Consider the following 115,343-nt stretch of genomic DNA (forward strand, 5'->3'; position numbering starts at 1 on the left):
ATATCAATGATTTTAGCACCTCGATCTTCATTCAGCTTGGCGGCTTCTGCCATTACATCTGGTTCACATCCAGCCAACTGAACAGAAGTAACCGTAGAGCCAGTACTTTCAGCTTTTAGCAAGGATTGGCGCGTTTGCAGGATCATGGCTCTGCTAGCAATCATTTCAGATACCAACATACCTACACCGAATTGTTCAACGACCCGACGAAAGGGGACATCGGTAACACCAGACATCGGCGCCAAGAATACAGGATTTTCAATGCTAACCGAACCAATATGAATAGGCGAAAGAGACATAAACCATCAACTCCGATTAATCTTCATTGTCCCAGCGTTGTGAGTTTTTGGCTTTATTATATTCAATCTCAGAGAAAGGATCATAAACCATCGGTGTAGTCGGTAAATTTTCTTTTTCCCTAAACAACACAATATGGCGATAAAGCTCACGCAGAACCTCTTCCAAACCAGTGCCAGTTGCGGTTGAACCGATAAAGACCTTAGCACCAGAGATCGTTTCAAGAGCTGCTTTTTTAGATGCAATCTCTTCGTCACTCAGCAAATCGCATTTATTTAAAACGACCACCTCAACTTTTCCCTCCAGCAATTCACTGTAAGATAAAAGTTCATGGCGCACTGTTTCATAACTATGGACCACATCTTCGGCAAAACCATCCACCAAATGGATAATAACACCGCAGCGTTCTATATGTTTCAAAAAGCGGATACCAAGCCCTACCCCTTCATGAGCCCCCTCAATGAGTCCTGGGATATCGGCAATCACAAATTCGTGGTCATCAATATAGGCAACACCTAATTGCGGCTTTAAGGTTGTAAATGGATAATTGGCGATTTTTGGTTTGGCACGGGTCACGCGGCTTAAGAAGGTGGATTTACCTGCATTCGGTAACCCAACCAACCCGGCATCGGATAATAATTTTAAACGCATCCATACCCAACATTCATCGCCCGCTTCACCCGTTGTCGCTTTGCGGGGCGCACGGTTAATAGAACTTTTAAAGTGAATATTACCCAAACCGCCCTTACCACCTCTGGCAATAATGATTTCCTGGCCAACTTCCATCATATCCGCAACCAGGGTTTCGCCATCCTCGGCAAAAATCTGGGTACCAACAGGAACCTGGAGAACCATATCATCGGAAGAAACACCGTAACGGTCCTTACCCTTCCCATGCTCACCGGTTTGTGCTTTAAAATGCTGCTTGTAACGGTAATCAATAAGGGTATTTAAACCCGGGATAGCCCGTATAATTACGTTGCCTCCCCGACCACCATCACCCCCATTAGGGCCACCGAATGGAACATTGGCCTCACGGCGAAAGCTTACGCAGCCATTTCCACCGTCACCACCTTTAGCGTAAATTTTAACTTCATCAATAAAATGCATAGGGGCGGCATTATCCTCTAAATTTTACTAATTTTCAATCATTTAAACCTATAATAGTGAGAAATAGGGATAGGATTAAAGAGGAAAATTTATGGAAATGCTCAATCCGTATGCCGATATCATCAATTCAGCATGGTATGTATGGCCCATTCTATGCATGATTGTTGGGTTTTTCTACCGTAACCCCCGCTATGGTATGTATGCTTCCCTTGTGATGATCGCCATGATGACGTTTACCGTCATTTTGAAATTCAGCGGCGATGTCCATCTGCACTGGGTGCCTATTGTATTAGGGCCTTTCTACGCGCTTATTCTCTATCCGTTCCTCTCCATCTGGCATTTGATGATGGCAAGAATTAAGACTAAAAAGCGCCGGTAATCTCAGTTAAGCAGAGCCTTTTATCAAAAAAGCATGATATCACCATAACAAATACGTCATATTTACATCGTTCGGTTATCACCCCATTGGACACCCGTGTTTTGCGAATGCGGCCTGCTTTTTAGCACATTCCTCTTTAAGAGCCTCTACTTGTTCATAATCATGACATGTTCCCACCATGAGGGACGCTGCATATTCTGATTGCCTCCCTTTGAGAAACACCAGAATTTTCGTTATTACCGCTGTCTTTAGAGATTATTTATTATCAAGTATAACTAATGAACGACTCTAATCCGTATACAATAATGAATTATTAATTGATAATCATCTAAAAATGATATTTTTATAACATTTCTAATAAAATATCACAAATCCCAATTAAAAATTAATATTTTTTTAAATATCAACACTTAAATTATACATATAATCACAATAAGTTAATAATTTTAATGTATACTGTATTATAGTATCGAGCGAGCCCTGATGAAGAGACAATAAGAGGGAGCTCCCCGAAACAAGGATAAGCGTATGCCTGGCGATGCAATTTTATTTGAAGATACAAAAAGCGGTAGACCTATAACCCTTTCCGATTTCATTAGAAATGCGGTACAGGAAAAAATTAACGAGGAGCGACTTACTCACAAAATTGATTCTAGCGATGAAAAGCGGATGGTTTATAAATCACCTTCTGGTAATCCTCTGGATTCGTGGAATGAATTTGTTAATATTATTGAGACATACATTGTTGATTCTAAAGATCAAGTTATTGACTATCAACTACTTAAAGTAGCCATCAAGAAACATACTAACGTATCGTTCGAGAGTTCATCTAAAACACAACTTGGCCACTATAACTTAACTCAAGAGGGTCTGAAAGAAGATCTTGACCACTTAATGAATTACAGTGACAAGGTTAATCTTGAAAGTGAACCAAAAATTTCTGAGATGTTTAAGCATAGTTTTTTAAGAAAAACATCGACTAAGATAGCTTTAGAATCGATTAAAGAGAATACGAAGAAACTCATAAGCGAGCGTAAGTCTCAAGCAAATGTCATGGAAAATTATGATCAGAAAATTTTAGCTGTATCTAAAATGAAAGATAATTTATTTGACGTAAAAAAAGATAAATTTTCTTTTAAAGATCTTAATAAACCTTTATCCGCTGTCTCTCTGGATGGAGGTCATCAAACTAAGAAAAAAGCCATTAATGACGCTGATCGTTATATAAAATTGATTCAAGATAGCAAACTTTTGGTCAATAAAAATCCCCTCTCTGAAAGTGGAATTAACACAAAAGAATCAAATGCCTATTCCAACTTGGCTCTTTTAGCAGGAAGTGGCCAATTATCTTCAAAACAGAAAAAGGCTATTCTAGACCACGTCATATGGACTGTCGATAGGTATTTTGACAAAAATGAGCTGCTTACAACCGACCAATTGCAGGAAATGCTCTTTAAAGAAGCACTCCTTAACAATCCCGACAATCTGAAAGCACGGATAAATCTCGGTATCCTATATCACAAATCTAAAGATCCTCAAGTTAGAGGAAGAGGTTATGAGAAGAGTGAAACTGACCAATTTATAAAATTGATTGCCCGTCAACAGAATGATGGACAGCCTTCTAAATCGCGCTCGAGTGAAATCTCAAAAGCCTACTTTGACCTGTCAATTTTAGCAGGAAACAATCAATTAACTTCAAAACAAAAAAAGGCGATCTTTACTAACTACTTATGGTTAAATAATGATGAGTTAATTGATAAGAATCAACAACGCCAACTCAATAAAGAATGGGTTAAATTTACACCAGATCAATTGAAAGAAAAACTCCTGGACAAAGCCCTTATTCATAATCCTGATAGCAAGAAAGCTCAATTTGAACTTGACATCCTTCATTACGCATCTAAAGACTCAAAGGTTAAAGACCGTAGCGCTGCTAAAAAATTACTAGAACCCTTTGCTCATCTTGACTCTCGGAATGATGACAAGACATACAATAGACCTTATGCAGAACAATTTAATAAGCATTCATCCTTTATCGTTCAGGATAGATATCAAGGAAAAGGGAAAAATAAAATTGTAAATCAATATGATAAAATCAATACCATTCAATCCGTGATAACCGAGGATGCTAAAGAAATTATCCGGACAGAACATAAGAAATTACAAGATGAAGAGCAAAAGGGAATACCTAGTAATCAATTCATCAGTCAACAAATAAAAACAATCACTGAACTACATGATTCGCTTAAACAATCGGGAACCACATTTTATAGGGAAATGGCTGAAAGCCAATTCTACCTCGGGTATTTAGAACATTCACGCGGTAACTACTCACAAGCACTGACCCATTATCAAAAAGCTGATAACCATTTGCTCGGTAGCCATTTTCGTGCAAAACATAACATGGCGCATATTTATGACCAGCAAGGTAAACACCATAAAGCTGCTGATAAATTTATTGAATTGATTCAAATGAATGAATCGTATGGTGTCAATGTTTTGAAAAAAGGTGATCAATCCTTCCATTTTCACGAACATGCGGGAATTGATGCCTCTATTACCAGAGAGCAAGAATTAACTGTCAATACAAGTAAGTCAAATGCTTATTTAAACCTGGCTGTCATAGCTGGAAATGGCCAATTATCTTCAAAACAAAAAAAGACTATTTTTGATAACTATATATCGAATAATAAGAATGATATTAGTCAAGATGAAAAACCTAAACTCTATAAAGAATGGGTTAAATCTACGCCGGATCAATTGAAACAAAAACTCCTGGAACAAGCTCTTGTTTGTAATTCGGATAATATGAAAGCTCAATTTAATCTTGGTGCCCTTTATTACGGTTCTAAAGATCGAAAGGTTAAGAACCTAGACAAGGCTAAAGAATTACTAGCACCTTTTGCTAATCCAGAACACAAAGAGGGCTTCGACATTCAAGCCAATCCTCACTTTCATGGTAGCAAAATGAAGGCCTCCGAATATTCTTATGCCAATAGTATTTTAGCAAGTATGGCTAACGAAAAGGGTGATCATCAAAAATTTCAAGAACATGCCCTCAACGCCATTAACAGCAAACATGGAGCCCCCCGAGGAAAATTTACCAAATTTCTTAATACTCAGGTAAACAAAGCCAAAGACGGCCATAGTATATAATATAACAAGCCAGCTTCTTCTCAATACTATTCATTCTGTATTTAACGAATATTGATATAAAGTTATTAAGAAGTGGACTGGGGATGACGGGGCTTGTGGAGACGGGCTGAAGTTTAATACCGATGATATCATCAACTGTTCACTTCCATCTCCCCTTGACCAACCCCACCATTTTCTATAAGTTTACCTCCATGAGCCACCCTGAATTTACCTTCACCGATAAAGTAGTCCTCATCACCGGTGGTAGCCGCGGGATTGGGCGGGCTACGGCTGAGTTATTTGCTGCGCGTGGAGCTAAGGTGGTCACCACTAGCAGCCATTCCGTTCCCCTTTCCTTTTCCGATGAATATGCAACACGCATCCGCCATCTTCATGCCGATGTTAGCGATGAAGAGGCTGCAAGAACTGTTTTTAAATCCTGTGAAGAAATATTTGGCCCTGTATCGATCTTAGTCAATAACGCTGCTATTATCAGCAATACCTCCTTTAAAGACATGGCCATGCAGGATTGGGACGATGTGATAAAAACCAATATCCGCGGCGCTGTTATTTATTCTAAACTGGCGTTTGATCAAATGATCCGCCATAAACAAGGTGGGTCTATTATCAATATCAGCTCGCTTGCCGGCATTCCCAATATTCAAAAATTTCCAGGGTTTTCTCCTTATACCGTCAGTAAATTTGCCATATGCGGATTAACCGAATCCCTCGCGGTGGAAGGGATAGAACATGGCATCCGCGTCAATGCTATTGCTCCAGGTGCGGTGGATACTGAGATGCTCCAAAAAGCAGCAGCCGGCCTAAAAACCTCGACAACCCCACTCGACATCGCTAAAATCATTTTATTCCTGGCTGATGAAAACCAGTCGCGGATTATCAATGGCAGCATTATCCCGGTTTTTTGCAATGGCGACTAATAACTCTTCTCCACCTTCGGTTTATATTTCGCGCCGTGCAACCTTTTGTGCATCGCACCGCTTGCATAACGCGCTTTTATCACAGGAAGAAAACCTTGCTATCTTTGGTAAATGCAATAACCCAAACGGTCACGGGCATAACTATGTGCTGGAAGTCACCCTCTACGGGCCGGTCAATCCAGACACCGGATTTGTGATGAATGTCAAAGACTTAGAACAGATTATTGAAGAAACGGTTTTATCAAAACTCGACCATAAACACCTAAACCTGGATGTCAATGCCTTTAAGGATTTAAACCCCACGAGTGAAAATATTGCCATTATCATCTGGAATTGGATTGCACAGCGCATTCCTTTTGAGCTACTATATGAAGTGAAGCTTCATGAAACCGAAAATAATATGGTAATCTACCGTGGCAATCATTCACGATAATCCTTTGGATACTTTTCAAGACTGGTACGCTCAAGCCCTTAAGCTTGATCGCAAAGATAATAATGCTGTTACACTGGCAACCGCCAATAAGGAAGGAAGGCCTTCAGCGCGGATCGTCCTCCTAAAACACGCCGATGAAAACGGCTATTGTTTCTTCACTAACTTTACCAGCCGCAAGGGGCATGAACTTATCGAAAACCCTTACGCAGCTTTGTGTTTTTACTGGGAAGAACTGGGGAAACAAATCCGCATTGAAGGGCATATTGAAGCGGCATCAGACAAAGAATCCGATGATTATTTTTCAAGCCGCCCGCGCGGGAGCCAATTAGGTGCCTGGGCATCTCATCAATCAGCGCCACTAGGTACACCGGATGATTTGGTAAAACGCCTGGAAATATTTAAAACCCAGTTTGGCGAAGGTCCAATCCCTCGCCCACCATTTTGGGGCGGGTTTCGGTTAATTCCTAATCATATTGAATTTTGGAAAGAGGGCGAATTTCGCTTACATACACGAATCCTTTATCAGCTTCGCGAAGGAAACTGGTCCGTAAGCCGCCTTTATCCTTAATACACATTTTTTCGTTATAACATGAATGGGGGGAAATATTCATGGGGATTCGATCATACACCTGGCTTTTGCTGTCGCTTAGCGCCTTATCGCTAGTCTCACTTACATCCTGCAAAGAAGAATTAAAAAAGGAAATCGCCACGCCCCATCATTGGTATGATTCCATCCATAGTTTTTCAATTGCCCTGCAAAACCAACATTACGAGCAGATCAATGACGTAAGCAGCGATTTAATCATTATCGATGCCGATGACTCCAACCTCACCCACGAACAAATTCAGCGTATCAAAGGCAGCGGCAAAAAAATCTACAGCTATTTAAGTATCGGCGAAGCAGAGAATTACCGCAGCTACTGGAAAAAATCGTGGAAACGTAAACATCCTCCTTTCCTGGATAAAGAAAACCCCGAATGGAAAGGTAATTTCAAAGTACGCTACTGGGATAAAGAGTGGCAGGATATTATCTTTAAACGGCTGCAGGAACTGGTTGATCTTGGCTATGATGGTGTCTATTTAGATATTATCGACGCCTTTGAATATTACGAACAAAAAGGCCGCAAAGAAGCTGCGCAGGAAATGGTTGATTTTGTTTCCCTAATCTCTAAGCACGCCAAACAAGCCAACCCGGATTTCAAAATCATTCCTCAAAACGGCCTAGGCTTACTGGATAACCCGAAATACCTTAGCCATATAGACGGCGTAGGCAAAGAAGAAACCTGGTACAGCTTTGATAACCGCCCCGTCCCAAACGACACCAACGCCTGGGATGTTGGTTTATTAAATAAAGCCTATGCAGCAGGAAAAATGGTCCTACTGATCGATTATCCCACAGACCATCAAAAACAATGCGAGTTTATTGCTAAAGCGAAAGAAAAAGGATTTATTCCGTATGTGGGCAATCGAAGTTTAAATAAGTTTATTGATGTGAAGTGTAAGTAGGATGGTTTCGTACCCTCCAAGGAGTAAGCAACCATCCTCGAAGCCCCATTCAGCTTCCGGGCTCAATAACACCTAGCCGCCAATCCCACTTGACTACACAGTCATTGACTCTCGCTGGTTGTATGTGTATACGAGAAATGGGTTATCCTCCATAAATGCTTGCACAACAAGGATAACCCATGGGTCAGAAGTTTCTCTTTTTTATGATGCAATTTTGGAGTGGCACGGTATCTTATTTTGCGAGAGACCATCTATTGTCTTGAGATACTCTTGGCCAAATCCAATCTGATCAAATGCAGAACGAATTTCGTTAATCGTTTTTTTACCAAATGTAGTTTTACCACCATGAGGTCTAAATGGCCAGCCTACTGCTTCCCCAGATTTATTGAGAAATACTAAATGTGATGTTCCATCCTGTATAACAGAATTTTTTCCATTAAGGAACTTCCATAATTCCACAATTTCCTTGTACTTTACAGTATGGAACCGATCGTTAGAAAATATATCTCTAATAGTTTGTATTCTTCGCTCCTTTAATACTCTTTCTGTAAACGATTCCTCTGTTATTAAGTTAGATTGCAACAACGTTCGGGAGGGGGGTTGCTTGACTTTTGCTACATGAGACGAGTATTTCTCAGTTTTTCCTTGCGGGGTAACTATTCTAAGCACGGACGCATTTTTTTGTTTAGCATTCGTTTTTTTGAGATTTCTCTGCTGGCTTGTTTTCGTTTCTGAAGCAATGCGATTGGGCAAAGAAGTAGGCACTTGGGAGTCAAAATTGCTAGTTATAGATATCGCCGATGCATTCGAAGGAATATCCTGCTGTTTCGAATTTCGCTGTTGTTCAAGATCAGGTAGGTCTTTTTCTTGCGATGTGTTTAGGATTACTAACGGTTGAGATGCAAGCTGAACTTTCCTTTTTGCCTCACGTTTTGCTAACTGCTTAGAATTAAATATTCTTTTTAAATCATAGCTAGCTTGCCCTGCATCTGCAACCGTGCAATATTGAATCGCTCCTGAATTTGAAACAATAAGCTGTTTTAACAAATAAGTATTATAAAATTTTATATCATCTGAATAGTGCTTATTTCCATATGTTCGCCTATTATTCCTAAAGCTCTCATGGAGTGACCATGACATTTGAAATAATTTTTCAATTTCGTTTTTCTCTTCATTGACTGAAACATCATTGTTTATATGATATTGATATGCTTCAATTAATAAATCATCACATAAACCAATCGAATCCCTAGCACATAAATATATGCTTTCCTCAATTTTTATAAGTCGGTCTGTACGTTGCTCACCTGCCACTCGTACATCAAAACATGTTGAAAACATAGCCATTTGACGCCTGGCCTCTGTAAGAGAGCGAATTAACTCTTTGAAAGTAATGATGTTTTTCTCAAATTGGCTCAATTTATTAGCCATGTATTTGCAAAAGACTAATCTATTGAGAAGTAAGAATTGTACCATATTGCTTACAGTAATGGATCGGTCGAAGCTATGTAGTTTTGATATATGGCTATTACAGTTTGAGCTACTTTTGTACACATCCTTTAGTATTTCCAATGTGTTTTCAAAATTATTGTTTATAATATTTAATTGTCTGGAGGATATGTTTGTGGAATCGATTTTTTTTATTTGAGATTTATCTAGTTCGCACTCAATACGCAATTTCGCTTTGCTATCACCGTCATTGCTTGGTATGATTGGATCCAAAAAGGTTATACTTAACCCTTTCCTTTCTAAGGATTTGCTTATTTCTTTCAAACTTTCTTCCAGGCTTGAATCTGGGCTAATAGAAAAGGGCTGGATATCAAAATCATTATAAAATCTACTAAACGAAGAAGATTGGGCTTGATGACTCAATAAATTAGCAAGAGAATTATTTTCATTTTTTTCTGAACCGGTACTTCTTTCAAGAAAATCCAGTTGGTTGCTGATTTTTTCTTTAAAATCGGGCATGGAGTTATGCAAATCAGGTGCCAGCTGATCTAATGAAGTCTTTATTAAGTGTGCAATTATCAGCTCCTTCTTGCTTCTTGGTAAATTTGGTACGCTTGGAAACACCATATTAAGATACTGCTCATGTTCAGCAGTATTATAAAGATTATGAACTAAATTATTAATATATTTCTCTTCTTTTATCGAATTCATTAATGAATTAAGGTGAAAATCGATATCATTATTATCGCTCTTATCGTTTCTTACTAGCTCTATTGTATTTTTAATAATTTCTTGCTCTAAAAAAGGTTTTAACCATTCTGATTGTCTTTTGAGGTAATCTTCTTCTGAGAACCCATTGATTTCTCTTTCAAAATATTCTTCTATATCAGAATAGAAATTATTCTTTAAATAATCTTTAAACTGCTTTTTCTTAGCGACCTGTTCTGCAGTAAGCTCTATATAGCCAAATTGATTATTATATTCTGTGTCAATTGACTCTATCAAGAAACCATAATGAACGTCTAGAAAATATTTTAATTTAAAAATCCCGCTTTCTTTCATAAAAAAATCCTAATAATGAATACTTATAAAGTATAGCATATGCATCATTATGCTAAAATTAAGTTTGAAGTGCAAACTTCTAACATTTATTATGAATGCCTCCCTTAGAGTAATCCAATTGAGTTTTTTAGGTGGTGTTGGGTTATAGTTATCAATAGTTTTATAGAAATCCTCCTTGCTGTATGTGCAGATCAAAAAAGTTGATTGATCGCTAATGTCTCGTTTCTGGTGTCCCATTGACAAAGGCAGGAGATCTCCAGAAACAGCGTGATTTTATTTCCCAAGCCTCTCAGAGAGGGTTTATTCCCTATGTTGGCAATCGGAGTTTTTGTGCGTCCTTCTCGATTTTTAGATGAGTGGTCAGCCGTAGGCGAGCGCTCATCTAAAAATCGTGGATTTGGTCCTACATCACTTAAAAAACATACTCTACACCAATGCAAACAGCAGGAGCATGGCGCTTATGTAGGATAATTCTTAATTACATACGCGCGGCAGAAGTCCTTCGAGTTACTTCGTTTACAAGCCTTTTGGTAAATTCGCCAAATGTCGTTGATGGAGAACGTTGCTTAGATTCTTTCTGAGAAGACGCGTCAGCAGCTCGTTTCACTGGTGCGGTATTATCCGCCTTTGGCTGTCCCGTAATCTTGATCAAACCTCCCAGCAGTGATTTTTGGTCTAATTCATAAGAGACACTCTTACCATCGCTGCTTTCTGTCATTTTGAAAGAAGATTTTAGCAATTCAATATATTGATCACCAGAAATAATCCCATTCGCGATAAGGGGCCTTAAGGTCTTACTGATATCCATATACTGATTCAACACACCGTTAGCAGGTACAATTGCGTCTACTTTACCTTTATATCTCGCAGAGGCATGTTGTATAGACAAATAAAGACCTAATGTCATTACACGATCAACCAAATTATCTATCCCGTTTACATACTCCCTACGCTCTGGTGTAATCTTCAGCTCAGCAGATCTGCTAAATATTGCACTTGAAAATTCGCGCTCTCCACGTGTTATAGCATCTTTCCTATCTAAACTACGTAACGTTGAACCGCTACCTTTCAATCGTGATTGTTTCTCTTTTATTTTTGTAGGCGTATCAAAAACTGGAACAATTTTAGCTTTTTTTCTTCGAGCCACCTCTGTATCGCCGCTCTTTATATTTTGCTTCAAATCACTCAACTCAGTTTTAGTCAAACGAGCTCCCAAATGATAGAGTTTTTCGACAATTTCTTTGTTCTGAGTTTTGGTTGCATAATATAGAGCACTGTGTCCCGTTTTATCCAAAACATTAACATCCGGCCAATATTGAAGAAGCAGAGTTACGAGTTGAATATCACCTTTTTGACATGCGTAGCTGAGTAACGATTCCCCTGTTATCGGGAGAACTTTATTTACATTGTATCCTTTATCAAGCAATTCTTTAATCGTCTGTAATTGTAAATCCTTATTGACAAACGCATTGAAAGCATTCCATTCACGTTCATGCTCTATATTATGTTGACTGTTAATCTTCGTCTTGTCTGATGACAAGAACTCATCGTCATCCACATCATTGAAGTTCAGCAATGCTTCAAAACGAGGTGATTTAAGGGCTTGATTCAATTCACAATATTCAGACACTAAATCCCAAAGTTCAGAAGGTGTTTCAAATGGTTTAGATTTAGGTGCATGTTTGATAATCGACGCAAGATCTTCACCCGCTGCGATGTGAGCCTCTAAAGATGCAATAGAAACACCAGACTTCCACACTACCTTCCCACTATAGAAAAGATATTTTTGTGCCATGATATTAAGATAACCTTTATTTAATACTTTAATATAGTCAGCCATATCCTGTGCAGTCGCATTTGGTTTCTGAGCCATCACCGTGAAACCATGAATAATACGATCAACGAAGCTTGAAATTTCAACAGGATATTCCTTGAAAGATTCCTGAAGCTGCGTTACCAACTGACCAACAAAATATTGTTTCTCTTGAACCGACCAGGTCTGTTTAAATGGAAATCTAAAATCTTCAACACATAAACCACTAAGCCTTCCAAGAATGGATTCAATAATCACATCCGAGAAAGGGGCAACAATATTAGCCCTTACGTTAGAACGTGCAGGCAATACCCATGAACGGAATTCATTTGGGTATTCTAAAATTCGTTCGCTCATTAACAGCTTTAATTGTTCATTTGAAACCGTACCAATTGCTGACTGATCTTTAAGTACGTCTCTTAACGTTTCAACTGTTGGTAAATCAGAGTTATCCTTATAACTACTTCTTAAATATTCAATAAGCGCTGTTTTAAGTGGGTAAATACCCTCCACTTTTCCAACGCTATCAAGGACTATAGCCTGAGCAATCGAACGTTCAAGTGCTTGAATCACCCCTCTTTGGTTTGCCAACGTTTGTGATAACAAGTTTTCATAGAGCGACGTCGCCAATGCTTTAGACAGCGGAACAGAAGCAGTTCCCAAAAGAACAGACTCATTGAGCGAGGTTGATTGGCCGCTCAATGTAGCAACCCGCATAAGCGCAGATTCAAATCGTTGTTTCGTAGCAGCATCGAGCGTTTTACGAATGGTTTCTAATGCAAGATCATTTACTGGTTTTCCTGATGCCTGATTAACAAAATCACCCAGGGATAACTGCAACCCGGGTTTTCCCTTAGCAACCTGGTAAAGATCAACATAGGCAAGAGCCAGTGCTTGCTCTCCTCGTTTTACAAGTTCACCCAATCCAGGATAGGTTTTATTTGAAAGTTCATTTATTAAACTTCCACGAATTTCCTGGAAAATCAAAGATTCTTTATTTTTTCGTGCTCTTTTATAAAGTGGAGCCACAATTGCATTCAACTCCGAAATACTTATGCCAAGAGACTCGATTTGCTCATTTACCTTTTTAAACGCCTTTCTATCCTGTTTTTGAGCTGCATCCACCGCTGCTGATAATAAAATGAGCAATTCAATTTCACCTGAGCTTTCTTTAGCCAAATTTTTGAAACGAGCAACGGCAGTTAGAATATCTGGATTGTTTGCTTCTACGCTGGCTTCAGAACGAGTGCGTGCCTTTATAGGTAAGTCTATCACCTTATCACTTACTACAGGTGCAGATTCAGCTCTTTGGGTTCTTGGCATTTAGATTACTCCTTATTCACATTCTTTCATTTTCAACACCGAGTATTACTATCTTATATTTTTTCAACTTTCAATACCCAAATCAAACATTGAACATTATTTCAATAATATTAACTTAAGGTTGTATGGAATAAATTGAGAATTCCCTCCTTACCCAAAAGATAATGAGTAAATCAGCATAATATCAACCGCCAGATATTATCTGCCATAGCTTAAAAAACCAAGTCTGGTAAGCTGCGGATTCATGTCAAAGGATATAGGCATGCGTATCGCCTTGAAGCTCAAAGAAAAGCCTGTTTGGAGTTAAAGATTATTCTTCTAGTTGCAAAAAACTCTGCCGTGAGCGCATAGCCGCGTTCAAGGTACCTTCATCCAAATAATCAAGCTCACCTCCCATAGGGATTCCTTGAGCCAGTCGCGTGATGCGTTTAAGGCCTAATTCTTTCAATTGTTCTGTAATATAATGCGCTGTTGTTTGGCCATCAATCGTGGCATTGGTTGCCAGAATAACTTCTTCTACTTGATGATCTTTTATCATCGTAATCAGCTGGGTGATCCGTAATTGTTGCGGCCCTCGCCCATCAATAGCAGACAGTGTTCCGCCTAATACATGATAGAGTCCACGATAAACACGACTACGTTCCATCGCCCATAAATCAGTAACATCCTCAACCACACACAGCAATTTGCGATCACGGCCTTCATCACTGCATATTTCGCATAAGGCCTGTTCATCAATATTGCCGCATTGATCACAAACTTTAATATGCTGAGCAAATTGTTCAAGCGTTTGCACTAATTGCGGCAATAAGGTTTCACGATGCTTTACCAGATGCAGCACAATACGCTTGGCCGAACGGTTACCAAGGCCCGGCAATTTACCGATATGCTGGATTAATTGCTGTATAACGCTGCCATGGCCGCTGATCATTGCATAGATACCATTAAATAAAAATGGAAGATACGATAGTTAAAGATAATTGGGTATAAAACCCAATCAACTAGAAAGGTAATTTTACCCCAGGAGGCAATCCAAGCTGTGAAGCCATACCACTCATTTCACCAGCAGAATAATCATCCAGCTTTTTGCGTGCATCATTAAAGGCAGCCGTGATTAAGTCGGCCAGCAAATCAGGATCACTAGGATCAACAACACTTTTATCGAAGTTAATACGCAAAATATCATTTCGGCCATTGATGGTTATCTTCACCATACCACCGCCTGAAGTGCCTTCAAACTCCATCACATCGATGCGTTGTTTTAGGTCCTCAATTTTTTTCTGCATCGTTTGTGCCTGACGCATCATTTGTTGAATATTCATACGATTACCTCTTTATAGTTTTATTCTATTGGTTTTCTTCGGCATGTTCCTGGATAGGAACAACATCTTTAAGTTCCGCTCCAGGAAAAAACTGCTCCATCATCTGATTAGCCGGCGAACGCCTAGCATCATCAAATAACGATTGCTGCTGCGCTTCATCAACTTGTTTCAGCGTAGGCTGACCCTCGCTTTCTGATAACAGAACCACCCACGCTTGTCCAGTCCATTCCACCAGTTTCTTTTGAATCCGTGATGCTAAATCCCTGGGAGCATTGGCTGAAAGCCTGATTTCTATTTTGCCAATCTCATAATTTACAACATGAACATCATCATATAAGTATCTGTATAATAATATTTCTCTGTGTTCCCTAAAAAGCTGGCATACGGCTTGATAATCAGCAGGCAATGCAGTTGGGACTCCCTTGGTTTCTGCGGTAACCACAGGATCCACAGGAGCACGTTCTTTGTGTGTTTCAACAACAGGTTCAACGTAAGCAGGAACTTCATTAACCTCCGGCGGCAAATCAGAGCTAGCTACGACAAATGCACCTTGGGATACCATTTGTTGCTCTGGAAGCTCTGCTGGCTCAACTACTGGCACACTAGATTGAGCTGTTTGAACAGGTTGCGTCGGCTGAATAACCGGAGCCTGCTGCTGCACTGGTTGCTGTTGAAGCTCAGCTTTTGTTGCCTGAGGCAGAGTCTGAGGTTGAGTCTGAGGCAGAGTCTGAACCAGCTCCCTTTCAACCGGCCTTAATTCGGCAGATAGTGGTACAACTTTACCCTGGCTGATATCTTTAATGATGGCATCCACCGTTGGCAAGTCTGAGGCATAAGCAATGCGCACAAATACCATTTCAACCGCACCAAAACTGTTGGGTGCTAATTTCACTTCCTGGATTCCTTTAAGGAACATTTGCCACAAGCGGGTTAAAGCAGCCATTGATAAATTATCCGCTAAAATCCTGCCACGTGCACGCTCCATTTCTGGGACCGAAAAATCACTGGCTAATTGAGGAACCACTTTAAGGCGGGTAATAAACTGCACCACTTCCAATATATGGTTGAGGATCAACAATGGATCAGCACCTTTTTGATAACATTCATCCAGTAGCTTTAAAGCCTCCGGTACTTCAGCCTTGGTGAGATGCTCCAGCATATCAAAGAGCACCGCCCGATCCGCAAGGCCAAGCATTTCGCGCACCGCCATTGCCGTAATAGCAGCATCAGCACCACTATACGCAATCGATTGGTCAAGCAACGATAATCCATCGCGTACTGACCCTTCAGAGGCATGGCCTATCAAGGCCAGCGCATCTGGATTAATCGTAATGTGCTCTTTAGCCGCAACATTACCCAGATGGGTGACCATTTCTTCGGATGATAAGCGCCGCAAATCAAAACGCTGGCAGCGCGATAAGATGGTGACTGGAATTTTTTGAAGCTCGGTGGTGGCAAAAATAAACTTCACATGTGAAGGCGGCTCCTCCAGCGTTTTTAACAAGGCATTAAATGCGTTGTTAGAAAGCATATGCACTTCGTCGATGATAAAGATTTTATAACGCGCCTGCGTCGGCAGATAACGGACATTATCGATGATTTCACGTATGTCATTCACGCCAGTACGACTCGCTGCATCCATTTCTAAAATATCGGGATGGCGGTCTTCGGCAATCGAGGTACAGTTACCGCATACCCCACACGGCGAAAGGGTAATCCCTCCCTGCCCGTTTGCACCAATGCAGTTAAGGGCCCTGGCAATAATCCTGGCAGTGGTGGTTTTGCCAATGCCTCGAATACCCGTCAAAAGGAACGCATGGGCAATCCGGTTATGGGAAATGGCATTATCAAATGTACGCACCATCGACTCCTGCCCAACGAGATCACTAAACGTGGTGGGACGATATTTACGGGCTAATACGCGATAAGCTTGTTCTGATGAAGACACGTTCATTCCCATAGAATGCCAAAAGACAACGGTGGACAGCTGCGACCCAATAACGGCCCGTTACGGCTGCTTCCTTTCGGATCTGACCGGGTTGGCGGGGATACTGCCCGCAACTGCCCTTTCTATCATCGACAATTCACAGCAAGATGCAAGTTTTTTGTGAAGTTATTCTTCATTCATTTTGCGATCCCACCACGGCAACGAAAGGTTGAGTATAAAATTTATGTTACATTTTGATTTTAACATTCTATCCAGAGTAAAATTATTTACTCTTATGGGACGTAATGTTAAGAAGAGGAATTTATTTGGCAAAACAGATAATCGCGTCACAAAACGATCGCTTCAATACAACTCATTTATTCATACCAAGAATTATAATTCCCATACCCATGCAACTGAGTCGCTTTCATATAAGCCCTGCAATAATCATAAGCATCACGCCAAACACGTTGATAAACAGGATTATCGATCAGTGCGCCATCTTTGCGTAAACTATGAAATGCTTTGGTGAATTGGCTCCCATAGCCAGAAAAAGCGCTCTCACATCCATCCGTCCAACCTTGCTGATATTCAGGTGGCCCAGGAGGCGGATTAACATTAAAGGCCCATGGCCTACCAACACCCGGCGTCATATGAAGCCCATTACAGCCACTAATGCCTAAGACAAGAATACCTACGGACACCCGTTTGAAAATAACAGGGATTCCGTCACAATATTGTAATATCTTTTGCATATTTGCTTCAAATACAAATTAATACCTCTATTATCTCAAATTGTTTAAGGATATGTCAATAAAAACTTTGATTTTTCTTAATATACATGCTACCATGCGTGGGCATAAGGAAGATAATCTCCATGGCCTCGTTAAGGTTATTAATATGTTTGGGAATCCTTTTACAGCTAATCGCATGTAAACCTGTTCCCTTGTGGATAGGAAAAACACCTACAAACGCCGATCCCATGTTCAATATGGGGTGGAAAGATGGCTGCGAGTCTGGGTTAGCCTCCGTTAGTAACAGTTTCTATAAAACCTTTTATAAATTCCGACAGCAAGCGCATCTTATTGAAAACAACACCTATTACGGTGCCTGGTTCGATTCCTTCCGTTATTGTCGTGACTATACCGATAAATGGACGTTTGAGTCGTGGGACCGTGCCGAAAATACCGACCCCAATCAAAAACCACTTTACCAGGGTGTTGGTGATTTTTTGCTGTTTACTCCTCCACTTCACTACGAAACACCTTACGCATTTGGCGGCATCAAGAGTTTTTGGAATTGATGATGACATTACACCTACGTCACAATTTCTTCTCCTTGCTACGAATTATTTTTTTCGTTGCTTTGCTGCCACTTGCGGCATGTACCAATGAAACAGCTAAAACATCGTTAAACCAGCTTGATTTCCTAAAACCAGCCCACTTTATTTTAAGCCAGGTACCAAGCAATGCAGATATCATCTATAAGCAAGGATGGGAAGATGGATGCAACAGTGGTATTTCGACCTTCTCAAACGAATTTTATAAAACCTTCTACCACTATCAGGTAAAAGAAGCACTCATGCACCGCACCAATTATCAACGTGCCTGGGAAACGGCTTACCATTACTGCCGTGGTTATGTTTACGGAATTGTCAAAGAAGGCAATATGCGTGAACAACGCCCTCAGGATCAGCCCATCCAACTTCAAGGTCTAGACCAGTGGATCAACGGTTGGGGCCCCCAAATGTTTGAAAATTGGTGGGTAAAGGACGATCATTAAACCTAATAAGAGCCCTTAGAATCAGGTTCGCCCCCCCCTATTGACTCATGACAGTTTCCTAAGAATGTAACATAATCACACCCCTGTTCTGACTTTAAAGAGCCCCTTTCAAAAGATTGAGCCTTGTTTAAAATTGTGATAGAGTGAGAGCCATTCAATTAGGAGATGATATGTTTTCTAAACGGCTTGTTATTTTCTTGATCATTGCATTTAGTGCTCTAGCCTTCGTTTGGTCTTACCGCTTTATGCCTCAAAATATCATTCGAGTTGTTGGCTCATCCACGGTGTATCCTTTTGTTTCCAGCGTTTCCGAATCTTACCATGTAGCCACCTCAGAAAGAACTCCCATTGTTGAACATAATGGAACGGTTGGTGGTATTCAGATTTTCTGTAAAGAAAAAGGCCCCAATTCACCAGATATCCTTAATGCATCGCGTGTTATTTATCCCAGCGAACAAATGCTCTGCAAAAAGAACGGAGTTGAAGATATTCAAGGATTCAGGATTGGTTATGATGGTATTATTTTTGCCAGCTCTAATCAAACTAAGTCCATTTATTCCTTTACGAATCACGATCTCTTTTTAGCTTTATCAGCGCGCGTCCCTAAAGAAGGCAAATTGGTTAAAAACTTTTATCAGAACTGGAAGGAAATTAACCCAAATCTTCCTGACCTTCCAATCAAAGTCTATGGCCCACCAAGCACTTCTGGTACACGTGACGTGTTTATTGAGCAAATGATCACTAAAACCTGTATTTATCTCTCTGAGGCCATTCAACAATATCCTCAACAATATGATCGTATTCGTGAATGTAAAAGCCTGCGTGAAGATGGAAAATATCTTGAAATCGGTGAAAACGACAACGTGGCTGTCCAAAAGATTGAAAATAATCCTACTTCTTTTGCTATCTTTGGTTATAGCTATTACGACCAAAATCGCAGCCGAATTGTCGCCCACCAGATTGGTGACTTTGCGCCAACCTCAGCTAATATTATCAAGGGTGTCTATCCGCTTGGAAGACCACTATTTGTGTACTTCAAACGCTCACGCCTAGAAGAAAAACCTGAACTCAAAAAATTTCTTAAATTCCTGATTCGTGATGAAACCATAGGATCGAGTGGTTACCTGATTGACAAAGGCTTGATTCCTTTAACTGATGAGGAAAGAGTGGATACGCAGCGAGGGATGGAACCATTATTGGAATAAGAATGAAACATTACGATAGGCTCATTGGTTTTTATGGATTTGTTTTACTTGCATTTTTGGCAACACATGCGCAAGCAGAGCATGGATTTATCCCAGACACTCCAGGAAACCAGGAATATACGGATGAAGCTCCTGTGCAGAATAGCACGCGTTATTATTTTCAAAAACGTGGATTAGAAGTTGAAATCGTTGAAGATACCGATGGTACTCAATATGCTTATACTGTCTCAGCTTATGAATCACGTTTGCTTGATGACGGGCTTTACCGTATTTCAAGAGAAATTATTTCGACCTATATTCCCGGCAAGGAAAGGCTACACCAAGGCGATTATGTCATGGTTATTTTAGGTGGGAAAGTAGCCAATTATTATACAGCTGATGATGTGATCTATTAAACATACTCATCTTTTTTTAAGAAATAGCTTGCTATCGTTCATAACTGTTTTACGATGATTATAAGCACATAATTTCAGGAGAGTATATGACCGATAAAAGAGATTCATTACATACACGTTCGACCATGATCGTTAATGGCCGTGAGTATGATTATTACAGCCTTGACAAAGCAGCCCAAGCACTTGGGCTAGATATTGCCCATATGCCGATCACGCATAAAATTCTTCTTGAAAACCTTTTACGTCATGAAGACGGGAAAACCGTTACTGCCAGTGATATCCAAGCCCTTATTCGCCAGGAAAAAGACCGCGAAATCGCGTATCGCCCTGCCCGTGTTTTAATGCAAGACTTTACCGGCGTTCCTGCCGTAGTGGATTTAGCCGCAATGCGTGATGCTATGCAAAGCCTAGGTGGCAAACCAGCACAAATTAATCCTCTTTCAGCCGTAGACCTGGTCATTGACCATTCGGTACAGGTTGATGCTTATGCAACAGACGATGCTTTTGATATCAATGTTAAACTGGAAATGGAGCGCAATGTCGAACGTTATAAATTTTTACGCTGGGGCCAATCAGCCTTTAAAAATTTCCGTGTCGTACCACCAGGAACCGGTATTTGTCACCAAGTTAATCTTGAATATTTAGCAAAAGTAGTTTGGAGTGACACCGAAGGCACACGAACAGTTGTCTATCCCGATACATTAGTGGGAACTGACAGCCATACCACCATGATCAATGGATTGGCCGTTTTAGGCTGGGGAGTTGGTGGTATTGAAGCCGAAGCTGCCATGCTTGGTCAACCTACCGCAATGGTTATTCCCGAAGTAGTGGGCTTTAAATTAACCGGTAAACTAAAAGAGGGCGTTACCGCAACCGACTTAGTACTGACTGTAACGAATATCTTACGTAAACATGGAGTTGTTGAAAAATTTGTCGAATTCTTTGGTGAAGGGCTTGATCACCTTTCTCTAGCTGACCGCGCGACGATTGCTAACATGGCACCTGAATATGGAGCCACCTGTGGTTATTTCCCGATCGACCAGGAAACCATCCGCTATTTGCAGTTAAGTCATCGTGATCCAGAACTCATCAGTTTAGTAGAGGCCTATGCTAAAACTCAGGAACTCTGGCGCGATAATAACAAGCAACCGAACTTCAATGAAGTGCTTGAACTTGATTTATCTTCTGTTGAACCATGTATTGCCGGCCCTAAACGTCCTCAAGATAAAATTGTGCTTAGTAACGTCGCTAACTCAGTCGTCGGACCTACAGGTAAAGATGGTAAACCAGCGATACTCACCGATAAACGTTTTGATGTAGCAGGCAACGATTTTAACATAGGCAATGGCGATGTGGTGATTGCAGCAATCACCAGCTGTACCAATACATCAAACCCAGGCGTCATGTTGGGTGCAGGGTTAGTGGCCCGCAAAGCGGTGGAAAAAGGCCTAACGGTAAAACCTTGGGTTAAAACGTCATTGGCTCCAGGCTCCAAAGTGGTAACCGCTTATTATGAAGCAAGTGGTCTAAACACCTATCTGGATGCGCTTGGATTTAATCTGGTAGGCTATGGATGCACGACCTGTATTGGTAATTCCGGCCCGATGGATCCTGCTATTGAAAAAACAATTGCCGAAAATAATCTTACCGTTGCCTCGGTTCTATCAGGCAACCGAAATTTTGAAGGCCGTATACACCCTCTTACTCAAATTAATTATCTGGGTTCACCGATGCTGGTGGTTGCCTATGCATTAGCAGGTACCATGAAAATTGATTTGGCCCATGATCCTCTTGGCAAAGGGACAGATGGTCAGGATGTTTTCCTAAAAGACATCTGGCCAACAAGCCAGGAAATACAGGACGTTGTAGCTAAATCCATTAAACCGGCCATGTTCGCCGATAAGTATGGCATTGTGTTTGAAGGCGATAAACATTGGCAATCGCTCTCCAGCAAACCAACTGAAACCTATGATTGGGACGATAAGAGTACCTACATCAAAAACCCTCCTTACTTCGCGCAAATGGGGCTTGATATTGGTGTAGCCAAGGATATTAAAGGCGCCTCTATCCTGGCATTACTTGCCGACAGTATTACCACCGATCATATTTCACCTGCTGGATCTATTTCTAAAAACAGTCCTGCCGCGCACTATCTTATCCACCAAGGCGTGCAACCAGCTGATTTTAATTCCTATGGATCGCGACGCGGAAACCATGAAGTCATGATGCGTGGTACATTTGCCAATATTCGTATCCGCAATGAACTGGCTCCTGGAACAGAAGGTGGTTTCACCACCCATATTCCAAGCGGTGAAGTCATGCCTATTTACGATGCCTCGATGAAATACCAGGCCGCAGGAACAGAGCTCGTCATCATTGGCGGTAAGGAATATGGCACAGGCTCATCACGCGACTGGGCCGCTAAAGGCACTAAACTTTTAGGTGTTAAAGCCGTTATCGCAGAAAGCTTTGAACGTATCCACCGCTCTAATTTGGTGGGAATGGGTATTTTGCCACTGACCTTCAAACCAGGAGTTACCCGCAAAACACTTAACTTAACTGGCAAGGAAACCATTGATATCTCTGGGCTGGAGCACGGAATCACCCCACGAATGGATGTCACGTGTACGATCACCCGTGCTGATGGAACCAGCGTTTCTGTACCACTTACCTGCCGTATTGATACCGACAATGAGGTTGAATATTACCTCCATGGCGGTATTTTACATTACACGATTCGCAAATTAATGCGCCAAAGTGTAGCCTAAAAGATCATTCAACAAATCCCCTCCTCTTGAGGAGGGGAAATCCCCTCTTCAAACGTTGACAACCTGAATTGTTCAGAGTAATTTACATGCAACTTATTGTTTACTCTATCAGGCGTGATTTATTATGCTTCAGTTCAACCATGAACTACGTTTACGTATCCTCTCTTCAGCGGTCTTATTACCAGTTGCATTAGCTTCTATTATCGCTGGAGAAATGTGGTTTGCAGCCCTTATTCTGGCTGGAGCCGTTTTAATGAGTTTTGAGTGGAATCAATTGATTACCGCTCGCGGACATATCCCCGAAAAAAGATGGCATTTTGTAGGGATTGCGTATGTAGGCGCACCTTGCCTAGCCTTGCTTTATTTACGTGAACAGGGGCTTCCTATTACGTTATGGTTATTTGCCGTTATCTGGTCACTGGATATTGGTGCTTACTTCACCGGTAAAACATTTGGCGGTCCCAAACTGGCTCCCCAAATAAGCCCAGGCAAAACCTGGACGGGTCTAGCAGGTGGCGTTCTTGCTTCAATGGTTGTTGGTGGATTTATTTCTGTATTCACTGGCGGCAATAGTGTAGAGATGACCATTCTGGCATCAATCCTTTCGGTCATTGCCCAATGTGGTGATCTTTTTGAATCATGGGTTAAGCGGGTTTTTGGCGTGAAAGACAGTGGAAACTTAATTCCAGGGCATGGAGGTATTTTAGATCGTGTCGATGGTCTCGTTCCAACAGCCCCGTTGCTTGCTCTTTATAACCTGATGTTTGGACCACTATTATGATCCAGCCAAAGCGCGTATCCATTCTTGGATCTACGGGCTCCATTGGCCAACATTCGCTTCATTTAATCAAGCAGCACCCTGAGCTCTTTGCTGTTGAATGCTTAACCGCTCATCGCAATGTTGATTTGCTAGCAAAGCAGGCCATTGAATTTAATGCCAAACATGCCGTTATCGCCGATGAAGGGTTATTTGCCGATTTAAAATCAGCGCTCTTTGGCACATCCATTCATGTGAGTGCCGGATTAAACGCCATTGACGATGCCGCGTCAATCCCTGCTGAAGTCGTCGTTGCAGGGATTGTTGGCGCTGTTGGCCTAAAACCCACCATGACGGCTATCAAGCAAGGAACAACCATTGCCTTTGCTAATAAGGAATGTCTGGTCTGCGCTGGCGATATTATGCTTGATGCCGTAAAACACCATAATGCCACTCTTATACCCGTTGACTCCGAGCATTCAGCTATTTTTCAGGTTTTCGATACCACGGATCCCCAATCGGTTGAAAAAATTATTTTAACCGCATCGGGTGGCCCCCTCCTCAATTATCCACTTGAAGCCTTATCTATGGTTAAACCTGAACAGGCATTAAACCACCCAACCTGGAATATGGGAGCCAAAATTTCAATTGATTCTGCCACGATGATGAATAAGGGACTTGAGATTATTGAGGCTCACTATCTCTTTCCAGTTAGGCTTGATCAGATTGATGTCCTCATTCATCCAGAATCCATCATTCACAGCATGGTTCAATATCAAGATGGATCAGTCCTTGCCCAATTGGGTACACCTGATATGTGCACACCACTATCCTACGCGCTTCATTATCCACAACGGCTTGCAGTGAAGAGCAAACGCCTTGATTTGGTTCAACTAAAAACGCTCTCATTCTTTGAGCCCGACCTCAGCCGCTTTCCTGCCTTGACCTTAGCCAGGCAAGCATTGACGGCAGGTCTTCATGCTACCATTATGTTAAATAGCGCCAATGAAGTCGCGGTTGATTTATATCTTAACAACAAGATTCGTTTTACAGACATCACTCTGTTGATTGAATCTTGCCTGCAAGTACTCCCTTCTGATGGCACGATAAGCACAATAGACGATGTTATACATTATAATGAGCTATGCAACATCACGGCTCTTGAAATTGCTCATTCCGGTACTTTTACGTACTAGCTGTACCAGACTGGAAGACTCATTTTGATTCTTTTTTTGACCTTTTAAATCACAATCATTCTTGAACTGAATAAAATGTTGCTGTGTGGGTTTTGCATGGAGCTGTCTTAAATAAATCGCCCCCCTAGAATCAAGTAGCAATCGATTATATTTTTGCATTTCACAATTAAATGCCTCATAAAGCGCCTCATAGGGTATATCGCTGAAATCATTTAATAGGTGTAACGCATGATTGCCTGATTCAAACAATGTGTTATGGGCTATTTCCTTAGTCAATGCCCGATAGAAGCAAAACCGAACTTCGGGGTCATGTAACATGTTGCTTAAACATTCTCGGGAGAGATTTTCATACATAACTGAGTTTAAGAATCGATCCTGTAGACATTTAACGAAGTGCTCATCAGAGCACAAAACAGAGTATAGTAATTGCCTGGCTTTTACCAATTCAGAACCATCTGCAATCATTGCGATTTCACTATATTCCTTAATACTTTTTCTGACCATTTTCCCCAATACCAGAGAGCTCATAAATGTTTTTAAATCATCAACAAAAGATAGCTGACAGAGCATTTCAACCATAGGCTGGACAAGCTCAGAACAATATAAAAATTCATTATTGGCAGAGAACTTGGCTTTATCCAAAACCTTTAAAAATTGTCGATAATGAGCCGAAGCCTTGTTTGTTTTAATGTCATCATGAATCACTTGCAGGAGTAATGACAACGGAAGACCGCGCAAGCAAAGCCTTTCCAATCCAAGAAGGCCACAGGCTTGGTCATGTTCAATCAAAAATTGAGCAAAATCATAGAGTAATTGCCCCTGTTCTATCACGGATGACCACTTGTGCTTGCCTTGAGTATACGATACTAACCATCGCAACGAGGGGCACTCAGCCATCCAAGTAAAAGGGGTATTTAATTCAATATTAATAATCGCACTTGTATTATCCCTAGACGAATGATGCTGAGATGCGTTCCACTGCGGGTACGCACGCAACATAGAACCAACGAGCTGTAGAACCGTTATATCGCATTTAAGATTGGTCTTTGCCAACGCTTGGCCCAGTGTTGTAAGAGGGATACGGATGTTTAAATGCATCGTCCTGTAAATAGCATACAACAAGGAACGCGGCGCTAACATGGCATATTGTATATAAACATCAGCATGTTGCGCAGAATTCTGAAATGATGCAATAACCAGATGAGCCAATGCCTGTTCATATTGTTGTTGCTTTTCTTCATTCATAGGACACATTGCTAGATGCTCGCAATGACTGTTAAACCAGTTTATTAACGCATCATCCGCAATGGGAGAATTATTTCTGGTTTCCATTTCCAAAACATTGATAATAGCATCATGTGTGATGACTCCAGTTGCAAGCAACTTCCGTAAACTAACCAGATCCATTAGAAATCCTAAATTCTCATAAGACTGCACTAACAATGAATTGATACGGGCATTTTCAACGTTAGTGAGTTCATTCTGTAATCGGTAGCGCATCATATAATCGATACATGACCTGATAATGGCAGATTGATTGAGCGGCTTTACTTGAAAGAGTGCATAGGAGTTATAATCAAATGGAGTATTGATACAATATGTTATCATATCTATAAAGAAAGAAGGACGCTCATGCTCTAAACATTTATAAAAGCAAAGCGTATTATCCTCTGCCAATATATTTAACATGTGTTTTATACGCATAAATTTATAATTCAGTGGCCATGACGGGACACCGCCAACACTTTCTAAAGTCTGGTCAAGCGACCTTTGATTGGTAATCTGCGCTATAAACCAATGCGCTGCCGTAACATTTTGTATGATTAATTGGGGATGAAGCAATAAATAATAAGGATCTGATGAATAGGTAATAAGCTTATCTGCCAGATCATATTTCTCCACATCCACCATGTCTAGAAGCGGCTTGCAAAGCATTTCTGGTGCTAGAGATCCAACAATGTTGTCCTTTTCTAAATATGTACATATTCCTTTCAGCATTTGAAATTTGCACAGTATAGACGATTGATTATCCGAAGCAATTTCATGATAATAATTGAATAATATTTGAGGAACTGAATATTCTTTTCTATCAGAGATAATGAACCAATCAGGATGAATTTGTTTAGATTGCATCAATACGACCGCTTCACACAAAGAGTGGTTAAATAATAGGGCTAATTCAAGGCTATCTACACACTTATACTTAAGTAATAAAAAATGCTTCTTTTGCATCTTAAATGATTTACCGAATTCTTTAACCATAGTCACATTGACATCTTCAATAAACACTTTGTGAACTTCGGAAGATAATTTACTCCAAAGAAAATCAAACTGTTTATGATTCAATTCCGCAAAATTAACTAATAATTCAAAATAAAGAATTGGAGATGCTAGCTCAGCAATTGCCAACTCGGCTAAGTCATTCAGATTTTCAGAAATGGCTAATCGAAATATAAACAAACGGCACTGAATGAACCTTTCCAATGATTCCTCCGATAGTACGTTCGCCGCTGAAATTGGCGAACAAACAAACCGATTCAGTAACCATATAAATTTATGATACTCTACCGAAAAGCGACTGTGAATGCTGTTTTGATTTTCGGCCGATAGATCTTCGCAACATTCTATAAATAAGCGATAAAAAGAGGATGGAGGCATACAAGCCAGTATCAGATTTGCTAATTCAAACTGATAAGCATCAATACTAGCTACCATGGCTGGATACAATTCAATGTATCGATCCACCTGTTGATGGTCATCATTGAGCTCATTCTTAAAATGAAGAAATAATTCCTTGGCTAGCTGCCCTCCCCCCTTGCTAGGGCAATTTTCATTCCTTCACTTATATCTCTACTCCTGATAGGCGAATGATTATCTGCTAGTAGCGCCTTGACCTCCGCACGATTCCCCCATCGACACCATTGCCAGAAAATAAGCTTATAATTTTCGGTATAAAAAATCATATCTGAAGAGGGTACTTTCGCTTTCAATTGCACATAAAGAGATTCTCTTCTTTCTGTAGCTGCCCATCTTAGACATAGATTCATATGTTCCAGCGCACCAGCCCCATGTTGAATTAACATAGCAATGGCAAGTAGTTGCTCATCTGTAATACGCTCTTTTTCCTCCAGCCTGCCGCAACCAAGCTTGAATGCCTCCACTAAAATATCACTTTCATCCCAACCAAGCTGTCGAATTCCGATGTTGATTTTCTGTGACTGCATAAGCTCCACTAAAGTCGTAATCACCTCACTTCTTTGGTGTTCAACGGCCATTAATAAACAATGTGGATAATAGAGATAGCCATGTTCAAAGTACGAAAATAGAAACCGTATAATGCTGTTACGGTTATAACGCAGAGCGGCTTCTAATGCATCTAAAACACCCGGCTTAAGAACAAGTTTATCTTGCCTATCTTTCGCATGCCTTTGTACAACGTCTGCTTTTAATAAGCGGGCTATAGGCTCCTCATATCCAAGCCCCATACAAACCGTTAGTATGCGTAGATAATGTTCCTCGGTCTGGCATCCTGGGAGCATCGCCATCATGCTATTAAACAAAAGTCCGTCTGCTTGTTCACATTGAATCGAACGATCTCTATCTGATTGTAACATCACCTGTTCAAGATAAGAGCCCAGTAAAAGCGGATCATCCTCAAGGCACTGAACGATAAACTGCGATGACTGTCCTAATGTTCCAAACAACTCAACATGGTCTAGGCATAGCGTAAACAAATTAATTAATGAATCATTTAATACTAATTTAAAATAATGATCTCTATCAATAAACTCTAACACTTTCTTTTGATTGGGCAACACAATGCCTATCAGGAGAAAAGCTTCAACCACATGGCCTAGAGTCATTAAATTATTTAACTCTGTTTCATAGAATTCTGCTTTCTTGAGAAACCGTTCTTCATACTCATCACGCTCAGACGATTTTAGGTTGGTAATCCGTTCCTTTTCCATCCAAACGTCAGCCAATGTACATGGCAAAATTAACCACGCATTGGCTTGCATCACATTATTGGCAATAATGCTGTGATTATGGATCGTATCAATAGCTAGTATAGACGACTGACTTAAAGGCGCCCCAAGCAGTTCCTGGGAAAACTCGTCTAGACAATCCAATACTGCTTTTCGATAGGCCTCACCCGTAACCATCAAATCAATTTGAACATGAGGGTTATTTTTATAAACAGCTCCCCTTAAAAGATATTCTTGAGATTCTGGACCAAACCACATTAAGTCGCATAATTGTCTGATAGAACTCAAATCATCCATGACAATAGTATTTTTATTATGGAGGTTTAGTCCTCTGAAATACCAATACTTAAAATCGTGAACAGTAGCCGACCTCAAAAAACAAAGCCATGCTTCAAGTTGACGGTGGTTACCGCCAGATAATTGCTTTATAAAATCCTCTTGAACCTGGAGATTATAAAGAATCATACTCCGGTCAATTGGCTTAATGTCATCTATTATTTGCTTCATAGCGGTATGAATACAATAGAGATACCAACCATTCAACTGAATTTTATATTAAATTAAGTGAATTAATTAAAAAATATTCACCATTTTCATTTATAACCAATAGCAATAAAAAATGGATTTAATAATTGTAAACCACTATACGTAAGTGGATAATGTGTTTGGGCATGAAACACTTGTCCACCGGCCGCCATCAACACGGCATGGCCTGCTGCAGTGTCCCAAATACACGTTGGGCCGAAACGAGGATACACATCGGCTTTCCCCTCGGCAATCATGCAAAATTTTACTGAACTCGCCACAGAAACTTTATCTGCTACCTTAGGAAGTGTTTCAATATAAGCCATGGTTTGTTCATCTGCGTGAGAGCGGCTGGCAACCACAGTTACACCTTCTGCCGGCACATCCCTGGTTTTAATTTTATGGGCACTACCACTACCTTCTTTGCGATAAGCCACACCGTCTTCGCCGACATAATAGGATATCTTCATGGCAGGCACCACAACGGCTCCACCGATCGGTGTACCATTTTCTATGAGAGCAATATTAACAGTAAAATCACCTTTTTTTAGGATAAAACTTTTGGTCCCATCCAACGGATCCACACACCAAAATAACGGATAATCTATGCGAAGAGGATCACATTCCTTTTCCTCAGATATCACCGGAATATCAGGTGTAAGTGCTTGGAGTTTCTCCAGAATATAGTGATTAGCGGCAATATCAGCTGCCGTCACGGGTGAATCATCTTCTTTACGCATGACATCAATCACGTCTTGATAATAGGGCATGATGATCTCACCTGCATCTTCAGCAATCGATAAAATCTTTAGAGCATAGGGTGAATAAAGCATAATGAGTCATCTTTTTAAAAAATGTTATTGAACGATATCAAACAATCCACGTAAAAAACCAGGCGTGAGAATCGATAAAGGATTAACCGAAACTTTAGCATCGTCTCCAGCGCCCTTCAGCGTATAGCGTGCCGCAAAAAGTCCTTCTCCCTTGCCACCGACTAACAATTCACCAAAAATAGGGATATTCCCAAAAATGGAATTCACTGCATACGCTGGAACTAAATTGCCGTTTATGGCTAAATAATCGGTTCGCGTATCGATCGTACCATCCATGGTAATCCCAAGGGCTGAACCCGCCGCTTTAGCATTCGTAATGGTGAGGATGTCCCCATTTAAAATAAATGGCAGGGTTAATTTTTTAAATGACACACCATTACCTTTGAGCGCATCGGCAATGCCCGTATACGAACTCAGGGTTAAAATTTTGGCTAAAATAGGAGCACGCAAGATTTGGAAATCTGTAATCGTCAAATTTCCCTGTGCCGTTGCAAGGGCCGGCTGGCGCTTCATATCCAGATCCATCTTACCAAAAAAGAGGTTTTTATAAATATCAAGGCCCCGGAGTAAGCTACCCGCATCATCGGTCTGAATATTGATTTTTGCGTTATTATCCACTTGGCGATAATCAATAGAAAGTGGCTTCTCTCCAAAGAAAGCACCTTTTGCCATAATGGAGTTGCAGCGAATCTGGTCACAGGTGCTAACCACTTCCAAATCTTGAATTGCAACATTATTTTTCATCTGTAAGCGCTTGGTTTTTAAACTAAAAGATAACATGGGGTAGTCGCTGCGCTTATTGGATTGTTTTTTAGAAACCAAATCGCGAATATTGACTTTACTCATATCAATTACACTGGCATTGGCTACTACAGAAAACCCATTATCATAGAATTCCAAACTTGCGTTGCCGCGTTGTTTATCCGCTGTGATCTCATCAAAAATTAAATTCTTCAAACGATTATGTACCGGGTCCATAATCCCGCGGCCCGATGCCTTAATACGTCCCAAATTTACTTTAATCGTATTAATCGCAAAAGGGTTTGTCCCTTGTTTGGTTGCCAACATTTCAAGCGTTGCTGCCTCACCTGCGTTCTTATGGTAATTGATGGATGGCAAATCAATAATGGTTGGCTGCAAATTGGCGCGTGCATCAATATCAACATTATCACCTCGCATCGTATAAGCAATAGCCACTGGCGTACTTTCAGAAAGGAATGATGGTGCCGTAAAGCCAAATGCATTCACATCACTAGGATAAAGGTTCGTTTTGAATAAAAAACGCGCGTCATACGGCACATTTTTGCCAAAGAAATGCTGCATATTCACGTCAACATCCAAGTGGTTAACATCGATATTTCCTTTGATCTTGATACCATCTTTATCAAGATTCATCAGCAGCTTTCCTTCGCTTAAATTCAACTTGTCAAAAACATTCGATGCCCCAACCCCATTGATCTGTGATGTTACCTGATAGGTCGTAGCCGTGGCAATATCAGGAGCTGTGGTGGGTATAAGGACATTAAATTCACTAACAGCCTGCCCCACTAATTTATTTTTCTTAAACAGGCTTCTAACCATTGAATTTTCAGAGACACTGCTTGGAATAAAAATCTGAGCATCGGTCATTGGACCTTTGCATTTACCGTGGATCACCACATCTGTTTTATCCTTATCAAAATAAGGAATTTTAATCTCCGCATTTTCTAGCTCTGTTTTACCTAATGTTCCCTGCGATACTTTTATATCCAGCCCATTATCAACAAATCTCAAAATGCCAGAAACATGACTGACAGGTGGAACATTATCCATAAAGGATACCTGGCTTCCATCGATATAAAGCGCTGCATTGAAGAAATTATCAGGCAGTTTATTTCCTTCTTTAAAATAGGATTTTTTTAACGTGATTTGAGCTGCAGCTTTTGTGATATGTCCTTGTTTAACGTTATGAGTGACCCATTCCCTGGCGTGGGGAACAACATTAACTGGCCAGTAATTTCCTAAATCATTAACAGGAAATCCTTGTAATGCGGTATTGATGACATACGTAGAGTCATCCGCAATAATCCCATCCCATTTACCTGATACATACACCAATTGTGAACCAATCATAAGATACATTTCTTTGAGATTAAGCGTATTAAGATCTTTACTAAATTCAGCTTTACCTCGCATATTTGAAATGGCCATAGGTGTTTCGAAATAAGCTGGATCTTTAATTTTACCCTTCCCGTTTGTTATCGCTACCGTAGCGCTTTTAATCACACTGTTGACATCCGCCTGAATTTCTATTTTACCATCAATATCAAAATCCGCCTGTTGCAACATGGTAGGCCTGGGAATGAAATGATCTAATGAAACCAATGATAAATGATCAAAATCAACCATTAACGAAATCCCTTCATTTCGGGGAAGTGTGGCTTCCATATGAAATTCATCTTGATGTTTCTTACTACCTATTGAGGCCTGGCATAACACCACGGGATCTTTTTGTGATAAATCCAGCTTACCCACAAATTTGGTAATGGTAAGTGGCAAGAACCTATCCTTTAAAGGGATCTGCAACCTTGCATCATACGCTTCCAACGTAATATCCTTGGCACCTTCAAGATCAATAGAATTAATAAGCTTGGCCGCTTTACCCAATCCAATGGCAATATCCTCCATGATGAACGGCATGGGTGGTCCGACAAAATTTTCCTGAAACATGTGCACATCAGGACTATTGAAGACGATAGCCGATGGCCTCCATCTTCCTGTTAAGAGATGGAATAGTTTAAAATGCAGTGAGATATCAGGAAACGTTGCAATATTTTGATCCTCACCAATACGTTTAAACGTCACATATTTGGCATCAATTTTAATTGGTTCAGAAAAAGACTCCCAGCCCATATATGTCTGCCGGATGCTGAAATGATAATTCTTTTCAAATTTGTTTAACACGTTTTCACTGTAATTGGCAAGGTAGGGCACCATGTGCGGCCCCGTCACCAGCCAGATGACAACACCAAGCAATGATGACATAAATAACACGGATAAAAAGGCTGTCACATAGAGCAGCCATCGATGAACTCGCATAATGTGCGGGATCAGAAAACGCATAGATTACTTTTATCCCCTCGTGTGATTCAACTAGTTCTTGCAACACCGTATATTCAATCATAGAATACCTTCACGTTCACGTCATTAGTAAAATGGTGGGTTGCAAAAAATTCATATTAAAAAAGGATCGGTTATGCCAGCATTAAATGTGGGAGACAAAGCTCCACTTTTTGATCTTCCAACTTCTGGTGGAAAGCGAATATCGCTCGTTGATCTTGTAGGAAAACATGTCATACTTTATTTCTACCCTAAAGATGACACCCCTGGCTGTACGCAGGAAGCCAAAGATTTCAGAGATCATATCGATGCTTTTGACAATGCCGGTGCAATTATACTTGGCGTGTCCAAGGATCCCGTTAAATCCCATGATAAATTTAGTGAAAAATATTGCCTGCCTTTCCCACTTCTTGCCGATGTGGATGGTACCCTTTGCGATGCTTACGGCGTGTGGGTTGAAAAAAGCATGTATGGAAAAAAATACATGGGAATTCAACGGGCTACGTTTCTTATCGATCAACGTGGAAACATACAAGAAATTTGGCCTAAAGTCAGCGTCACTGGACATGTAGAAGCAGTCCTTAAAGCAGTTCAACAATAAGGCTCACCTATGTCAGAAATAAAAGACAGGATTCTTTCTAAAATGCTAGCGTTGGCCCCAACAGAAGGATGGAACAACCATACGTTGGAAATGGCGGCCCAGCAATTAGGTATGGATCCTAAATTTGCGTTTGTTGGATTTCCAGAAGGCGCAACGGAAGCCATGGTTTATTATATGCGCCAACTTGATACCAACATGATTCAGGCCTTTAATAAAACCAATGCTGCCGACAAACGTGTCCGCCAGAAAGCCATCGAGCTTATTTCTATTCGTCTTGACCTTTTAAATAAGCACAAAGATGCCGTTAAAGCCATCCTTCAATTTACTATTGTTCCCTCACATTCTATCACCAGTGCCGAATCGCTCGCCACGACCTGCGACGTCATGTGGAAAGCAATCGGTGATACCTCAACCGATTTTAATTATTACACCAAGCGCTTTCTCCTGGGAACAGTCTACAGCTCTACGCTTATGTATTGGATCAAAGACGAATCCCCAGAATATGCAGAAACTCGGCGCTTCCTGGAAAACAGGATTGAAGAATTATTTTCCGTTGTTCGTAAGAAAAAAAGCCTAATCGAAGGGACATCCTCTTTTATCAACAAAGCGTTTGAGAAATTTAACAAACGTAAATAAACAAGCCTAAAAGGTGGGGATCTTCCCATCATACTCAACATCTTTTTGATTATCTGTTTTGATAACAAACATCATAGGGTGTTGCGCATCATTTTCACCGGATGATTGACGTTTAAGGCTTCGGCTAACTTAGATAATTGATTTATAAGTAATTTAATATCATCGCTGACTGACATTCTGTTTTGTACTTCCTCGTTACCAAAAAGTGATTCTTCTGTCTGAGATAAATCTACCTATTCACATGGCCACTTTATTTCAGAACAAGCCGCTGATAGGCTTATTATCCTAAAAAGTGCAGTTAAAACTATCACCCCAGCCATACGCCACCTCAGCTCAGCGTCGAAACCAAAAGGGATAACAACAATTTTTATCGCAATTGCGCAATAAACTGCATTAAATTTTTCAAAAACACACTTTCTGGAGGCAAGAACAAGATCCCGCCATGTTTGCCATACGCGTAGCGTATATCCTGGTCAAGCCTGGTTAACCCATCCATCGGCACCGCTAAACGGTCGCCTTTGGCAATCGAATGAAATAAGTCAGCTAGGTCTGCATTGGTTGGCATGAGTGAAATATAATCAGGCGATGGCTGTCCTTGGATATTGGTTATTTGTCCATGCCTGGCTGAATAGAATCCAAGATCAATCAACTGCAAGAGTATTTTTTGAAGAATAGAATTGCCTTCCTCACCATCGGTTGAGGCTGCCTGCCCAGTAAAATAAAGACGCAAATGCGGCTTAACAAAATGAATGTGAATATTGGGCGTATAATGCTGATCTCCATAAACAACCCAGCCTTTTGTCGGAGGTGCTATCCACCCAGCGAGCGATTCGCTCTGGATAAAATTTAGCTTCTCACACATATTCATGACGGCTCTATAATCAATCGACAGAGAATTAACTTCCAAAAAATCTCGGTTGATATAAACCATAAACTTTAAAAAGGAATCTTCGGCCGGAAATGATATAATCACATGATAAAAGCCATCACTTGCTGGAATGATATTGGGCTTATGCTCATAGAATGTACTGGTTTTTGATTCTTCAATTTCATCTGGATGATCTTTATCGACATCCATATGTATTAAAAAACCGCATTGCTTGGATAATTTTTTGAGGAAGATATGCGACTCCTGCGCCATCCTGCGATCACTAAAAACTCCTTCCAATGAAGGGATCATATCCCCGTTTTCACCAGCTACCACATTGAATTTGCAGCCAGTCAGAGTCGACAAATGTTGGGCCAGTTCCTGACCCTCCTTACCGTATGTAGCCATTGCATCCTCCACTTCTACACGCTTGTACGCAAGAGTGTCCAAATGACTATTATATGCCCTTTCTGTTAACAGCACGTTAATCGGTAAGCCCTGCGTCTAGCCTGGGTAGTTCATCGATTTTACCTGCTCAAGCTGAGGCGGCAAAGGCTCAGGCTGTTCGGGGTCATGATGGATAAGGACTTCCGCCCGCGGATAAAGGGATAATACCCTAGCTTCAACGGCATCGCCAATAACATGGGCATCAATCAAACTAAGTGTCCCTTCTAATTCGAGATGAAACTGAATAAAAGGAGTGATACCTGCGAAGCGCGTTCTTAAATCATGCACCCCTCTTACACCTGGGATGGATATTATTTCTTCCATAATTTTTCGGCGCTCTTCATCTGGTAATTCCTTATCCATAAGATTGTCGAATGCTCGTTTACCAATACCCCAAGCAGAATAGGTTATGTAAACAATAATAATCAACGATACGATCACATCAACAATAGAATGAACGCCAAGCATTGATAACCCTAATGTCAGCATAACCAGGCCATTGACGATGATATCCGTAAAATAATGCAGCGAATCAACTTCGACTACTTTTGAATGGGTTACTCTCGTCACATAACGTTGAAAAATAACCAATCCCAGTGTAAAGGCCGTAGCAAAAATCATGACAATGAGTGCCATACCTTCATAATGGATAGCTACCGGTTGAAAAAAACGATGGAATGACTCAACACCCACAAAAAATGAAGAACCTATAATAAATCCCGATTGCACCAAGGCAGCTAAATCTTCAGCCTTACCATGCCCAAATCGATGATCATTATCGGCTGGCCTTAGAGCATAATGGGCTGCAAGTGCATTAACTACTGATGTCACAACATCAAAAACCGAATCAATCAAAGACGTCAGCACCGTCAATGAATCACTCATGATCCAGGCAAACAATTTTCCAATGATCATCAACATAGCAAGTGTCACAGAAGCATAGGTAGCCCACCTTATAAGACGGGCCTGAAGAGGCGAATGGGTCATAGAAAACACCAGAGAATAGTTGGTATCCCATTCTAGTCTATTCACCCATAACCAGCAACTTAGAAAAGGACCTTTTAGAAATATCATTGAAATTCAGCAGCCAGGCACTTAATGGTCTGTGATAGCTAAAAAAAACTTTGTACAAGCTTTATGAAGTATGGTATATGTATGCAATGTTTAACCTATGAGGTGTACTAATGAATATCATAAATAAATTGGCTGTTATCAGCGCTTGTTCTATCGTGACATTATCAGCTTTAAGCGGATGCGCAGATAACGGACAACCAGGGGGAAATAACTACTTCTCTAAACAAAATATAGGCACCGTTTTAGGTGGTGCTGGCGGTGCGGTTATTGGATCGAACATTGGTAAAGGCCGCGGCCAGATCGTTGGTATTGCCGCAGGTACACTTTTAGGAGCAGCACTTGGTAATACGATAGGTGCATCACTTGACCGCGCTGATATGCAATATTATAATAACACCTCTCAGTCTTCATTAGAGAAAGCGCCGACTGGCACAACTCAAACATGGCGTAACCCTGATTCTGGTAACTCTGGAACCATTACTCCCGTTCGCACCTATTCTCAAAATGGTCAATATTGCCGCGAATACACACAGACTATTACTGTGGGTGGGAAACGTCAGGAAGGTCATGGTGTAGCATGCCGTCAGCCTGATGGAAGCTGGCAAATCCAGCAGTAATTTTGCGGAAGCAGGAGTAAGGAATATGGTAGGGGACGATAAAATCACTGTCATCGGCAACCTTATGAAAGGTAAGCGCGGTTTGATCATGGGCGTTGCCAATGACAAATCGATTGCCTGGGGCATTGCAAAAGCACTGTGCGAACAAGGAGCAGAGCTGGCCTTTACCTTTCAGGGTGAAGCCTTAGAAAAAAGGGTTCGTCCCCTTGCCGCTTCAACCGGTTCTGATTTTCTTATTCCTTGTGACGTCACTAGTGACGAGCAGTTGGATAATGTATTTGCAGAGCTAAAGACTCGGTGGGGAACCATCGATTTTCTGGTTCACGCCGTTGCCTTTGCCGATAAGGAAGAACTCAAGGGAAAATATTTCAATACGTCCCAGGAAGGCTTTACTAAGGCATTGCTTATCTCGTGTTATTCCTTTACAGCCATCGCCAGGCGTGCGCAACCAATGATGCCTGATGGTGGCAGCCTCCTGACACTCACCTATCTGGGTGCAGAGAGAGTTATGCCACATTACAACGTCATGGGCGTTGCAAAAGCAGCGCTTGAAACAAGTGTCCGTTATTTGGCAGTAGATTTGGGTGAATATAATATTCGCGTTAATGCTATTTCTGCAGGCCCTATTAAGACTTTAGCTGCATCAGGCATTGGTGATTTTCGCTACATTCTCAAATGGAATGAATATAACGCACCGCTCAAAAGAAATGTAACCATCGAAGACGTTGGCGGTTCTGGTCTTTACCTCCTTAGCAATTTAAGTTCTGGTGTGAGTGGTGAAGTACACCATGTTGATTGCGGGTACCATGTAGTAGGTATGAAAGCCGTTGATGCTCCAGATATCTCGGTTGTCAAAGATACTGTCACTTAAGCTTATACAGGATTGTCATTGTTAGCCTATGTCCCACAATAGTTTTGGAACCTATTTTCAGTTTACGACCTGGGGCGAAAGCCATGGAGAAGCGATTGGCTGTGTTGTCGATGGCGTTCCTTCCCTGATTGAATTAAGTGAAGCTGATATCCAACCTTTTCTTGATAAACGCAAACCAGGTCAATCCCGTTTTACGACGCAGCGCCAGGAATCGGATCAAGTAAAAATACTCTCAGGTGTTTTCGAAGGCAAAACAACTGGGACCCCTATCAGCCTTATCATTCATAATGAAGACCAACGCTCCAAAGATTATGGTGACATCAAAGAAAAATTCCGTCCAGGACATGCTGACTACACCTATCAAATGAAATATGGTATCCGTGATTACCGCGGTGGCGGGCGTTCCAGTGCCCGTGAAACGGCGATGCGGGTTGCCGCAGGCGCTATCGCCCGAAAAATTCTAGGTGATTCCATCCGCATCCGTGGTGCACTGGTACAACTGGGTACCGAAAAAATAAATCGCAACCATTGGGATTGGAATGAAACCAGTCAAAATCCCTTTTGGTGCCCGGATAAAAGCTGCGTAAACCAGTGGGAAGAATATCTTGATTCGGTCCGCAAAAGCGGCTCCTCAGTTGGCGCCATTATCGAAGTGGTTGCAGAAGGTGTTCCCGCAGGCCTTGGTATGCCCATTTACCGCAAACTGGATTCTGACCTTGCCACGGCCATGATGTCTATTAATGCTGTCAAAGGGGTAGAAATTGGTGCTGGATTTGAATCTGCATCACTTCCTGGTGAAGTCAACGGTGATGAAATGCAGATAGGTCCGGAAGGTCAGGTTGATTTTTTGAGCAACCACGCTGGAGGTATTCTTGGTGGTATTTCCTCTGGGCAACCTATCGTGGTTCGCTTTGTAGTAAAACCAACAAGCTCGATACTCACCCCTAAAAAAACCATCGATATTCATGGCCATAACACCGAAATCCTAACCAAAGGCCGACACGATCCATGCGTTGGCATTAGGGCTGTACCTGTTGCCGAGGCCATGATGGCATGCGTATTAGCAGATCACTTTCTGTTAAGAAAGATCGAAACAAATAAAACCGTTTAAATATATAATCATTTAAACAAATATTTAAATAATTATAATTTATAATGATTGTAATGTGAGGTGAATATGCTCAAAAAAATAATTATTATGTCTTTGATCCCAGCGGTCATGTTATCAGCATGTGCCGACCCCGTTATAATCCATTACGGAGTTACTGGCCCCTTGGCCTGCTCCCATATAGAAACCGAGCTTCAATCGGCCCGTCTGGCATTGAAAGAATCAAAGAGAGAAGATAGCTTTAAACTTCAGTACATTTTGATCGTTCCAGCTGTTGTATCCATTTACAGGATGAATAAAGCAGAAACAGCGGCTCGCAAGCGTATTGACGAGTTAGAAGGTCTTTATCAAAGACAGGCATGCAATTCGCAAAACTCAGGCATTCCGACCCCACGGTCTCCCTATGGGACTCAAGGTACTAACCAGCCAACCATGATGGAACCCCAATCGCTTGCCCCGATGGCTCCCCCTACCCCAGTGATGCCAGCCTTTCCAAATTCACCCGATCAGCCCGGTATGGGACAGCCAGCAATGCCATCGAACCAATCTCCACAAATGCCCTGGCTAAACCAGCAGCAACCAGGCGGAATGCCTATGCAGCAGCAAGGCATGGTGGCTCCGGGAGGATACCCTAATAATGGGCAATATAATCAGCAACTCTTGCAACAACCTCACGTGATGCAGCAGACTCCTAACCCGATCCCATTGTGGCAACGTCCGCAGTTTGACACTTACTAATGTAAACCACAGCATGCTTGCCATTCAGGATGTAAGAGTAATCCATCAACAGATCTGCTCATGGTATGATGCCCATGGGCGCAAGCAATTGCCCTGGAGGCTAACGTCAAACCCGTACCATGTCTATCTCAGTGAAGTCATGTTGCAGCAAACGCAGGTGAAAACAGTGCTGGATAAATTCTATGCTCCTTTCTTGCTGCGATTCCCGACTCTTCTATCGGTTGCCCAGGCAAACAAGGAGGACATACTCCAACAATGGCAAGGGCTTGGCTACTATAATCGAGCCATTAACTTGTGGAATACCGCTCAATTAACACAGGGACAATTGCCTTCATCCATTGAGGCCTTAACTCAGTTACCAGGTATCGGTCAAAATACAGCGCATGCGATTGCATGCTTTGCCTTTGGTCAAGCGGTACCGATTTTGGAGGCCAATGTTCGCAGGATCTTGGCAAGATTTTATGCTATTGAGCATATTAATATCAGTGAGTTATGGAGACTATCTAATCTCTTACTTAATAAAGATGATGCTTTCATTCACAACCAAGCGCTCATGGATATTGGCTCCAGTATTTGCACTCCCAAAGAGCCAGCATGCTATATGTGCCCGCTCTCCCAAGCATGCCAAGGTCGACATCATCCTCACCAATATCCCAATCCGACCCCAACCAAAGCTACTCCTATACGTTTTAAGAAAATTTTGATTCTGTGCGATAGCAGAGGTTATGTTTATCTGCAACAGCGTCATAGTCGTTTTCTTAACGGGCTTTTTCAATTTCTAGAATTTGAACAGGACGAAACACTGGCCTTTAATCGTCAGCCCATTGAACTAAACCTGGTTACTTTTATTGGCAAGGTTCAACAAACCTATAGCCATTTTCAATTACATGCCGAAATATTTTTATGTAACCTGCACAATACGTCCAACGAAAATAGCTGGTACTCACAGGAACAAATGAATACGCTGCCTGTTTCAAAAGCAGAAACAAAAATTATAGCGCTTCTAAAGAAACACATGCTCTTGCAATGAACCCCTTAAAAACGACTAACGACCTTCTTTACGAATAGACTCTTTCTGAGCAGTATTCCTTGCCTGTAGTGCAGCGGTATGAGAACCGAGAATCTCTTTATGATTCACCTGAGCAGACTGAACCGAATCTGATCCTGGGCTTGATGAATATTGCCCAGCAACCTTATTACTTAATTCAGCCATGTGTTCTCCAGCCTGCAATACAGACTTCACTCGATTAACCCACAGATGATTGTTAGCCATAAGCGAACATCCCACGTCTTTTTAAAGCGCCCGTAACAAGTAGTTGTCTATTCATCTAGGAACGACACCTGCTCTATGGACACACAATTATTTATTATATCAAAAAAAACACAGATTATTAATAGGCTTAATTTTAATAAATAAATAATTATGATTGACATCTATTTCAATAAATGCTTGAAATGATTTTGTACCGGAGCTGGTCTATTTTTAAGATGTTCCTCAGCTAATCGTTGCACGTCGCGATAACTAAGTGCAATGATCTTCTGGCCTGAATCCAAATAAATATGGATGTTAAGCCCACCTTTTTTATTGGTATAAGCTTTGACTAATTTACCAGAATTCTCGCGTCGATATTTTTCCAGTAAAAGATTAATCACTTCTTTAGAAAGCTCATGCTTCATCTCATCTGCATGGCGCGTTGCATGCGCTTGGGCAATACGAATTTCCTCAGCACGTTTATGAATGGCTTTAGGAGTAAAATGAATTTCTTTTTCATGTCCCTGTTTATCTGTAAAGGCCGCTGTAATCGTGCCGTCTTGTTGATGGATAATCTGATCCTGCTTTACACCATATTGCTCTTCTAATTGCTTAGCAACTAACAAGAAATCAGCGGGTGTGTATAGCGGCTTATTGCCTTGAATTTGGTTTTCCATGATACATTCTCCATTTATCAATAAAACTCTCTAAAGACAATGGTACATCAATTGTATTAACAAATAATTACAATCACAAATCAAACCACTGAACAAAAAGCTAAAACGGCACCCCAGCAAAACACTGATAGCGCAACCCGCTCAATGCCTAATCAAATTCTATTGGCTTAATAAATGTATGACCTCATTACAGCAATCTAATGGTCACTACCATGATGCTTTACAAAATGGCGGCCACAATAGGGGCAATCAATACTACCAGCGGCCGACAGGTCCAGGTAGACTTTAGGATGCCCCAAAGAACCACCACCACCATCACAGCTAATTTTAGCTTTGGTGACGTAGATAATCTCTGCCTGATGTTCAATATTTGTTTTTGGGTTATCGCTCATAGGTTACCTTTAGCCTTTAAACATGAAATTTCTTACCTGATGCCGTACAGGCCTCAGCTGCCAGTTCAACAAATATATCTGTAATTTCATCGGGATGTACCAACTTCATAGGATCCTGTCCTGGCATAGCAGCAGCGTGCATATCCGTCCTGACCTCTCCAGGATTAATTAAATTAGCCTTCACCGATGTATGTTTATTTTCAGCCGCGTATGTCTTACCCAAACACGCCAATGCCAATTTGGATGCCGCATACGCACCCCAATACGGGTAGACCGCTTCAGTTACATTAGACGTAACAAACATAGCTCTCCCTGATGCGGATGCCTTAAGCAATGGATCCATGCTTCTTAATAACCGATAGTTGGCAGTCAGATTCGTAGCAATCACCTCATCCCATACTTTAGGAACGATATGCGATACAGGAGTTAAGCTTCCCAAAATACCTGCATTTCCAACCAGGATATCCAATCGTTTAAAACGTTGAAAAATTTCGGCTCCTAAAGCATCAATTTGATCAGCTTTAGTAAGATCAAGTGGCACCAGCGTCGCTTGGCCACCCATTGCTTGAATGGCATCATCAACTTCTTCTAAACCACCCACCGTACGAGCCAACAAAATTGTATGAGCACCTTCTCTGGCTAAACGCTTGGCAACAGCAGCGCCGATACCGCGTGAAGCACCAGTAATAAGAGCAATTCTACCTTCTAATATTCCAGACATGAGCTAACCAACCGTATTAATCAGGGCGTAAGGCTAAGCTGATTTTGACTCAAATGCAAGCGATTCAAACAACGGCATAACACCGCCATGTTTATCACGCAGTAGAGTTGGATAATCCCCCGTAAAACAGGCATCACAAAATTGCGGGATTTTCTTGTCACGTTTAATGTTCGCAATCGCCCTGTAAAGACCATCCACCGAAATGAACGTTAGACTATCCACATTAATAATCTTGGCCATCTCTTCCATCGAATAACGTGCCGCCAGCAATTTTCCCTCTTCAGGGGTATCTACGCCATAAAAACATGAATGTACTGTTGGTGGACTTGAAATACACATGTGCACTTCCTTAGCTCCAGCGTTACGTACCATATCAACAATTTTCTTGGACGTTGTGCCGCGAACGATACTATCATCAACCAACACCACCCGTTTATCTCTCAGCATATTGCCATTCACATTATGCTTCAACTTAACTCCCAGGTGTCTGACATGATCGGTAGGCTCAATAAATGTTCTGCCCACATAGTGATTTCGGATAATTCCCAGCTCAAATGGAATCCCGGATTGTTCGGAAAAACCTAGAGCGGCAGGAACACCAGAATCGGGAACCGGAACCACAAGATCAGCCTGGATATTTGCTTCTTTAGCGAGCTCAATTCCAATTTGCTTACGCATTTCATAGACATGGCGACCTTCAACAATACTATCGGGGCGAGCAAAATAGATATATTCAAAAATACAAAAGCGAGGGTTTTGTTCCCTAAAAGGTTTCAAACTTGCCACTTTGCCATTTTCAATAACAACCACTTCTCCTGGTTCAACATCGCGAACAAACTCAGCACCGATAATATCCAATGCACAGGTTTCAGAAGCAACAACATAGCTATTATCGAGTTTGCCAATAACCAGTGGACGAATACCTAAAGAATCGCGCGCAGCATAAAGACGGTTTTTATCTAACGCAACGATAGAATAAGCGCCTTCTATCCGACGAAGCGCATCAATAAATTGATCGAGCACATTATTATAGGTACTGGTTGCCATTAAATGGATGACCGTTTCTGTATCCATAGACGTTTGAAAAATAGACCCCCTAGCCACTAATTCTTTGCGCAGTGTCAACGCATTGGTCAGGTTACCATTATGAGCTACAGCAAAGCCACCAAATTCAAATTCGGCAAAAATCGGCTGGATATTTCGTACATGCTTGCCACCCGCTGTAGAATAACGCACATGCCCAATGGCTGCATGGCCAACCAGACGAGCCATTACTTCCTGCGAGTTAAAATTATCGCCCACTTTACCTAATGCAGTGTGATTAAAAAACTGGCCACCGTCAGTCGACACAATCCCTGCCGCCTCCTGCCCTCTATGCTGTAGCGCATGAAGTCCAAGAGCCGTATAGGCTGCCGCATCTCCATGATTAATAATACCAAATACACCACACTCCTCATGGAGCTTATCGTCATCAAAAGGATCGGTTGAAATCATCATATATAATCATCTTGGGAAGAGGGATGGAACTGCGGCGATTTTAACATATTTTGAAGCCAAATACTAGTATAGATATTCAATCACAAATCGGTAATAAAGCCGGACTCTGTCATCGACACAACGCCCCCTCCCACCACCCCAGATTCATCAGCACTAGTGTCCAGTAACTTCTGGATGTATATGGGATAAAGGCTGGCTCTCTATGCAAAGCACCGTATAATGAAGTTGCCGAAACTCAACATCAGGAGCCAGCCATGTTAGTATTCCCTCATTTCATGCATTATTGAAAGACTTACCTGGTTATAAATTTGAATGACGAAAAGAAGAGCTTGATCTGGATTATGCGGCGCGTGGTTTTAGTGAATGGCATCACTTTCTCAGTATGGTTTACTGCCAGTTGACAAAGCATGAGCGCTATTAAAGCCAGATAGCCCTGTAAACTAGCTTAAAAAGCCAACGAAATCACAAAAAACAAAGTAAACAATTATATATCAATATGTTATTCATTGGACACTAGTGCTGGTGAGGAGGGGTGGCAGAAGGCAATATCTTTTATGGTATGTGCTGGACAAATTAAAGGAATACTCTTACCCTCGCCTTCTAAAATCACAATGAGCGCTCCCTATGATAACCTCACTTTATGCTGCCTTACTCACCCTAATCTATATCGGCTTGTCGATCTATGTGATTGCGGGACGTTGGAAGTTCAAACTTGCCGTCGGTGATGGCAATCAAGACAACATGAAACGCCGCATCCGCGCACATGGAAATTTTGCCGAATACGCCCCGCTATTTTTGATTATCCTTGGCCTGGCCGAATATAGCGGTCTGCCTGCCTCTGCTGTGCATGGTTTTGGACTCTTATTCGTGGCCGCACGGTTGTTGCATGCTTACAGCCTTACTATAGGTGAGCGTTACAAAGACGGCATCTTGACTGGAGGAATTCGTTTCAGGTCCATAGGTATGGTAGGAACGTTTACTTCAATGGCATTGTTAGCGCTGGTTTTAATAGTACAATGGATAGCCAATAGCCATTAGGCATAATTGGCTTGGCCTAACGACTAATCCATTACATTATGACTGACTAACGTTATCGCGGCACGCTTAGTTGCCGCCATGGATTGCCCGCCAAAATAGCCTACTTACCCAGAATTTCTTTTTCTTTAGCCTGTAACTCAACAATTTTGAGATCATGACCAAGCTTGATAACCGCACTATCTATCTCCGCTCCGTCCAATTGTTTAGCTTTTGGGATCAGCCCTTCCTGAACCGATTTTTTATAAGCCACTAAAATATCCATCGATAACATAATATGCTGCATTTCTGTCATAGTTTCATTGCTAGTTTGATATTTGTTAAAAATGTTTTTCTGCACAACAGGATCTAGCAATAAGGCCGCTTTTTTAGCCATCATTTCTGAATTTACCCCATTGGTGTCTAACGCTCCCATCAATGAAGAATCACCTTGCATCATGGCTAATAACTTCATCATCTGCGGATAATCTTTGGCATTTTCAAGAATCACTAAAATGACATTACGTGCGAGCTTATAACTTTGTGATTTCTTAAGCCACAAAGGCTCAACTTCCTTGTTTTTGACTTGTTGTTTTTCAGTTTTCTCTTTGATGCTTTGCTTGTGACTCCGATCAATGCCTTCATGTTTGTCGTCATTGCCTCCAGAAATCAGCATACTATTAACCAGGAGAACTGAAAATACGAACACGACCACAACAGCAGCACCACGCACGAAACCGAAAGCCGCCCCCAGGCTCATATCAAAAATACCCATGCGCAAATGCCGTGTGACCCTGAGTAGCTGCGAATTAATAATACCAATGATGATAAAGCTGATAATAAACACAGAAACCGCAGCAGCAATCTGCGCTCCAAAAGGATTCTTAATGTATTGTTCCATCAATGGCTGCGCATATTTAAGCCCCCAATAGGTAGCAGCAAAGGCACCTCCCCAGCAAAAGAAGGATAAAATAGTCGCTATAAACCCTGATACTAATCCAAGTATCGTCGAGAGCGCGACCATGACAAAAAAGAATATATCCATGTAACCAAGCGCTAAACTATCCATATATATCCTTATATATCCTTTTAAAGATCCACTAGTGCACTGACTGCTCTGATTTTACATGCCGACTATTAGTATCAGCAAAGAGCCTTGAAATTTCCTTAACATGATTGATCAGTTTAAGATTTAACCCTTTTTCCTGAACTTTGACTTTACCGGGCACAATAGCATCGGTAAACCCTAATTTCATTGCTTCACGCAAGCGTGTGTCGGCTTGCCCTACCATCCGTACTTCACCCGACAACCCTACTTCACCAAAAACAACCGTATTGGACGGAAGCGGAATGGATGCCAGCGATGATACTAACGCAATAGCAACCGCTAAGTCAGCCGCAGGCTCACCAACTTTTAATCCACCAGCTACATTGAGATACACTTCTTTGTCCGCAATGGCCAAACCATAGCGCGTAGCCAGCACGGCAATAATCATAGCCAACCTGTTTGGATCCCAGCCAACAACTGCACGCCTGGGCGTCGCCAAATGAGAAGGAGCTACCAACGCCTGAATTTCAGTTAGTACCGGCCTTGTGCCTTCTAACCCGGCAAAAACAACAGAACCACTACAGTCACCATCACGGTTAGAAAGAAAAATCTGGGAAGGGTTAGTGACTTCAACCAAGCCCACCTCAGCCATCTCAAAAACACCTATTTCGTTAGCCGCACCAAAACGGTTTTTGACCGATCTCAATATACGGAATTGATGTCCTCTTTCGCCTTCAAAATACAAAACCGTGTCCACCATATGCTCAAGCAGCTTAGGACCTGCTATTTGCCCATCTTTAGTGACGTGGCCAACCAATACAAGTACAATATTCTTTTGTTTAGCTACCGTTATTAATTCGTGCGCAGCTCCCCGCACTTGAGAAACGGTTCCAGGAGACGAGCCAATTTCATCCACATACATCGTCTGAATTGAATCAATAACAATTAAATCCGGCGCATCTGCCGATTTCATTGCTTTGACGATATCACCAACATCGGTAGATGCCGCCAACTGGACATTTGCATGGTTCAACCCCAAACGCCTGGCACGCATACGAATTTGATTAACCGATTCTTCTCCAGAAATATAAGCTGTTTTAAATCCCTGCATTCCTAACAGAACAACCGTCTGTAGCAACAAGGTTGATTTACCAATACCAGGATCACCCCCTAATAAAATGGCAGATCCCTTAACGAAACCGCCCCCGAGGACACGATCAAATTCAGAAGAACCGCTATTCATCCGCGGAAGTTCAATAGTATGCCCATCCAGCGACAAAAATTCGAGCTTGTTTTGCGATGATTTACTGGTGGAGGATGTAAGCTTTGACGATGCAACAACGGTTTCTTCAACCAATGAATGCCATGCTCGGCACTGACCGCACTGACCACTCCATTTAGTGTGAACAGATCCGCATTGCTGACAAACAAACTGGGTTAACGGTTTTGCCAAACATCCCCCTTCTCTAGTTTATTTGGGTACAATCATCATCATAAGCTGCTTGTTTTCCATTCGGGGAGACAACTCAATTTTACCTTGCTCAGCAATATCAACAACCATGCGATCCATCAAAACAAACACGATATCCTGGTGCGCAATTTCACGCCCACGGAATTTCAGTGTCACTTTCACTTTATCACCTTCTTCAAGGAATCGAACCATACTACGCAGTTTTACCTGGTAATCATTCGGGCCAATATTCGGCCTCAGTTTAATTTCCTTGATGGAAACCACTTTTTGTTTTTTCTTGGCTTCATTCGCACGCTTTTGAGCTTCGTACTTATATTTGCCGAAATTGATGATTTTGCATACTGGGGGATCAGCATTGGGAGATATCTCAACCAAATCAAGCCCAAATTCGCGGGCTTTGATCATTGCTTCCTGGATAGTGACAACACCAATCATGCCACCATCTGGATCAATTAACCGCACTTTTTGTGCCGTAATTTCCCTATTTGCCCTGGGGCCATTATCCCCTTTTTTAACGTTCGTATTTATAAGTCACTCCATTATGAGTTATGCGTAAATTTTTAAGAAGAGGGTATAGCCGCTTCAGCCTTTAGTTTACCAATCGCTTCGCTAAGTGCAAGTACTTCTTGATTGGTTGAGCCAAGTCGACGAATTGAGACGGTTCTTTCTTCACGTTCATTCTTGCCAACCGCAATGATTACGGGCACTTTGGCATGGGAGTGAAAACGAATTTTATAATTAATTTTTTCACTGTTAATGTCTAAAACGGTATGAAGACCCGCATCAACCAGAGCCTGATGAACATCTTTGGCATAATCATCCACTTCATTTGTGATACTGCAGACAGCAACCTGAACTGGCGCTAACCATAGTGGAAAATGTCCAGCATAATGCTCAATCAAGATACCAATAAATCGCTCTAACGATCCGCAAATAGCCCGGTGCAACATAACGGGGCGATGCTTATTGCCATCTTGTCCTATGTAATTTGCATCAAGGCGTTCAGGCATCACAAAATCCACCTGCAATGTACCACATTGCCATTCACGACCGATAGCATCCCTTAAAACAAATTCAAGTTTAGGGCCATAAAAGGCCCCTTCTCCAGGATTAATGGTACACTCCAACCCAGCAGCAGACACCGCATCTCTCAATGCTTGTTCTGCTTTGTCCCACGTAGCATCTGTTCCTGAGCGTTTCTCAGGACGATCTGCGAATTTAATTTTAAACTCTTCAAATCCAAAATCTTTATAGACTTCCCTTAACAGATTACAGAAACTAATCGTTTCCGCGGTAATTTGATCTTCCGTACAGAAAATATGTGCATCATCCTGGGCAAACCCGCGAACGCGCATAATACCATGCAACGAACCAGAAGGCTCATTACGGTGACAGGCACCAAATTCTGCCATACGTAAAGGTAGATCGCGATAACTTTTTGTCCCTTGGTTAAAAATTTGTACGTGGCATGGGCAATTCATCGGTTTAACGGCCAATACTTTATCCTCGGATTCCGAGGTAAACATATTTTCCCTGAATTTTTCCCAGTGCCCCGATTTTTCCCATAATGAACGGTCTACCAATATCGGTGTTCTCACCTCCTGATATCCGCGCTTTTCCAATTTTTGACGAATATAATGTTGGATGGTTTGATATAAACGCCAACCATTACGATGCCAGAAAATCTGGCCTACAGCTTCTTCCTGAACATGGAACAGTTCCATTTCTCTGCCTAAACGACGATGATCCCGGCGCTCTGCTTCTTCTAAACGATGCAAATGTTCCTGCAACTGCTTCTCATTTGCCCACGCTGTTCCGTACACGCGCTGCAGCATTTGGTTTTTACTGTCACCGCGCCAATAAGCACCGGCAACTTTCAATAATTTAAACGCTTTAATTTTACCCGTTGATGGAGCATGTGGCCCACGACAGAGATCTATAAACTGTCCCTGACGGTAAAGGCTAATCTGCTCTCCTGCAGGAATCGAAGAAATAATTTCGGCCTTATAATGCTCACCCAAACCGTTAAAAAATTTAATTGCTTCGTCACGATCCCATTCTTCACGAACAATTGGCTCATTGCGCGCAACAATTTCTTTCATTTTATTTTCTATCGTTATCAGATCATCACTTGAGAATGGAGTCTCACGTGCAAAATCATAATAGAAGCCATTTTCAATAGCAGGACCGATGGTAACCTGGGTATCTGGATAAAGCTCTTTCACTGCCTCAGCCATAATATGTGCGGCATCATGCCGAATTAATTCGAGCGCTTCTTCGTCTTTTTCAGTCAAAATAGCAATCGTAGCGTCCTGCTTTATCACACGCGACAAATCCCATAATTCCCCATTAACACGAATGGCCAAGGCAATTTTATGCAAACTTATGCTAATCGACCGAGCGATATCATCGCCAGTCACTGGGCCTGGATAGTGACGGCTATTGCCATCAGGAAAGGTAATCGTTAGCTGGTCAGTAGCAATTGCTTGTGACATATCTTCCTCGTAAAGCTTCGTTCAAGTCACTTATACTAGCTAATTGTTGCTCAATAGGGAACTATTTTTTGTCTTGTGAAAACCAAGCTATTTAAATAGTATGAGTCAAAAATTGGCACCTATAGACAATCCTATCACTACCCATCGTCAAAAAGAAGTCTATGCCTGGATTCTCCTAGCTTTATCTGCGCTTGCTCTTGCAGGAATATTTTCTATCTTATTGGTTGTTCAGCGAACGCCTGTATTACAGAATATTCTGCCTGGGCATGATTTTTTCCATACTGCACTTACTGTACATGTCAATTTATCGGTTCTGGTTTGGATGTTATCGATCACAGGTGCGATGGGCTCTCTCCTTTACCCCAAATATCTTGATGGACTTGGCAGGTACTTTGCCGTCTTAGCCGGACTGGGCGCTTTGGCTATGGCCTTATCTCCTTTTGGTGGAAGCGGGATACCATTCATGAATAATTATGTCCCCATTTTCTATCATCCACTGTTTATTTTTGGGCTTTCCCTCTTTTTAGTAAGCTTGGCTGGCCATGCGTTAGTGGTTTGTTTTTCAGCCAAATTAGGCAAAACGCATGAAACACTGGCATTTACTACCGGCATCTATAGTTCGGTATTCATGGTGATTTTCGCTTTAGTGTATTTTGTCATTTCCTATTATAAACTTAAATTTGAAAATGCCTCCTATCCAGATTTAGAACACTATTATAACCTCCTCTTTTGGGGGGGAGGCCATATTTTACAAATGGCGTATACCCAGATTATGTCAATCGCCTGGTTATGGATTTTATACAAGGTTACTTCCCAGGAAATTCGTTTCAGCCGAATATTACAGCTCTTGTTTATAGGAAATGCGCTTTTAGCCATTTTAAGCATACCGGCCTATCTCGTTTATCCTGTTGCCAGCAGTGATTTCCAGTACTTCTTTACCCAGCATATGCGATATGTCGGGGGGGTACTGCCGGTTGTCATTACGTTGCTATACGCCCGCCCCTTATTTTCCCTACTTAAAAAATTCCCATTTGGTTTAACCGCTCCAGCCCTTTGCTTGGCTTATTCTCTAGTGCTGTTTTATATGGGGGGTACATTAGGGTGGCTAATTACTGGTGCTAATGTGACTATACCCGCCCATTATCATGGTTCCATCATTGGCATCAGCATTGCCTTGATTGGTTGGGTACAGATCATGTTACCTGAAATTGGTTGCGCCCCACTTGAGGGCAAAATGATACGCTGGCAACCCCATATTCTGGCTATTGGTCAAATACTACATATTTCTGGACTTGCTCTGTCTGGTGGCTATGGAGCCCTCCGCAAGGATCCCAGCCTTATTATCAATACCAAAATAAAAATATGTATGGGAATCATGGGGTTAGGCGGATTGCTGGCTATTATAGGCGGTTTATTGTTTGTTATCCCCTGTTTGTTAACGTTAATGAAAAGAAGTAAGCATTATAATTAATCATATGAACCGCTACCTCTGTATTTCACTCAATCGTTAACGCTTGTTAATTGTTAATTATTAATCATTTTCACATTCAACGAAATAATGGAGTTACTAAATTATGGGATCAGGACATTCTTCTAAACACGAAATGACGGTACTTCCCAACGGCTTAACGATTTTTTCCGAAAATATGCCCGATATCGAAACGGTAACCATCAGCGTATGGGTCAATAGTGGTAGCCGAAACGAAGGTAAAGATGAGCATGGAATCTCCCATTTTTTAGAACATATGGCCTTTAAAGGGACGCAAACACGTACAGCATTAGACATCGCCCAGCAATTCGACAATATCGGCGGTATGTTTAATGCGTATACCGGTCGTGAAAATACCGTCTATTACGCCAAAGTCCTTAAAGAAGACATGGGTATCGCCCTAGATATCTTAGCGGACATCCTGCAACACTCCACCATGAATCCAGACGAAATTGTGAAGGAACGCAATGTCATCCTTCAAGAAATTGCCTCTACCCACGATACTCCTGATGATATTGTTTTTGACTATTTTCAAGAACAGGTTTATCCCGGACAGGCGCTTGGTCGTCCGATCCTCGGCACGCCGGAAACCGTCTCATCATTCGAACAATCCCATCTACTGGATTATGTTAAACGCTACCATTGTGCTAGCAACATGATCGTATCTGCGGCAGGAAACCTCGATCACGATACGCTAGTAACCCTTGCCGGCTCGCTTTTTAAATACTTACCCAAAGGAGAACGAACCACACAAACACAAGCGTATTATACTGGCGGTGACAAGCGTATTGAACGGGATTTAGAGCAAGTTCAATTTGTACTTGGTTTCAATGGAATATCATATCTCAGCGATGATGTTTATTCCCTCAGCATGCTTGCTGATATTTTAGGCGGTGGAATGTCCTCCCGTCTGTTCCAGGAAGTTCGTGAAAAACGAGGTCTTGTTTATAGCATTGCCTGTATCCCTCATAATTATGCCGACGGAGGAATTTTTTCTATCTATGCAGGAACCGGTGAAGAAGAGTTACCGGTTTTAGTTGATGTAATTGCAGAAGAATTACACAAAATAACACAGAATGTAACTCAAGATGAGATGCTTAGGGCGCGCAATCAGGTCAAAGCCGCACTTCTGATGGCGCAGGAAAGCAGCACCTCTAGAGCTGAAAAATTAGCCCGCCATTATTTGCGCTACGGCAGGATCATTCCGCTCGAAGAAACCCTTGAAAAGCTTGCCGCGGTCAAGATTCAAGACGTTCACAATTTAATGGAAAAATTTCTTCATACTGTACCGACTGTAACGGCCATAGGTAACCTCCAAAACCTCCCTTCTTATGAGCATATCACTAGCAGAATAGCCACACGATAATGCGTCCCATTCGCTTATAAATTCTACATAATTGGTGTTTACATCTTTAAAAACATCGTTATAATGATGCACGCAGGGAAATTTTAGCTAGTACGTTCGTACTCGTAACCTTTAAACATATGGGGTTTAACATGATTCAACTAAAGATTAACGATGGTTCGTCTGAGTTTTTAACGCTGGCCGCGTTGAAGCACCAGATTCGTTCCGATCGGCTTCCAAACAGACACGATGTCTTCCGTTTTATTAATGTAAGGGGTTTAATTTTAAACGTTTCCCGAGAATCGGTGAACAGGGTCATTCGTGAACGTTACAGCCCTTGTGAAGTCACCCTGACCGAAGACGATAAAATCACCTATCAAGAGAAGGGCTTAGTAACTATTCTGCAACCTATTTCGCCGATTCGATGGCAAATGGGACAATCGATTATTTTTAAAGCTCGATTATTTCAAACGGTTCCCGCAAGTTACGTTTAACACCACCTCTAGTACAAACAATTATACTATAGGTGAGTGTCATTACGTTCTCGTGCGTACAGAACTAAGTGGTGAGTTTGCTTGATTTGCACGCTCACTAATAATTCGATCCGCAAAATTCAATTTATCGTGTTCGATGAGTTTGTTACTTACGGGTATTATCAATGGTTTCTTGAGGCCTTGGGCATCTTTTATTGTTTTCTCCAACGCATCCCAAAGAGTTCCTTGCACCTCAGCAAAGGAGAGTAACTCAGGCATTTTTTGGCGAAGCTTTGAAGCTGACCCAAGTTCTTCAAGCGCCATTTTTCGCGCTGTCTCGGCATGAATAAATTCTACACCATCGACATTGTCAACCATACCACTTTTATCTATGTTTATATGTGAGCTAAAATAAGGCAAAATATTAGTTTCATATTCGGCCTCATTGAAAAAAGGCTTAAATCCTTTGAATATATTATAAACAGAAGCCATCATTCCAATGTTATCCTGATCTCCTCCAGAAAAACGTTCTTGTACATAGGAGACTAAATAAGGACAATTTTTATAAAGATATTCAACCACAGCACGATAGAGGATTTCCTGAGGTAGAATAGGGTTATTAAAGGCGGATATCATAGTAATGGGTGGAAGCTTATAAACCCTCTCAGCTACCGCATTAAACGCACATTCCGCCAATTTTGGGTGAGCAAGTTTTCCGTCACCCATACCCGCTTCTTCACCAATATTGGCTAAAATCAGGTTTAATTTCTCATATTCGCCATTCTTAGCAGCATTGAGCCCTGCTTGGATAAGGCAGGGTACAGTAGGCGCTACTCTTGCCAAAAATACATGTCGAAAAATAGAAAACTGCGATGCACTCATCTCCCGTCTTTCTGATAAATCGGCAAGATCATGAAAAACCTTATGATTCATGGCCTTATGTGAAGTCAAGCTATCCTCAAATTTTTGAAACTCAGAGGATAAGTCAAACCCGCTATCTGTAACAAAATGTCTCTGATCATTAAATAAATTAAGATGAACACCGCTTCCGATAAGATTAGTAGTAAATCTACTAACAGCGGATTTCCGAAGCCCCTGATTACTGCCACCACGCGAAAAAACTGTTGCTAATTTCATAAGTCAATACTTTACTTCATGTTGAATGTTGATAAATTTAAGTCGAAAAATACGTGCTTTTGCAATTAGAAGCGTATCTATAAACATTAGAGGATATTTTATATATTCTCTAAATATTTATTTAGTTACCCCTAAATTAACCTAATAAAACAAGTTAAAAATCAAAAAACTTCGTATAATACTAATCTTTGGCCTATTCTATTCTATAAATCCATATTCTGCAATTTTATTTTTTGTCACACAAGCTTCATAAACCAATATAACAAAATAAAAAACATTATTAATAAAAATATTATCACAATAATTACTCAACGAACACATTAAAACACACAAACAAATCAACAATTAAAATATGTTATTTAAACCAACGATTATATCATCTATGGTTTAACTAAGTTGTTGATTGATTGAGTTATTTAGCCTAGTATGGGCATCTCCTATTTTACTTATAAAAACAACAATGAAACGCAGTCCATTTCTTAGTTTATCTAGAGATTACCTTATTTTTGCACTTGCAGTAGGTGTGCTACTTGTTATTACAGGAATAACAACGGGTGTGGTTATTCAATATGCGAATAAAAATCAACTGTATCAACAATCGATCATCGAATCGAAAAACATCCATCAAAATTTAGCCAATATTTTTACCAGTACCAATCTCATTATGTCGAATATGGGGCATCAAATCCAAAAGCATGGGACGATTGATTCGTCTTTTATCTATGAACTTTTTCAGCAAAATTCCCGCGACATCATTAGTGCAAAAGCCGCCTTCTCCTGGTCCCTTTTCGACTGGGTTGACACCCAGAACCGCCAGATTATAAATAGTAAAACTGGTATTACTAGCCATCCCAAAGATATGTCAATGCGTGAATACACCACCAAAAGCAGAGCCTTACCGTGGACGCTTCAATTTTCAAAACCAGCCATTGGGCATCCCAGCAAACAATGGGTTATTCCTGCTGGTACCGGCATTACCGATTATGCAGGAAATTACCTCGGGGTTATCGTAGTGGGATTCAATATTGTGGACCTGGTTAATAGCATTACCAGAAATCTTATTTATCCTAATATTAGGTATATCGTTATTGATAACCAGGGAAGAGTCGTACTTCAATCTTCCGATAATGCCTTTTCGCCAACCACTAATTTTTTCAATTTTCTTAGCCCTACTTATTTCGCTAAACCCATGAAAATCCTTAATAAACCTCTCACTATTGCGGGGAACTCCTATCTCTATTATGAAAAAATGGAAAATTACCCATTCATTGTCTTAACTGGATTTAAGGAATCGTACTTATTAGAAACCTATACAGCACTTCTTCTTCCAAGGCTATTAGAGTTGCTGATCTGTGGCTTATTTATTCTGATTCTTCTTTTCCTTTTCTATCGTAAAATTGTGTCGCCTATCCTTATACTTGCCCAACGTGCAGATGCCCTATCTCGCGGCAAGACAGATATAGATATCCCACTGATCAAGACCCAAGAGATGTGGAGCTTAACCAAAGCACTTATACGCGTACGCTGGTATATAAAAACTGAACGCGCTTTAAGGTCACAACTTGAATTGACCAATCAAAAACTAAAACAAATATCTCTTGATAAATCGAATCTGGTCTCCCTTACTAGCCATGAACTTCGAGGGCCACTTACCGTCGTGGATGCGAATGCACAAATCATCAAGCAACAAATCTATGGTCCTGTCCCCCCCAAATATTTAGAATGTGTTGATGACATCCACGAAGCTTCACAAGAATTAACACAGTTTGTCGATGATTTACTGGACGAAATGAAAGCTGAAGCTGGATTCTACCCTATCGAAATTGGACGTGTGAATATCCACGCAATCATACATAGAGCTATTAAACTTAATATTGGTAGAGCCCATCGTTCTCATATAACGTTCCATGAAGAGTTGGAAGATAATCTTCCTAGGATAGTTGGTGATGCAAAGCGTATCAGGCAGGTTCTCAATAATCTGATCAGTAATGCTATAAAATATTCTCCTGAGTTTTCCACGGTTACCATCGGATGTCGATACCTCAAAAACGGGGAAATTGAAATGAGTGTGAGTGATCAAGGTTTTGGCATGACACCAGAAGATATCGAAATCGCTATATCTCCTTATGGTACTATCCAAAATCCAAACAGTTCGAAGGTCGAATCGACAGGACTTGGCTTACCCTTGTCTAAAATGATTATTGAGCAGCATGGCGCTGAATTTTTTATAGAAAGCACCAAATGGAAAGGAACCACTGTCCGAATTATTTTTCCTAAAGACAAAGTATTTTAATCCTAAAATAACCTATTCGGTGCTTATGCCTCTGGTAATAATTTTAACTGCTCTTTTTAGGTTATTATAACCTTCCCTATTTCTAATTTACCAAATATGCTGTGCCGCAAATACCGGAGATCTTTGTCGCGGACATCTCTCGCATTTCGTCTTGAAGCGAATCCATAATCGCTTCAATAGAAAGATAAAGTCGATTTCTCCTATCTTCGTCAATGGGACACCCGTAACAAGACTTTAGAGATCAATCAACTTTTTTGACCTGCAGCCAGGTGGTTAAATATGGTTATATCTTTCCCTAATCATGGTAGCGTGAACGAGGCATGAAAGATGGTTTTGAGAGCTCAATCGCTGAGTTTTGGTTTGTGAATCCTATCCTTATGGGTGATGACAGTCTTATCATCGCAGGACACAGCAGACTATCTGCTGCTCAGCGCCTTGGACTTAAAGAAGTTCCCGCCATTATTCTCACATCTCACTGAAAACCAACGTCGTGCATGCATCATCGCCGATAACACAAGAGTCGAGACATCGTACTTGATTGTTTCGCTGGATCAGGATCGCCCCTCATTGCAGCAGCAAAAACAGGACGCTCTGCACAACTCATGGAACTTGATCCAAAATACTGTGATGTGATCGTTCGCCGATGGCCGGAATTCACGGGCAGAGATGTAATTCATGAAGAAGAAAAACTGACCTTCGCTAACACATACAAAAAATGCGCCAATCTCCCATTTAACTTTCGGTTGAAAATAATCCCTTGTTTACAACTTTATACCATGGTATACAATTTCCCCTCTGTGGGAAATAGCCATTAATTCGCATTCGGTGTTTATGAGAAAATTGGGACAAGAATTGCTAAGAAAATTACATCATTCTCTTGTATTGCTGCTGTCTGCGCTACTGGTTCTGCAGCCGATTTTAGCCCCCATCGTCTACGCACAAACGGTGATTACGCCAGACACCGCCGCGCCCATAGCCAATCAACCCACGGTTGCAGAATCTCTTAATCACACACCCGTCGAAAACATTGCCACACCTAATGGAGGCGGAGTTTCTCACAATAAGCTTGGGGAACTACAAGTTGGTAACGAGGGGTTGATTGTTAATAATTCAGCCAGTTCAGGAATATCAACGATTGGTAGCATTGTGGTCGGCAATGGCAACCTTACTTCCGGTAATGAAGCACGCATTATTATTAATGAAGTAACCGGAACGAATCCATCTTCCTTGCAAGGCCCAACGGAAATCTTTGGCAGAGAAGCCGAGTATGTCGTGGCTAACCCCAACGGTATCAGCTGCAATTAACAGTTACGCCGAATCGCATAAGATGAACAGCATTGGCGTATCGGTTGGTATTCAAGAAGGCTTTATGGGTTTGATAGATTCGCTAAAGGGCATCTGCGATAAAGGTTCTGGCAGTTATGCTGGTATCCAAACGGCGGCGGATGCGTATAAGTGAGCCTCGCAATTGACTTCGATCTATAATGCCAGCAGTGGTTTTACCGATCCTTCTAAATTACTGCCCAGCATTTCCCTTACCCTGGGAATATCCACCAGTTCGTCTAAATATCAAACGAGCGGCAGCAATTATACGCAAACCAATATCACTGCCGGCCATGATTTTATCAGCCATAGCGGTAAGGACACCAACGTAAAGGGAGCTAATATCCTGGCGCAGAATGTGAACATGGATGTAGGGCAAAACCTTACCGTAAAATCGGTACAAGACACTCAGGAAACCAGCCAGAGCAGTCATAGCGGTGGGTTGAGTGTGGGTATTAGTTATGGCGTGACCGGTATGTCGGGAACGTTTGGTGCTAATGCCTCTGCCAGCAGTGGCGAGGGGCATCGCACATGGACAGACCATGTCACTTCGATTATCGGTACCGATTCTGTTGCTATCAACACCGATGGTAAAACAACCCTCACCGGTGCGCTCATCGCCCAAGCTACTCCCCAGGAAGACGGCACTTACATCGACGGAGGCAATCTCACCATCAACACCGGCTCACTGGCAGTGAGTGATTTGACCGATGAAGATATCTGGAATTCCAGCGGTGCTGGAATAGCGGTAGGTTTCGGCGGTCAAGTAGGGCAACCTGTGTTTGGTTCCGGCTCGAACCTCTCTTCTTCTTACACCCCATCACTGCAAATTGCCCAAGACACCACCATCGGCGTAACCCACGCGACGATTGGCAGTGGCACGATTTACATCGGCAACCAAACAGCTAGCGATGTTCAACTAAAAGGCGTTAATCGTGATATCAACAAGACGCAGGAAATCCTGGTCGATGAGCATGACCATCTGGATATTGAAGTTCCGCTGGATGGGTGGAAAAATATTAAGGCAGCAGCAGAAGATATCAAAAATAAATTAGATAAAATATTCAGTGGCGATATAAACAATGACTATGAACAATATCTCCATGACCAAAAAGAAAAATATGCTGATGCCTATGGCGAAGATAATGCTGAAAAAGGGGTTGCTTTAGGTAACCAATTGATAGCCAGTGTTCAAAGTGGCGGCTGCCCTGTTGCCTTTAACCTAGAATCTTTTCATTTGAGGAACTTGTTTATTTCTGAAGCATATGCAGATGAGGCAGTTATGGCCTCACTCAGCCTATGCTTAGCAGGTATCGCAGCACCGGAAATTGTGGTTGCAATCGGAATTGGTGTTGCCTTGGGTGCTTTGGGTGCGGCTTTATGGAATGGACTTGACCGGGCTCAAAAAGCACTTCTCTATAAGTATGGTTACGTGTATAAAGACGGTGAACTTAAAGATAAAACTGGAAAGGTGATTTTTTCAACTGGAGGGGCAACAGCGGCTGCTGGGTCACCTAAATGTGATCCAGATGATTGTGATTTGAATGATCCTAAATACGATAAAGATGGTAATTTATTTGGATCCAACGGTCAAAAACTCGATGGTTCGAAATCATTTTACCTTAAAAGCGGAGAACGAATCGATATTGAAAATTTTGAGCCGGGAAAAAAACCTGGTCAAATACATACGGAATATGAAGGAACAAAATATATTTATAATATTAATACAGAAGAATGGGCATCACAAAGCGGAGATCTGCTAAATAAGACAACAACTAATATATTGAATAATTCAAACGCCCTTGCTAAAGCTTTAAAATATATGGGGTATTAAATGAAGCCTAATATTAATCTATATAAGAATGATAAATTTATTCATCTAATAAAAAAATGGGATGTTAGAGAGAACTTAGTCAAAGAAACCGTACTATGCCCTAAACTTCAAAATCTATTAGATGAAGGATTCAATTACGAAGACGGAACTGTTACCTTCAAGAAGTTAAAAGATCATACCTTTAATAAAAAATATGATACTGATAGGACTGAGTATGAAGCAAGAATAAATCGAATTGCTATACTAGATTATATTAACGGATATCGAATAGGACCTATCGACAATAAAACCATACTCATTGATCAATATTCTTTATGTCAGACAATGAAATTTTGTGTTGAGGTTATAAGATCCTTGAAAATTTTAGAAAATATAAATAAAGTTTTACTTTCGGTTGGAGTTGATGAAGGTGAAGATATATTCTCGGGTGAAGATGAGGATTCAGTGGTAATTCCTTCGTGTACATTTAGATTTTATCTAATGAGGGACACTGAAGTAGATTGCATAAGTTATTGGCGCATGGATGAATATATAGATGCAGCGATAGCCATTGTAATAAACAATATTATCGATGCGGATCCTATGTATTTTTTAGAAAAATTAGCAGAAAAAAAATAAACAATCCTGGGTTAATGCCCCCCCCTCATTGCAGCAGCAAAAACAGGACGCTCTGCACAACTCATGGAACTTGATCCAAAATACTGTGATGTGGATCGTTCGCCGATGGCCGGAATTCACGGGCAGAGATGTAATTCATGAAGAAGAAAAACTGACCTTCGCTAACTTACATACAAAAATGCGCCAATCTCCCATTTAACTTTCGGTTGAAAATAATCCCTTGTTTCCAACTTTATACCATGGTATACAATTTCCCCTCTGTGGGAAATAGCCATTAATTCGCATTCGGTGTTTATGAGAAAATTGGGTCAAGAATTGCTAAAAAAATTACATCATTCTCTTGTATTGCTGCTGTCTGCGCTACTGGTTCTGCAGCCGATGTTAGCCCCCATCGTCTACGCACAAACGGTGATTACGCCAGACACCGCCGCGCCCATAGCCAATCAACCCACGGTTGCAGAATCTCTTAATCATACACCCGTGGAAAATATTGCCACACCTAATGGAGGCGGAGTTTCTCACAATAAGCTTGGGGAACTACAAGTTGGTAACGAGGGGTTGATTGTTAATAATTCAGCCAGTTCAGGAATATCAACGATTGGTAGCATTGTGGTCGGCAATGGCAACCTTACTTCCGGTAATGAAGCACGCATTATTATTAATGAAGTAACCGGAACGAATCCATCTTCCTTGCAAGGCCCAACGGAAATCTTTGGCAGAGAAGCCGAGTATGTCGTGGCTAACCCCAACGGTATCAGCTGCAATGGCTGTGGATTTTTCAACACGCCTAAAGTCACGTTAGCTACCAGAGTGCCCCATATGGATGGTGCGGGCAATATAGACCATATCACCGTTGATAAAGGCAACATCCTGATTGAAGGCAACGGCGTTGATGCCAGCCAGACCGACTCCTTTGATATCATCGCCCGTGCTACACAAATTCACGCAGCCATTTATGGCGGTAATACAGTGCGCGTCACGACAGGGCGCAACCAAGTCAATTATCAAACGGGTGTAGCCACTCCACTTGCTGCCACACCGGAATCAGAGGTTAGCAAATCAATGCCACGTCGTTTGCGGTCCAATATGAAGGCCAGGAGGGAGAAAATCTCAGCCAATCCATTGACCGTCTCAAACAACAACCCGGCTTGCAGTGGCTGGGACAACTCCAACAACAAAATAATGTAGGCTGGGAAAGGGTCGATCCTGTGTATCAGGAATGGTACCACAAAACCACCGGCCTTTCAGCACCTGCTGCTGCCGTCATTGCCATTGCTGTAGCCGCAGCAACAGGTGGTATGAGCGCTCCCATAGTCGGTGCAGCAGAAGGATCGGCATCAGCCTTTATGGCCAATGCTGCGTTCAGTACATTGGTCACACAAGCAAGCATTGCGTTGATCAACAATCAAGGCAATATCCTGGGTGCACTGGAAGACATGACAAATTTGTGAGTGATAATACGCCTGGTTTTGTTAAGAAAGGGCTGGGTGCTGTCTCTGATTTTTATGCGGAGGGTGTTCAATCCGAAATCATGGGTGTTGATCTCGGCCTGCGCTTAACACTCGGCAATGAGCAAGTGGATGCATTCTATGACTCGATAGGTGCTCAAAAGGATGCAGCTGGGGCATGGTTGTATGACCAATTTACACCAGATCAACTCCACGCTATTGTTGGGTTTGGTTCTGTGTTTTTACCTGCACTTGCTCCAGAAAGATCAGTCGCAGGTGCAGCGGCAGCAACAGACAGTTTAGTATTGAAGTCCGAGATCGGTGCTGCGGTAAGTGGGTTTGCCGATAAAGCTGCGACGCTTGCAGCAAACAAAGCGAATGGTTCTGCATTTGAGGCGTCCATATATCAAGGAGCTAAAGAAGAAATGCCTAATGCTGTCCAACAAATAACAGTTCAAACTCCAGGAGGCTATAAAACAAGAATTGATATTATGGGTGTCAATTCCGAAGGAAATGTTGTATGTATAGAGTGTAAATCTTCATTAACAGCTCCTTTGACAGGAAACCAGAAATTAGCTTTTCCAGAAATTGAAAAATTGGGGGAGTTGTTCAAGGTAGTGGTAAAGAGCCATTTACTGGTGGGTATGTTGTTCCGCCAACATCTGTACAAATTATTAGGCCTTAATTGTTAAATGTGGACCAAACAATTTTATGTCAGTATCTGATATCAGAAAAATAGATATGATAGGAACAAGCCAAGAAAGTCAACGGGTTGTGTTGACAATTTCTGACCATTTAGAATGGGAAAACGACATTAATACTCATCTATTTATACTCCAAGAGAAAATTAATACATACTTGGGATTTATTGAAAGCAATGAAATATATAAAACTTTTCCAGATTCAATAAATAGAGATATTGAAATCAGGATTTATTTTAAGTGTGCCCCCCCACCAAGTACATCTAATTTCTTTAGAAAAATAGAGGAAATTTTGAGTATCAAGAAAATATTTCTACAGATAATTGATGCCAAGATTTAAGTGTAACGTAGGCTACGACCTCTAAAATAGTAAGAATACGAGACAAACCACAGTGGTTGTTATGAGTGATTCTGGTAAGTTCATAACAACGTATGGCAGTGACGTGCTCCCAATTGTTGTACCAGTTAGAAGTAGAGTCTTGAGTTCTTTATAACTGCTTTTGGTTTCGCGATCAACACCGCATTGGGTATGCCCAATGCGGTGTTGATCGCGGCGAATTGTGCGGGTGTCTGGTAATCCAGGCTGGAATGGGGGCGCACATGGTTATAATCCTGCCTCCATTCTTCAATAATTACCCGTGCCTCCCGCAAACTCGTGAACCAATGTTCATTTAAACATTCATCTCTGATCCTCCCATTTAAACTTTCTGTAAAACCATTCTCTGAAGGCTTTCCAGGACGGATATAGTGCCATTTGATCCCATGATGCTCTGCCCACATTAACACCGCTTTGCTGGTCAATTCTGTACCATTATCACTGATGATTGTCCCCGGCTTTCCATATCGCTTAATCAGAACGTCAAGTTCACGTACGACGCGGTGACCACCAATCGACAGGTCTGCAACGAGGTTAAGGCATTGGCGGCTATAGTGATCCATAATCCCAAGGATACGGAATCTTCTGCCATCTGCTAAAGCATCACTCATAAAATCAAGTGACCACACTTCGTGCAATCGGCGAGAGCATGGCAAGGGAACGCGGCTTCCCAATGCGCGTTTCCTGCCCTTGCGACGTTTAACAGATAAATTTTCTTCTCGGTATAATCGGTAAACTTTCTTCAAATTGATAACATAACCTTCTCGTTTCAATAAAATAGCCAAACGACGGTAACCAAAACGGCAACGCTCGTGCGCAAGTTTCTTTAGGACAGCACGCAGCTCACTATCATCATGCTTCCGCTTATGACGGTGGGTGCTGCGAGCAAATCTAATAGCCTGCAAACGCGACGCTCTGATAAACCTTTCGTTTGGCAGATATCTTCTACCAACAAACGCCGAGATGCAGGCTTTTACCACTTTTTGACAGGGCTTCCTTCAATATCGCTTTGTCTAATTCAAAAGCTTCTTCAAACGACGGTTCTCTTCATCAAGCGCCTTCAATCTGCTTGCTTCCGATACACCAAGCCCACCGTACTTCGATTTCCATTTATAAAATGTTGCTGAACTTATCCCATATTTCCGGCATAAATCTCCTGTTCCAGTACCGCTTTCATGCTCATGAAGTATGCGAATGATTTGATCTTCCGTGTAACGCTTTTTCATAGTCTGCTCCTTTTAGGTTAAAGTTAACAGACTCTACTTTTTTGTGGACCAATTTTTGGGGAGCACGTCATTGGGTTTGGCTCCGTATATCTTGCACCATTTTTTGGACCTTCACTAAAAGTGACAGAGAGAGCTGGTAGTATGTATGCTGGCGCCTCCTTGACTAAAAGTGAGTTGCCCAGTACTTTAGTGCGTGTCGTGACAGGTGATGTTGATTTAACCACTTTAGGAGCACCGGGTGCTATAGATTTTTTTGTTACCACCCCGGAAAGTATAGTTGAAATGAATTCTTTAGAAATCTCTAAAGCTTTGGCTATTCCAGAGAGTTCAACAGGTTATACGATAATTGAATTCTCTGCTCCAAAAAGCGGTATCGCATCGCCAGTATTTAGATCAAATCCTGGTTTTGTTGGTAAGGGTATCACAGCTGGTGGTGCGAGTGAGTTTGTGATTCCCAATCAACCAATTCCACTTGGAGCTATTATTAGGAAAGTACGATGATGAAAATCCAAAATTCAGAAACTGAAATTACAGGTAGCTGGCTAATGAAAGAGGGAAGAGTAATAAATGATGAAGCAAGTTATAGAATAAATGATTTAATTAGTACTTATTTATTAAAATTAGGAAAAGACATAAGTGGATGGAATACGTTATATCGTGATCCTTATGATGGGAGATATTGGGAATTAATATATCCGCAAAGCGAGATTCATGGAGGTGGCCCCCCTCAGTTGCGCTGCATTAAAGAAGAAGAAATAAAAAATAAATACCATGGCTAGCATAGCTCATAAATATCAAATAACGGAAAGGATTTTATTGTTTTATAGAAATGTTGGAATTACCCTAAAATCAATTGGAGTTGAAATAAGATATTTTTTATTATAGGGCCTCTTCAATTAGAAGATATCACAATACACATTGTTTGGTGTGCTGGAAATGGTAAATATTATGAAGTTAATAGGACTTAAATTTATAAATCGCTCATAAAAAGTTGCATTCCTCTTATTATTTCTTGCCCCAAGAACGCACACGTTTTAGATGTCCTTCTATCAAATCCAAGCTGTAATTGGGATATAATTCTTCCAGAACACACGCATAAAGACATTCATGATAATGATAGGTATTAATTCCCTTAAGTAGGGATACCTTAATAAAAGGGCATGAGAAATATTTGACAAGCGTATACCAAGAACCATAAATACCAGTACAGTACGCATGTAAATCCGAGTGAACCTGGTGGTAATATTTTAATTTTCTATTTTTGGAGAAGGCCGCACGGATTCGTTTGATTACGTTTATTTTTGACTTCACGGTTGCTTTAATATTTTCCTTTAACTGGGCGATGTGCGGATCATCGCTTTGCCATTTTTCAAAACAGATAACCCGTTCACTGGGGCACATGGCACCAATGTTAAAACCATTTCTTAACATCTTAGAACAGATGCCAACTTCATAATAACCAACAACCGCCCCCTTATCATCGATCATCTCAAATGGATCTAAATAACTATCAAGCACTTCCCTGACCTTGGGTTCATTCTTAAAAACCCAGAAATAAGATTGAATATGGTATTTCCCATTAAAACTATCGGTCAATCCCCATAGATCGAATCGGCTTGAATTCATCTGATTAAACACCTCTTCAAGCGGATAGAACGGCCCATAAACGCTATCGTTTACAAACAAAATCGATTTATAGTGATCCAATGAATGCTGTTCATCCTTGGCAAAGGCATAGCCTGTAAAATATGCCCCAAAGTCATAACCCTGATTATTTCTTAAAAGAATATGTGCAACATATGGTTCTATCCTATTCAAATATATATCATCAATGATTGGACAATTACTGACAAAATACACATGACAGCCCGCTCGATGTAAAGCCGACACACATTCAACCACATAATCGGCTATTTGGTTATCACTATCATAATGACAAAATATACATAATTTATCATATTGAGGAGATAACACAGCTCCACCCTTTCGTGACGTAACGATACAGTCGTTTAAGATTTTTTCCATACTACCAATATCCCAATCTCTTTATCTGTTTAATGTTATCCATTCGCCTCTTTTGGTACATAGTGTGAAACCATATCAAACCATAATACCCTATTCTAAGCTAAAGCCTCAATCTGCTGCTCAGTTAAGTTCCCAGGAACGATAATCATTGGAATCAATAACTCTTTTCCCAACTGCCCAACTAACCACGATAATAATTTTCCTTTACCAGGTGTTTCAGGTGAGGACCCCATGACCAACATACCGATAGTGTGATCTTGATTAGCTACAGCGACAATTTCCTTTCCATTAATCCCTTCTCGCAACATAAGCACTGGAGTTACTCCAGAAAACTGATTTGCTAAATCAGCCATATCGTGCAGAAGTTTCTCTGCCACTTTACGCTTATCATTTTCAATGTGATCCATAACCATGCTTAGCCCCTGATAGTCTGCCGGTTCTAGTACATGTAATATCGACACGAGACAACCCGTTTTTTTAGATTTAGCACACGCAAATTTTAAAGCCACCCGTGAATGTTCATTGTCATTCACACACACCAGAATAGACGTGCGCGCGTAGCTAACGACGGGTGGATTGTCATGAGTTAAACTATTGTTATTGTCAGAATGAACCATCATCCTATTCTCCAGCCTTGATTATTTCTTCTTAAATAAAATATTGGCAATCCCGCCACAAAAGAGAGCTAAAACAACCGCAATGATACCATACGAATAACTATATTCATGAGCAAAATCAAAAATAAAAGCCTCTGCGCCCTGGCGATTGACGACTAAAGGGGTTGATTGAATGGCAAGCAACCGTCCCTCATCAAACAAATAAAGTTCTGCCGTATAGGTACCTCGGGTGATTGTATCCGGAAAGTAAAGTGGAATACGAAATAGACTTTCATCAATAAAACCAAACCCCTCTCCAGGAAAATCTTGGATAAGCTTATGGTCAACTAAATACGATTTAAGCGCCGTTTTGAACTCTTCTTCTTCTTGGATATTCAACACAGAGTCTGTTTCAAGGTCGACATTGTCGACGCCAATCTGCAAATTTTTGAGCAACTGGCTATCGCCAAGTCCAGCGAGGTCTTCTGTATGTGCAACCATATAGTAGCTGGGTACATCATGAAAAATAACCTGCTTCCCACTCACCCATATACCCATGAATTTCTTCTTTTTTTGGATGGTATAATCAGTTCCTGGGCCTTTTACCAACAAGACCATGCTGCCAGGTATGTGCTTAGCTCCAAAGAGAATGAGTGATTTGCCTGAAAATTTAGAATCGATAGAAATTTCATGCTCGGACAAATCCGACACGATAGGCCTCGCCTCAGCTTGACTGGTAAAAAGACTTACCCAGACAAAACACATAAGAAATAGTTTATATTTCACCATCTTTGTATCGCCGCTATTTGATAAATATGGGCTGGAGTTGCAACCAAACCATATCCAAGCCTAACCACAATCGCAAGAATCATAAGTGCCAAAAACATGCGCAGATATTCAGCTGGAAGTTTGGTTCCAATTCTTGCTCCGTACTGAGCACCTATCACCGATGTAAAAACCATGATCGAGCTTAACACAATATCCACCGTCTGCGTATTTATAGCGTATAGGAACGTAACGACACTCGTAACACACGTGATTTGGAATAAAGAAGTACCAATCACTAGCGATGTAGGCATTCCCAAAAGATAAATCATAGCTGGAATGGTAAAGAATCCCCCACCGATTCCCATAATTGAAACCAGTATGCCTACAAAGGCACCAATTAACAGTGGAATAATCGCACTGACTTGAATATTTGATTTTTTAAATTCAACCTTAAAAGGAAGACCTAACGTACTGATATAACTCGCTCTTTTTTTAGAAGGAATTATTTTCCCCATGTAATTATACATAATGGTTCTGATACTCTCATAAGCCATGATCAGGCCGATAATCCCCATCAATCCCACATAGGTAAGTGAAATAACCAAATCAATCTGGCCTAATTGTTTAAGCCATTTGAATATTTCTATTCCCCCCAGTGCCCCCAATACCCCACCTGCAGTGAGGTAGATTCCCATTTGAAAATCGACATTCGCACGCTTACTATGTGCTAACACACCAGAAAAGGAAGACGCAATAATCTGGTTCGCTGAACTCGATACTGCAACAGCTGGAGGAACACCAATAAACATTAAAAATGGTGTCATTAAAAAGCCACCACCAATTCCAAACATACCAGCAAGCACTCCGGTAACGGCTCCAATCGCAATCAACATAAATATATCGACCGAAAGCCCGGCAATAGGCAAGTAAATTGGCATGCTTCCTCCCCGATTTCCCCCGCTCCCAACTTACCTTTCTAAAACTAAGGTGGAATCCCTGTAGCCTTATTTATACCTGAAACGAATGATTAGAGCCCAGTGGCAAAAGGATTTTTCTTATCGTTAGTACCAGCCTTATTATCATCCTTAGTGGCAGCGTCATTGGAACTTTCACCACTCTTATCTGCTTTATCACTCTTATCTTCATCTTTTTTGGTGCCACCGAAAATATATTTACCAATCAATGTTTCCAGATTAACTGCAGATTGCGTGTACCTTATTTCGCCACCACTTTTTAAGAAAGAATCTTCAGCACCCGGAACCAGATTTATATATTTTCCACCGAGTAAACCATCACTCACAATTTCTGCAGAAGAATCATCAGGAACTTTTATAGACTTATCAACCGACATCCATATTTTAGCTAAAAAAGAACTTGTTTCTAATTCCTGTTTGGTAACCGATCCCACTTTAATACCACTAATGCGTACATCAGTGCCAACAACAATACCATCGGCTTTTTGAAATTTTGCCACCAGCAGATAACCACCCGACTTTGAAACATGGGTGCTGTTATACGCAAAATATAAAAATGCAGCAGCCACTATTAAAACGATAGCACCGATCACTGTTTCAAAAATATGTTTTCCCATAAAATTCCCTTGATTAATTTGGCTGCCACGGCTGATAATCAGCCGATACGGTTACTCGTTTTCCACCAGCACGCAAGTCACCCTTAGGGCAATATGCCGACTTCGTTCCTGTTAAATTAGGCAGACCTGGCTTCACCCAGCTCCATTTTTTAACGGGTTTGGCAGTTGGTGTTAAATCGACGGTATAATGAAGCCACCCATGCCATTCAGGGGGAACCTTTGAAGGCTCCGCCACTCCTGAATAATAGACCCAGCGCTTACCATTTTTTCGACGCTCTTGATAATAACGGTTACCAAAACCGTCCTTACCGACCAGTCTACCCTTAACCATGGTAAATAAACATGTCCCTATATGCATAGAACTCCCCTTAGGCACCTATATATTAAAATGCAACAACTGAACCTGCTTAAACACAGGCAAGTTCTTTATTGAATCAATAATATCAGTTGGTACGGCCTGGTCAACCTCAACAAGCGCCGTTGCTTCTTTCGTATCGAAATTACGTCCCAGGTTAAAGTTACCAATATTAATGTTTGAAGCCCCAAGAATACGGCCAATTTCACCAATCAAACCCGGTTTATCTTCATTACGGATAAAGATCATATTTTGTGAGAAACACACTTCTAACTGTGTATCGTTGAACTGTGTTAGGCGTGGCTTGGTTCCGCCAAACAAGGTCCCAGCAACCGACAACATCTGTTTTTCAGTTTGCAGGGTAATGCGGATCAGGGTTTTATAATCCTGCTGGCGGTCATTCAGGGTTTCAGACACCGACATGTTCCGTTCTTTAGCGACAATAGGTGCATTAATCATATTGACCGACTCTACTAATGGCGACAAAACACCTTTAAGAATCGTTGCCGTAATTGGCTTAATATTCAGTTTGCTAACAGAACCTTCATACTCAATCTTGATTAATTTTATCGCACTGCTTGCCAATTGCCCAGCCAGTGTTCCCAGATAATCACCCAATTGCAGATAGGGCCCAAGCTTCGCTGCATCTTCAGCTGAAACAGACGGAACATTCACAGCATTCACAACTGAACCTTCTGTTAAATAAGCAGCCATTTGCTCAGCAACCTGGATAGCTACATTTTCCTGTGCCTCAGAGGTAGAAGCACCAAGATGCGGCGTACAAATAACATTTTCTAAACCAAATAAAGGATTTGCCTTCGCTGGCTCTTCTGCAAACACATCCAGTGCGGCCCCAGCAACATGACCAGAAACAAGGGCATCATGCAATGCCTGCTCATCAATCAAACCACCTCGAGCACAGTTAATAATTCTTACACCCTTTTTGGTTTTAGCCATATTTTCACGACTTAAAATATTACGTGTTCCTTCCGTTAAAGGCGTATGTAGTGAGATGAAATCTGCTTTTTTGAGAAGATCTTCTAATTCCACTTTTGTCACATTCAAATCAACGGCCTTTTCATTCGTTAGGAATGGATCATACACCATGACTTTCATTTTCAAGCCCTGAGCACGGTTGGCAACGATTGAACCAATATTACCACAACCAATCAATCCTAAAGTTTTACCGGTAATTTCAACACCCATGAATTTAGATTTTTCCCATTTTCCTGCATGGGTTGAAGCATTCGCTTCAGGAATCTGGCGAGCCAGTGACATCATTAATGAAATTGCATGCTCTGCAGTAGTCACTGAATTTCCAAAAGGAGTGTTCATCACCACGATGCCTTTCGCCGTTGCTGCCGCAACATCAACATTGTCAATACCGATACCGGCACGACCGATGACTTTCAAATTTTTAGCCGCTTCGATGATTTCTTTGGTAGCTTTGGTTGAAGAACGCACTGCCAACCCATCATACTCGCCAATACAGGCTTTAAGTTCATCAGGGGTTAAATTGGTTTTTACATCGACCTCAACGCCCTTTTGCTTAAACATGTCCACCGCTTGTGGGCTCATTTTATCGGAAATCAATACCTTTGGCATGAATAACTCCTTGAATTTTAATATGTTAGAACAAATACCTAAATACTTACTTTGCTTATTTAACTTTATGTTTACGCGGCATTAGCCAGTTTTTTCTGCTCAATCTGACGATATGCCCATTCTACCCATGGCAATAAGGCTTCAACATCTGAAGTCTCAACCGTAGCACCAGCCCAGATACGCAATCCAGCAGGAGCATCACGGTAAGCTCCAATATCAAATGCAACCGACTCCTTTTCCAACATAGATACCAATTCTTTAGCCAGCGCTTGCTGCTCTTCCTCAGCTAGTTGCTGATACCAGGGAGCAACTATTTTCAAGCAGACTGATGTATTGGAAATGGTTGCAGGATCTTCAGCCAAGAAATCGACCCAATCATGCTGAGCAACCCATTGTTTAATCGCATTCAAGTTATTACCCGAGCGTTTAATCAGGGCCTGAACACCACCGAGCGATTCTGTCCAGTTTAATGCATCAAGAATATCTTCTACACACATCATAGACGGAGTATTGATAGTCTCACCTTTAAATATTCCCTCGATCAGCTTACCACCTTTTGCCATCGTAAATACTTTAGGCATAGGCCAGCTAGGCGTATGGGTAATCAAGCGCTCTACAGCACGTGGTGATAAAATAATCATGCCATGCGCCCCCTCACCGCCTAATACTTTTTGCCAAGAATAGGTCACGACATCAAGCTTATCCCACGGCAATTCCATCGCAAACACAGCTGATGTTGCATCGCAGATCGTCAAGCCTTTACGATCCGCTTTAAGCCAATCACTGTTTGGAACTTTAACGCCAGAGGTCGTACCGTTCCAGGTAAAGACCACATCTCGGTCACAATCAACCTGAGATAAGTCTGGCAATTTTCCATATGGCGCTTTAAATGAACGCACATCCTGAATTTTCAATTGTTTGACCACATCGGTTAACCATCCCTCGCCAAAGCTTTCCCAGGATAAAACATCAACACCGCGTGGACCAAGCAACGACCACAACGCCATTTCAACAGCTCCAGTATCAGATCCCGGAACAATCCCAACACGATAATCCGAAGGAATGCCGAGAATTTTGGCGCTTCGATCAATGACTTCCTGCAATTTATTTTTACCAATCTTCGCGCGGTGCGACCGACCGAAAGCCCCTTGCTTAAGTACATCAACATTCCACCCTGGGCGTTTAGCGCACGGGCCGGAGGAAAAACAAGCATTATCGGGTTTTTTAGTGGGTTTATCAACCATGGGTTTAGACCTTTTTCATCATGTATAAAAATGGATTAGACCAGAAAATGTAGGACGTTTTGAGCAAAAAAGCAAGGTCAATTTACCCATTAATAACTGGAATACCTATCCCTAAAGAAGTAATTAACCTAAAAAGAGCAGTTAGAACGTAGTGAGAAAGTCAGAAGTGCTGAATAGAGGCTATTTTTACCGCTTTTTAGGTTTAACTAAACAGCATGAATGACATTCGTCACGACACCCCAAATATGCAGCTCGCTTTCAGCCGTAATAACGATGGGTACAAAATCTGAATTTTCGGCCATAAGCTTTATAACACCATTTTTTTGATAAAGCCGTTTAACCGTTAGTTCATTATTCACAACGGCAATCACAATTTTTCCATGAACGGCCTTGATGCTACGATCGACGATCAATAAATCATTAGGAAAAATACCTGCATCCCGCATCGATTCACCACTTACCTTAAGGAAAAAAGTCGCTGAGGGTTCCTTAATCAAAAGCTCATTGAGGTCAAGCCTTGCTTCTATATGATCCTCTGCTGGGCTTGGGAAACCTGCCTGTACCCGACAACTAAACAACGGCATTTTATAGCCTCTATGGTTCACGTAGGATTTTACATCCTGAATTAAACTTTGAGGAATACGCATCGGCACCGTTGCTTCTTGAAAAACGCCCGTTCCCTTAGGTCTGCCGGCCCCTTGTCTTTTACCACCTCTTGTCATATATATTTCCTAAAATGACCTGTTTAATCGATCCTTTGATTATCGTACACATATCATACCTTGTCAAGACGCCTTCAAAACCAACATCATAGCAGGACCGATCTCGACTTTTAGCCTAAACGATAGTATGATGCCGACCTCACTTTAATTAGGTTAAAGAACCCGTGCGTCGATTTCCTCTGTTTCACTATTTCCCCCTTGGCCTTTCCGCGCTTGCCACTTTTTTTTCCCTGGCAACCTATTTGGCTATCACCCATGAGAAAAAACTGTTAAACGGCAACCATAGCGAAATTATCGCATTGCTGCTGATTGATTTAATCCTCCTTTTGAGCCTGACGATCATCATCACGCGCAGAGTTCTTAAATTTATGGCAGACCGAAAACGCTCATTGGGCGAGGCCCAATTACAAACGCGCGTTGTCTTGATGTTTTGCCTTGTCTCGGCTATCCCTACCGTTATCGTTGCTGTTTTCTCTGTGCTATTCTTCAAATTTGGTATCGAATCGTGGTTTAACGAACGCGTCAATACAGCCTTGCAGCAATCGGTTGCAGTCGCCGAAGCCTATCTTCAGGAACACAAACAAATGATTCGTGGCGATATCATCGCCACATCCTACGACCTGAATCGCCAAGCTTATTATATCCGCGATAATCAACAAGCGATAGAACAGTTTATATCCATTCAAGCAAAGGTCCGAAAGCTCCAGGAAGTAGTGGTTTTTCGTGGAAATTCTGAACATACCATCATTGCCCGTTCTAAGTTCAGTATGTTGCTGAACCACGAATTAGAAGATATCACCGATGACATGATCCAAAAAGTAAACCAGGGCGAAATTGTCATGCTTCCCAATGAAGATGACCGCGTACTTGCTTTAATGAAATTAGATAATTACTTTAACACGTATCTGTTGGTAGGACGGTACGTCGACAGCAAAATTACCGGCTATATCGAAGATACTCAGGGGGCTTATCAGGAATACAAGCATCTAAAAACGGGTATTTTGGATTTACAAATTCGCTTTATGTTCGTGTTTGTGGTGGTTGCTCTCTTATTATTACTGACTGCTATCTGGCTAGGTGCCGCATTTGCTAGTTACCTTATACGCCCTATCTCACGACTGGCTGCCATTACAGAGCGTGTCAAAGACGGCGATTTATCGGTTAGGATTGCTGATACCAAAAAGACCGATGAAATTGCCATGTTAGGCAGAGCCTTTAACCGTATGACTGAACAGCTTGAATCTCAACGAAAAAGGCTAATCGAAACCAACCAAGAGCTTGATTTTAAGAGGCGTTTTAATGAAACCGTCCTACTGGGCGTTTCTGCAGGGGTCATCTCCTTGGATTCCACAAAATTAGTGACATTAGCCAACCGGTCAGCCTTGCAACTGTTAAATAGGGATATGGCAAGTATGCTGCAAAAACCGTTTGACCAGATTCTGCCTGAATTTTATGAACTCCTCGACGAAGCCGAAAATGATCCTGACCATACCGTTAGCTCACAAATCAGCCTGCAGCGAAATGGCCGTAAAATGACCTTGATGGTACGCGTAACCACCGAAATGTTTTCCGGTGGTATTGAAGGTTATGTCATCACATTCGATGATATTACCGAATTGGTGAGTGCACAACGTAGCGCAGCGTGGGCTGATGTCGCACAAAGGATTGCACACGAAATTAAAAACCCACTGACCCCTATCCAATTAGCCGCAGAACGATTAAAACGTAAATATTCAGCTGAAGTTTCTGATAAAGAAATGTTTGAACGCTACACGGAAACCATCACTCGCCACGTCCATGATATTGGTTCTATGGTGGAAGAATTTGTTAACTTTGCACGTATGCGTCCTGTGGTTCTTTTGCCTCTTAATGTTCAAACGGTTTTAAAATCAATTGCATTTTCACAAGAATGTGCTCATCCTTCTATAGAATATCATCTGGATTTTCCGGACTCCCCATCGCTTATCATGGGCGATGAGTCTCAAATGTCTCAGGTATTCACCAATATTTTATTAAATGCAGCAGAATCGATTCAGGCTAAAATTCAAAAGGGAGCCTTGCAACCTGATAAGGGAAAATTAAGGATTAGCGTTGAACATCAAGATGGTGCATGTACCATTACATGTACCGACAATGGGCTTGGTTTTCCTGTGGATCTACTCGACCGGATTACCGAACCCTACGTAACAACCAGAGCTAAAGGTACTGGACTCGGTCTGGCTATCGTTAAAAAAATTGTAGACGACCATAACGGGCGATTAGTTCTTGCAAACAACTCCGAGGGAGCGTATGTAAAAATATCGCTTCCGCTTAACCACTAAAAGGGCTATAACGTAGCTATGTACGAGATACTCATAGTTGATGATGAAAAAGATATTTGCAATTTGACAAGTGATATTTTGTCAGATGCCGGGTACCGCACCCGTACCGCGACCAATAGCGATACTGCGCTTGCTGCTGTGGACGAACGTGTTCCGGCCGCCATATTGCTAGATATCTGGTTACAAGGAAGCGAGCTTGACGGCTTAGGCGTACTTGAACTTATCCTACGTAAGTACAATGATATTCCCATTATCGTTATGAGTGGCCACGGTAATATTGAAACCGCTGTTTCTGCGCTTAAACTTGGAGCGTATGATTACCTGGAAAAGCCATTTAAAGAAGATAAACTTTTATGGTCTTTAAAAAATGCTATCGATAAATCTAAATTAAAACGCGAAAACGCAGAACTAAAATTTCGCAGTTCTTTTGAAGATGTATTGATTGGAGAGTCATCCGTTATTTTGCGGCTTCGCAGCCTGATCCAAAGGGTAGCCCCGACCAAAAGCCGTGTTCTGATTACAGGACCTGCCGGTTGTGGTAAAGAAGTGGTTGCCCGCATGATCCATGCAAAATCTATCCGGGCAAACAGTCCTTTTATTACTGTTAATGCAGCAAGTATCTCATCAGAGAATTTTGAAGAAGAGCTTTTTGGAACGGAAGAATCGGGACATTTTGGCAATCCACGAAAAGTCGGACTGGTAGAAAAGGCACATGGTGGCACTCTTTATTTAGACGAAATAGCCGATCTATCACTGGCCACACAAGGAAAAATTCTTCGCATCCTGCAGGAGCAAACATTTAACCGTATCGGTAGCGGACGTTCTGTTGAAGTTGATGTCCGTATTATTTCTGCATCCAGTGAAAATCTCCTTGCCGCCATACAGGATGGACGATTGCGCGAAGACCTGTACTACCGGCTGAATGTCGTACCAATCCAGGTTCCTTCCCTTACAGAACGCCGAGATGATATTCCCGTTTTATGTGAGTATTTCCTTAAACGCGCATCCCAAACCACCGGTTTGCCTGAAAGAGATGTATCGATGGATGCCCTGGTGGCCATGCAAACCTATGACTGGCCAGGGAATGTACGTCAATTACGCAATGTCATTGAGTGGCTGCTTATTATGTCTCCAGAAAATGCCGCCGAAAAAATTACCTCACACATGCTACCTCCTGAAATACTTGGTAATCGTAGTAGCGCCGGTCAATTCCTTGCTGAAGATATTCTCTGCCGCCCATTACGTGATGCACGCGAAGTTTTTGAACGCGAGTATATCACCGCACAATTAAAACGTTTCAAGGGAAATGTGTCCCGCACAGCCACATTCATCGGCATGGAACGCTCTGCACTTCATCGCAAATTACGACTGCTTGACTTAGTGCAGGAAGAATTGGAAGCTTAGCCCCCTCTGCCAACGCACGAGTGTCCAATAAACATTCTATGGATCGATAACAATTATTGCGCGCCACGACAACATTTCATCCTCCTCGCCTCTTTTGGGACGAGGAGAATGGCCTTTGTGGGAAATGAGTACATTTGTTATCAAGCTATTTTTATGTCTCACTTTATTGTTTACGTTAACCGCATCACACCTATAATCGGTGTGCGAGGCGAAAAAGCCTACAACCCAAATTGCGCCCGTGCAATACGCTCTTCCGCCGAGGTAAGCAACGTGCCCACCAATGCTTCCTCTTTTCCTGCTCCCAGAAACTTAGACAGTATCCCTTTTGATTTGGTGACTTGTTTAAAGACAATATCCTTACCATAACGTTCGCGCAGAACCGTATGGTAATCTCCAATAGAATCAACCAAGCCTAAGCCAATGGCTCTGCCTGCAGTCCAGAATAATCCAGAAAATAATGTATCCTTATCTTCTTCTTTTATTTTCCCCTGCCGACGTTCACAGACCATGGATTTAAAGGAATCATGCATATCTCCTGATAATTCCATAATTGATGTGATATCATCTTCCCTGACTTCTTGAAAGGGATCAAGAATCGATTTGCGTTTTCCCTGAGTATAAACTCGCCTTTCAATACCCCATTTTTTAATAAAATCCTGAAATCCAAACCCAGCATAAATAACACCAATACTTCCCACTATTGAGGTATCGAGCGCAATAATTTCATCGCCAGCGCAGGCAAGCCAATATCCACCTGAAGCTGCCACATCTTCAACAAAGGCAATAACTGGAACTTCTTTTTCACTGGATAATTGTCGTATGCGTCTGAATATAAGTTCAGATTGCACAGGGGAACCACCCGGTGAATTAATAATGAGCGCAACCGCCTTAAGATTCTTTAACTTAAATATTTTGTTCAAGTTCACATTCAGTCCTTCCAAAGAGAGCGGCTGACGACCAAACCCCGAACCTGATGGCGCACTGATAATGCCACTTAAACGTATAAGACCAACCACTGGCTTTGGCTTAAACCATTTCCTACAAAGCCGAATGGGATAACAGCTTCTAACGGTTTTTTCTATCTTATTCTCCGTGCTTTCATCGGATAAACGTGTATGGGTATTCATAACCACAAAACTCCTTAAATGAACTAAAACTGCGCTGAATATAACGCATATTATTCCAACATACAAGTCACTGCTGCAATTTGTTATCTATAGATATTTTTAATATTACCAATTAAATTTTTTATCAATATTATTGATATTACCAACAATAACATATAATTTCATAACAAATTTTATTACAATTTTTTTTACTGTGTAAATAAGACACACATCGCAGACAATTAGCACAATTGTTAATCTCCATCACATAAATGCTTGAAGATTTCGTAAAATATTGCATGCTGGACCATATGAAAAACACAAAAAAGCGCTCTAAAATCCCTACGTCTTATGACAACACCATTGATATCCTTATTGGTAATCGCATCCTCGTGCGCCGCCTTAAGCTCAAATTATCACGCCAGCAAATCTGCAAATCATTACAGATAACCCCACAGCAACTTCGTAAATACGAACATGGAATGAACCGCATCTCAGCCAGCACATTATTCCAAATTTCGTTCTTGTTAAAAGTCCCTATTCATTTTTTCTTTGACTTTAACGTGGCGTATGTAAAAATGGAAATCTCTCCATGCAAAAAACTTAACAAAACCCTCAAGTTGGAGTCTTAACCTGATGTTTGCCAAATCCGCTCCAAGAGATACCTTCCTTATCCTGACCTCTATGGTCGATATTGTGTTTCTTCTGCTTATTTTCTTTATGGTGACCTGTACCTTTTATGTAGCCAATTCAATTGATATGAATGTATCGGTCGTTAATGAAGCCAAAATCAATGTCGATCATATGCCCATTGTTTTAACAGCCAAACCCAATCAAATGGTCCTTTGGCATGAAACACTTTTTCCACTTGATAAATTAAGCACATCATTAGCGTATGCCCTTAAAACGGATCCAAAGGCCCCCATCCTTATTAAGCCAGGAGACCAATCTACCGTGCAAGATTTGGTAGTACTTCTTGATATCGTTAATAAATCGGGTGGAAAAAGCGTTTCCCTGGTCGATGACGATTCGATTTAGCCCCCAACCAGTTCCGCTAATCTGTTTTCCAGTTCTAACACGTCACATACAGAAGCAGGTTTTATAAATTGAAAACCATTCTCAAGGCGCCTTGCGGCTTCCATGCCAAGCAACGGTGCTGCTTCTAATACTTCGCTCATTTCCGTCATATTGCCATTACAGTGCAACAATAAATCACATCCTGCCTGAACCGCTTGATGGGCTTTATTCGTAAACGAACCCGTCAACGCCTTCATCGATAAATCGTCACTGATGATAACACCGTCATATTCTAGATTTTCACGTATATACCTAATCACCCGAGGCGACAACGTGGCCGGATGCGACACATCCAAACAACGATACACAACATGGGCTGTCATTGCCCATGGAATAAATTTTAATTGCTTAAACACTTCAAAATCGTGACGAGCCAGTATATCATAACTTTCAATAACTTCGGGCAATTCTTCATGGCTATCGACTAAAGCTCGCCCATGCCCCGGAATATGTTTCATAATAGGAACAACACCAGCATCTGCTAAACCTCTGGCAACCTCGCCGGCAAGAGCTACTATCAGCGAAACCGTATTGCCGTAAGACCGATCACCGATGATCGAATGAGCGCCATCGATGAGTAAATCAGCCACCGGGGCACAATCCACATTAATACCAAGTGAGGCTAATTCCAAACCCATCAGTTTTCCGCTCAGATAAGCCGATTCCTTCGCATGTTCCAAATGCTTCTCTGCCAATTGCGCTATTTTCTGTGCAGGAAACGTTTTTCTAAAATAGGGAGGCCTTAACCTTGCAACTCTTCCGCCTTCTTGATCAATCAGGATAGGAGCATCCTGCCTGCCTGATAGGTGACGCAATTGCTTTACTAAACGCTTCACTTGATCAGGATGTTTGACATTCCTGGCAAATAAAATAAAACCAAGAGGATTATGATCGCTAAAGAGTTTTTCTTCCTGCGCGTTTAAGATTTCGCCTTCAAGACCAACAATGACAGCTTTAGGCGCTGCGATAGTTAGAGTGGTGGGTGTAGGGTTATTTAGCAATGAAACACTCCATTTTATGGGTATTAAGTTCCTGGCAAATACTATGTGCCTTTTCTAGACTCACAGGACCAACCTGCAACCGATATAAAGTCCCTTTACCTTGAGTTTCTACTTTTGAGATATGGGGTGTTAAGCCAGACAAAGAGCTATGGGATTTTTGAATTTTCTCCCATACTCTACTGGCCTCAGATTCAGATTTGAACGCACCCAATTGAATACGGCTGCTTGAATTCTTAGCAGTGGATGGCACCACTTTAGACGTTTCTTTTTCTTTTGAAGTTTCTTTTTCTTTACTCGCTTCTTTTGTCATTTCAGAGTCAGCTTTTGTTTTTGCTTCAGGCGTAAGTTCAGCCTTAGGGTTTTCCTTCATGGAAGCCTTAGCACTCTCTTTGGTTGAATCTTTAGACTCCTCCTTAGCTGTTTCCTTTGTTGAGCTTTTTGTCACAACCGGATCATTCACGATATCTTTAGGCGCTTTATCTGTTTTGTCCACCAGATCCTGACTGGTATTATCTTTATTAAATGCAGTATCTGTTTTAGACTTGCTGCCATTGTCTTTATTCATTTTAATCGGCTCTTCTGGAGGAGGTACAAGCTTTTCGTCATCTGCCAACTCCACGGCTTCTTTATTTTTGATCACATTATAAACCGTTTTATCACGATTGGGAATTTCAGCTCCGCCTTCTTCCTGCGGTTCATCTTTGATAGGGGTCGGCTCAGGGTAAATAACAGGAACTTCAGCCAGAGGAATCACTTTGGGTACCGCTACAAAATGATGATAACTCATCACCAAACCTGCCCCCAATACAAACCCGCTAGCACCCGCTATCAGAAGCGATAAAAACGGGAGAGGCTGCTTCTCTACCACCTCTTCTTCTTCCTGAAACACTTCATAATTTTCATCATTATTTCTATTCATGCAGTCCTCATCATCCTATACCATTTCTTCAAGCGGTGTTACGTTCAGAATACCAAGTCCGGAAGCAATTGTCACTTTCACTGCTTGCACCACCGCCAGATGAGCGGCTGTTTTAGCTGGATTATCTTCCAGGATAAAGCGTAATGCATTGTCTTCCTTACCTTTATTCCATAAAGCATGGAACGAAGCCGCTAATTCTTGCAGATAAAAAGCCACACGATGTGGTTCATATGCTTTTGCCGCCTGCTCTACCAACCGTGGAAAACTGGCAATCTGTTTGATAACACTAAGGTAATCTTCATCCTGTACCCGCGCAGCCACATCATGGATATTCTGTTTCATATCTTTAAGTGCATCCGGGCATTGATGCTGGGCCAAACGTAAAACCGATGCCGCACGCGCATGAGCATAATGGACATAGAATACCGGATTATCTTTGGATTGTTCCTGAACTTTGACTAAATCAAAATCCAAAACAACATCATTTTTGCGGGTTAACATGACAAAGCGAACAATATCCTTACCCACAGCATCAATTACATCACGCACGGTTGCAAACTTGCCTGCGCGTTTAGACATCTTAACAGGAATTCCATCTTCTAAAAAATTGACCAGATCATGGGTTTTAACCTCTAGAATAGCTTTCTGGTCACTAAGTGCCGATACGGCGGCTTTCATCCGCTTCACATAACCTTTATGATCACTGCCAAGCTCTAAAATCATGTGATTATAACCACGTTGGATTTTATCAAGGTGATAGGCAATATCCGAGGCAAAATAGGTCCAACTGCCATCCGATTTTTGTAATGGCCTGTCCATATCATCGCCAAACTGAGTTGATTTAAATAATACCTGATCCCGCGGCTCCCAATCATCAGGGAGTTTTCCTTTGGGTGGCTCTAAAACCCCTTTATAAAGTAGCCCTTTGTCTTCAAGGATGGCTTTTACTTCATCCATTTTATGCTGATCGTGAAGTGCCTGTTCTGAACTGAAAATATCATGTTCAATGCCAAGGTCTTTGAGGTCACTACGGATTAATTCCATCATTTTGTCGATGGCAAAAGGCTTAATGACTGGCAGCCATTGCGATTCTTCCATACCAAGCAATTCCTTACCATAGGCCGAGGCAAGTGCCGCACCAATTGGTTTTAAATATTCACCCGGGTATAGCCCTCCAGGAATTTCTATGGTTTCGCCCAGCGCTTCCTTGTAGCGCAGGAACGCAGAACGTGCCAGTGTTTCGACCTGGCTTCCGGCATCGTTGATATAATATTCCCTCACCACATGATAACCCGCTTTGCTCAGTAGGCGCACCAACGCATCGCCAAACACAGCACCACGCGCATGGCCAATATGCATAGGCCCGGTAGGATTAGCAGACACCCATTCAACATTGATCGTCTGCTTATTGCCAGTATGACTTTGCCCATACTCCCCCCCTACCCTGACAACATGTTCAAGCAACCGTTGCCAGACAACGGGATACAACCTGATATTAATAAATCCGGGCCCAGCACATTCTGCCGAAACCACATCTGGATGTTTTTTTAGTGCTTCAATAATAATCTCAGCAAGTTGCCTAGGCGCAACACCGGCTTGTTTAGCCAGAACCATGGCTGCATTGCATGCAACATCTCCATGCGTTAGGTCACGGGTGGACTCTATCGTCATATGAGCCGTATCAAGGTTTTGCGTTATTTGACCATCACGACCTAAATTCTCTATAATCCCAACCACATCCTGGCGTAACTGCTGAAAAATATCCATATGTTCCTGAAATGACTTTATATCTGCTTGTTTATGTTCAACAGAATAATCGAAACTGCACGATCATGCAACCCTCAAGGGGCTTTAAATATAAGGTTTACTTAGCGCCTGACATGCATATGCTGATGGGCTTGCGCGATGATGAATGTTTTATAAGATTCCCAGAAATGGCCCGCATGTTCACCCGGCAACAAATCATCAAATTCATCAGCCGAAATAACTTGCCATTCTTCAAGAGTATGAATTTCATCTGCAATCTGAATATGAGCATCAGTAATCGTGATTAAAAAAGGTAAATTAGCAATCTGGTCAGGTGAACTTGATGCCGTTACATTCCCCGCCAAAATAGCATTACCACAGACAATAGCATTACCTTTAGCACAGGCATGGTCGGCAATTTTAGCATAGCCCGAAATCTTAGCATGGTCTGCCACTTCTATTTCGCCTTCCAAGGCTGCATGGCCTTCGATATCCGCAAAATCCTTAACCGAAGCAAAACCTTGAATCTCTGAATCTCCATGGATACGGGCATGATCAGTAAGCCTAGCTTTTCCACCCACAACAGCATGTTCATAAACATGAACCTCTCCGTCTATTTTCGCCTGGTCTTTAATGGTAGCATAACCATAAATATGTGCACGGCCAAAAATAGACGCATAATCCATGATTTCTGCATAATTGGTGACTAATACTTCGCCGTCAACCCTTGCACATCCCTGTACCTGAGCAAATTTCATAAGATGGGAATGCCCCAGCACCACGGCCTCGCCATGCACCTTTACATAATCCTGTAAAACAGCATTATGCCCCACATAAGCGTCCTCACATATTAATGATTTGTCCATAGCAATCGCCTGATCCGCTATCCAGCACCCACCTTGCTGGCTAAGATTCCTTGATGTCTCAACCCACCCGCCTACACATCCAGCCCTAATGGGCCCTTGCGAAGACATAAAATCTTCCACAGCAACAATCTGGTGTAGCAGTTTGCCTCGATAACGCAGCGTCCGCCCTGAATAGTCGAATTTCTGAAATGACATGATAGATTGCTTTACACGAAATATTAAACAACACATCTATCATTTTATATTATATTTATAAAATAAATTATTAATAACAACAATATCTATCAATTTAATTACATTAATACTTAAATAATATTAAAAAACGCTACAACTAATCAACCAGCACAATGATCGATTATCGATGCGCCTGCACTAATTTTTCAGCTATAACTTGTTTAGCTTCCGATCTTCTTTAAAAAATATTAGCTATTCTTTCCGCATTACTATCTTAAGAATAGCTCAAAAGGTGAGCCAAAATCAAGAACCACATACTCCACCCGATTACTAAGTCCGGGAATAGCGGCTTCAAAGTCGTAAGACCCATACGGTTTGAGTTTTACCCCAACCAAATCTTTAGAAACCCGTTCCCCTAACCGTTTATAACGTTTGCTCATGGTAGAGAGGCGAACGGGTTTGAGGATCACAGGCTTATTACTGGCGTTATAAATACTGCCATTAATAACCACCCCACCTTTATGTTCGTTATCTAAAGTGAGGGTTACATGTTGAAACCCGACATTTTGCGTGGATGCCATCCCCAACGCTGAATAAAGTGGTTGCACTAACGTTAACGTAAAAAGATATGGCTGATATAAAACAAAAACCAAAGCCAGGTTCAGTACCATCAAACCAAAAGATGCTGGCTTAATCCACTTTGGCAGCACCCTAAACGACTTCTTTTCTGAAGATGTCACTGGTAATGACGAATGTTCTGGGATGGGTGGCGGTGTTGGATTAATTGAATCCCCCTCCATGGCCATAGGTACAGGGACCATCACCATCCGCTCTTCAGAGTCACCGGCCATGGGGGCTTGAAACCAGGTATGGCTGCAACCTGCACAACGGACTTTGCGTCCCTTATCGCCTAAAAGATGCGTGGGGATCAAGAAGCGCTTTAAACATTTTTCGCATTGAAGAATCATAGCAGAAACACTTAATTAGTGACGATAGCCCAAAAAACAGTTTACAGAAATCAGCTAGTCGCTAGTATAGGAGCATTTCCAAATAACAGCAATAACTTATCGAAAGGACATGTATGAGCGAATTTAAATCCATTATTGAAAAAGCATGGGCCAACAAAGAAGAAATCAGCCTAAGCACTGCAGGCGATGTCCGTAATGCGGTTGACCAAACCCTGGCACAATTAGATAACGGCGAAATTCGTATAGCCGAAAAGCAGAATGATGAATGGATAGTCAATCAATGGGCCAAAAAAGCGATCCTGCTTTCATTCCGCCTCAACGACATGACATTAATCAAAGGCGGTCCTCTCATGGCTAATCATCAAACCTGCTGGTTTGATAAAGTGCCTTCTAAATTTGAAGGCTGGGATGAAGAACGGTTTCGCCAGGCAAAATTCCGCGCCGTTCCAGGTTCGTTTGTGCGCCGAGGTTCCTACATCGGCAAAGATGTGGTGTTGATGCCAAGCTTTGTTAATCTCGGTGCGTATGTGGATGACAATACCATGATCGATACATGGGCAACCGTTGGCAGCTGTGCACAAATTGGCAAAAATTGCCATATTTCTGGAGGAACTGGAATTGGCGGCGTGCTCGAACCTCTCCAAGCAAACCCAGTGATCATTGAAGATAACTGCTTTATCGGTGCACGCAGTGAAGTTGCCGAGGGTGTTATTATAGGCGAAGGTTCTGTGGTTTCTATGGGCGTGTTTATTGGCGCTTCAACAAAAATATATGACCGGGAAACCGGCGAAATTTTCCAAGGAAAAGTGCCACCTTATTCGGTCGTTGTTCCAGGGAATCTTCCTGCTAAAGACCCATCAAAGCCTTCGTTATATGCGGCAGTCATCGTTAAACGGGTGGATGCTAAAACACGAAGCAAAACGTCGATTAATGATTTATTGAGATCCTATACACAGCAATAACCAAGAGCCTTCAACCCTGTTTTTTACAGGGTTGAAGGCTCTTATATACCTGGTATAATGTGAGAATATATTCCTAAGTTTAACAGAACCATATCATCATCAAAATGATGAACGCAAGTCGTTTACCTAACTGGTACGAATGATTGCCCTATAAGCTGAATTATTTGTTGCAATCCACGTCGCAAAAGACAAAAATCTTTTTTATGAGTGGGAAAAGAAATAAACTTATAAATAAGAATCCTGTCTTCGTCAATGGGACACCCGAAACGAGGTTTTAGAGATTGATCAACTTTTTTTGATCTGCAGATAAGTGGTTAAATATGGTTATATCTTTCCCTGATGCTGGTAGCTTGAACGAGGCATGAAAGATGGTTTTTGAGAGCTTACCCAACGCGGTGTTGATCGCGAAACCAAAAGCAGTTATAAAGAACTCAAGACTCTACTTCTAACTGGTACAACGATTGGGAGCACCTCAACACCCGCACAATTCGCCGCGATCAACACCGCATTGGGCATGCCCAATGCGGTGTTGATCGCGAAACCAAAAGCAGTTATAAAGAACTCAAGACTCTACTTCTAACTGGTACAACAATTGGGAGCACGTCATTAATAATAAATATATTATTAAGCAATATTCTATATTTTATTTTTGATATTCCTTCCTGGAACTGGTGATTTATATATTGAACCCTTCACGGGATCCATGGAGCCCAGATGTACACCCTGACTGTTGTACACTTCAATATCATTATGTGTATTATCCCATTCGTAATATTGCTTTCCACTTCCACTTCCTGAAGTTTTAACACGTCAAACTAAGCCAGTATTCATCAAATAATTCAGCACATTTCATGCCATCCCTAAATTCAATAATGGCATTTGCATCATTAATCTGAAAGACAGTTCGGATATCACGCATAAGAAAATTACAGTCACTCTTTGATATGCCATGTGCTGTTGCATAGATTCTTTTTGTTTTACATTTCTTGCCTGGCGATATTAGTTCCATATTCTTTTTATGAAATGCAAAACCTAGAAATACGATTGTTTCAGCTTCAAATAAACGTTCTCGAAGTTTTGTAATAGTTTCACTATCTTCAAAATTCTCATTGAAGGTTTTTATATTTTTAGAAATTGCTAAAAAATCACTTCGTTCTGAACCATATGGTACATGCTGGTATGGGTCCGTATTTTGCCAAGGTAAAGCCCCGATGCTACCGTATGGGTGAAATATAGTAAGCGAATCAAGTAAGTTCTTTGTTTGGGGCTGATCTAAAGCAAATCTTTTCTGCAATGCTTCATAAAGATAGTGTTCAATACATCTATCATAATTGAAACTAACGAATGATACATTTTCAAAAATACTTGCTGCATCATGACCAGATACTTCTTCCGCAAGCATGTTGAGAAAACGAGGATACCAAGTGTCCTGAAGGCCATCAAAATTAAGATGTTGGCGGTCTGTTGGCTTATAGAATAATTTGCTATGTTTTTCTGCCTCTAGAATTGAGCTTACAATACCAAATTTTCCGCAAGTTTCCGCTAAATCATCATGAGATAATGAAAGAAGTGCATTATCAATAGAGCGATTTACGGATAGTGCATCCTTTACTTTCCATGCCGAGTGTAGATAGGGATTTATATCTCCATTCCGCCCATCGGGTTGTTTAACATGGCGTCTTAATGCCTCTGTAATATTATAACAGCCAGAACTCTGCTGAAAACCATTCTCAAATTTAATATCAATTTTCTGAGATATTTTTCTTTTAAGCTCTTCTCCGACAGGAAGGTTCACTTCCTTACTGGCACCTGCACCAACTACAAATACAGTCTTTGATCTGAACATCTTTTCTACCGATTAACTACGCTATGCGTAGATTAGTGACAACTCTCAGCTACATCTATATCGCCAAACCACTGAATTGTCTTGACTAAAAAATCCCGCACCGACTTTTCCCAAGTGCGGAAAAATATAATGAGGCACTCTCAAAACCGTATTTGAGAATAAAAATGCATCTTTTTTCTGCATTCTAAAGTCAGGAGGAAATCTCGTGAGGCGCAGAAAACCTAAGGTTTTTCTTAAGCGCAAAAACTGTCGGAAAATAATTTCCGAAAAAAGGCTGGCGGTGGGTGGTATTCAACACAACTGCCTCATTCTAACATTAACTTATATTTGAGTGGCTAATTTTAATGACATATTGCAAACGAGTTTCGTTAGTATTATTCGTTGTCAGGAAAGGACTTTATTTCACATAAAATTATAATAATGCTCAATGGGATCTTGGATGTGTCTTTAGATATTGATAGATACTAGATATAATTAGGTTCAGGTCTAGGAAGATTTCTGTTCAGCTCGTCTATTTCTCAAACCTATAAATTTGATAATATTCCATATGCCCGAGAATGATTTACCAGCTTCTAATTTTAGAATTGTTCTCTGACCATCTTTTGTTATAACCACTAATTCTGTATTATCGACTAGCCTCACATTATCTTTCATGAGTTTGGGTAGATCGACTAAGGCATCAATTAGCTCTTCAAAATTAATACTTTTGATAACACCATGAGTGCCCCAGATAATTTTCTTAGTTGTTATAAGTTGCCATTCGCTCGAATTAATAATTCCAGCAATTACGAGCTTCTCATCATCCGTTTCTTGAACTTGTTTTTGAAGAAGTTCTTTGGCTAATAAGTCTAACTCATCATAAATTTTCGTATAAATGCCATTGCCACCCTTTCTACGAAAAATACCACATAAAATAATTTTCTCATGATCAGCATTTGGGGTCATGGAAGGGCGCCTGTTAATATGATTGTTGTGGGATTAATATGCTCTATAGTTAAACCAAAACGTGCAGCAACTCCAGAACTAATATTAGCAATTTGTGAGTTAACAATTGATGAACCAGATATACTGATTTTGGTTGCTCCATTAGCTATAGCTTCTGCCTTATATGAATTTATAAGTGCGGCTAGTCCCTGACTTTCTTCAGTAGCGTATAATCCCCAAATGTTTACTGTATAAGTACTCCCCACCATTCCAGATGTTCCTCCTACCTCATAACCAGCAACCACTGAACTTGAGCCAAATTCAAAAGCTGCTTCTCCTATGGGCACAAGAGCGCCTCCAGCTTCAGAAGTGATCAATCCACCTGAGGCTATTCCAGCTTCTCCCAATAGCCCAATTCCTGTCATAATAATAGGAATACCTAATGCCGTCGTCACAAGTGTTTTTATGCTTGCATCTATATTTACTTCTCTACAGATGGGATCAGCATTGCAATCATTATCAAAATCGATATCTGATTCATTAACATATAAAGAACCAAGAGTTGGTGTTGAAAGAATTGTCTTGTAAAGCTTGTCACCAAATAAAGCGTTGTTCTTGTCTACATCAATTGCCCCATTCTTAAGTAAGATATGACACATACCGCCAGCATAAGCTTCTGAGATAAATAGATTTTTAAAATTGAAGCTTATCGCATCGCAATTATCGATTTGCTCTGATGTGATCTCTCCATTTTTTAAGGCTTCCATTACAGCTTTGACTTCATCTTTGCTTTCAGAATCGATGAAATTCTGATCGGCGGCCTGTTCAACGGCTTGGTCAAATATCGTAGAAAGTTTGTCACTAAATGAAGCTGCCGCATCACCGATAAAGGTAACAGCGATTGATAGAGTTTTTCCATCAATCGGTATCTCAATGTCGAGGGAATTATGTTCATCTTTAACAATTTCCTGAACTTTATTTACATCACGATTTAAATCGTTAAGTTCATCAGTGGTTGCTGGTTCGCCATTAATCGTAATGGTTCCTTCACCAACCGTGGCATGGGTTATACCAATTGTCTTATCATCATCAATACGTATAGAAGGGGTTAATGACGAAGGTAGGGACGTGTTGGTGCCCGCTACCGGTTTTGCCGCCAAAGCTCCAACCTGCAGCAAGGCCAGCACCACTATAATGCCATACATCCTCATCAACCAAATGGGCTACTTCAAGTGAGCCGGTGTTTAAGGTTAGGTTGCCGCCATCCTTATAACTCCCATCTTCCTGGGGTGTTGCCTGGGCTATCATGGCACCATTGATCGTGGTTTTGCCTCCTACATCAATCGCAACGGAGTTGGTTCCAATGATGGATGTGACATCATCGGTCCAGTTCCGATGGCCTTTGCCACTGCCACTATAGACGTTGGCACCAAATGTTGGTGTTACTTCTCCCATAATATTAATGCTGGCACCAATGCTCATTCCGCCGCTATGTTCACTTTTAGATGTTTCTGACGTGTTCTGCACAGACGAAACAAGTAAATCACCACCAACATCCATATTCACATTCTGTGCCAAAATAGTAGCACCCTTAATAGTGGTATCATTACCACTGCTGCTGATAAAATCATGCCCAGCCTGAATGGTTGACGGCATATGATTGGTGCCAGTCTGATCATATTTGGAAGAACTGCTTGATATTCCAAGGCTGATGGACAAGCTTGGCAATAAGCTGGAAGGATTATTGACAACGTTGCTTATGGCAATTCTTGAACCAATTTTTTCATAAACACCGAATGCAAGTGAATGGCTATTTCCCACAGAGAGAAAATTGTATACTATGGTATAAAGTTGAAAACAAGGAATTATTTTCAATTTGAAGTTAAATGGAGGATTGGCTCATTTTTGTATGTAAGTTAGCGAATACCTGTTTTTCTTTTTCATGAAAGGCTACCGCTCTTGTTCTTCTTGGATCGTATGTACTCAAAGGAACATACCAAATCTCAGCGGGACACCAAAATCAACATTTCTTAATCAATAACATATTGATTTATAATGATCTGTAATTTTAAATATCAGTAGCCGATGAAAACAAGAAAAATCTTTTTTATGAGTGGGAAAAGAAATAAACTTATAAATAAGAATGCCTATGCTAGTGGGTCTATCGATCATAGTTCCCCCCCCCTCGTGCCAAGCAACGCATTTTTATTTTTATCTTTGTCTTAGAGATTTTCCAAAATCATCTGCGCCTTTGCTGCCTCGTCCATCAACACACTTAGCGATGGAATCTCGCTATCCCACTCTATTAACGTTGGCTTAGGCCCAGTATGTTTAAGCGTTTGCGCATAAAGTTCCCAAACATCATTGCATACATGCGTGCTATGCGTATCAATATGTAACGGATAGCCCTCTACTAACTCCACATGATGGCCTGCCAAATGAATTTCATGAATCATAGCCGGATTTAAATAGTGGATATAAGTCAAAGCGTCAAACCCATGATTTTGACTGCTAACATAGATATTATTGACATCAAGCAAAATGCCGCAACCTGTTTTTTGTGAAACCTCGGCCATAAATTCCCACTCTAAAAGAGTAGAATGGTTATAGGCAATATAGCTGGAAGGGTTTTCAACTAATAGAGTGCGTCGTAAACAATCCTGAACCTGGTTAACATGATCACAAACAATAGCGAGCGACTCCTCCGTATAGGGAATAGGCAGCAAATCATTCATGACTGTCTCACCCACGCGGCTCCATGAAATATGTTCAGAAACAAGCGCTGGAGAAAAATGGCATACCAATTTTTTTAATGTTGCTAAATGATTGAGATCAAGACCAGACGCACTTCCCAGTGATAATCCTACCCCGTGAAAGCTCAACGGATAATGCTGCGCTATAGCCTCCAGATTGGCAAGTAGCGGCCCTCCCTCTATAAAAAAATTCTCGCTGTGGACTTCAAGCCAAGGTATGTTGGGCCTTGATTGCAGCACTTCAGATACATGAATCCCCCGTAAACCAATACCTGATGAAACAGGTAAAGGCTTAACAGGGGATTGCATCGAATAACCGAATAAGAGGTTATGTTCAGCGGTACCAACCACCTTACTTTTTCTCTTCAGCTTTTTTCTCTTCAACTTTCTTTTCTTCAGCTTTCTTCTCTTCAGCTTTTTTCTCTTCAGCAGCTTTTTTCTCTTCAGCAGCTTTTTTCTCTTCTGCTTTCTTTTCTTCTGCTACTTTTTTCTCTTCAGCTTTTTTATCGCTAGAAGCTTTTTTCTCTTCTACTTTTTTCTCTTCAACAGCTTTTTTCTCTTCTGCTTTTGCAGCAACAGGAGTCAAAGAACCATTAGCGATTTTTTCGCACAAGCCTTTTGGAACAAACAACCAATCAGCTCCACTACCATTTTCAGTACCTTGACCAGCGCAAGAATGTTTACCTTGAACGCCGCAATCATTTTTGCCTGCTTTAGCAATACCATAGCATTTTTCTTTGCCTGCGTTATCTGCTTTAGCATTATTCTCAGCTGCAGTAGCCTGTGTTCCCATAGAAGCAGCAAATAAACCAGCTGCAACGAGTGATGTAAATTTAAGTGAGCTCATAACAGTTTCCTTAAAAACTAATGTTTAACAAATTCAGGGTAGAAAAACCACGCCCGACAACGTATCATAATCTGATAGGTCTATTTTGTATAGTTCTTTTTTAATTTCCAGGAGCCCCTATTATGCCCCTCACCTTGATGTCTTTACGCCAGTCATTTTCTGCGTATATACGCCTGATGCGCCTTGATAAACCTACCGGCATACTGCTCGTTTTATTTCCCTGCTGGTGGGGATTATTGATTGCACAGAAACATGGCATTCATTGGAAATTGATGCTGGTGTTTGCAGTGGGTACTTTACTAACGAGAACGGCTGGCTGCATCATCAATGATTTGTTTGACCAGGAATTTGATAAACAAGTTGCCCGCACAAAAAATCGTCCATTGGCAAGTGGTGAATTATCAAATAAGCAAGCGATCATTGTATTGGGTATTGTCTTTGCGCTGGCAGCGCCGCTACTTTTTTTTCTGCCTGTTGGTGCCATTTATATAGCGCTGGCAAGCCTTGTTCTAATGATCATCTACCCCAATATGAAACGTATTACGTTTTTACCTCAAGTCTTTTTGGCCTTCACCATTAACTGGGGTGCCCTCGTTGCATGGGCTGCCGTAGGACGGGGAATTGGTTTCCCACATGTACTCAGCCTCGGTATCCTTTATTTCGGCCTTATTTTCTGGACACTGGCTTATGATACCGTCTATGCCCATCAAGACCGTGAAGACGATGAAGACGCCGGTGTTAAATCAACAGCCCTTTTGCTGGGAGATGCCACCAAAGAGTATGTCCAATGGTTTTATAAAGGAGCGTTTACATCGATTGCGATTGCCGGGCTTGGTTCTTCCATTCATATTCTCTTTTTCTTTTTCTTAGGCATCGCCGCCTTCATGGTATTTAGAAATGTTGAAGACCTGGATTTCGACAATAGCGAATCATGCGCCAAACATTTTAAAATGCAAATGACGATTGGCGCTTTGATTACAGCAGGCTTTATCGTCGGCAGATTGCTCTACTAACGCTAGACTAGGCTAAGATTGAATATACTAGCCTATCAACTCCCCCGCCAAGGCACGTTCAATCAGTGCCTTTGTTTCTGCTACACCATATAATGCAATAAACGACCCCATGCGTGGTCCCTGACTCTGGCCAAGCAGCACTTCGTACATTGCCTTAAACCAGTCACGCATATTCTCAAACCCATGCTCACGACCAATACGGAAGACTTCATTCTGAATATCTTCCGAAGAGGTTTCCTGAGGTAAAACTGCTAACGCCCTGGTAAGGTCTTCCAGAGCCGTACGCTCTTGTTCGCTTGGCGCTCTGAACTGTTTATGTGGTTTAACAAAATCATGGTAATACACCACCGCATAGCTCACCATTTTATTGAGCAATGGGCAGGTGCTCGGGTGCGCATCGGGTGCATAACGGGTAATAAATCCCCATAACACGCCAGCATCAGCCGAATTAGAAGCGGCCGCCAAATTGAGCAACAGACTGAAATTAAGTGATGATACTTCTGTGTGGGGAACCTTGCCACCATGTACATGCCACAGCGGGTTTTCTAATTGTGCCTGAGGATCTTGCTCAAAAAAACCTTTTTGATGTTGCAGATATTCATCCATTTGTTTAGGAATGATATCAAAAAACAACCGTTTGGCTTTTTGTGGTGATTGATAAAGATACAGCTCCAAGCTTTCAGGCGGTGCATAACGCAGCCATTCTTCCATGCTTAAACCATTGCCTTTGGATTTAGAAATTTTCTGTCCCTGTTCATCCAAAAATAATTCATACATCAATTGGATTGGCGCCTGATAACCAATGATTTTACAGATCTGGCTGGCCAATTGCGCTGACGGTAAAATATCCTTTCCATACATTTCGTAGTCAACACCCAGGGCTGCCCAGCGCATACCAAAATCAGCTTTCCATTGCAGCTTGCAGTGCCCATCGGTTACCGGCACGGTTACTTCTTCGCCGTCATTATCTTTATAAGTGATTGTACCTGCAGCCACATCGCGGGCAATCACTGGAACCTGTAACACTACACCGGTTTTTTTGCATACTGGTAAGAACGGACTATACGTCGCCTGACGCTCATCGCCCAGTGTTGGCAATACCACATTAATCACCTTATCATACTGTTTAAGTATATCCAATAATGCATTGTTATATAATCCAGATTTATAACATTGCGTAGCGCTTTTAAAATCATAGTCAAAACCAAATTGATCCAAAAAGGCGCACAACCTGGCATTCATATGCTCACCATAGCTTGGGTGCGTTCCATACGGATCAGGAATCGACGTAAGTGGTTTTCCCACATGCTGGATCACCATTTCCTTATTGGGAATATTTTCCGGCACTTTGCGTAAACCATCCATATCATCCGAAATAGCAAATAGTTTGGTTGGAATTTCCGGCGCAATCGCATTGAGCGCTCGGCGCACCATCGTCGTTCGCGCCACTTCACCAAAAGTTCCTAAATGCGGCAGACCAGAAGGACCATAGCCCGTTTCAAATAACACATATCCCTTAGCAGGAACCTGATGGTTAATGCGTTCTAAAATTTTAAACGCCTCGACAAAGGGCCATGCTCTGCTGTTAGATGCCAGGGATTTTATATCGTGCATAATCTTATTACCTTATGTTTTAGAATGTTTATTATAGGGAGGCTAGCGATTTTGGCAAGCCAGAAAGCCTTACGCTTTTTGAAGATGGTTCATACGCCATTTATCCCTTGCACCTCATGGTGTAAATCATTTATCCTGATAAGGATGGGTATTATCAATGTTTGCGTTGAATGGGGAAGAGATGAGACATCATTTAAATAATGCTGTTAAACTGCTATTACTGGCTTGTGTAGCGTTGTTTGCCCTACCCACACCTGTACGTGCTGAATTTGCTTTAAGCAACATGATTCTGGATTTTCCTGCCAAGGGCCCAAGGCAGCAAGATGTTCAGGTTATCAGCAAGGATGAAGAAACACAGTATCTGCAAATGAGCATCAGCGAAATCGAAAATCCAGGCACCCCCCAAGAACAGAGAATTCCGGTAACCACCCCTGAAAATGCCGGCATTATTGTGTCACCCATGATGATGGTTCTTCCCGCAGGCGTCACCAAAACATTGCGTTTTATTCTGATGAATGAAGCCAGTGATAAAGAAAAAATCTACCGTGTATCCGTCAAACCAGTCGTCAATGGTGTAGAACCGCCTAAGGACAAACAAATCGGCGTTAAAATTCTTGTTGGATATGAGGTCCTGGTCCTGGTTCGCCCACTTAACGCCAAAGCAGATATTGTTGGGCACAGGAATGGATCCCAATTAACCTTGACCAACCATGGGAATACGAATGTTATTTTCCAAAGTGGCAAGCAATGCCAGGCATCGGGCGACTGCAAAGAAGTCAAAGTACGACGTATTTATCCCACAGGCTCACAAGTGGTTGACTTGCCATTTGCCGACCAACCCGTGACCTTGCAGGTGTTTGATGGCGTCACACCGCAGAAGCTAACTTTCTAGCCCCCTGTCTCCCCTCCTCTCACTTCCAACCGAATGATTGTCTAATTTCATCTAATACCCCATCTATATTGCTAAATATAATTTTATTGTTAAATCGCAACACCTTAATGCCACATGATTCGATGTATTGATCACGTTTACCATCATGTATCAATGCAATAAGTTGATTATGAACACCTCCATCAAGTTCAACCGCAAGGCTTTCACCAGGACGATAAAAATCTACGATATACGGCCCAACACTTTGCTGACGACGAAATTTTCTGCCATCAAGTTGTGAGTTTTTAACCTGATTCCAAAAGAGCGCTTCTGCAGGAGTAAGCTTCTGCCTTAGGTCTCTCCGTTTCTCGATTGTATTCGAACGATTAATAATTCTTTTGACTCATTGCATTTTAACATACAATTGCATTTTGCGTGTCAAGGGTAAATAATAAATCGCAGCACATCCCCCCCCTCCCAGATTTATGCTAAAGAGAAGAACCTGTATCATTGCTGGATACAAACAACTGGCTCATCAATAACCACCACCTGCTTCTGAGACTTTATCTGCGATACATCAATCGCACATGTTTGTCCAGCGGGCTGGGACAATTCAAAATGGAGCATCGATAATTCACGTACTTCCGCCTGGAAGCGTCCATCCTGATCAGTGATGGTTAAATTATTACCATCCGTAAGCCGTGCGCCAACAATAGGCTGTCCGGTTTCATCAGCTAGTTTCCCAATCACAATCTGGATGTGATTAATGTCCCAGGATAAGGGAATCACATTTCCTGGATAGAGTGTTACTTCCTGACGTGTGGCAGTATAATCCAACAGTTTCTTTTGCTGCGGCACAATAGCAATTTTATAGGTTTCGTAAGGCGATAATAACAATAATCCGTGATGGTCAGAATCCAGTTCGGTTCGTGGTGAACCATTAACCAATACATTAAATTTTTCATCCTTAGTATTGCCAGCCGAAGATAACATGATACCACTGGTTTGTTGTTGCCCGCCGCCCCAGCCAATAGTTGTTCCAGAATGGGCGATGCTGAAACCTAAACTGCCATTAAAGAGATTCCTGGTTTCACCATTCACATTGGTTTGCTCGGCAAGCAGCCTCATTCGTCCCAAATCACCTTTATATTCGCCATCAATTTGATGATGCACATCGCCATTTTCGACATGTGTTTCTGCACCAACTTCTGTGTATTTCCCAGGACGCGATACATCACTCCAATAGACGCGCATATCTGCTTTGGGGTGAACGCCATTATCGCTGGAAGAACGAGTCGATTGATTCTGATAATGCACACCTGTGCCACCACTGGCTCCCCAATGACCTAATTGCATTGCAAACTGGAGATAACCATTAGCCGCCAAACCATCCTGGGTTTCATTAGTATCCGCAAAAAATGTTAAGCTATTACCCGAATGCCGCCAGATATCCCACCTCAGCGATGGCCCGTACGCATAACGCAGCGCACTGTCTGATTGATCCGACAAATTACCCTGCAGATTCAGCCACAAATCACTGCGAAGCAGATATGAAATCAAAACCGAACCTTGTGTATAATCATGATGGATAAGCTCTTCAGGCCGTGGGTTAACAATGGTTCGGTTTGCCCAAACCCTGCGTGCATCGACAGACATCGTTAGTTTTTGATAAAGTGACGGTACATAATAATTAGCTGCAATTCCAACATCACCTACCGAACTAAGTAATGCGCTGAATTTTAATTGCTGGCTAGGAGGAAACAACCAGAATAACCCAGATTCTCCATAAAGCCTATCATCAACCATGGTTAACGAACCATGCCACCCCACCGATTCTGACAAGCGTCGAATCATCCCCGCCTGCCCTACCCCGATAGATTTAGTATCAGGCAAATAACCAGTTGCCTGTTGATCCCTTAAAAATCCTGCCGATCCATAATAAATAGAACGCCCAGGTGGAGGAATTTGAATATTACGTGCAAAGAAGCGTTTTTCTTCATGGACATCCCCTGACGAATCCCGGATACGAAGTCTGACTTCATAAGCCCCATCGGGTAAATTCGCTGTATCCAACAATTGATTTCCTGCCTCATAAAAATTAGAAGAATAAACAATATTATTATACACCAGTGATACCCAGCTTCGGTTAGGCAGAAATAACCATAGTTGGTTGCCCGAACTTTGCTTTAAATCTAAATTAGTATCAAGCGATGTGCCTACCGATACACCCACCATTTTTACAGTCGGCACAATCGATTCGGCATGGCTGTCAAACAACCCGCCCTGATAGAGCAACCCATCCTTATCATATCCGACACGCAGTGAATCTAGTCGTGTTTGTTCCTGCGACACCATCTGCACCAGCGATAACCGGCCCGCTCCATACGATAAAACAGAATCCTGAATCAAGGATTGGTTATCCCCTTCACCCGTCGCCTGGGTTATCGTACCATTTAAATGATGTATTCCTGAAAACACGGTTTGTGTCGGTGGCGGAAGTAGCCCTTTATGGAGTTGTGAATCAAGCAATTGCGCATTGATAAATAAATCTGCCCTGAACACGCTTTCGTCAAATATAACACTGGCTACTTCTGGATCTAGTTTTCCACAATAAGAAACCATTCCATAGGCAAGTTTGGGACATAATAAATTGGCATTCGTAGGAATCTCTCCCGTTAAAGCCTGCTTTACAAGCTCAGCATCTTGTGGCTTAACCATCGTTAATTTAGGTATCAAATGATCTAGATCTTTAAATTGGATGGTGCTGGGCGTAAATTCAATAGGGAACCGTCCAACAAGCACGCCATTATAAAAAACATCCGCAGTTCCTTTTTGCGCCAGAGTTAAATAAGCAAACCCCTCTGGAACTCCTTCTTTAACTTTCATATTCTCATGGAACGTCGAGGCGCATATATCAGCAGGAAATCCTACCAACGCCAGTGAGGCTATCAAAAGTGACCATGATTCCTTTCGCTTCATTAAACTCTTCAAAACCTTAAGAATGTGACTTAAAGGTAAAGAAGATTTAATAATAAAACGTAAATTTTCTAGTCAGGTGTCACAACCAATGTCAATGTGCCCGTGTATACGGCAGCGTAGACTTGATCCAGATCTGCTTCGGTAATATCAACGATCAATCGCGCCGTATTACCAGGGGAAGTACCCGCACACGTAGAACTATCACCAGAAGCATTATTAAACGTTCCTGACGTAACCGCTGTTGTTAACGCAGTACCTGTGTTAGAAAGCGAACCAACACCACCATCATTCCAGGATACCGAATAAGGTAAAGTTGCGCTGCCATCTGTCAGGGTAAACGCATTACTGGCTCCATCACCGGTAGCAAGAACTGTATACGCACCCGATGCCGAAGTTGAATAGATACACACATCGTCTGTTAACGTTTGGTTTCCATCCCCATCAACCCATGATGCCAGCGTTAAATCATTTAAATTGCTGATGCGCGCACGCGATGGTTTGGTTACCGAAATATCAACCGAACCCGTTGATGTCGCCCCTAATGTTCCCTGTGTTGCAGCAAAGGCCCCACCTGCCTGCAAACAAAGAATCGAAGTCATAAGTAAAGAAATACGTTTCATAACGTCCCCCCAAAAAAGATCATAATCATAATTATTAACTAAGAGAGATTAACAATTATGCAAAATATTGGCGTATAAATTGAGTTTAGTTAAGGAACTACTTCGTTACTCTGGTGCAACCGTTACTCTGGTGCAACTACCACGGACAATTGTCCCGTATACGTCCCTTCCGGCACCGCATCTAAATCTGTTGCCAGAATCTTTACCCGAAAGCGCGCTGTGGGAACGGCTCCCACGTTACAGTCATTACTTGAGGTTGGTACATCGGTATCAATACGGCTATTATGTAAACTGGTTACCTGCGAAGCGCTTGTCAGCGCATGCGTGCTTCCTCCGCCTGGATTGCCTTCGCCGCCATCATACCAAAAAACTGAATAAGGTAAATTATAACTGCCATTCTTAAGGATAAATCCCGGCCCATCACCGGTAGCCATTAGATCATAATTACGATTACTGAGGGTGACATCTTCCTTGTACACACACACATCCACATCTTGAATAATATCTGAATCTCCGGTGATCCAGTTGGAAATCGTAATATCGGATAAATTAGAAATGCGAATAGTGGGGCTTGCAGCAAAAGCATCCGTACAGAGAAAACCAATGCCAGAGAAAACCAATGCCCCCCAGCCTACAATAGAAAACAAGATTGAATTGATACCGCTTCTTTCCCCCATACTATAAACCTAACAGAATGGATTTTTTTTGGGAAGAAGAATTTATGTGTAAGCAAGAATCGGTAGAGAGGTGAAGGCATCCTACCCATCGAGCTCCCCAGATTCATGCCGAAGAGGAGGGTAGAAGAAGCCCCCCCTTCCTTCGAAAGATAATTGCTAACACCTACGTATCTGTTATACTCCTGTAATATCTAACATTTAGATGCCATGAAATACCCACACCAACCATTCTTAAATCCATCCTATCTGTGCCTTTTGGCACTCGTCTTTGGCCCATTAGCTATGGCTATTAGTTCGGAGTCGTTATGGGGTTTCAAACCCTGTCATCTATGCATGATTCAGCGTATCCCCTATGCAGTAATGACAATGCTGGTTATTTTCCAAGGGTTAATTCGCTCTAAAACGTGGATGTGGTTATTATTAATGGTCGGATTTATAGCTTCAACCATCGCCGCATCCTATCATGTTGGTGTAGAAAAAGGCTTGATTGCCCTATCAGAAGGCTGCCTTGGAGCCCCCAGTACCGCTAAAACATCGCAACAACTTTTGCAGGAACTCTTATCCGAAACCAAACCCCGTTGTGACAAACCCACGATGATCTTAGGATTTTCAATGGCTACCTGGAATCTAGCTTACTCGGCCGCGATGGTTTTCTATTTTGGTTTTCTAACTTCTATTTCCTTTAAATCCGCAAAAAGGATACAGCATGACTAGCCACCAGTTTAATCCCCTCCTTCCTGGAAATAGAAGCCATGAGGAAGACATCAAACGGATGATCCGTGTTAATCATGCTGGTGAATATGGGGCTAAACGTATTTATGCTGGACAAATTTCTGTCCTCGGAAAAAGCCACCTTGGTCCAACCCTTAAACATATGGCCGAACAAGAAGAAGTCCATCTGGATTATTTTGAAAAAGAAATGGTCAAACGTCAGGTTCGCCCCACCGTTCTCCAACCACTCTGGCATATGGCAGGTTATGCACTCGGTGCTGCCACAGCGCTACTGGGTGAAAAAGCAGCAATGGCATGTACAGTGGCCGTTGAAGAAGTCATTGATGCCCATTATCAGGAACAATTAAATAAACTCAACCACACCGGCGAAGAAACCGAACTTTCACACTCTATTCGTCAGTTTCAAGCCGAAGAACTTGAACATCGCAATATCGGCATAGCCCATCACGCTGAACAAGCTCCTGGTTATGCCTTATTAAGCCACGCCATTAAAACTGGTAGCAAACTTGCTATCTGGTTATCAACCCGATTTTAAGTATTATGGTTTACATTCAAGACATGATTCACAACACCCAGTACACGCTTGCGCCTTATGCCACGCAACCACACTTAAGCAATGGACGGCTCTTTGCCTCCACAAGCTGTTCGGTGCGTGACCCGTTTCAGCGCGACCGCGACCGGATTATTCACACCACGGCTTTCCGCCGCCTTGAATATAAAACACAAGTGTTTGTCAATCACGAAGGCGATCATTACCGTACCCGCTTAACCCATTCCATCGAAGTTGCACAAATTTCAAGGACTCTGGCCAAAGCCCTTCATTTGCATGAAGATTTAACCGAGGTCTGCGCCTTAGCCCATGATATAGGCCATCCTCCTTTTGGCCATGCTGGTGAAGATGCCCTCAATGATGCCGCAAAACAATATGGTGGTTTTGATCATAATGCCCAGGCCTTGAGATTACTTACCGAATTGGAACAACGTTTTATCGAATTTGATGGCCTTAACCTAACCTGGGAATCGCTGGAAGGCATCATCAAACATAATGGCCCACTCATCGGCCCCTATGCCGATCTCAAACGTTACGCCAATGGCCCACACCATGCTATCAACCGCTATAACGCCCTCCATGATTTATGGTTGCAGAGTTTTCCTTCGCTAGAAGCCCAGGTAGCGGGTGTATGCGATGATATCGCTTATAATAATCACGATATGGAAGATGGTATCCGCGCCGGATTTTTTACCCTGGAAGAATTATGTTCTATTCCGCTTGTTTATGATAGTTTCAGTGAATTAAAATTGCGCTATCCTAAAGCCGATGGAAGAAGGCTGGTCTATCAAACCATTGGCAGCTTGATTGGTAAAATGGTTGAAGATGTTATCCGCACCACGCAACATGCGTTACATGCACAATCCATTCAAACGGTTGGTGATGTACGTCAATCTCCCAACTTCATTGTTTCCTTCAGCGACGAAATGGAACTTCACAACAAGCAACTTAAATATTTCCTCAAAGACCGCATGTACTCGCATCCCGAGGTTACGGCTACGCGTGATGTAGCCAAAACCATCCTTGGAACCCTGTATCATTATTACTTCGATAATCCCAATAAACTCACTCCCAAATGGCAAGCCTACATGGTTGATAAAAACGACCTGCAACGCCGATCCGATACGGTCGTCAACTACATCGCCGGCATGACCGACCGCTACGCCAGCCAGCGTTATACAGAGATTACAGGAAACAAGCCTAAATGGCGTGAGCACGAATAAACTTAACGATAATCGTTTCCTAACGTTTGCTCTGTTTTTTAGCAAGATTACTGTTTTTGGTGGTTACGATCTTTAGATGCAACTAATGCGACATTTTCCTACGAATTCTAACTGAAAGCGCATGTGCCGACAAGCCTTCGCTGTCTGCAAATATTGCCGTAGCATCCGCAATTTCAGCAAATGATTCAGCGCTACAGCCCATCACAGAAACACGTTTGATGAAGTTATACACCGACAAACCAGACGAGAATCTGGCTGTGCCTGCAGTGGGCAATACGTGGCTTGGACCGGCCATATAATCGCCGATAGCCTCAGGTGTATATCTACCCAAAAAGATAGCGCCCGCATGGCAAATTTCTGCCAGGATCGATTCTAGGGTTATCAACCATGATTTCTAAATGTTCAGGTGCCAGTTTATTGACAATCGAGGCCGCTTGCTCTGCAATACTTTCAACCACGATGACAGCACCCAGTGCGTTCCAGCTGCGTTTAGCTATCTCTGCACGGCTTAACTGGCTCAATAAGGTTTCAACTGCTTGAACACACTGATTGGCAAAATCCTGGTCATCGGTAATCAATACAGCACGGGAATCTGGACCGTGCTCACATTGCGCTAATAAATCAGCAGCAACCCATTCGGGGGGCGTTTGGTCATCCGCAATCACCACGACATCCGTAGGACCCGCGATCATATCAATTCCCACCACACCAAATACTTGCTGCTTTGCCGAGGCTACATAGGCATTGCCGGGCCCGACAATTAAATCTACCGGTTCAATCGTTTGAGTCCCATAGGCCAAGGCCGCTATGGCCTGGGCACCGCCAATCGTATAAATTTCATCAATCCCGGCTTGTTTAGCGGCCGCGAGAATGGCAGGATTCATTTCGCCTTTAGGGGTTGGCACAACCATCACTACCCGTTTAACGCCGGCTACTTTGGCAGGAATGGCATTCATCAAGACTGTGCTGGGATAACTGGCTAAACCACCTGGAACATAAATACCAACGGAATCCACTGGACGCCATAAATTACCCAAACGCACTCCCTGGCCGTCCACATAATCAAAATCGGTGGGGATTTGTCGCTCATGGTAATGCTGGATACGCTGGGCAGATGATTCAATGGCCTGCTGTAACTCGGTACTGATTTTTCCTACAGCATCTGTAATGGCCGTAAGCTTAACCCTTATGGTATCAGCTGTCATTGTATGGTGGTCAAATTTGGCACTTAATTCAAATAAGGCAGCATCACCTCTGGCTCTAACATCCGCGATAATATTGCTCACCACCTGACGTACTTCAGGGCTAGTCTCTGGTGTATGCGACAAAAGCTGTTTTAACTGCTTTGAAAAATCAGGGTGAGAACTCTTAAGCTGCAGAACCATGAACGACCTTTTCAAATGTTTCAACTAATGGATAAATCTCTTTCGAGCGCGTTTTATAAGCCGTACGGTTAATGATGAGATACGACGAAACATCAACAATTTTCTCAATTTCAACCAAGCCATTTTCGCGTAATGTTTTTCCTGTAGAAACCAGATCAACGATCCGTTTGCACATACCCAGTGTTGGAGCCAATTCCATCGCCCCATTTAATTTAATAATTTCGGCCTGGACCCCCCTCTGGGCAAAATGCTTACGGGTGAGGTTAGGATATTTGCTGGCAACCGTTATATGGCTCCATTTTGCAGGGTCATCATGCTGTGCAAGCCCCTGTTCTTCGGCTACTGATAGACGACATTTGCCAATTCCTAAATCAATCGGGGCATAAAGCTCTGGTGTATCAAACTCTAATAAGACATCACGTCCCGCAACACCGATATGAGCACCACCAAAAGCCACAAACGTCGCCACATCAAAACTGCGAACCCGGATAATTTCCAAATGAGTCACATTGGTTTTAAAACGCAATAAACGACTGCTTGGATCAAAAAACGCCGCTTCTGGCTCAATGCCAACCTGTTTTAAAAGTGGAATTAATTCCTCTGCAATCCGCCCTTTTGGCAGGGCCATAATCATGGGTGTTTCCATTATCGGTACTTCCTGTGGAAAAACGTTTCATAGGTTGGTCACAGTATATCGGCACTTATACCTGGAAGCAAGTACAATACTCGCCCCTAAAGTAAAATTTAACAATACTGTAATAATCAATAAATTATTAAGTTTTTCTTTACTTTTTACATCAAATAAGGTAGAATAGAGGCACAAAAAAGGCTGTTTATGTTCGCACTCAAACATCTGAATATCGTAAGTTTTATCCTGATCTCCCTGGCTTCCTTAGCAGGCTGTAAAACTCCAGATTTTATTGGTAGATCTGAGCTAGCCAACCGCGCTTCTAATCCCATCCTTTTTAATTATAAAGCGTCGAATGCCGAAGAAGTGCGTCTGAGCCAAACCGGCGATACGAATAAAACAGATAATAGTTATTTGCTTTTTACATCAAAACCTATGGCTAAAATCAAAAATAAAATATATGGAGCATTGAGGTTTAAAAATGACACCCCCAATCCAAATGACGACCGTTTTGTTTACCTGCGCAAGCGTGATTCAAATATTATGGCTGAAACAATCTTGCTGGACAATCACGACCAAAAAACCTATCTTGGCATGGGAGAAGTTGGTAATAAGATCAACGCCTTCGGTGCCCAAATCAGGTTTGAATATTAATGCATGACTGCTCCACTCTTTGATCTTGCCACGCTGCAACAACATAAGCAACGCACTCACCCAGAAACTACCCGTGAGCTTCTTGAAGCTTTGGATAGCAACGCTTTATTAACGGATATTCTTTCTGATACTGTCCGAGCATTTCCTTCAGCCTGTCTTACTCATTTTGGCCCATATACACCCAGCCACTATCTCAAAGGCCATTACGGTATTGAATCGCTCTATGAGCATAATGAATTAGAGATACCCTTTACTCACCAGATCAACGAACGTTTTGACCTTATTATCAGTTACTTCCATTTGCATTGGCATAACGATGTACTGCAATCCCTCAAAAACTATTATCGTTTACTGAAACCAAACGGCCTGTTCATCAGTTTATTCTTTGGTGGTTATAGCCTGACCGAACTCCGCCAATCGTTACTCAAGGCCGAAAGTGAACTGACCCAGCAAGCCGCCCCCCGTATCTCCCCTACCATTGATGTCAAAGATGCGGGTCGACTTATCCAATTAGCGGGTTTTGAGAATCCCGTTTCTGATCTTACCCACATGACCGTCTCATACGACCATCCACTTACCCTCTTAAAAGAACTTAAGCAACTAGGTGAAACCAACGCATTGCTCCAGCGTACTCGCCAGTTCATGACTCGAAGGTTATTACATGAGGCCTGTGCTACCTACAGCCAATCCTTTGCCGATGAAGATGGCCGCGTTCCCGCCACCATTGATATCATCACGATGACCGGCTGGAAGCCTCGGAACTCTACATGACCGGCACATTCTACGAACCCATAGAACAAGGGTTTATTATCCGCATCAAAGCCTATCCAGGAGCCAAGCGGGAAGGGTTTACTGGCATCATTGAGACTGAGGGGCAACTTCATTTCCTCAAAGTTTCAATTAGCACGCCGCCAGAAGATGGCAAAGCAAACAAGGCCTTGATTCAATTTATGGCCAAAGCGTGGAAACTGAGCCCTTCACAATTTGAGCTCATCAAAGGCCAAACCCACCGTTTAAAAATTGTTAAACTCGAGATTCTTTCTACTGATGAAGTCGCGCGAATGACAACTTTATTCAAAACGTTTAAATAGCCTCATCTGTTAGCAAAGCCCTATTTGAGTATCCTGCCCTTTTAAGGTATACTCCGCTTCATGATAACGATACCCGCGTCATTACTGTGCCCTCCCCCTCCCTCTAAGCCTTACATCTATATTTTAGGTGCAGGGCCAGGTGATCCATTGCTTTTATCCATCAAAGCCTTACAAATTTTGACACAGCATGCACAGATCGTTGTTCATGACCGCTTGATTTCCCCTGAAATTCTAGCTCTGATCCCAGATCATGTCGAAAAAATATTTGCAGGCAAAGAAGCCGAGCATCATTACATGCCCCAGGACGAAATCCATCAAACCCTCCTGTATCACGCTAACCAGCATAAAATTATTGTGCGTCTTAAAGGTGGCGACCCGTTTATGTTTGGCCGTGGCGGTGAAGAAATGCTGTTCTTGCTTGAACATCATATTCCTTTTGAAGTAATACCCGGCATCACCGCCGCAGAAGGGTGCAGCGCAATGTACGGTATCCCCCTCACCCATCGTGGTGTTGCCCAAGGCGTTCGCTTTATCACCGGCCACCAGCAAGAGGGACGATTGCACCATCTAGACTGGCAAGGACTAGCCGACCCCACCACCACCCTGGTGATCTATATGGGACTTGCCCATTTAGAACAGATCAGCAACCAATTGATTGCGCATGGTTTACCAGCAACCACACCAGTGGCTGTAATCCGCAATGGTACATTACCTGATAGCGAAATATTTTATTCAACCCTCTCTGCCGTTGCTGAGGCAGTCAAATGCCAACAGATCAAAGCACCCTGTTTGATTATTGTTGGAAAGGTCGTTGCTTTAAAAAACTAAGAATAATGGTATTGATACTTAGCCTTTATCATGTACTTGGATAAGCCGATATAGAAAGCATTTTCACATAAAATAATGCTGTTTCTTGTTTTCTGTCTCTTACTCCATTTAACATTAAAACGATTGATTTGAGTGGTTCCCATCCATTGGTGAGGATAAGCTAAATAGATGCGCTTCTGACGAGATAACCAAAGATATAAGAACTTTTAGAAATAAAAATCTTTGGTATAGAATCTCCATATAGCTGCATCCTACAATTGAAAATTGGCCAACATATTAAAGCAAAAAAAAGCAGATCTTTCATTACAAATGAAATGCTTATATCCCCCTATAAACAACATCCTTTTTATTATCTATTTGGACAACAAAGGCTTGTTCTAAAGTGAAGCACCCCAATTCCATACAATACATGATATTTAATGTGGCTGGTAATAGAAAATATTATAATTATCTACGTAAAATATCACATTATCCCCCAAAACCATTGATAATATAATTAAAGAATTATAGTATCCACTTAAACAAAAAAAAAAATAAGAGACTAATTATTATGAATAACAAAGATGAGCATAAGCATATTTACATTGAAAAAATAAATAATATTATTAAAGATTGGTATGTACATACCATGGAAATCCTCTCACAATGTCAACAAAAATTAGAATGGAACACAATGGACCAATCAGTCAAAATCTTGATTCATGCTCATTTGCTTAATAAGCATGATCCATTTCCGGTTCGAAGCATTGAAAAACGGAACATACTAAAAAAGGAGATGATACCCACACTTCTTATTTATAAATCCTATATTGAAAATCTACATCACTTAGATTACATTATTTTTATTATAAGAGAGTGGAGTAATGATAAATGTTCTTTCAATCAAGTACTTACTCTCCTCGTATGGAAACACTATGAATCACTGGAGACGATTGATAAAAATCGAAAAAATCTGGATACGATAAAAAAGAAGATTTCTGGTAGCCCGTTTATATTTGATCAATTAGTGCTTGGTGTAACAGAGGCTTTCTTTTCTCCGGAAACATTTCAGACATATGATCCAGCTGTTAAAGCACAATTAACCATCGTAACGGATACGTACCAGCAAAATAATCAACTTCTGATTGAGGCATTCAATTATTATCGCTTAGCTGATAAAACAGCCTGTGACGTAGCAGACCCTAATCCCTCCTCAGATGGAGAAGATTATAAATATAAATCCAAATTAAAAAGAATTTCCATAAATGCAAGTTGCGTAGAACTTTTTGATAGCATGGTTTCCCTTCATCCAAATTTTAGGGGAGACAGGACGTATCTTGGCAATATCGATGAAGTATTATCTTCCGCATCAAAAAGTGATTTAATCAATATTGAAAAACTACAAAAAAAAGGAGACGAAAAAGGTAACGTTATAAATGAAACCGACAGGAAATATAAGATTATTTTAAAAAACAATGTCGTTGTATTTAATGATTTAGAAAAAACAAAAGAGAAAAACCGCACTAAGAACCTAAAAAAGAAACAACGAAGGAAAAGAAGAAATCAGGAATCAGCGATTCTCGCTCAAACCAGCAACAATAGAGCACTGAATGATAACATCAGCGGTTCAGCTTATTCTTTGCTGGATAGGCCCCCAGAGCCTCATATAGCCAACATAGCACCAGCTTCTGCTGACGATGTATGCACTCCTAATAGTGCACAACCTATGCATTCCCCGTCCTCTTCTACAGAAACAAACGATGCCAACCTACCAAATCACATGAGCAATACCGTTTTTGAAGAGCCTGTAGAGACAAAAGGTGTCTGTGCTCGGATTGTACACAGCCTATGCATCCCCCTTCCTCTGCTCCTGAAATAGCCGATGGCAACATACCCATTCACACAATCAATACCGTTTGTGAAGAACCTGAAGCAGAAAGTATTTATTTACCTACTACGGTACCGTGGGATCATGGTGTCAGTCCTGAAGAAAAAAACCGCTGGCAAAGCAAATTGAACAAAGGAAACACAGAGCCAATACCTCCTATTACAGTAGTTCAATCCATTATTAATTCGCGACCATTATATAATTTGCCCGCAAGTCATTGGGACACCCTGCGTAAGATGCATGACCCATTGGAATGTATAAAGGTCCGCTATAGTCAACTTAAAACAATTTGGATATACATAAATCGTGAGAATTCTGTCGATGACCACAGAGGCAGCTCTCATTTTAGACTTAATGACTCTAATGGAAATTATATCGGCAGCTCCTTTAAACACGGTAAAAATTTTAACTATGTCTATAGCACGATTAGACAATGGCACGACGCATTTGCAAAGATAGGTATTACCAAAGAAGAAATTGATAAATATTATGGAAAGTCCCAATCAGGGCCTGTTCTAAAATGAAGCGCAACATCTTATGATGTTTGTTGTTCAACAGATAATCAAAAAGATGTTGCGTATAAAAAAATAGAACCATTTAAGTTAGGATGAAAGAGTAATGAAACCATTGATAACCACAACTTAACACCACTCAAAAAACTCAATTGGATAACTCCTAATAAGGCATTTTTAAAGAATGTCAGAGGTTTGCACTTCAAACTTGAAGGTGGAAAGCGTTTTTCATTTTTAATATTTAAATTGCTATATATAAATAATATAATATTATACACTGCACACTTAATAATTAAAAATGGATTTATTCAATGAAAGAATCATCAAAATTTATAATCAAAAATAATGAATCTGGCATAGAAAGCTTCCAAAAAGAAATCGATAATGCAACTCCTTATCAGGTTTCAATTCCCAATCAATATAATGCTACCCCTGAAAATTATACATTATTTCAATTACATAGTTTTATAGACGATTTCATATCCGATCCAGAGTTTCGTTCCGAAGTAGATGAAGATATTTATGCAGAGAGCACAGGTAAAACAGAAGTCACCTATAACATCAGTGATGCACAAAAAGCCTTTAAGTTAGCAAAAACCTTAATAGAAAATAACATTGTCATATCCAGCATAGCAAAAGACAACCTCACCAATCAAATCATTATTATAGCGACCATACCAGAACCAATAACGCCATTTACAACGGTAGAAAATTTTGAGAACCCATTTCGAAACCGCATCGATAAAAAATATTATACCCCCCTCCCACTTCAGCCTTGGCTTCAGAAGTCGAATGTGACAGAAGCAACAGATACCGTACTCGTTAAATTACATAAATCTATTATAAATAAAGTGAATGACACTGATCTGCAATCTGAGGATTTTCATGTTGAACTGCACCTCAATACCATTGTTCTAAATTTCGGTAAAAATCAACGAGCCGCAGCACGTTTTGCTTGTACATTACATCAATATAATATGAAAAATATTGATTTTGTTACGATAAATTCCTCCCATTATATTCAAATAAATCCTGGACAGCTCAGTCAGTTCTATACTGAATTTCTTAATTTTAAACCTCACAAAAAAAAACAACTCGCATCAGGTGATCTTAACAAAGGTAATGCAGGAAGATTTGGTTCTTTAAAAAGAGACATGGATGAAATTATTACCAATGAAATTAACCCTGAATTAAGAAAAAGCAAAGTCCAAACCTCAAATAAAAAAACAAAACGTGGGCAAATATCCCAGGGAGCGTATGCAGCCATTACTACGATAAGACAAGCAACCAAGTATGTGTTTCCCACAAGGGAAGATTTTTCGGTTGGCAGTACAAAACCGATTAAGGAACATGATGATTCATTTGTTTGCAATGCCGAAAGATCAAAAGAGATCAGCACTGTTGAACAATATTTGCGCATAGAATTTGAACCTTATAAATCACTTATTCCGTTCGAAGACATAAAATCTAAATTGATGTCTATCATCGAGAAAAAGGGCATTTTTGAAGGCACAACATTTGGTGCAACCAAAACTACGAATGACCTATCCGGCATTTATAAATACGACCCTCTTAAGCAACCATTATCGTTTTTACAATGCAATATTCTTTCTGTGCATTTTATTAGTGATGAGCGTTATACTGAAAATGGTAAGGACTACCCCTCCTCCATCGTCTATAAAGCTATCCTATCCTGTGAAACAGAAATGAAACAAATGGACGCTGGGTTGGAAAAAGAATTATTACAAGCTAAGAAAGATATACTCGAACAAATTCATAATAATTTCTTAAGCAAAAATCAAAGCCCAACCACAAGAATTTTTAATAAAATTAAAGATGTCTATAATGAGCTTGCCAATTTTTATCCCATTAACAGGACCTATAATGATGATCTCGATGAAGAAGTTGAAGGCAGTTCGCTTGATCAGTGGGTTTCAGCACGATTTAAAATGAGCTCATATTTAAATATGGGGTTATATCAATTAGACGAAAAGGTAAAAGCTCTTTACGGAGAAAATTTATATATATTACTCAAAAGTCCGGTAGATCAGCGAAACATCAACCTGGAGTTTGAAGGAAACCTTTATTGTCGAATAAAAGAAAAAACGAACCTAGAAAAAACGGTTAAGGAGCAATACGCAACGTTCATACAGATGACATCGCATTCAAATCATGGAATGTTTTATAAAGGATTCCTTGATCAAGCTCGCCAATTTACCGAAACATCCTTTCCTTTATCAATAAAAGCTCTTCGAGCTCACGAACAATCTCCTTATCAAGACGGCCAAGAATACAGTAGGACTCGCATTCAGGAATCGATCAACAATTTTACCCTAAATTGCAAAAAGGAAAAAATTGATAACATTAAAATAGAGGAAGATCTTATAACTGAAAAATATAAACTATTTGTTTCAACGATAAACAATATTATATTTGAATTAAGGAATGCCCCGAATATCACAGAAAGCCAAAACGCACAATTATTTCTAAGAGGGATGCTAAAAGAAATACTGGATCAATTGGCCAATCATCATCAAGCGCAAGGTGGTAAGATCAGCGAATTAGCAACCGTTGGGTTAGATATTAATCCTGATATAGTCATCCCTTACCTAAATGAATTTGAAAGCTATACATCAGCTGAGAATGTTGATGAAAATAAAAAAGCAGCACTGGTTAGCCAGTTACGTTTGGTAACCGAAGCTAAAATTGGTTTCATGCCTATAGTTCAATGTCGTTCACCTCTTACCCTTTCTATGACCGATTCAATGACGACCCGTATCCGCAGCAATTTCCAATTCTATAAATCAGATGGTAACTATGGTCAAAGTATCATAGACGTCCTCAAATACGTCACACACATAGTTAACCAGCCACAGGACGATTTTAGTTTATTATCAACCCAAATCACAAATTCAATACGAGTGGCACTAAAAGATTCTATCTGCATAGAAATGCTAAGAGAACGCAAAGAGAATCGTTCAAATTTCAATTATGCAAAAGGACAACACAAGCGGACTGCAGCCAAAAATCTTAACTCTATAAGCAATTTTTTAGAGAAGAAGAAATGGTTTGTTAACTCAGCCATTGATCCTACATTCAACGATATTGCTAATGCAACTCAATTTCTAGTGACGCGATTTCCGTTAATTACGACAATAATGTTTCAAAAACTAGAAGAAAATGATATCCCGCTTTTAGCTTCACATCAGGATAAAATTCGTACACACGATGTAGCCTATTTTGATCGAGCAATTGAAGAGCTTGTTCTGGGCCGTGTCTTTAAACGTTTATTTACTCTGGAAATAAAAAACATACAGAACCAGCAGAATGATTTTTCATTTGGGACGATAACACAACATCCACATTTGCTGGCTTTATTGGTTGTAGCGGAACATACATTAAGGCAATATTACCGAGCCGATCTGCATGTATGCTATGACTTAGCTGATAATCAAAATAGTCGCGAAAATGGAAAACACATACCCAATTACCTCAGTCATTTTGATGTATTATTACATGATGTTGTATCTAGCCATTTTCAGGATCCTGAAATCTTGGCATCAACACGTCAGGAATTTCAAAAACACTTTAATAGCGCACTAATTAAATTACACCAAAAAGCACACGTACCATTCATGAAAGGGACGTCTTCGATATCAGTTGGTTATCCAGATGAACTATGCATCGAAAATGCCAAGAAGACTCTTGAGTTAAATAAGCCAGAGGATGCACCGAGTAGAACGAATAGACTTGCTAGAAATATCGGGTCTAAGGTAATCTTAGGACTCTCAAGAGGCAATACGTCTCTCAATGCGTCTGTCAACAAATAGTCAACAGTCTGGATTTCCATTCCTTAGCATACGGCAAATGGTTGCAACAGGAAAATAATACGAAATACAAGCCCGGACCGTTCAAATAAAAAATTATCACAAGCGCTTGAATAAATTAACTGCCTTTGACAATTGATTTAAGCTTCTTAACCTCTTGGTCGAGCTCTGCATCAATACTGCAAAGATCCTCTATGGTTTTAACCCCATGCATCACTGTTGTGTGGTCTTTACGGTTAAAACGGCGGGCAATTTCGGTTAGGCTACGTGTGGTTAAGCACTTGCTTAAATACATCGCAATCTGGCGTGGACGCGCAATCATTCGCATACGGCGCTCTGAAATTAAATCATCTACACTGATATTATAAAACTGAGCAACGGCTTTCTGGATGGATTCAATCGTCACCACCGGCTGATTGCTCCGCAGCAGATCATGTAACATTTCCTTAGTGCCATCTAAACTGATTTCATGATTCATAATCGCACATTGAGCGACGACACGGTTCATGGCACCTTCTAACTCACGGATGCTGCCAGTAATTTTAGTAGCTAAAAATGCCACCACTGATTCTGGCAAAGCGGTTTTCATCTGCTTGGCTTTGGATTCAATAATCTGACAACGTAATTCATAATCAGCCGGTTTGATATCTGCCACCATACCCCAAGATAATCGTGAACGGATACGATTATCGATGTCTTTTAATTCGTAAGGGGGACGATCACCACTGATGACCACCTGGCGCTGGTTATCAAGCAGGCTATTAAAGGTATGAAAAAATTCTTCCTGGGTACTGCCCTTACCGCTGATAAACTGCAAATCATCAATTAGCAATACGTCAACCGAGCGCAACTGCTCTTTAAACGCAATCATTTCATTTTGACGCACAGCCTTGATAAAAAAGAACATAAATTTCTCAGCTGACAAATACGCCACTTTACGATGCGGAAAACGGCTGCGAATAGATGCAGCAAGTGCTTGCAATAAGTGCGTCTTTCCTAAGCCAACACCACCATACACATAAAGCGGGTTATTCCCTGGCACAGGTGACTGTGAATCAAGGATTTTCTGCATGGCAGTATACGCAAGGCGGTTTGATTCACCCACCATATAATGCGCAAAGGTAAAACGAGGATCCAGCGGCGAACTGATCTCATCCGGTTCAACCGTCGCATGATGATCTAGCGGCAGTGAACGGACATTATCACCTTCGATACCAAATTGCTGTGCTACCTCTTCATCAGAAACTTCTTTAGGACGACGGACATAAACATCAACCGCTTTAGCAGCATTATCAAGATGTTGCCAAAGCGAAAGAATCTCTGGACAGTAATTGGTAAGTACCCATTCGCGAATAAAACGGGTCGGCGCACTAAGGATAATATGGCCATCGTCATTGCTGACAAATTCAAGTGACTGTAACC

107 protein-coding genes, 1 other RNA gene and 4 pseudogenes (2 of these 112 cut by a window edge) are annotated in these 115,343 nt (G+C 41.4%); 55 read left to right on the forward strand and 57 right to left on the reverse strand.

Annotation, left to right across the window (positions count from 1 at the left end; all coding sequences use genetic code 11):
- Together dusB and obgE are read right to left on the reverse strand one after the other, a co-directional pair.
- Nucleotides 1–299: the 5' portion of a tRNA dihydrouridine synthase DusB gene (gene dusB / locus IPP74_00470; protein MBL0317777.1), read on the reverse strand. 703 nt of this gene lie to the left of the window's left edge; the window shows 299 of its 1,002 coding nt (coding positions 1–299); the start codon lies at nt 297–299; its stop codon lies beyond the left edge, outside the window.
- A gap of 16 nt (nt 300–315) precedes the next feature.
- The gene (obgE, locus tag IPP74_00475) at nt 316–1,407 is read right to left on the reverse strand and encodes a GTPase ObgE (protein MBL0317778.1); all 1,092 of its coding nucleotides are present in this window, start codon (nt 1,405–1,407) and stop codon (nt 316–318) included.
- A 91-nt stretch (nt 1,408–1,498) separates the two neighbouring features.
- Here obgE and IPP74_00480 point away from each other — a divergent pair, with 91 nt between their 5' ends.
- The 6 genes from IPP74_00480 (at nt 1,499) to IPP74_00505 (ending at nt 7,798) form a co-directional block, all read left to right on the forward strand.
- Nucleotides 1,499–1,786, forward strand: a complete 288-nt coding sequence (locus IPP74_00480; protein ID MBL0317779.1) for a hypothetical protein — start codon at nt 1,499–1,501, stop codon at nt 1,784–1,786.
- A gap of 528 nt (nt 1,787–2,314) precedes the next feature.
- Nucleotides 2,315–4,942: a hypothetical protein gene (locus IPP74_00485; GenBank protein MBL0317780.1), complete on the forward strand. Its 2,628-nt coding sequence runs from the start codon at nt 2,315–2,317 to the stop codon at nt 4,940–4,942.
- A gap of 191 nt (nt 4,943–5,133) precedes the next feature.
- Nucleotides 5,134–5,859, forward strand: coding sequence for an SDR family oxidoreductase (locus tag IPP74_00490; GenBank protein ID MBL0317781.1), 726 nt, complete (start codon nt 5,134–5,136; stop codon nt 5,857–5,859).
- Complete coding sequence (locus IPP74_00495; protein ID MBL0317782.1) at nt 5,849–6,292, forward strand: 6-carboxytetrahydropterin synthase; 444 nt, start codon at nt 5,849–5,851, stop codon at nt 6,290–6,292. The genes IPP74_00490 and IPP74_00495 overlap by 11 nt, the downstream gene beginning before the upstream one ends.
- Nucleotides 6,273–6,860 (forward strand): pyridoxamine 5'-phosphate oxidase, encoded by a 588-nt coding sequence (gene pdxH / locus IPP74_00500; protein MBL0317783.1) that lies wholly within the window; start codon nt 6,273–6,275, stop codon nt 6,858–6,860. The genes IPP74_00495 and pdxH overlap by 20 nt, the downstream gene beginning before the upstream one ends.
- Nucleotides 6,861–6,901: 41 nt before the next feature.
- The gene (locus tag IPP74_00505; protein ID MBL0317784.1) at nt 6,902–7,798 is read left to right on the forward strand and encodes an endo alpha-1,4 polygalactosaminidase; all 897 of its coding nucleotides are present in this window, start codon (nt 6,902–6,904) and stop codon (nt 7,796–7,798) included.
- Between the two features lie 201 nt (nt 7,799–7,999).
- On the opposite strand, the gene IPP74_00510 is transcribed toward IPP74_00505, so the two are convergent.
- From IPP74_00510 to IPP74_00540, 7 genes are all read right to left on the reverse strand, one after another.
- A complete protein-coding gene (locus IPP74_00510) occupies nt 8,000–10,309 on the reverse strand; it encodes a hypothetical protein (GenBank protein MBL0317785.1) in 2,310 nt (769 codons plus the stop codon).
- A 478-nt stretch (nt 10,310–10,787) separates the two neighbouring features.
- Nucleotides 10,788–13,445, reverse strand: a complete 2,658-nt coding sequence (locus IPP74_00515; protein ID MBL0317786.1) for an ankyrin repeat domain-containing protein — start codon at nt 13,443–13,445, stop codon at nt 10,788–10,790.
- A 310-nt stretch (nt 13,446–13,755) separates the two neighbouring features.
- The gene (gene recR / locus IPP74_00520; GenBank protein ID MBL0317787.1) at nt 13,756–14,376 is read right to left on the reverse strand and encodes a recombination protein RecR; all 621 of its coding nucleotides are present in this window, start codon (nt 14,374–14,376) and stop codon (nt 13,756–13,758) included.
- Between the two features lie 70 nt (nt 14,377–14,446).
- Nucleotides 14,447–14,767: a YbaB/EbfC family nucleoid-associated protein gene (locus tag IPP74_00525; GenBank protein ID MBL0317788.1), complete on the reverse strand. Its 321-nt coding sequence runs from the start codon at nt 14,765–14,767 to the stop codon at nt 14,447–14,449.
- Between the two features lie 25 nt (nt 14,768–14,792).
- Nucleotides 14,793–16,715 carry a DNA polymerase III subunit gamma/tau gene (locus IPP74_00530; protein MBL0317789.1) on the reverse strand — a complete coding sequence of 641 codons (1,923 nt, stop codon included), beginning with the start codon at nt 16,713–16,715 and terminating at the stop codon, nt 14,793–14,795.
- A gap of 27 nt (nt 16,716–16,742) precedes the next feature.
- Nucleotides 16,743–16,837: signal recognition particle sRNA small type (gene ffs / locus IPP74_00535), an RNA gene on the reverse strand.
- 234 nt (nt 16,838–17,071) lie between these two features.
- Nucleotides 17,072–17,449: a hypothetical protein gene (locus tag IPP74_00540; protein ID MBL0317790.1), complete on the reverse strand. Its 378-nt coding sequence runs from the start codon at nt 17,447–17,449 to the stop codon at nt 17,072–17,074.
- A gap of 122 nt (nt 17,450–17,571) precedes the next feature.
- Here IPP74_00540 and IPP74_00545 point away from each other — a divergent pair, with 122 nt between their 5' ends.
- The 7 genes from IPP74_00545 (at nt 17,572) to IPP74_00575 (ending at nt 24,797) form a co-directional block, all read left to right on the forward strand.
- The gene (locus IPP74_00545) at nt 17,572–17,997 is read left to right on the forward strand and encodes a hypothetical protein (protein ID MBL0317791.1); all 426 of its coding nucleotides are present in this window, start codon (nt 17,572–17,574) and stop codon (nt 17,995–17,997) included.
- Nucleotides 17,997–18,476: a hypothetical protein gene (locus IPP74_00550; GenBank protein ID MBL0317792.1), complete on the forward strand. Its 480-nt coding sequence runs from the start codon at nt 17,997–17,999 to the stop codon at nt 18,474–18,476. The genes IPP74_00545 and IPP74_00550 overlap by 1 nt, the downstream gene beginning before the upstream one ends.
- A 170-nt stretch (nt 18,477–18,646) precedes the next feature.
- Nucleotides 18,647–19,681: a substrate-binding domain-containing protein gene (locus tag IPP74_00555; protein MBL0317793.1), complete on the forward strand. Its 1,035-nt coding sequence runs from the start codon at nt 18,647–18,649 to the stop codon at nt 19,679–19,681.
- Nucleotides 19,682–19,683: 2 nt separating this feature from the next.
- Nucleotides 19,684–20,076: a hypothetical protein gene (locus tag IPP74_00560; protein ID MBL0317794.1), complete on the forward strand. Its 393-nt coding sequence runs from the start codon at nt 19,684–19,686 to the stop codon at nt 20,074–20,076.
- Between the two features lie 86 nt (nt 20,077–20,162).
- On the forward strand, nt 20,163–22,844 hold the full coding sequence (acnA, locus tag IPP74_00565; protein MBL0317795.1) for an aconitate hydratase AcnA: 2,682 nt from the start codon (nt 20,163–20,165) through the stop codon (nt 22,842–22,844).
- Nucleotides 22,845–22,968: 124 nt separating this feature from the next.
- Nucleotides 22,969–23,625 (forward strand): CDP-archaeol synthase, encoded by a 657-nt coding sequence (locus IPP74_00570; protein MBL0317796.1) that lies wholly within the window; start codon nt 22,969–22,971, stop codon nt 23,623–23,625.
- Nucleotides 23,622–24,797, forward strand: coding sequence for a 1-deoxy-D-xylulose-5-phosphate reductoisomerase (locus IPP74_00575; GenBank protein MBL0317797.1), 1,176 nt, complete (start codon nt 23,622–23,624; stop codon nt 24,795–24,797). Before IPP74_00570 ends, IPP74_00575 begins: the two co-directional genes overlap by 4 nt.
- Here the strand turns inward: IPP74_00575 and IPP74_00580 are convergent.
- The 5 genes from IPP74_00580 to IPP74_00600 all read right to left on the reverse strand — a co-directional run bounded on the left by IPP74_00580 (nt 24,744) and on the right by IPP74_00600 (nt 33,304).
- Complete coding sequence (locus IPP74_00580) at nt 24,744–27,512, reverse strand: hypothetical protein (GenBank protein MBL0317798.1); 2,769 nt, start codon at nt 27,510–27,512, stop codon at nt 24,744–24,746. The two genes, IPP74_00575 and IPP74_00580, sit on opposite strands and share 54 nt — an antisense overlap.
- 83 nt (nt 27,513–27,595) lie before the next feature.
- Nucleotides 27,596–29,290, reverse strand: a complete 1,695-nt coding sequence (locus IPP74_00585) for a hypothetical protein (protein MBL0317799.1) — start codon at nt 29,288–29,290, stop codon at nt 27,596–27,598.
- Between the two features lie 86 nt (nt 29,291–29,376).
- Nucleotides 29,377–30,141, reverse strand: a complete 765-nt coding sequence (gene cysQ / locus IPP74_00590; GenBank protein ID MBL0317800.1) for a 3'(2'),5'-bisphosphate nucleotidase CysQ — start codon at nt 30,139–30,141, stop codon at nt 29,377–29,379.
- Nucleotides 30,142–30,165: 24 nt separating this feature from the next.
- The gene (locus IPP74_00595) at nt 30,166–33,117 is read right to left on the reverse strand and encodes an AsmA-like C-terminal domain-containing protein (GenBank protein ID MBL0317801.1); all 2,952 of its coding nucleotides are present in this window, start codon (nt 33,115–33,117) and stop codon (nt 30,166–30,168) included.
- The gene (locus IPP74_00600) at nt 33,089–33,304 is read right to left on the reverse strand and encodes a hypothetical protein (GenBank protein MBL0317802.1); all 216 of its coding nucleotides are present in this window, start codon (nt 33,302–33,304) and stop codon (nt 33,089–33,091) included. Before IPP74_00600 ends, IPP74_00595 begins: the two co-directional genes overlap by 29 nt.
- A gap of 72 nt (nt 33,305–33,376) precedes the next feature.
- Here IPP74_00600 and bcp point away from each other — a divergent pair, with 72 nt between their 5' ends.
- A complete protein-coding gene (bcp, locus tag IPP74_00605; GenBank protein ID MBL0317803.1) occupies nt 33,377–33,841 on the forward strand; it encodes a thioredoxin-dependent thiol peroxidase in 465 nt (154 codons plus the stop codon).
- 9 nt (nt 33,842–33,850) lie between these two features.
- Nucleotides 33,851–34,477: a COQ9 family protein gene (locus IPP74_00610; GenBank protein ID MBL0317804.1), complete on the forward strand. Its 627-nt coding sequence runs from the start codon at nt 33,851–33,853 to the stop codon at nt 34,475–34,477.
- 367 nt (nt 34,478–34,844) lie between these two features.
- Here IPP74_00610 and IPP74_00615 read toward each other — a convergent pair whose 3' ends face one another.
- Both IPP74_00615 and IPP74_00620 read right to left on the reverse strand, forming a co-directional pair.
- On the reverse strand, nt 34,845–35,753 hold the full coding sequence (locus IPP74_00615) for a hypothetical protein (protein MBL0317805.1): 909 nt from the start codon (nt 35,751–35,753) through the stop codon (nt 34,845–34,847).
- A gap of 96 nt (nt 35,754–35,849) precedes the next feature.
- Complete coding sequence (locus tag IPP74_00620; GenBank protein ID MBL0317806.1) at nt 35,850–36,779, reverse strand: cation diffusion facilitator family transporter; 930 nt, start codon at nt 36,777–36,779, stop codon at nt 35,850–35,852.
- 197 nt (nt 36,780–36,976) lie between these two features.
- Here IPP74_00620 and IPP74_00625 point away from each other — a divergent pair, with 197 nt between their 5' ends.
- From IPP74_00625 to IPP74_00645, 5 genes are all read left to right on the forward strand, one after another.
- Nucleotides 36,977–37,483, forward strand: a complete 507-nt coding sequence (locus IPP74_00625) for a glycine zipper 2TM domain-containing protein (GenBank protein MBL0317807.1) — start codon at nt 36,977–36,979, stop codon at nt 37,481–37,483.
- A gap of 64 nt (nt 37,484–37,547) precedes the next feature.
- Nucleotides 37,548–38,354, forward strand: a complete 807-nt coding sequence (gene fabI / locus IPP74_00630; GenBank protein ID MBL0317808.1) for an enoyl-ACP reductase FabI — start codon at nt 37,548–37,550, stop codon at nt 38,352–38,354.
- 28 nt (nt 38,355–38,382) lie between these two features.
- The gene (gene aroC / locus IPP74_00635; GenBank protein ID MBL0317809.1) at nt 38,383–39,465 is read left to right on the forward strand and encodes a chorismate synthase; all 1,083 of its coding nucleotides are present in this window, start codon (nt 38,383–38,385) and stop codon (nt 39,463–39,465) included.
- Between the two features lie 66 nt (nt 39,466–39,531).
- Complete coding sequence (locus IPP74_00640) at nt 39,532–40,200, forward strand: hypothetical protein (GenBank protein MBL0317810.1); 669 nt, start codon at nt 39,532–39,534, stop codon at nt 40,198–40,200.
- Nucleotides 40,201–40,213: 13 nt separating this feature from the next.
- Nucleotides 40,214–41,230 (forward strand): A/G-specific adenine glycosylase, encoded by a 1,017-nt coding sequence (locus IPP74_00645; protein ID MBL0317811.1) that lies wholly within the window; start codon nt 40,214–40,216, stop codon nt 41,228–41,230.
- Nucleotides 41,231–41,245: 15 nt separating this feature from the next.
- On the opposite strand, the gene IPP74_00650 is transcribed toward IPP74_00645, so the two are convergent.
- The 5 genes from IPP74_00650 to IPP74_00670 form a co-directional block, all read right to left on the reverse strand.
- A complete protein-coding gene (locus tag IPP74_00650; GenBank protein ID MBL0317812.1) occupies nt 41,246–41,443 on the reverse strand; it encodes a hypothetical protein in 198 nt (65 codons plus the stop codon).
- A 191-nt stretch (nt 41,444–41,634) separates the two neighbouring features.
- Nucleotides 41,635–42,129, reverse strand: a complete 495-nt coding sequence (locus tag IPP74_00655) for a hypothetical protein (protein MBL0317813.1) — start codon at nt 42,127–42,129, stop codon at nt 41,635–41,637.
- A 197-nt stretch (nt 42,130–42,326) separates the two neighbouring features.
- The gene (locus tag IPP74_00660) at nt 42,327–42,521 is read right to left on the reverse strand and encodes a zinc-finger domain-containing protein (protein MBL0317814.1); all 195 of its coding nucleotides are present in this window, start codon (nt 42,519–42,521) and stop codon (nt 42,327–42,329) included.
- Between the two features lie 16 nt (nt 42,522–42,537).
- On the reverse strand, nt 42,538–43,242 hold the full coding sequence (locus tag IPP74_00665) for an SDR family NAD(P)-dependent oxidoreductase (protein MBL0317815.1): 705 nt from the start codon (nt 43,240–43,242) through the stop codon (nt 42,538–42,540).
- A gap of 33 nt (nt 43,243–43,275) precedes the next feature.
- Complete coding sequence (locus tag IPP74_00670; GenBank protein ID MBL0317816.1) at nt 43,276–44,736, reverse strand: amidophosphoribosyltransferase; 1,461 nt, start codon at nt 44,734–44,736, stop codon at nt 43,276–43,278.
- 337 nt (nt 44,737–45,073) lie between these two features.
- On the opposite strand from IPP74_00670, the gene IPP74_00675 reads away from it, so the two are divergent.
- Together IPP74_00675 and IPP74_00680 are read left to right on the forward strand one after the other, a co-directional pair.
- Complete coding sequence (locus IPP74_00675) at nt 45,074–45,160, forward strand: hypothetical protein (protein MBL0317817.1); 87 nt, start codon at nt 45,074–45,076, stop codon at nt 45,158–45,160.
- A gap of 203 nt (nt 45,161–45,363) precedes the next feature.
- The gene (locus IPP74_00680) at nt 45,364–45,777 is read left to right on the forward strand and encodes an MAPEG family protein (protein MBL0317818.1); all 414 of its coding nucleotides are present in this window, start codon (nt 45,364–45,366) and stop codon (nt 45,775–45,777) included.
- 100 nt (nt 45,778–45,877) lie between these two features.
- On the opposite strand, the gene IPP74_00685 is transcribed toward IPP74_00680, so the two are convergent.
- The 4 genes from IPP74_00685 to thrS are packed head-to-tail and all read right to left on the reverse strand — an operon-like array spanning nt 45,878 to nt 50,767.
- A complete protein-coding gene (locus IPP74_00685; GenBank protein MBL0317819.1) occupies nt 45,878–46,822 on the reverse strand; it encodes a CvpA family protein in 945 nt (314 codons plus the stop codon).
- 31 nt (nt 46,823–46,853) lie between these two features.
- Nucleotides 46,854–48,254 carry a DNA repair protein RadA gene (gene radA / locus IPP74_00690; GenBank protein ID MBL0317820.1) on the reverse strand — a complete coding sequence of 467 codons (1,401 nt, stop codon included), beginning with the start codon at nt 48,252–48,254 and terminating at the stop codon, nt 46,854–46,856.
- 18 nt (nt 48,255–48,272) lie between these two features.
- Nucleotides 48,273–48,800, reverse strand: a complete 528-nt coding sequence (locus IPP74_00695; protein MBL0317821.1) for a translation initiation factor IF-3 — start codon at nt 48,798–48,800, stop codon at nt 48,273–48,275.
- A 32-nt stretch (nt 48,801–48,832) separates the two neighbouring features.
- Entirely contained in the window at nt 48,833–50,767 is a 1,935-nt protein-coding gene (gene thrS / locus IPP74_00700; protein MBL0317822.1) for a threonine--tRNA ligase, read from the reverse strand.
- A gap of 100 nt (nt 50,768–50,867) precedes the next feature.
- On the opposite strand from thrS, the gene IPP74_00705 reads away from it, so the two are divergent.
- The 3 genes from IPP74_00705 to IPP74_00715 all read left to right on the forward strand — a co-directional run bounded on the left by IPP74_00705 (nt 50,868) and on the right by IPP74_00715 (nt 54,095).
- Nucleotides 50,868–52,238, forward strand: coding sequence for a cbb3-type cytochrome c oxidase subunit I (locus IPP74_00705; GenBank protein ID MBL0317823.1), 1,371 nt, complete (start codon nt 50,868–50,870; stop codon nt 52,236–52,238).
- A gap of 103 nt (nt 52,239–52,341) precedes the next feature.
- Complete coding sequence (locus IPP74_00710; protein ID MBL0317824.1) at nt 52,342–53,622, forward strand: insulinase family protein; 1,281 nt, start codon at nt 52,342–52,344, stop codon at nt 53,620–53,622.
- Between the two features lie 131 nt (nt 53,623–53,753).
- The gene (locus IPP74_00715) at nt 53,754–54,095 is read left to right on the forward strand and encodes a hypothetical protein (GenBank protein MBL0317825.1); all 342 of its coding nucleotides are present in this window, start codon (nt 53,754–53,756) and stop codon (nt 54,093–54,095) included.
- A 42-nt stretch (nt 54,096–54,137) separates the two neighbouring features.
- On the opposite strand, the gene IPP74_00720 is transcribed toward IPP74_00715, so the two are convergent.
- Nucleotides 54,138–55,211: a hypothetical protein gene (locus tag IPP74_00720; GenBank protein MBL0317826.1), complete on the reverse strand. Its 1,074-nt coding sequence runs from the start codon at nt 55,209–55,211 to the stop codon at nt 54,138–54,140.
- Nucleotides 55,212–55,671: 460 nt separating this feature from the next.
- Here IPP74_00720 and IPP74_00725 point away from each other — a divergent pair, with 460 nt between their 5' ends.
- From IPP74_00725 to IPP74_00775, 11 genes and pseudogenes are all read left to right on the forward strand, one after another.
- Entirely contained in the window at nt 55,672–57,504 is a 1,833-nt protein-coding gene (locus tag IPP74_00725) for a sensor histidine kinase (protein ID MBL0317827.1), read from the forward strand.
- A 320-nt stretch (nt 57,505–57,824) separates the two neighbouring features.
- Nucleotides 57,825–58,137, forward strand: a pseudogene (locus tag IPP74_00730) (ParB N-terminal domain-containing protein).
- On the forward strand, nt 58,032–58,319 hold the full coding sequence (locus tag IPP74_00735) for a site-specific DNA-methyltransferase (protein MBL0317828.1): 288 nt from the start codon (nt 58,032–58,034) through the stop codon (nt 58,317–58,319). The pseudogene IPP74_00730 and the gene IPP74_00735 overlap by 106 nt, the downstream one beginning before the upstream one ends.
- A 16-nt stretch (nt 58,320–58,335) precedes the next feature.
- Nucleotides 58,336–58,809 carry a filamentous hemagglutinin N-terminal domain-containing protein gene (locus IPP74_00740; GenBank protein MBL0317829.1) on the forward strand — a complete coding sequence of 158 codons (474 nt, stop codon included), beginning with the start codon at nt 58,336–58,338 and terminating at the stop codon, nt 58,807–58,809.
- Nucleotides 58,772–58,963 (forward strand): hypothetical protein, encoded by a 192-nt coding sequence (locus tag IPP74_00745; GenBank protein MBL0317830.1) that lies wholly within the window; start codon nt 58,772–58,774, stop codon nt 58,961–58,963. The genes IPP74_00740 and IPP74_00745 overlap by 38 nt, the downstream gene beginning before the upstream one ends.
- Before the next feature lie 9 nt (nt 58,964–58,972).
- A complete protein-coding gene (locus IPP74_00750) occupies nt 58,973–60,661 on the forward strand; it encodes a hemagglutinin repeat-containing protein (protein ID MBL0317831.1) in 1,689 nt (562 codons plus the stop codon).
- Nucleotides 60,662–61,279, forward strand: coding sequence for a hypothetical protein (locus IPP74_00755; GenBank protein ID MBL0317832.1), 618 nt, complete (start codon nt 60,662–60,664; stop codon nt 61,277–61,279). It begins immediately after the preceding gene.
- A 294-nt stretch (nt 61,280–61,573) separates the two neighbouring features.
- A complete protein-coding gene (locus IPP74_00760) occupies nt 61,574–62,467 on the forward strand; it encodes a filamentous hemagglutinin N-terminal domain-containing protein (GenBank protein MBL0317833.1) in 894 nt (297 codons plus the stop codon).
- A 20-nt stretch (nt 62,468–62,487) separates the two neighbouring features.
- On the forward strand, nt 62,488–62,730 hold the full coding sequence (locus IPP74_00765) for a hypothetical protein (GenBank protein MBL0317834.1): 243 nt from the start codon (nt 62,488–62,490) through the stop codon (nt 62,728–62,730).
- Nucleotides 62,727–63,419: a hypothetical protein gene (locus IPP74_00770; protein MBL0317835.1), complete on the forward strand. Its 693-nt coding sequence runs from the start codon at nt 62,727–62,729 to the stop codon at nt 63,417–63,419. The genes IPP74_00765 and IPP74_00770 overlap by 4 nt, the downstream gene beginning before the upstream one ends.
- A gap of 19 nt (nt 63,420–63,438) precedes the next feature.
- Nucleotides 63,439–63,768, forward strand: coding sequence for a hypothetical protein (locus tag IPP74_00775; GenBank protein MBL0317836.1), 330 nt, complete (start codon nt 63,439–63,441; stop codon nt 63,766–63,768).
- Between the two features lie 215 nt (nt 63,769–63,983).
- On the opposite strand, the pseudogene IPP74_00780 reads toward IPP74_00775, so the two are convergent.
- Nucleotides 63,984–65,030 (reverse strand): annotated as a pseudogene (locus tag IPP74_00780) (IS3 family transposase).
- A gap of 159 nt (nt 65,031–65,189) precedes the next feature.
- On the opposite strand from IPP74_00780, the gene IPP74_00785 reads away from it, so the two are divergent.
- Nucleotides 65,190–65,531: a hypothetical protein gene (locus IPP74_00785; GenBank protein ID MBL0317837.1), complete on the forward strand. Its 342-nt coding sequence runs from the start codon at nt 65,190–65,192 to the stop codon at nt 65,529–65,531.
- A complete protein-coding gene (locus tag IPP74_00790; GenBank protein ID MBL0317838.1) occupies nt 65,531–65,809 on the forward strand; it encodes a hypothetical protein in 279 nt (92 codons plus the stop codon). The genes IPP74_00785 and IPP74_00790 overlap by 1 nt, the downstream gene beginning before the upstream one ends.
- A gap of 226 nt (nt 65,810–66,035) precedes the next feature.
- On the opposite strand, the gene IPP74_00795 is transcribed toward IPP74_00790, so the two are convergent.
- From IPP74_00795 to umuD, 9 genes are all read right to left on the reverse strand, one after another.
- Nucleotides 66,036–67,055, reverse strand: a complete 1,020-nt coding sequence (locus IPP74_00795) for a hypothetical protein (GenBank protein ID MBL0317839.1) — start codon at nt 67,053–67,055, stop codon at nt 66,036–66,038.
- A gap of 95 nt (nt 67,056–67,150) precedes the next feature.
- Complete coding sequence (locus tag IPP74_00800) at nt 67,151–67,675, reverse strand: universal stress protein (protein ID MBL0317840.1); 525 nt, start codon at nt 67,673–67,675, stop codon at nt 67,151–67,153.
- An 18-nt stretch (nt 67,676–67,693) separates the two neighbouring features.
- Complete coding sequence (locus IPP74_00805) at nt 67,694–68,362, reverse strand: TIGR02186 family protein (protein ID MBL0317841.1); 669 nt, start codon at nt 68,360–68,362, stop codon at nt 67,694–67,696.
- 71 nt (nt 68,363–68,433) lie between these two features.
- Nucleotides 68,434–69,357, reverse strand: coding sequence for a sulfite exporter TauE/SafE family protein (locus IPP74_00810; GenBank protein ID MBL0317842.1), 924 nt, complete (start codon nt 69,355–69,357; stop codon nt 68,434–68,436).
- 89 nt (nt 69,358–69,446) lie between these two features.
- Nucleotides 69,447–70,010: an outer membrane lipid asymmetry maintenance protein MlaD gene (gene mlaD / locus IPP74_00815; GenBank protein ID MBL0317843.1), complete on the reverse strand. Its 564-nt coding sequence runs from the start codon at nt 70,008–70,010 to the stop codon at nt 69,447–69,449.
- A 13-nt stretch (nt 70,011–70,023) separates the two neighbouring features.
- Nucleotides 70,024–70,368: an NADH:ubiquinone oxidoreductase subunit NDUFA12 gene (locus IPP74_00820; protein MBL0317844.1), complete on the reverse strand. Its 345-nt coding sequence runs from the start codon at nt 70,366–70,368 to the stop codon at nt 70,024–70,026.
- An 18-nt stretch (nt 70,369–70,386) separates the two neighbouring features.
- Nucleotides 70,387–71,970 (reverse strand): phosphoglycerate dehydrogenase, encoded by a 1,584-nt coding sequence (locus IPP74_00825; GenBank protein MBL0317845.1) that lies wholly within the window; start codon nt 71,968–71,970, stop codon nt 70,387–70,389.
- Between the two features lie 71 nt (nt 71,971–72,041).
- A complete protein-coding gene (locus tag IPP74_00830) occupies nt 72,042–73,214 on the reverse strand; it encodes a phosphoserine transaminase (protein MBL0317846.1) in 1,173 nt (390 codons plus the stop codon).
- 206 nt (nt 73,215–73,420) lie between these two features.
- Nucleotides 73,421–73,936, reverse strand: coding sequence for a translesion error-prone DNA polymerase V autoproteolytic subunit (gene umuD, locus IPP74_00835; protein ID MBL0317847.1), 516 nt, complete (start codon nt 73,934–73,936; stop codon nt 73,421–73,423).
- Nucleotides 73,937–74,100: 164 nt separating this feature from the next.
- Here umuD and IPP74_00840 point away from each other — a divergent pair, with 164 nt between their 5' ends.
- Nucleotides 74,101–76,257 carry a PAS domain-containing sensor histidine kinase gene (locus tag IPP74_00840; GenBank protein MBL0317848.1) on the forward strand — a complete coding sequence of 719 codons (2,157 nt, stop codon included), beginning with the start codon at nt 74,101–74,103 and terminating at the stop codon, nt 76,255–76,257.
- An 18-nt stretch (nt 76,258–76,275) separates the two neighbouring features.
- Nucleotides 76,276–77,661 carry a sigma-54-dependent Fis family transcriptional regulator gene (locus IPP74_00845; protein MBL0317849.1) on the forward strand — a complete coding sequence of 462 codons (1,386 nt, stop codon included), beginning with the start codon at nt 76,276–76,278 and terminating at the stop codon, nt 77,659–77,661.
- A gap of 218 nt (nt 77,662–77,879) precedes the next feature.
- Here the strand turns inward: IPP74_00845 and IPP74_00850 are convergent, their stop codons facing one another.
- Nucleotides 77,880–78,788, reverse strand: a complete 909-nt coding sequence (locus IPP74_00850; protein MBL0317850.1) for a S49 family peptidase — start codon at nt 78,786–78,788, stop codon at nt 77,880–77,882.
- Nucleotides 78,789–79,078: 290 nt separating this feature from the next.
- Here IPP74_00850 and IPP74_00855 point away from each other — a divergent pair, with 290 nt between their 5' ends.
- Together IPP74_00855 and IPP74_00860 are read left to right on the forward strand one after the other, a co-directional pair.
- On the forward strand, nt 79,079–79,399 hold the full coding sequence (locus IPP74_00855) for a helix-turn-helix transcriptional regulator (GenBank protein MBL0317851.1): 321 nt from the start codon (nt 79,079–79,081) through the stop codon (nt 79,397–79,399).
- A 4-nt stretch (nt 79,400–79,403) separates the two neighbouring features.
- Complete coding sequence (locus IPP74_00860; GenBank protein ID MBL0317852.1) at nt 79,404–79,805, forward strand: biopolymer transporter ExbD; 402 nt, start codon at nt 79,404–79,406, stop codon at nt 79,803–79,805.
- Here IPP74_00860 and nagZ read toward each other — a convergent pair.
- From nagZ to IPP74_00885, 5 genes are all read right to left on the reverse strand, one after another.
- Nucleotides 79,802–80,845 carry a beta-N-acetylhexosaminidase gene (nagZ, locus tag IPP74_00865; protein ID MBL0317853.1) on the reverse strand — a complete coding sequence of 348 codons (1,044 nt, stop codon included), beginning with the start codon at nt 80,843–80,845 and terminating at the stop codon, nt 79,802–79,804. The two genes, IPP74_00860 and nagZ, sit on opposite strands and share 4 nt — an antisense overlap.
- Complete coding sequence (locus IPP74_00870; GenBank protein ID MBL0317854.1) at nt 80,835–81,764, reverse strand: SPOR domain-containing protein; 930 nt, start codon at nt 81,762–81,764, stop codon at nt 80,835–80,837. Before IPP74_00870 ends, nagZ begins: the two co-directional genes overlap by 11 nt.
- Nucleotides 81,765–81,779: 15 nt before the next feature.
- Nucleotides 81,780–83,531 (reverse strand): arginine--tRNA ligase, encoded by a 1,752-nt coding sequence (locus IPP74_00875; protein ID MBL0317855.1) that lies wholly within the window; start codon nt 83,529–83,531, stop codon nt 81,780–81,782.
- 101 nt (nt 83,532–83,632) lie between these two features.
- Nucleotides 83,633–84,571, reverse strand: coding sequence for a hypothetical protein (locus tag IPP74_00880; protein MBL0317856.1), 939 nt, complete (start codon nt 84,569–84,571; stop codon nt 83,633–83,635).
- A gap of 248 nt (nt 84,572–84,819) precedes the next feature.
- Entirely contained in the window at nt 84,820–85,518 is a 699-nt protein-coding gene (locus tag IPP74_00885; GenBank protein MBL0317857.1) for a zinc-ribbon domain-containing protein, read from the reverse strand.
- Nucleotides 85,519–85,631: 113 nt separating this feature from the next.
- Here IPP74_00885 and dapD point away from each other — a divergent pair, with 113 nt between their 5' ends.
- The gene (dapD, locus tag IPP74_00890; protein MBL0317858.1) at nt 85,632–86,480 is read left to right on the forward strand and encodes a 2,3,4,5-tetrahydropyridine-2,6-dicarboxylate N-succinyltransferase; all 849 of its coding nucleotides are present in this window, start codon (nt 85,632–85,634) and stop codon (nt 86,478–86,480) included.
- Nucleotides 86,481–87,116: 636 nt separating this feature from the next.
- Here the strand turns inward: dapD and IPP74_00895 are convergent.
- The 7 genes and pseudogenes from IPP74_00895 to IPP74_00925 all read right to left on the reverse strand — a co-directional run bounded on the left by IPP74_00895 (nt 87,117) and on the right by IPP74_00925 (nt 92,850).
- Nucleotides 87,117–87,290: pseudogene (locus IPP74_00895) on the reverse strand (cytotoxin).
- Nucleotides 87,283–88,326, reverse strand: a complete 1,044-nt coding sequence (locus tag IPP74_00900; GenBank protein MBL0317859.1) for a hypothetical protein — start codon at nt 88,324–88,326, stop codon at nt 87,283–87,285. The pseudogene IPP74_00895 and the gene IPP74_00900 overlap by 8 nt, the downstream one beginning before the upstream one ends.
- A gap of 486 nt (nt 88,327–88,812) precedes the next feature.
- Entirely contained in the window at nt 88,813–89,271 is a 459-nt protein-coding gene (locus IPP74_00905) for a hypothetical protein (GenBank protein ID MBL0317860.1), read from the reverse strand.
- Complete coding sequence (locus IPP74_00910) at nt 89,268–90,455, reverse strand: hypothetical protein (GenBank protein ID MBL0317861.1); 1,188 nt, start codon at nt 90,453–90,455, stop codon at nt 89,268–89,270. The genes IPP74_00905 and IPP74_00910 overlap by 4 nt, the downstream gene beginning before the upstream one ends.
- Entirely contained in the window at nt 90,340–91,071 is a 732-nt protein-coding gene (locus IPP74_00915; protein MBL0317862.1) for a hemagglutinin repeat-containing protein, read from the reverse strand. Before IPP74_00915 ends, IPP74_00910 begins: the two co-directional genes overlap by 116 nt.
- Before the next feature lie 401 nt (nt 91,072–91,472).
- Nucleotides 91,473–92,312, reverse strand: coding sequence for a DUF692 domain-containing protein (locus tag IPP74_00920; GenBank protein ID MBL0317863.1), 840 nt, complete (start codon nt 92,310–92,312; stop codon nt 91,473–91,475).
- Between the two features lie 43 nt (nt 92,313–92,355).
- Complete coding sequence (locus IPP74_00925; GenBank protein MBL0317864.1) at nt 92,356–92,850, reverse strand: DUF2282 domain-containing protein; 495 nt, start codon at nt 92,848–92,850, stop codon at nt 92,356–92,358.
- 122 nt (nt 92,851–92,972) lie between these two features.
- Here IPP74_00925 and ubiA point away from each other — a divergent pair, with 122 nt between their 5' ends.
- Entirely contained in the window at nt 92,973–93,863 is an 891-nt protein-coding gene (ubiA, locus tag IPP74_00930; GenBank protein ID MBL0317865.1) for a 4-hydroxybenzoate octaprenyltransferase, read from the forward strand.
- Nucleotides 93,864–93,890: 27 nt separating this feature from the next.
- On the opposite strand, the gene IPP74_00935 is transcribed toward ubiA, so the two are convergent.
- Nucleotides 93,891–95,477, reverse strand: a complete 1,587-nt coding sequence (locus tag IPP74_00935) for a lysine--tRNA ligase (GenBank protein ID MBL0317866.1) — start codon at nt 95,475–95,477, stop codon at nt 93,891–93,893.
- A 181-nt stretch (nt 95,478–95,658) separates the two neighbouring features.
- Here IPP74_00935 and IPP74_00940 point away from each other — a divergent pair, with 181 nt between their 5' ends.
- Nucleotides 95,659–96,369, forward strand: a complete 711-nt coding sequence (locus IPP74_00940) for a fimbria/pilus periplasmic chaperone (GenBank protein ID MBL0317867.1) — start codon at nt 95,659–95,661, stop codon at nt 96,367–96,369.
- A gap of 19 nt (nt 96,370–96,388) precedes the next feature.
- Here IPP74_00940 and IPP74_00945 read toward each other — a convergent pair whose 3' ends face one another.
- The 4 genes from IPP74_00945 to IPP74_00960 form a co-directional block, all read right to left on the reverse strand.
- A complete protein-coding gene (locus IPP74_00945; protein ID MBL0317868.1) occupies nt 96,389–96,742 on the reverse strand; it encodes an endonuclease domain-containing protein in 354 nt (117 codons plus the stop codon).
- A 113-nt stretch (nt 96,743–96,855) separates the two neighbouring features.
- Entirely contained in the window at nt 96,856–99,327 is a 2,472-nt protein-coding gene (locus IPP74_00950) for a CS1-pili formation C-terminal domain-containing protein (GenBank protein MBL0317869.1), read from the reverse strand.
- A gap of 68 nt (nt 99,328–99,395) precedes the next feature.
- Entirely contained in the window at nt 99,396–99,947 is a 552-nt protein-coding gene (locus IPP74_00955; protein ID MBL0317870.1) for a hypothetical protein, read from the reverse strand.
- 122 nt (nt 99,948–100,069) lie between these two features.
- A complete protein-coding gene (locus tag IPP74_00960) occupies nt 100,070–100,624 on the reverse strand; it encodes a hypothetical protein (GenBank protein ID MBL0317871.1) in 555 nt (184 codons plus the stop codon).
- Nucleotides 100,625–100,831: 207 nt separating this feature from the next.
- Here IPP74_00960 and IPP74_00965 point away from each other — a divergent pair, with 207 nt between their 5' ends.
- The 3 genes from IPP74_00965 to IPP74_00975 are packed head-to-tail and all read left to right on the forward strand — an operon-like array spanning nt 100,832 to nt 103,129.
- Entirely contained in the window at nt 100,832–101,338 is a 507-nt protein-coding gene (locus tag IPP74_00965) for a disulfide bond formation protein B (GenBank protein MBL0317872.1), read from the forward strand.
- Complete coding sequence (locus IPP74_00970) at nt 101,331–101,891, forward strand: demethoxyubiquinone hydroxylase family protein (GenBank protein MBL0317873.1); 561 nt, start codon at nt 101,331–101,333, stop codon at nt 101,889–101,891. The genes IPP74_00965 and IPP74_00970 overlap by 8 nt, the downstream gene beginning before the upstream one ends.
- A gap of 23 nt (nt 101,892–101,914) precedes the next feature.
- Entirely contained in the window at nt 101,915–103,129 is a 1,215-nt protein-coding gene (locus tag IPP74_00975) for a deoxyguanosinetriphosphate triphosphohydrolase (GenBank protein MBL0317874.1), read from the forward strand.
- Between the two features lie 82 nt (nt 103,130–103,211).
- Here IPP74_00975 and hisD read toward each other — a convergent pair.
- Nucleotides 103,212–104,514: pseudogene (gene hisD, locus IPP74_00980) on the reverse strand (histidinol dehydrogenase).
- On the reverse strand, nt 104,498–105,160 hold the full coding sequence (locus IPP74_00985) for an ATP phosphoribosyltransferase (GenBank protein MBL0317875.1): 663 nt from the start codon (nt 105,158–105,160) through the stop codon (nt 104,498–104,500). Before IPP74_00985 ends, hisD begins: the two are co-directional and overlap by 17 nt.
- Nucleotides 105,161–105,349: 189 nt before the next feature.
- Between IPP74_00985 and IPP74_00990 the strand changes: the two genes are divergently transcribed.
- The 7 genes from IPP74_00990 to IPP74_01020 all read left to right on the forward strand — a co-directional run bounded on the left by IPP74_00990 (nt 105,350) and on the right by IPP74_01020 (nt 113,924).
- Entirely contained in the window at nt 105,350–105,796 is a 447-nt protein-coding gene (locus tag IPP74_00990; protein ID MBL0317876.1) for a hypothetical protein, read from the forward strand.
- Between the two features lie 3 nt (nt 105,797–105,799).
- Nucleotides 105,800–106,567 carry a methyltransferase domain-containing protein gene (locus tag IPP74_00995; protein MBL0317877.1) on the forward strand — a complete coding sequence of 256 codons (768 nt, stop codon included), beginning with the start codon at nt 105,800–105,802 and terminating at the stop codon, nt 106,565–106,567.
- Nucleotides 106,564–106,887: a DUF167 domain-containing protein gene (locus tag IPP74_01000; GenBank protein ID MBL0317878.1), complete on the forward strand. Its 324-nt coding sequence runs from the start codon at nt 106,564–106,566 to the stop codon at nt 106,885–106,887. The genes IPP74_00995 and IPP74_01000 overlap by 4 nt, the downstream gene beginning before the upstream one ends.
- 60 nt (nt 106,888–106,947) lie before the next feature.
- The gene (gene cobA / locus IPP74_01005; GenBank protein ID MBL0317879.1) at nt 106,948–107,715 is read left to right on the forward strand and encodes a uroporphyrinogen-III C-methyltransferase; all 768 of its coding nucleotides are present in this window, start codon (nt 106,948–106,950) and stop codon (nt 107,713–107,715) included.
- 550 nt (nt 107,716–108,265) lie between these two features.
- Nucleotides 108,266–109,573, forward strand: coding sequence for a hypothetical protein (locus IPP74_01010; GenBank protein ID MBL0317880.1), 1,308 nt, complete (start codon nt 108,266–108,268; stop codon nt 109,571–109,573).
- Nucleotides 109,543–110,106, forward strand: a complete 564-nt coding sequence (locus IPP74_01015; protein MBL0317881.1) for a hypothetical protein — start codon at nt 109,543–109,545, stop codon at nt 110,104–110,106. The genes IPP74_01010 and IPP74_01015 overlap by 31 nt, the downstream gene beginning before the upstream one ends.
- Before the next feature lie 299 nt (nt 110,107–110,405).
- Entirely contained in the window at nt 110,406–113,924 is a 3,519-nt protein-coding gene (locus IPP74_01020) for a hypothetical protein (GenBank protein ID MBL0317882.1), read from the forward strand.
- Between the two features lie 115 nt (nt 113,925–114,039).
- Here the strand turns inward: IPP74_01020 and dnaA are convergent, their stop codons facing one another.
- Nucleotides 114,040–115,343: the 3' portion of a chromosomal replication initiator protein DnaA gene (dnaA, locus tag IPP74_01025; protein MBL0317883.1), read on the reverse strand. The gene runs 118 nt beyond the window's last position; 1,304 of the gene's 1,422 nt are visible here — the last part of the coding sequence; its start codon lies beyond the right edge, outside the window — the gene reads right to left on this strand; its stop codon occupies nt 114,040–114,042.

It is taken from the genome of Alphaproteobacteria bacterium (assembly GCA_016722515.1).
Taxonomy (GTDB): Bacteria; Pseudomonadota; Alphaproteobacteria; order Rickettsiales; family JADKJE01; genus JADKJE01.

Excerpts from the sequence above, each read along its gene's own strand:
- IPP74_00720 (MBL0317826.1), bottom strand. The coding sequence starts at position 55,211 with ATGAAATTAGCAACAGTTTTTTCGCGTGGTGGCAGTAATCAGGGGCTT.
- IPP74_00575 (MBL0317797.1), top strand. The coding sequence starts at position 23,622 with ATGATCCAGCCAAAGCGCGTATCCATTCTTGGATCTACGGGCTCCATT.
- IPP74_00510 (MBL0317785.1), bottom strand. The coding sequence starts at position 10,309 with ATGAAAGAAAGCGGGATTTTTAAATTAAAATATTTTCTAGACGTTCAT.
- acnA (MBL0317795.1), top strand. The coding sequence starts at position 20,163 with ATGACCGATAAAAGAGATTCATTACATACACGTTCGACCATGATCGTT.
- IPP74_00995 (MBL0317877.1), top strand. The coding sequence starts at position 105,800 with ATGACTGCTCCACTCTTTGATCTTGCCACGCTGCAACAACATAAGCAA.
- IPP74_00610 (MBL0317804.1), top strand. The coding sequence starts at position 33,851 with ATGTCAGAAATAAAAGACAGGATTCTTTCTAAAATGCTAGCGTTGGCC.
- IPP74_00515 (MBL0317786.1), bottom strand. The coding sequence starts at position 13,445 with ATGCCAAGAACCCAAAGAGCTGAATCTGCACCTGTAGTAAGTGATAAG.
- IPP74_00745 (MBL0317830.1), top strand. The coding sequence starts at position 58,772 with ATGTCGTGGCTAACCCCAACGGTATCAGCTGCAATTAACAGTTACGCC.
- IPP74_00725 (MBL0317827.1), top strand. The coding sequence starts at position 55,672 with ATGAAACGCAGTCCATTTCTTAGTTTATCTAGAGATTACCTTATTTTT.
- IPP74_00905 (MBL0317860.1), bottom strand. The coding sequence starts at position 89,271 with ATGACCCCAAATGCTGATCATGAGAAAATTATTTTATGTGGTATTTTT.
- IPP74_00875 (MBL0317855.1), bottom strand. The coding sequence starts at position 83,531 with ATGGATATTTTTCAGCAGTTACGCCAGGATGTGGTTGGGATTATAGAG.
- IPP74_00990 (MBL0317876.1), top strand. The coding sequence starts at position 105,350 with ATGTTCGCACTCAAACATCTGAATATCGTAAGTTTTATCCTGATCTCC.
- IPP74_00560 (MBL0317794.1), top strand. The coding sequence starts at position 19,684 with ATGAAACATTACGATAGGCTCATTGGTTTTTATGGATTTGTTTTACTT.
- IPP74_00655 (MBL0317813.1), bottom strand. The coding sequence starts at position 42,129 with ATGGAAAACCAAATTCAAGGCAATAAGCCGCTATACACACCCGCTGAT.
- obgE (MBL0317778.1), bottom strand. The coding sequence starts at position 1,407 with ATGCATTTTATTGATGAAGTTAAAATTTACGCTAAAGGTGGTGACGGT.
- IPP74_00740 (MBL0317829.1), top strand. The coding sequence starts at position 58,336 with ATGAGAAAATTGGGACAAGAATTGCTAAGAAAATTACATCATTCTCTT.
- IPP74_00710 (MBL0317824.1), top strand. The coding sequence starts at position 52,342 with ATGGGATCAGGACATTCTTCTAAACACGAAATGACGGTACTTCCCAAC.
- IPP74_00830 (MBL0317846.1), bottom strand. The coding sequence starts at position 73,214 with ATGGTTGATAAACCCACTAAAAAACCCGATAATGCTTGTTTTTCCTCC.
- IPP74_00810 (MBL0317842.1), bottom strand. The coding sequence starts at position 69,357 with ATGCCAATTTACTTGCCTATTGCCGGGCTTTCGGTCGATATATTTATG.
- IPP74_00580 (MBL0317798.1), bottom strand. The coding sequence starts at position 27,512 with ATGGTAGCTAGTATTGATGCTTATCAGTTTGAATTAGCAAATCTGATA.
- IPP74_00960 (MBL0317871.1), bottom strand. The coding sequence starts at position 100,624 with ATGGGGGAAAGAAGCGGTATCAATTCAATCTTGTTTTCTATTGTAGGC.
- ubiA (MBL0317865.1), top strand. The coding sequence starts at position 92,973 with ATGCCCCTCACCTTGATGTCTTTACGCCAGTCATTTTCTGCGTATATA.
- IPP74_00860 (MBL0317852.1), top strand. The coding sequence starts at position 79,404 with ATGTTTGCCAAATCCGCTCCAAGAGATACCTTCCTTATCCTGACCTCT.
- aroC (MBL0317809.1), top strand. The coding sequence starts at position 38,383 with ATGTCCCACAATAGTTTTGGAACCTATTTTCAGTTTACGACCTGGGGC.
- IPP74_00525 (MBL0317788.1), bottom strand. The coding sequence starts at position 14,767 with ATGAATATTCAACAAATGATGCGTCAGGCACAAACGATGCAGAAAAAA.
- mlaD (MBL0317843.1), bottom strand. The coding sequence starts at position 70,010 with ATGGGAAAACATATTTTTGAAACAGTGATCGGTGCTATCGTTTTAATA.
- cysQ (MBL0317800.1), bottom strand. The coding sequence starts at position 30,141 with ATGCTTTATTCACCCTATGCTCTAAAGATTTTATCGATTGCTGAAGAT.
- IPP74_00495 (MBL0317782.1), top strand. The coding sequence starts at position 5,849 with ATGGCGACTAATAACTCTTCTCCACCTTCGGTTTATATTTCGCGCCGT.
- IPP74_00585 (MBL0317799.1), bottom strand. The coding sequence starts at position 29,290 with ATGAAGCAAATAATAGATGACATTAAGCCAATTGACCGGAGTATGATT.
- IPP74_00600 (MBL0317802.1), bottom strand. The coding sequence starts at position 33,304 with ATGATTGAATATACGGTGTTGCAAGAACTAGTTGAATCACACGAGGGG.
- IPP74_00570 (MBL0317796.1), top strand. The coding sequence starts at position 22,969 with ATGCTTCAGTTCAACCATGAACTACGTTTACGTATCCTCTCTTCAGCG.
- bcp (MBL0317803.1), top strand. The coding sequence starts at position 33,377 with ATGCCAGCATTAAATGTGGGAGACAAAGCTCCACTTTTTGATCTTCCA.
- IPP74_00680 (MBL0317818.1), top strand. The coding sequence starts at position 45,364 with ATGATAACCTCACTTTATGCTGCCTTACTCACCCTAATCTATATCGGC.
- IPP74_00845 (MBL0317849.1), top strand. The coding sequence starts at position 76,276 with ATGTACGAGATACTCATAGTTGATGATGAAAAAGATATTTGCAATTTG.
- IPP74_00820 (MBL0317844.1), bottom strand. The coding sequence starts at position 70,368 with ATGCATATAGGGACATGTTTATTTACCATGGTTAAGGGTAGACTGGTC.
- IPP74_00670 (MBL0317816.1), bottom strand. The coding sequence starts at position 44,736 with ATGATTTCAACCGATCCTTTTGATGACGATAAGCTCCATGAGGAGTGT.
- IPP74_00885 (MBL0317857.1), bottom strand. The coding sequence starts at position 85,518 with ATGATTCTTCAATGCGAAAAATGTTTAAAGCGCTTCTTGATCCCCACG.
- IPP74_00850 (MBL0317850.1), bottom strand. The coding sequence starts at position 78,788 with ATGAATACCCATACACGTTTATCCGATGAAAGCACGGAGAATAAGATA.
- IPP74_00755 (MBL0317832.1), top strand. The coding sequence starts at position 60,662 with ATGAAGCCTAATATTAATCTATATAAGAATGATAAATTTATTCATCTA.
- IPP74_00965 (MBL0317872.1), top strand. The coding sequence starts at position 100,832 with ATGAAATACCCACACCAACCATTCTTAAATCCATCCTATCTGTGCCTT.
- IPP74_00485 (MBL0317780.1), top strand. The coding sequence starts at position 2,315 with ATGCCTGGCGATGCAATTTTATTTGAAGATACAAAAAGCGGTAGACCT.
- IPP74_01020 (MBL0317882.1), top strand. The coding sequence starts at position 110,406 with ATGAAAGAATCATCAAAATTTATAATCAAAAATAATGAATCTGGCATA.
- IPP74_00855 (MBL0317851.1), top strand. The coding sequence starts at position 79,079 with ATGAAAAACACAAAAAAGCGCTCTAAAATCCCTACGTCTTATGACAAC.
- IPP74_00480 (MBL0317779.1), top strand. The coding sequence starts at position 1,499 with ATGGAAATGCTCAATCCGTATGCCGATATCATCAATTCAGCATGGTAT.
- cobA (MBL0317879.1), top strand. The coding sequence starts at position 106,948 with ATGATAACGATACCCGCGTCATTACTGTGCCCTCCCCCTCCCTCTAAG.
- IPP74_00950 (MBL0317869.1), bottom strand. The coding sequence starts at position 99,327 with ATGAAGCGAAAGGAATCATGGTCACTTTTGATAGCCTCACTGGCGTTG.
- IPP74_00800 (MBL0317840.1), bottom strand. The coding sequence starts at position 67,675 with ATGATGGTTCATTCTGACAATAACAATAGTTTAACTCATGACAATCCA.
- IPP74_00760 (MBL0317833.1), top strand. The coding sequence starts at position 61,574 with ATGAGAAAATTGGGTCAAGAATTGCTAAAAAAATTACATCATTCTCTT.
- IPP74_00880 (MBL0317856.1), bottom strand. The coding sequence starts at position 84,571 with ATGTCATTTCAGAAATTCGACTATTCAGGGCGGACGCTGCGTTATCGA.
- IPP74_00900 (MBL0317859.1), bottom strand. The coding sequence starts at position 88,326 with ATGTTCAGATCAAAGACTGTATTTGTAGTTGGTGCAGGTGCCAGTAAG.
- IPP74_01010 (MBL0317880.1), top strand. The coding sequence starts at position 108,266 with ATGAATAACAAAGATGAGCATAAGCATATTTACATTGAAAAAATAAAT.
- IPP74_00775 (MBL0317836.1), top strand. The coding sequence starts at position 63,439 with ATGTCAGTATCTGATATCAGAAAAATAGATATGATAGGAACAAGCCAA.
- IPP74_00620 (MBL0317806.1), bottom strand. The coding sequence starts at position 36,779 with ATGACCCATTCGCCTCTTCAGGCCCGTCTTATAAGGTGGGCTACCTAT.
- IPP74_00545 (MBL0317791.1), top strand. The coding sequence starts at position 17,572 with ATGGCCTCGTTAAGGTTATTAATATGTTTGGGAATCCTTTTACAGCTA.
- recR (MBL0317787.1), bottom strand. The coding sequence starts at position 14,376 with ATGATCAGCGGCCATGGCAGCGTTATACAGCAATTAATCCAGCATATC.
- IPP74_00925 (MBL0317864.1), bottom strand. The coding sequence starts at position 92,850 with ATGAGCTCACTTAAATTTACATCACTCGTTGCAGCTGGTTTATTTGCT.
- IPP74_00920 (MBL0317863.1), bottom strand. The coding sequence starts at position 92,312 with ATGCAATCCCCTGTTAAGCCTTTACCTGTTTCATCAGGTATTGGTTTA.
- IPP74_01015 (MBL0317881.1), top strand. The coding sequence starts at position 109,543 with ATGCATCCCCCTTCCTCTGCTCCTGAAATAGCCGATGGCAACATACCC.
- thrS (MBL0317822.1), bottom strand. The coding sequence starts at position 50,767 with ATGTCACAAGCAATTGCTACTGACCAGCTAACGATTACCTTTCCTGAT.
- IPP74_00955 (MBL0317870.1), bottom strand. The coding sequence starts at position 99,947 with ATGAAACGTATTTCTTTACTTATGACTTCGATTCTTTGTTTGCAGGCA.
- IPP74_00490 (MBL0317781.1), top strand. The coding sequence starts at position 5,134 with ATGAGCCACCCTGAATTTACCTTCACCGATAAAGTAGTCCTCATCACC.
- IPP74_00505 (MBL0317784.1), top strand. The coding sequence starts at position 6,902 with ATGGGGATTCGATCATACACCTGGCTTTTGCTGTCGCTTAGCGCCTTA.
- IPP74_00625 (MBL0317807.1), top strand. The coding sequence starts at position 36,977 with ATGAATATCATAAATAAATTGGCTGTTATCAGCGCTTGTTCTATCGTG.
- IPP74_00935 (MBL0317866.1), bottom strand. The coding sequence starts at position 95,477 with ATGCACGATATAAAATCCCTGGCATCTAACAGCAGAGCATGGCCCTTT.
- IPP74_00975 (MBL0317874.1), top strand. The coding sequence starts at position 101,915 with ATGATTCACAACACCCAGTACACGCTTGCGCCTTATGCCACGCAACCA.
- IPP74_00665 (MBL0317815.1), bottom strand. The coding sequence starts at position 43,242 with ATGTCTGGAATATTAGAAGGTAGAATTGCTCTTATTACTGGTGCTTCA.
- IPP74_01000 (MBL0317878.1), top strand. The coding sequence starts at position 106,564 with ATGACCGGCACATTCTACGAACCCATAGAACAAGGGTTTATTATCCGC.
- IPP74_00555 (MBL0317793.1), top strand. The coding sequence starts at position 18,647 with ATGTTTTCTAAACGGCTTGTTATTTTCTTGATCATTGCATTTAGTGCT.
- IPP74_00790 (MBL0317838.1), top strand. The coding sequence starts at position 65,531 with ATGAAAATCCAAAATTCAGAAACTGAAATTACAGGTAGCTGGCTAATG.
- IPP74_00795 (MBL0317839.1), bottom strand. The coding sequence starts at position 67,055 with ATGGAAAAAATCTTAAACGACTGTATCGTTACGTCACGAAAGGGTGGA.
- IPP74_00970 (MBL0317873.1), top strand. The coding sequence starts at position 101,331 with ATGACTAGCCACCAGTTTAATCCCCTCCTTCCTGGAAATAGAAGCCAT.
- fabI (MBL0317808.1), top strand. The coding sequence starts at position 37,548 with ATGAAAGGTAAGCGCGGTTTGATCATGGGCGTTGCCAATGACAAATCG.
- IPP74_00540 (MBL0317790.1), bottom strand. The coding sequence starts at position 17,449 with ATGCAAAAGATATTACAATATTGTGACGGAATCCCTGTTATTTTCAAA.
- IPP74_00595 (MBL0317801.1), bottom strand. The coding sequence starts at position 33,117 with ATGGTGCCCTACCTTGCCAATTACAGTGAAAACGTGTTAAACAAATTT.
- IPP74_00940 (MBL0317867.1), top strand. The coding sequence starts at position 95,659 with ATGAGACATCATTTAAATAATGCTGTTAAACTGCTATTACTGGCTTGT.
- IPP74_00640 (MBL0317810.1), top strand. The coding sequence starts at position 39,532 with ATGCTCAAAAAAATAATTATTATGTCTTTGATCCCAGCGGTCATGTTA.
- IPP74_00615 (MBL0317805.1), bottom strand. The coding sequence starts at position 35,753 with ATGGCTACATACGGTAAGGAGGGTCAGGAACTGGCCCAACATTTGTCG.
- IPP74_00715 (MBL0317825.1), top strand. The coding sequence starts at position 53,754 with ATGATTCAACTAAAGATTAACGATGGTTCGTCTGAGTTTTTAACGCTG.
- IPP74_00825 (MBL0317845.1), bottom strand. The coding sequence starts at position 71,970 with ATGCCAAAGGTATTGATTTCCGATAAAATGAGCCCACAAGCGGTGGAC.
- IPP74_00705 (MBL0317823.1), top strand. The coding sequence starts at position 50,868 with ATGAGTCAAAAATTGGCACCTATAGACAATCCTATCACTACCCATCGT.
- IPP74_00660 (MBL0317814.1), bottom strand. The coding sequence starts at position 42,521 with ATGAGCGATAACCCAAAAACAAATATTGAACATCAGGCAGAGATTATC.
- IPP74_00910 (MBL0317861.1), bottom strand. The coding sequence starts at position 90,455 with ATGTATGGCATTATAGTGGTGCTGGCCTTGCTGCAGGTTGGAGCTTTG.
- umuD (MBL0317847.1), bottom strand. The coding sequence starts at position 73,936 with ATGACAAGAGGTGGTAAAAGACAAGGGGCCGGCAGACCTAAGGGAACG.
- IPP74_00985 (MBL0317875.1), bottom strand. The coding sequence starts at position 105,160 with ATGGAAACACCCATGATTATGGCCCTGCCAAAAGGGCGGATTGCAGAG.
- IPP74_00870 (MBL0317854.1), bottom strand. The coding sequence starts at position 81,764 with ATGAATAGAAATAATGATGAAAATTATGAAGTGTTTCAGGAAGAAGAA.
- IPP74_00550 (MBL0317792.1), top strand. The coding sequence starts at position 17,997 with ATGATGACATTACACCTACGTCACAATTTCTTCTCCTTGCTACGAATT.
- IPP74_00645 (MBL0317811.1), top strand. The coding sequence starts at position 40,214 with ATGCTTGCCATTCAGGATGTAAGAGTAATCCATCAACAGATCTGCTCA.
- IPP74_00685 (MBL0317819.1), bottom strand. The coding sequence starts at position 46,822 with ATGGATAGTTTAGCGCTTGGTTACATGGATATATTCTTTTTTGTCATG.
- dapD (MBL0317858.1), top strand. The coding sequence starts at position 85,632 with ATGAGCGAATTTAAATCCATTATTGAAAAAGCATGGGCCAACAAAGAA.